The organism is Corynebacterium sp. MSK035 (assembly GCF_030232615.1).
GTDB lineage: Bacteria > Actinomycetota > Actinomycetes > Mycobacteriales > Mycobacteriaceae > Corynebacterium > Corynebacterium jeikeium_D.
On the sequence record NZ_JASPJP010000002.1, the window covers coordinates 1 to 115,343 of the forward strand.

The 115,343-nt window shown below is 58.5% G+C and carries 104 protein-coding genes and 3 tRNA genes (1 of these 107 running past the window's edge); 29 read left to right on the forward strand and 78 right to left on the reverse strand.

Annotated features, from left to right (window positions below; genetic code table 11):
* Positions 1-122 precede the first annotated feature (122 nt).
* Positions 123-204 (reverse strand) — tRNA-Leu (locus tag QP978_RS01325).
* 202 nt (positions 205-406) lie between these two features.
* Here QP978_RS01325 and QP978_RS01330 point away from each other — a divergent pair.
* Together QP978_RS01330 and QP978_RS01335 are read left to right on the forward strand one after the other, a co-directional pair.
* Entirely contained in the window at positions 407-802 is a 396-nt protein-coding gene (locus QP978_RS01330; RefSeq protein WP_016422268.1) for a hypothetical protein, read from the forward strand.
* Between the two features lie 33 nt (positions 803-835).
* A complete protein-coding gene (locus QP978_RS01335) occupies positions 836-1,189 on the forward strand; it encodes a DUF3817 domain-containing protein (protein WP_005511118.1) in 354 nt (117 codons plus the stop codon).
* Positions 1,190-1,211: 22 nt separating this feature from the next.
* Here the strand turns inward: QP978_RS01335 and QP978_RS01340 are convergent, their stop codons facing one another.
* The 8 genes from QP978_RS01340 to clpS form a co-directional block, all read right to left on the reverse strand.
* Positions 1,212-1,913 (reverse strand): non-canonical purine NTP pyrophosphatase, encoded by a 702-nt coding sequence (locus QP978_RS01340; RefSeq protein WP_016422267.1) that lies wholly within the window; start codon positions 1,911-1,913, stop codon positions 1,212-1,214.
* Positions 1,910-2,671 carry a ribonuclease PH gene (gene rph / locus QP978_RS01345; RefSeq protein ID WP_049193334.1) on the reverse strand — a complete coding sequence of 254 codons (762 nt, stop codon included), beginning with the start codon at positions 2,669-2,671 and terminating at the stop codon, positions 1,910-1,912. The genes QP978_RS01340 and rph overlap by 4 nt, the downstream gene beginning before the upstream one ends.
* A 68-nt stretch (positions 2,672-2,739) precedes the next feature.
* A complete protein-coding gene (locus tag QP978_RS01350; RefSeq protein ID WP_048733014.1) occupies positions 2,740-3,522 on the reverse strand; it encodes an MBL fold metallo-hydrolase in 783 nt (260 codons plus the stop codon).
* A gap of 73 nt (positions 3,523-3,595) precedes the next feature.
* Positions 3,596-4,462 (reverse strand): glutamate racemase, encoded by an 867-nt coding sequence (gene murI, locus QP978_RS01355; protein WP_016422264.1) that lies wholly within the window; start codon positions 4,460-4,462, stop codon positions 3,596-3,598.
* A gap of 108 nt (positions 4,463-4,570) precedes the next feature.
* Positions 4,571-5,245: a rhomboid family intramembrane serine protease gene (locus tag QP978_RS01360; RefSeq protein ID WP_016422263.1), complete on the reverse strand. Its 675-nt coding sequence runs from the start codon at positions 5,243-5,245 to the stop codon at positions 4,571-4,573.
* A 16-nt stretch (positions 5,246-5,261) separates the two neighbouring features.
* Positions 5,262-6,374, reverse strand: coding sequence for a P1 family peptidase (locus tag QP978_RS01365; RefSeq protein ID WP_284856754.1), 1,113 nt, complete (start codon positions 6,372-6,374; stop codon positions 5,262-5,264).
* Between the two features lie 85 nt (positions 6,375-6,459).
* Positions 6,460-7,011 (reverse strand): DUF2017 domain-containing protein, encoded by a 552-nt coding sequence (locus QP978_RS01370; RefSeq protein ID WP_070546264.1) that lies wholly within the window; start codon positions 7,009-7,011, stop codon positions 6,460-6,462.
* A 30-nt stretch (positions 7,012-7,041) separates the two neighbouring features.
* The gene (gene clpS / locus QP978_RS01375) at positions 7,042-7,335 is read right to left on the reverse strand and encodes an ATP-dependent Clp protease adapter ClpS (RefSeq protein ID WP_005511165.1); all 294 of its coding nucleotides are present in this window, start codon (positions 7,333-7,335) and stop codon (positions 7,042-7,044) included.
* A gap of 81 nt (positions 7,336-7,416) precedes the next feature.
* Between clpS and QP978_RS01380 the strand changes: the two genes are divergently transcribed.
* The 3 genes from QP978_RS01380 (at position 7,417) to QP978_RS01390 (ending at position 12,679) form a co-directional block, all read left to right on the forward strand.
* Positions 7,417-8,727: a nicotinate phosphoribosyltransferase gene (locus tag QP978_RS01380; RefSeq protein ID WP_150963767.1), complete on the forward strand. Its 1,311-nt coding sequence runs from the start codon at positions 7,417-7,419 to the stop codon at positions 8,725-8,727.
* A 137-nt stretch (positions 8,728-8,864) separates the two neighbouring features.
* Positions 8,865-10,844 carry an ATP-dependent DNA helicase gene (locus QP978_RS01385; protein WP_193390811.1) on the forward strand — a complete coding sequence of 660 codons (1,980 nt, stop codon included), beginning with the start codon at positions 8,865-8,867 and terminating at the stop codon, positions 10,842-10,844.
* 182 nt (positions 10,845-11,026) lie between these two features.
* Positions 11,027-12,679 (forward strand): AMP-binding protein, encoded by a 1,653-nt coding sequence (locus QP978_RS01390; RefSeq protein ID WP_284856755.1) that lies wholly within the window; start codon positions 11,027-11,029, stop codon positions 12,677-12,679.
* Here the strand turns inward: QP978_RS01390 and QP978_RS01395 are convergent.
* The 11 genes from QP978_RS01395 to QP978_RS01445 all read right to left on the reverse strand — a co-directional run bounded on the left by QP978_RS01395 (position 12,601) and on the right by QP978_RS01445 (position 26,475).
* Positions 12,601-13,404, reverse strand: coding sequence for an aminoacyl-tRNA hydrolase (locus tag QP978_RS01395; RefSeq protein ID WP_284856756.1), 804 nt, complete (start codon positions 13,402-13,404; stop codon positions 12,601-12,603). The two genes, QP978_RS01390 and QP978_RS01395, sit on opposite strands and share 79 nt — an antisense overlap.
* Positions 13,404-14,696, reverse strand: a complete 1,293-nt coding sequence (gene serB, locus QP978_RS01400) for a phosphoserine phosphatase SerB (RefSeq protein WP_049193346.1) — start codon at positions 14,694-14,696, stop codon at positions 13,404-13,406. Before serB ends, QP978_RS01395 begins: the two co-directional genes overlap by 1 nt.
* A 277-nt stretch (positions 14,697-14,973) precedes the next feature.
* A complete protein-coding gene (ctaD, locus tag QP978_RS01405; RefSeq protein ID WP_005511131.1) occupies positions 14,974-16,674 on the reverse strand; it encodes an aa3-type cytochrome oxidase subunit I in 1,701 nt (566 codons plus the stop codon).
* 330 nt (positions 16,675-17,004) lie between these two features.
* Positions 17,005-18,021: a class 1b ribonucleoside-diphosphate reductase subunit beta gene (gene nrdF / locus QP978_RS01410; protein ID WP_016422253.1), complete on the reverse strand. Its 1,017-nt coding sequence runs from the start codon at positions 18,019-18,021 to the stop codon at positions 17,005-17,007.
* 337 nt (positions 18,022-18,358) lie between these two features.
* Positions 18,359-19,804: an MFS transporter gene (locus QP978_RS01415; RefSeq protein ID WP_016422252.1), complete on the reverse strand. Its 1,446-nt coding sequence runs from the start codon at positions 19,802-19,804 to the stop codon at positions 18,359-18,361.
* A 50-nt stretch (positions 19,805-19,854) separates the two neighbouring features.
* Positions 19,855-20,580: a purine-nucleoside phosphorylase gene (gene deoD, locus QP978_RS01420; RefSeq protein ID WP_016422251.1), complete on the reverse strand. Its 726-nt coding sequence runs from the start codon at positions 20,578-20,580 to the stop codon at positions 19,855-19,857.
* A 235-nt stretch (positions 20,581-20,815) separates the two neighbouring features.
* Positions 20,816-22,960: a class 1b ribonucleoside-diphosphate reductase subunit alpha gene (nrdE, locus tag QP978_RS01425; RefSeq protein ID WP_187400023.1), complete on the reverse strand. Its 2,145-nt coding sequence runs from the start codon at positions 22,958-22,960 to the stop codon at positions 20,816-20,818.
* 174 nt (positions 22,961-23,134) lie between these two features.
* Positions 23,135-23,557: a class Ib ribonucleoside-diphosphate reductase assembly flavoprotein NrdI gene (gene nrdI / locus QP978_RS01430; RefSeq protein WP_049181994.1), complete on the reverse strand. Its 423-nt coding sequence runs from the start codon at positions 23,555-23,557 to the stop codon at positions 23,135-23,137.
* Positions 23,558-23,642: 85 nt separating this feature from the next.
* A complete protein-coding gene (gene nrdH / locus QP978_RS01435; RefSeq protein ID WP_005511161.1) occupies positions 23,643-23,867 on the reverse strand; it encodes a glutaredoxin-like protein NrdH in 225 nt (74 codons plus the stop codon).
* A 752-nt stretch (positions 23,868-24,619) separates the two neighbouring features.
* The gene (gene ykgO / locus QP978_RS01440) at positions 24,620-24,742 is read right to left on the reverse strand and encodes a type B 50S ribosomal protein L36 (RefSeq protein ID WP_005511141.1); all 123 of its coding nucleotides are present in this window, start codon (positions 24,740-24,742) and stop codon (positions 24,620-24,622) included.
* A 251-nt stretch (positions 24,743-24,993) separates the two neighbouring features.
* Complete coding sequence (locus tag QP978_RS01445) at positions 24,994-26,475, reverse strand: sugar porter family MFS transporter (RefSeq protein ID WP_141744329.1); 1,482 nt, start codon at positions 26,473-26,475, stop codon at positions 24,994-24,996.
* A 38-nt stretch (positions 26,476-26,513) separates the two neighbouring features.
* On the opposite strand from QP978_RS01445, the gene nadE reads away from it, so the two are divergent.
* On the forward strand, positions 26,514-27,365 hold the full coding sequence (nadE, locus tag QP978_RS01450) for an NAD(+) synthase (protein WP_070545790.1): 852 nt from the start codon (positions 26,514-26,516) through the stop codon (positions 27,363-27,365).
* Between the two features lie 51 nt (positions 27,366-27,416).
* On the opposite strand, the gene QP978_RS01455 is transcribed toward nadE, so the two are convergent.
* From QP978_RS01455 to pgm, 6 genes are all read right to left on the reverse strand, one after another.
* Complete coding sequence (locus QP978_RS01455; RefSeq protein ID WP_224784081.1) at positions 27,417-28,013, reverse strand: TetR/AcrR family transcriptional regulator; 597 nt, start codon at positions 28,011-28,013, stop codon at positions 27,417-27,419.
* Between the two features lie 179 nt (positions 28,014-28,192).
* A complete protein-coding gene (locus QP978_RS01460; RefSeq protein ID WP_070549916.1) occupies positions 28,193-28,627 on the reverse strand; it encodes a pyridoxamine 5'-phosphate oxidase family protein in 435 nt (144 codons plus the stop codon).
* A 135-nt stretch (positions 28,628-28,762) separates the two neighbouring features.
* A tRNA-Ala gene (locus QP978_RS01465) sits at positions 28,763-28,838 on the reverse strand.
* Positions 28,839-29,013: 175 nt separating this feature from the next.
* On the reverse strand, positions 29,014-29,745 hold the full coding sequence (locus QP978_RS01470; protein ID WP_070429782.1) for a DsbA family protein: 732 nt from the start codon (positions 29,743-29,745) through the stop codon (positions 29,014-29,016).
* Between the two features lie 144 nt (positions 29,746-29,889).
* Positions 29,890-30,330: a MauE/DoxX family redox-associated membrane protein gene (locus tag QP978_RS01475; RefSeq protein ID WP_048733317.1), complete on the reverse strand. Its 441-nt coding sequence runs from the start codon at positions 30,328-30,330 to the stop codon at positions 29,890-29,892.
* 54 nt (positions 30,331-30,384) lie between these two features.
* Positions 30,385-32,040, reverse strand: coding sequence for a phosphoglucomutase (alpha-D-glucose-1,6-bisphosphate-dependent) (pgm, locus tag QP978_RS01480; protein WP_048733320.1), 1,656 nt, complete (start codon positions 32,038-32,040; stop codon positions 30,385-30,387).
* A gap of 282 nt (positions 32,041-32,322) precedes the next feature.
* Here pgm and QP978_RS01485 point away from each other — a divergent pair, with 282 nt between their 5' ends.
* The 3 genes from QP978_RS01485 to QP978_RS01495 all read left to right on the forward strand — a co-directional run bounded on the left by QP978_RS01485 (position 32,323) and on the right by QP978_RS01495 (position 34,661).
* Complete coding sequence (locus QP978_RS01485; RefSeq protein ID WP_224784093.1) at positions 32,323-32,742, forward strand: fluoride efflux transporter FluC; 420 nt, start codon at positions 32,323-32,325, stop codon at positions 32,740-32,742.
* Complete coding sequence (locus QP978_RS01490; protein WP_049172850.1) at positions 32,739-33,164, forward strand: fluoride efflux transporter FluC; 426 nt, start codon at positions 32,739-32,741, stop codon at positions 33,162-33,164. Before QP978_RS01485 ends, QP978_RS01490 begins: the two co-directional genes overlap by 4 nt.
* A 69-nt stretch (positions 33,165-33,233) precedes the next feature.
* Positions 33,234-34,661, forward strand: coding sequence for an alanine/glycine:cation symporter family protein (locus QP978_RS01495; RefSeq protein ID WP_048733326.1), 1,428 nt, complete (start codon positions 33,234-33,236; stop codon positions 34,659-34,661).
* Between the two features lie 38 nt (positions 34,662-34,699).
* Here the strand turns inward: QP978_RS01495 and QP978_RS01500 are convergent, their stop codons facing one another.
* A complete protein-coding gene (locus QP978_RS01500) occupies positions 34,700-35,773 on the reverse strand; it encodes a YlbL family protein (protein WP_048733327.1) in 1,074 nt (357 codons plus the stop codon).
* 139 nt (positions 35,774-35,912) lie between these two features.
* Here QP978_RS01500 and QP978_RS01505 point away from each other — a divergent pair, with 139 nt between their 5' ends.
* Complete coding sequence (locus QP978_RS01505) at positions 35,913-37,391, forward strand: zinc-dependent metalloprotease (protein WP_069359468.1); 1,479 nt, start codon at positions 35,913-35,915, stop codon at positions 37,389-37,391.
* Between the two features lie 4 nt (positions 37,392-37,395).
* On the opposite strand, the gene QP978_RS01510 is transcribed toward QP978_RS01505, so the two are convergent.
* Complete coding sequence (locus QP978_RS01510; RefSeq protein ID WP_016422236.1) at positions 37,396-37,926, reverse strand: YgjP-like metallopeptidase domain-containing protein; 531 nt, start codon at positions 37,924-37,926, stop codon at positions 37,396-37,398.
* Between the two features lie 68 nt (positions 37,927-37,994).
* On the opposite strand from QP978_RS01510, the gene QP978_RS01515 reads away from it, so the two are divergent.
* Complete coding sequence (locus QP978_RS01515; protein WP_255467777.1) at positions 37,995-38,930, forward strand: TOMM precursor leader peptide-binding protein; 936 nt, start codon at positions 37,995-37,997, stop codon at positions 38,928-38,930.
* A gap of 26 nt (positions 38,931-38,956) precedes the next feature.
* Here the strand turns inward: QP978_RS01515 and QP978_RS01520 are convergent, their stop codons facing one another.
* The 7 genes from QP978_RS01520 to QP978_RS01550 all read right to left on the reverse strand — a co-directional run bounded on the left by QP978_RS01520 (position 38,957) and on the right by QP978_RS01550 (position 51,273).
* On the reverse strand, positions 38,957-41,026 hold the full coding sequence (locus QP978_RS01520) for an ATP-dependent DNA helicase UvrD2 (protein WP_284856810.1): 2,070 nt from the start codon (positions 41,024-41,026) through the stop codon (positions 38,957-38,959).
* 119 nt (positions 41,027-41,145) lie between these two features.
* Positions 41,146-42,213 (reverse strand): potassium channel family protein, encoded by a 1,068-nt coding sequence (locus QP978_RS01525; protein ID WP_016422233.1) that lies wholly within the window; start codon positions 42,211-42,213, stop codon positions 41,146-41,148.
* 115 nt (positions 42,214-42,328) lie between these two features.
* Complete coding sequence (locus QP978_RS01530) at positions 42,329-45,823, reverse strand: ATP-dependent helicase (RefSeq protein WP_284856757.1); 3,495 nt, start codon at positions 45,821-45,823, stop codon at positions 42,329-42,331.
* Between the two features lie 2 nt (positions 45,824-45,825).
* Positions 45,826-49,176, reverse strand: a complete 3,351-nt coding sequence (locus QP978_RS01535; protein ID WP_232250854.1) for an ATP-dependent helicase — start codon at positions 49,174-49,176, stop codon at positions 45,826-45,828.
* Between the two features lie 103 nt (positions 49,177-49,279).
* The gene (locus QP978_RS01540) at positions 49,280-50,131 is read right to left on the reverse strand and encodes a TIGR02569 family protein (protein ID WP_048733339.1); all 852 of its coding nucleotides are present in this window, start codon (positions 50,129-50,131) and stop codon (positions 49,280-49,282) included.
* Positions 50,132-50,140: 9 nt separating this feature from the next.
* Positions 50,141-51,049, reverse strand: a complete 909-nt coding sequence (locus QP978_RS01545; protein ID WP_049172838.1) for a DUF3152 domain-containing protein — start codon at positions 51,047-51,049, stop codon at positions 50,141-50,143.
* Positions 51,049-51,273, reverse strand: coding sequence for a DUF3107 domain-containing protein (locus QP978_RS01550; RefSeq protein ID WP_246820028.1), 225 nt, complete (start codon positions 51,271-51,273; stop codon positions 51,049-51,051). The genes QP978_RS01545 and QP978_RS01550 overlap by 1 nt, the downstream gene beginning before the upstream one ends.
* 94 nt (positions 51,274-51,367) lie before the next feature.
* On the opposite strand from QP978_RS01550, the gene QP978_RS01555 reads away from it, so the two are divergent.
* The gene (locus tag QP978_RS01555; RefSeq protein ID WP_049191109.1) at positions 51,368-52,732 is read left to right on the forward strand and encodes a DEAD/DEAH box helicase; all 1,365 of its coding nucleotides are present in this window, start codon (positions 51,368-51,370) and stop codon (positions 52,730-52,732) included.
* A 68-nt stretch (positions 52,733-52,800) separates the two neighbouring features.
* Complete coding sequence (locus QP978_RS01560; protein WP_284856758.1) at positions 52,801-54,132, forward strand: Rv3212 family protein; 1,332 nt, start codon at positions 52,801-52,803, stop codon at positions 54,130-54,132.
* Here the strand turns inward: QP978_RS01560 and QP978_RS01565 are convergent.
* Entirely contained in the window at positions 54,129-54,587 is a 459-nt protein-coding gene (locus QP978_RS01565; protein ID WP_224783785.1) for a hypothetical protein, read from the reverse strand. The two genes, QP978_RS01560 and QP978_RS01565, sit on opposite strands and share 4 nt — an antisense overlap.
* A 100-nt stretch (positions 54,588-54,687) precedes the next feature.
* On the opposite strand from QP978_RS01565, the gene QP978_RS01570 reads away from it, so the two are divergent.
* The 4 genes from QP978_RS01570 (at position 54,688) to QP978_RS01580 (ending at position 57,138) form a co-directional block, all read left to right on the forward strand.
* Positions 54,688-55,794, forward strand: coding sequence for a diacylglycerol/lipid kinase family protein (locus tag QP978_RS01570; protein WP_284856759.1), 1,107 nt, complete (start codon positions 54,688-54,690; stop codon positions 55,792-55,794).
* A gap of 486 nt (positions 55,795-56,280) precedes the next feature.
* Positions 56,281-56,550 (forward strand): WhiB family transcriptional regulator, encoded by a 270-nt coding sequence (locus tag QP978_RS01575; RefSeq protein WP_005511107.1) that lies wholly within the window; start codon positions 56,281-56,283, stop codon positions 56,548-56,550.
* A 76-nt stretch (positions 56,551-56,626) separates the two neighbouring features.
* Positions 56,627-56,701 carry a 50S ribosomal protein bL37 gene (locus QP978_RS10860; protein ID WP_014300525.1) on the forward strand — a complete coding sequence of 25 codons (75 nt, stop codon included), beginning with the start codon at positions 56,627-56,629 and terminating at the stop codon, positions 56,699-56,701.
* 364 nt (positions 56,702-57,065) lie between these two features.
* Positions 57,066-57,138: transfer RNA gene (locus tag QP978_RS01580), tRNA-Ala, on the forward strand.
* Positions 57,139-57,278: 140 nt separating this feature from the next.
* Here the strand turns inward: QP978_RS01580 and rsrA are convergent.
* Positions 57,279-57,587, reverse strand: a complete 309-nt coding sequence (rsrA, locus tag QP978_RS10825) for a mycothiol system anti-sigma-R factor (protein ID WP_016422222.1) — start codon at positions 57,585-57,587, stop codon at positions 57,279-57,281.
* Positions 57,584-58,213, reverse strand: a complete 630-nt coding sequence (locus QP978_RS01585) for a sigma-70 family RNA polymerase sigma factor (protein ID WP_016422221.1) — start codon at positions 58,211-58,213, stop codon at positions 57,584-57,586. Before QP978_RS01585 ends, rsrA begins: the two co-directional genes overlap by 4 nt.
* A 98-nt stretch (positions 58,214-58,311) precedes the next feature.
* Between QP978_RS01585 and ybaK the strand changes: the two genes are divergently transcribed.
* Positions 58,312-58,824 carry a Cys-tRNA(Pro) deacylase gene (gene ybaK / locus QP978_RS01590; RefSeq protein ID WP_272715487.1) on the forward strand — a complete coding sequence of 171 codons (513 nt, stop codon included), beginning with the start codon at positions 58,312-58,314 and terminating at the stop codon, positions 58,822-58,824.
* Between the two features lie 39 nt (positions 58,825-58,863).
* Here the strand turns inward: ybaK and QP978_RS01595 are convergent, their stop codons facing one another.
* Complete coding sequence (locus QP978_RS01595; RefSeq protein ID WP_272715486.1) at positions 58,864-59,559, reverse strand: SOS response-associated peptidase; 696 nt, start codon at positions 59,557-59,559, stop codon at positions 58,864-58,866.
* Positions 59,560-59,629: 70 nt separating this feature from the next.
* Here QP978_RS01595 and aroA point away from each other — a divergent pair, with 70 nt between their 5' ends.
* Genes aroA through QP978_RS01610 form a run of 3 tightly spaced genes read left to right on the forward strand, consistent with a single transcriptional unit; the run spans position 59,630 to position 63,529 of the window.
* Positions 59,630-61,108, forward strand: a complete 1,479-nt coding sequence (aroA, locus tag QP978_RS01600) for a 3-phosphoshikimate 1-carboxyvinyltransferase (RefSeq protein ID WP_284856760.1) — start codon at positions 59,630-59,632, stop codon at positions 61,106-61,108.
* A gap of 2 nt (positions 61,109-61,110) precedes the next feature.
* Positions 61,111-62,157, forward strand: a complete 1,047-nt coding sequence (rsgA, locus tag QP978_RS01605) for a ribosome small subunit-dependent GTPase A (RefSeq protein ID WP_284856761.1) — start codon at positions 61,111-61,113, stop codon at positions 62,155-62,157.
* Positions 62,144-63,529, forward strand: coding sequence for a chloride channel protein (locus tag QP978_RS01610; RefSeq protein WP_187401312.1), 1,386 nt, complete (start codon positions 62,144-62,146; stop codon positions 63,527-63,529). The genes rsgA and QP978_RS01610 overlap by 14 nt, the downstream gene beginning before the upstream one ends.
* Here the strand turns inward: QP978_RS01610 and QP978_RS01615 are convergent.
* The 4 genes from QP978_RS01615 to QP978_RS01630 form a co-directional block, all read right to left on the reverse strand.
* The gene (locus QP978_RS01615; protein WP_284856762.1) at positions 63,526-64,866 is read right to left on the reverse strand and encodes a fatty acid desaturase family protein; all 1,341 of its coding nucleotides are present in this window, start codon (positions 64,864-64,866) and stop codon (positions 63,526-63,528) included. The two genes, QP978_RS01610 and QP978_RS01615, sit on opposite strands and share 4 nt — an antisense overlap.
* A 69-nt stretch (positions 64,867-64,935) precedes the next feature.
* Positions 64,936-66,000: a flavin reductase family protein gene (locus QP978_RS01620; protein ID WP_284856763.1), complete on the reverse strand. Its 1,065-nt coding sequence runs from the start codon at positions 65,998-66,000 to the stop codon at positions 64,936-64,938.
* 329 nt (positions 66,001-66,329) lie between these two features.
* A complete protein-coding gene (locus tag QP978_RS01625) occupies positions 66,330-66,821 on the reverse strand; it encodes a DUF6912 family protein (protein ID WP_049172814.1) in 492 nt (163 codons plus the stop codon).
* On the reverse strand, positions 66,821-67,231 hold the full coding sequence (locus tag QP978_RS01630) for an HAD-IA family hydrolase (RefSeq protein ID WP_038627918.1): 411 nt from the start codon (positions 67,229-67,231) through the stop codon (positions 66,821-66,823). Before QP978_RS01630 ends, QP978_RS01625 begins: the two co-directional genes overlap by 1 nt.
* A gap of 287 nt (positions 67,232-67,518) precedes the next feature.
* On the opposite strand from QP978_RS01630, the gene QP978_RS01635 reads away from it, so the two are divergent.
* Positions 67,519-68,142, forward strand: a complete 624-nt coding sequence (locus tag QP978_RS01635; protein ID WP_239393015.1) for a hypothetical protein — start codon at positions 67,519-67,521, stop codon at positions 68,140-68,142.
* A gap of 3 nt (positions 68,143-68,145) precedes the next feature.
* On the opposite strand, the gene secA is transcribed toward QP978_RS01635, so the two are convergent.
* The 9 genes from secA to QP978_RS01680 all read right to left on the reverse strand — a co-directional run bounded on the left by secA (position 68,146) and on the right by QP978_RS01680 (position 79,476).
* Positions 68,146-70,848 carry a preprotein translocase subunit SecA gene (secA, locus tag QP978_RS01640; RefSeq protein WP_049193304.1) on the reverse strand — a complete coding sequence of 901 codons (2,703 nt, stop codon included), beginning with the start codon at positions 70,846-70,848 and terminating at the stop codon, positions 68,146-68,148.
* 161 nt (positions 70,849-71,009) lie between these two features.
* Positions 71,010-71,669: a ribosome hibernation-promoting factor, HPF/YfiA family gene (gene hpf / locus QP978_RS01645; protein WP_016422210.1), complete on the reverse strand. Its 660-nt coding sequence runs from the start codon at positions 71,667-71,669 to the stop codon at positions 71,010-71,012.
* Between the two features lie 161 nt (positions 71,670-71,830).
* Positions 71,831-72,229, reverse strand: a complete 399-nt coding sequence (locus QP978_RS01650) for a hypothetical protein (protein WP_210384523.1) — start codon at positions 72,227-72,229, stop codon at positions 71,831-71,833.
* A 352-nt stretch (positions 72,230-72,581) separates the two neighbouring features.
* Positions 72,582-74,423 (reverse strand): LpqB family beta-propeller domain-containing protein, encoded by a 1,842-nt coding sequence (locus QP978_RS01655; protein ID WP_284856764.1) that lies wholly within the window; start codon positions 74,421-74,423, stop codon positions 72,582-72,584.
* Positions 74,424-76,097, reverse strand: a complete 1,674-nt coding sequence (gene mtrB, locus QP978_RS01660; protein ID WP_284856765.1) for an MtrAB system histidine kinase MtrB — start codon at positions 76,095-76,097, stop codon at positions 74,424-74,426. It lies immediately after the preceding gene.
* A 78-nt stretch (positions 76,098-76,175) separates the two neighbouring features.
* Positions 76,176-76,850, reverse strand: coding sequence for an MtrAB system response regulator MtrA (gene mtrA, locus QP978_RS01665; RefSeq protein WP_016422206.1), 675 nt, complete (start codon positions 76,848-76,850; stop codon positions 76,176-76,178).
* A gap of 54 nt (positions 76,851-76,904) precedes the next feature.
* Positions 76,905-77,552, reverse strand: a complete 648-nt coding sequence (locus QP978_RS01670) for a dTMP kinase (RefSeq protein ID WP_284856766.1) — start codon at positions 77,550-77,552, stop codon at positions 76,905-76,907.
* A 27-nt stretch (positions 77,553-77,579) separates the two neighbouring features.
* Positions 77,580-79,034: an adenosylhomocysteinase gene (gene ahcY / locus QP978_RS01675; protein ID WP_049172800.1), complete on the reverse strand. Its 1,455-nt coding sequence runs from the start codon at positions 79,032-79,034 to the stop codon at positions 77,580-77,582.
* A 67-nt stretch (positions 79,035-79,101) separates the two neighbouring features.
* Entirely contained in the window at positions 79,102-79,476 is a 375-nt protein-coding gene (locus QP978_RS01680) for a DUF4259 domain-containing protein (RefSeq protein WP_048731664.1), read from the reverse strand.
* Positions 79,477-79,825: 349 nt separating this feature from the next.
* On the opposite strand from QP978_RS01680, the gene QP978_RS01685 reads away from it, so the two are divergent.
* Positions 79,826-80,584 (forward strand): hypothetical protein, encoded by a 759-nt coding sequence (locus QP978_RS01685; RefSeq protein WP_284856767.1) that lies wholly within the window; start codon positions 79,826-79,828, stop codon positions 80,582-80,584.
* Here QP978_RS01685 and manA read toward each other — a convergent pair.
* The 4 genes from manA to QP978_RS01705 all read right to left on the reverse strand — a co-directional run bounded on the left by manA (position 80,581) and on the right by QP978_RS01705 (position 84,827).
* Positions 80,581-81,783: a mannose-6-phosphate isomerase, class I gene (gene manA / locus QP978_RS01690; RefSeq protein ID WP_048731660.1), complete on the reverse strand. Its 1,203-nt coding sequence runs from the start codon at positions 81,781-81,783 to the stop codon at positions 80,581-80,583. The genes QP978_RS01685 and manA overlap by 4 nt on opposite strands.
* Before the next feature lie 86 nt (positions 81,784-81,869).
* Entirely contained in the window at positions 81,870-82,886 is a 1,017-nt protein-coding gene (locus tag QP978_RS01695) for a hypothetical protein (protein ID WP_049193299.1), read from the reverse strand.
* 38 nt (positions 82,887-82,924) lie between these two features.
* Positions 82,925-84,304, reverse strand: a complete 1,380-nt coding sequence (locus QP978_RS01700) for a phosphomannomutase/phosphoglucomutase (RefSeq protein ID WP_284856768.1) — start codon at positions 84,302-84,304, stop codon at positions 82,925-82,927.
* A gap of 115 nt (positions 84,305-84,419) precedes the next feature.
* Positions 84,420-84,827: a DUF3499 domain-containing protein gene (locus QP978_RS01705; RefSeq protein ID WP_005509890.1), complete on the reverse strand. Its 408-nt coding sequence runs from the start codon at positions 84,825-84,827 to the stop codon at positions 84,420-84,422.
* A gap of 172 nt (positions 84,828-84,999) precedes the next feature.
* Here QP978_RS01705 and QP978_RS01710 point away from each other — a divergent pair, with 172 nt between their 5' ends.
* Positions 85,000-85,482 carry a metallopeptidase family protein gene (locus tag QP978_RS01710; RefSeq protein ID WP_016422197.1) on the forward strand — a complete coding sequence of 161 codons (483 nt, stop codon included), beginning with the start codon at positions 85,000-85,002 and terminating at the stop codon, positions 85,480-85,482.
* A gap of 371 nt (positions 85,483-85,853) precedes the next feature.
* On the opposite strand, the gene QP978_RS01715 is transcribed toward QP978_RS01710, so the two are convergent.
* The 4 genes from QP978_RS01715 to rfbD all read right to left on the reverse strand — a co-directional run bounded on the left by QP978_RS01715 (position 85,854) and on the right by rfbD (position 89,651).
* Positions 85,854-86,222, reverse strand: coding sequence for a WhiB family transcriptional regulator (locus QP978_RS01715; RefSeq protein WP_005510060.1), 369 nt, complete (start codon positions 86,220-86,222; stop codon positions 85,854-85,856).
* Between the two features lie 320 nt (positions 86,223-86,542).
* Positions 86,543-87,700, reverse strand: coding sequence for a mannose-1-phosphate guanylyltransferase (gene manB / locus QP978_RS01720; RefSeq protein WP_048731655.1), 1,158 nt, complete (start codon positions 87,698-87,700; stop codon positions 86,543-86,545).
* A 41-nt stretch (positions 87,701-87,741) separates the two neighbouring features.
* Positions 87,742-88,665, reverse strand: coding sequence for a glycosyltransferase family 2 protein (locus QP978_RS01725; RefSeq protein WP_284856769.1), 924 nt, complete (start codon positions 88,663-88,665; stop codon positions 87,742-87,744).
* Positions 88,666-88,676: 11 nt separating this feature from the next.
* Positions 88,677-89,651: a dTDP-4-dehydrorhamnose reductase gene (gene rfbD, locus QP978_RS01730; RefSeq protein WP_070438462.1), complete on the reverse strand. Its 975-nt coding sequence runs from the start codon at positions 89,649-89,651 to the stop codon at positions 88,677-88,679.
* A 217-nt stretch (positions 89,652-89,868) separates the two neighbouring features.
* Here rfbD and QP978_RS01735 point away from each other — a divergent pair, with 217 nt between their 5' ends.
* Positions 89,869-91,455: an LCP family protein gene (locus QP978_RS01735; protein WP_016422192.1), complete on the forward strand. Its 1,587-nt coding sequence runs from the start codon at positions 89,869-89,871 to the stop codon at positions 91,453-91,455.
* Here the strand turns inward: QP978_RS01735 and QP978_RS01740 are convergent.
* Positions 91,452-91,712 (reverse strand): HypC/HybG/HupF family hydrogenase formation chaperone, encoded by a 261-nt coding sequence (locus QP978_RS01740; protein WP_016422191.1) that lies wholly within the window; start codon positions 91,710-91,712, stop codon positions 91,452-91,454. The genes QP978_RS01735 and QP978_RS01740 overlap by 4 nt on opposite strands.
* A gap of 21 nt (positions 91,713-91,733) precedes the next feature.
* Positions 91,734-93,071: a nickel-dependent hydrogenase large subunit gene (locus QP978_RS01745; RefSeq protein WP_284856770.1), complete on the reverse strand. Its 1,338-nt coding sequence runs from the start codon at positions 93,069-93,071 to the stop codon at positions 91,734-91,736.
* A gap of 40 nt (positions 93,072-93,111) precedes the next feature.
* On the opposite strand from QP978_RS01745, the gene QP978_RS01750 reads away from it, so the two are divergent.
* Positions 93,112-93,471, forward strand: coding sequence for a hydrogenase maturation nickel metallochaperone HypA/HybF (locus tag QP978_RS01750; RefSeq protein ID WP_187403833.1), 360 nt, complete (start codon positions 93,112-93,114; stop codon positions 93,469-93,471).
* Here QP978_RS01750 and QP978_RS01755 read toward each other — a convergent pair.
* The 6 genes from QP978_RS01755 to QP978_RS01780 all read right to left on the reverse strand — a co-directional run bounded on the left by QP978_RS01755 (position 93,468) and on the right by QP978_RS01780 (position 99,944).
* On the reverse strand, positions 93,468-94,052 hold the full coding sequence (locus QP978_RS01755; RefSeq protein ID WP_070566238.1) for a hydrogenase maturation protease: 585 nt from the start codon (positions 94,050-94,052) through the stop codon (positions 93,468-93,470). The genes QP978_RS01750 and QP978_RS01755 overlap by 4 nt on opposite strands.
* A 61-nt stretch (positions 94,053-94,113) precedes the next feature.
* Complete coding sequence (gene cybH, locus QP978_RS01760; RefSeq protein WP_083229247.1) at positions 94,114-95,382, reverse strand: Ni/Fe-hydrogenase, b-type cytochrome subunit; 1,269 nt, start codon at positions 95,380-95,382, stop codon at positions 94,114-94,116.
* Entirely contained in the window at positions 95,379-97,127 is a 1,749-nt protein-coding gene (locus tag QP978_RS01765) for a nickel-dependent hydrogenase large subunit (RefSeq protein ID WP_070438472.1), read from the reverse strand. Before QP978_RS01765 ends, cybH begins: the two co-directional genes overlap by 4 nt.
* 13 nt (positions 97,128-97,140) lie before the next feature.
* On the reverse strand, positions 97,141-98,379 hold the full coding sequence (locus tag QP978_RS01770; RefSeq protein WP_070603462.1) for a hydrogenase small subunit: 1,239 nt from the start codon (positions 98,377-98,379) through the stop codon (positions 97,141-97,143).
* A 334-nt stretch (positions 98,380-98,713) separates the two neighbouring features.
* Positions 98,714-99,532: a hydrogenase nickel incorporation protein HypB gene (gene hypB / locus QP978_RS01775; protein ID WP_070566216.1), complete on the reverse strand. Its 819-nt coding sequence runs from the start codon at positions 99,530-99,532 to the stop codon at positions 98,714-98,716.
* Positions 99,533-99,548: 16 nt separating this feature from the next.
* Positions 99,549-99,944 (reverse strand): hydrogenase maturation nickel metallochaperone HypA, encoded by a 396-nt coding sequence (locus QP978_RS01780; RefSeq protein ID WP_049172778.1) that lies wholly within the window; start codon positions 99,942-99,944, stop codon positions 99,549-99,551.
* On the opposite strand from QP978_RS01780, the gene QP978_RS01785 reads away from it, so the two are divergent.
* Positions 99,943-102,351 (forward strand): carbamoyltransferase HypF, encoded by a 2,409-nt coding sequence (locus tag QP978_RS01785; protein ID WP_284856771.1) that lies wholly within the window; start codon positions 99,943-99,945, stop codon positions 102,349-102,351. The two genes, QP978_RS01780 and QP978_RS01785, sit on opposite strands and share 2 nt — an antisense overlap.
* On the opposite strand, the gene hypE is transcribed toward QP978_RS01785, so the two are convergent.
* Complete coding sequence (gene hypE, locus QP978_RS01790) at positions 102,348-103,490, reverse strand: hydrogenase expression/formation protein HypE (RefSeq protein ID WP_284856772.1); 1,143 nt, start codon at positions 103,488-103,490, stop codon at positions 102,348-102,350. The two genes, QP978_RS01785 and hypE, sit on opposite strands and share 4 nt — an antisense overlap.
* A gap of 123 nt (positions 103,491-103,613) precedes the next feature.
* On the opposite strand from hypE, the gene QP978_RS01795 reads away from it, so the two are divergent.
* Both QP978_RS01795 and hypD read left to right on the forward strand, forming a co-directional pair.
* The gene (locus QP978_RS01795) at positions 103,614-103,883 is read left to right on the forward strand and encodes a HypC/HybG/HupF family hydrogenase formation chaperone (RefSeq protein WP_049172773.1); all 270 of its coding nucleotides are present in this window, start codon (positions 103,614-103,616) and stop codon (positions 103,881-103,883) included.
* A gap of 16 nt (positions 103,884-103,899) precedes the next feature.
* Positions 103,900-105,051, forward strand: a complete 1,152-nt coding sequence (gene hypD, locus QP978_RS01800; RefSeq protein ID WP_284856773.1) for a hydrogenase formation protein HypD — start codon at positions 103,900-103,902, stop codon at positions 105,049-105,051.
* Here the strand turns inward: hypD and QP978_RS01805 are convergent, their stop codons facing one another.
* From QP978_RS01805 to QP978_RS01845, 9 genes are all read right to left on the reverse strand, one after another.
* On the reverse strand, positions 105,052-105,915 hold the full coding sequence (locus QP978_RS01805) for an HpcH/HpaI aldolase/citrate lyase family protein (RefSeq protein WP_284856774.1): 864 nt from the start codon (positions 105,913-105,915) through the stop codon (positions 105,052-105,054).
* Between the two features lie 133 nt (positions 105,916-106,048).
* Entirely contained in the window at positions 106,049-107,257 is a 1,209-nt protein-coding gene (locus QP978_RS01810) for an acetyl-CoA C-acetyltransferase (protein WP_070566207.1), read from the reverse strand.
* Between the two features lie 59 nt (positions 107,258-107,316).
* The gene (locus QP978_RS01815) at positions 107,317-107,985 is read right to left on the reverse strand and encodes a CoA transferase subunit B (RefSeq protein WP_284856775.1); all 669 of its coding nucleotides are present in this window, start codon (positions 107,983-107,985) and stop codon (positions 107,317-107,319) included.
* Positions 107,986-108,738, reverse strand: a complete 753-nt coding sequence (locus QP978_RS01820) for a CoA transferase subunit A (RefSeq protein ID WP_284856776.1) — start codon at positions 108,736-108,738, stop codon at positions 107,986-107,988.
* Between the two features lie 4 nt (positions 108,739-108,742).
* The gene (locus tag QP978_RS01825) at positions 108,743-110,497 is read right to left on the reverse strand and encodes an AMP-binding protein (protein WP_048731620.1); all 1,755 of its coding nucleotides are present in this window, start codon (positions 110,495-110,497) and stop codon (positions 108,743-108,745) included.
* A gap of 103 nt (positions 110,498-110,600) precedes the next feature.
* Positions 110,601-111,479 carry an HpcH/HpaI aldolase/citrate lyase family protein gene (locus QP978_RS01830; protein ID WP_284856777.1) on the reverse strand — a complete coding sequence of 293 codons (879 nt, stop codon included), beginning with the start codon at positions 111,477-111,479 and terminating at the stop codon, positions 110,601-110,603.
* A gap of 7 nt (positions 111,480-111,486) precedes the next feature.
* Positions 111,487-112,029 (reverse strand): MaoC family dehydratase, encoded by a 543-nt coding sequence (locus QP978_RS01835; protein WP_038627852.1) that lies wholly within the window; start codon positions 112,027-112,029, stop codon positions 111,487-111,489.
* Between the two features lie 2 nt (positions 112,030-112,031).
* Positions 112,032-113,201, reverse strand: a complete 1,170-nt coding sequence (locus tag QP978_RS01840) for an acyl-CoA dehydrogenase family protein (protein WP_049182292.1) — start codon at positions 113,199-113,201, stop codon at positions 112,032-112,034.
* 62 nt (positions 113,202-113,263) lie between these two features.
* A protein-coding gene (locus tag QP978_RS01845; protein WP_049172756.1) for an acetyl-CoA carboxylase biotin carboxylase subunit crosses the window boundary here: on the reverse strand, positions 113,264-115,343 show its 3' portion. 14 nt of this gene lie beyond the right edge of the window; 2,080 of the gene's 2,094 nt are visible here — the last part of the coding sequence; the start codon falls outside the window, past its right edge — the gene reads right to left on this strand; the stop codon is at positions 113,264-113,266.

Genomic DNA, 115,343 nt, shown 5'->3' on the forward strand with positions numbered 1-115,343 from the left:
CAACCTCGGCATCCAAAAAGGCTGGATCAAATAACCGCAACACGCCCGGAAAAGACACACTTTTCTTTACTTAACCCAACGAAAACACCCCGTGACCTGCATAGTCACGGGGTATTTATGTGTGCGCCTGGGGAGACTTGAACTCCCACGCCCTAAGGCACTGGAACCTAAATCCAGCGCGTCTGCCAATTCCGCCACAGGCGCCCGTCGCGAATCCGTGACAGTTACGTACAGTCCCCGTAAGCATGGACTACCTATTAGCCACCTACAGGCACAACGAACTTTCACAGCTCATTTGGACTGTACACACTTTAACGGGTTTGCCGCAGATTTCCTAATGTCCCATCCCCTGCCTATCCAGCGAGCGCGCTAGCTTGGCAGGTCACGGACTAGCTATGGTGGTTATGTGTCCACTTCACAGCATTCCAATACCACTGACAAGCCAGCGAAGATTCCCACTCGTACCCGCGTGGTGCAACTAATCTTCTTGGCTCTTGCAGTCGGCGCCACTCTTGCACTCGCCTACTGGCAGCTCAGCAGGTGGAACACAACCAGCTCATTCCAAAACCTGGGCTACGCACTGCAGTGGCCAGCTTTCGGCCTGTTCTTTATTTGGGCCTACCGCAAATACATGGAGTACGAACGCGAACGCCTGAGCGGCAATAGCGAGGCCGCATTTGAGGCTAAAGACGATGTCATGACGGAAATTCCAGACGAATTCCTGCCGACCAACCCAGATGGCTCGCGAAAGGTGCAGCGTGTGGATGAGACACAATCGACGGATTCTGGCACCAACGCCTAGGCGATAACTGCTTATTCGAGAAAAGGACTTTTAGTGACCAACATCAATCCAGATCGTCAAGAGCGCGTAAGGAAGGCACTGACGTACTTCTCCGTCACCGCCTACTTCACGGGTGTGATGCTGCTCTTGCTGTGTGCCGAGATGATTTACAAGTACCTCATCCTCGACAACTCCGCCGACGCGCCGCGGTGGTTCTTCTACACCGCCCAGATTCACGGCTTCGGCTACATGGCATTCCTCATTGCCACCGTAAACCTGGGTACCAAGGCCCGCTGGGAACCAGCAAAGTGGATTATCACCGCGCTCGGTGGCGTGGTCCCGTTCCTCTCCTTCTTCGTCGAGAAGAAGCGTCGTGAGGAAGTCGAGACCGCTTTCCAGCTGAAGTAGCGGGCTCTCGGCAGCCCGAGGGCTACCCCTTAGCCTCAACCTCAGCCAGAATTTTCAGCGCCGGAGTCAAGGCACGCAGTGCACGCCCCCTGTGGCTAAAAGCGTCCTTGTCTTCGGCGCTCATTTGTGCCGCAGACAAGGCCCCCTCAGCTTCGTTGCCCTCCCCAACTGCGGGCGCGAACACCGGATCGTAGCCGAACCCATTGTCCCCAACAGGCTCGCGCAGAATGGCGCCAGGCCAGCGGCCCTCTACAACCAGCAGCAGATTACCGGCTTCATCGAGGACGGCTGGGAAACCGCCGTCGGCAAGCGCGGACGGCACCTCCTTGACACCGGGGACGACCAACGCGCAGGCGGTACGGAAGGACGCCGTACGACGCTCATCTGGGCAGTCCCCCATCTGGGCGAGCAGCAGCTCGTAGTTAGCGACATCGTCGCCGTGAGTGCCGGACCAGCGCGCCGAGAGCACACCCGGCATGCCGTTTAGCTCATCGACGCTGAGCCCCGAATCGTCTGCCAAGCACGCGTAGCCGGTGTGTGTCGCACCATCGAAAGCCTTGATGTAGGCGTTGTCCGCAAAAGTGCGACCGGTTTCGGGGCGCTCTGGGTACTCCGGGACGTCGCTAAGCGAAAGAAGTTCCACCGAATCAATACCCGCCGCACGCAGGATGCGGTCGAGCTCGACTAGTTTTTTAGAATTTCGGGTAGCGACGAGGAGCTTCACGGCAGCTCACCCGGGTACGGCGCACGCAGAACTTCCTGCTGCAGGGCAACGAGCTCACGTAGACCCTTTTCCGCCGAGTCGAGCATGTCATTCAGCTGACCTCGGTCAAAGGTGCCTTCCTCGCCAGTGCCCTGGATTTCGACGAACTTACCCTCTGCGGTCATCACCACGTTGAGGTCGACCTCAGCGCGAGAGTCCTCCTCGTAAGGCAGATCCAGGCAGACACGGCCATCAATAATGCCAACCGAAACAGCTGCGACTGGTGCCTTCAGCGGGGTGCCCGGAACTGCACCCGCTGCATGCAGGTAGGTCAGGGCATCAGCCAGCGCGACGTACGCACCGGTGATGGAAGCGGTTCGAGTACCACCATCCGCCTGCAGAACATCACAGTCGATGTTGATGGTGTTCTCACCGAGTTCCTTCAAGTCGATAGCAGCTCGCAAGGAGCGACCGATCAGACGGGAAATCTCGTGAGTGCGACCCTTGACCTTGCCGCGCATTGACTCGCGGGGCATGCGCTCGTGGGTAGAGGCCGGCAGCATGGAGTACTCAGCGGTCAACCAGCCCTCGCCGGAGTCACGCTTGAATCGTGGCACCGACTGTTCGACGGAAGCGGTGCACATTACACGCGTATTACCGAAAGTAACCAGCACAGAACCGGCCGGATTGTCGGTGAAGCCGCGAGTGATGGTCACCTTGCGCATTTCATCAACCGCGCGTCCATCGGCACGGCGAAAATCGGAATTAGCTGTAGTCATGCCAACTACCCTACCGCCCGGCGCGAAAGCGGTGCGACAGCTGTACGGAAACCCGGTAGTCGCTGAGACTAGCCGCCTAGATCCATGCCCAGGTAGGCCAATTCAACGTCACCGGCAAAGGTACTCTTCGCAGCACGTAGTGCTTCTTCACCGTCGGCGTATGGCGGAATGTGAGTCAGCACCAACTTCTTAACCCCCGCCAGCGTCGCTGCCTTTCCGGCCTCGTAGCCCGTCAGGTGCATATCCGGTGGGGTGCCCTCTTCGTTGCTGCACCATGTGGCTTCACAGATGAAGATATCCGCATCCCGCGCCAGCTCCACCAATTCATCGGTCCACGCAGTATCTCCGGTGTACGCAATGGTCAGACCATCTGCTTCAATGCGATATCCAACAGCTGGCACCGGGTGGACCATGTTATACGGCGTGACGACGGCGCCTCCGTCCGCTTCGCCCCCACCGACTAACAGTGGCTCACCGGGGTTACTCACAACCTGATCAAAAGTGTCTTCCAGGTTGGCATCTTCTTCACTTCCCAGTGCTTTGCACATGGTGCCTATCCGGTCGTGAATGTCTCCGGGGCCAACCAGGAGATTCCGGGAACTCGCCGGGGCTGTCGGGTGGAAGCGACGCCAGACGAGCAGCCCTGGAATGTCTGCAGTGTGGTCTGGGTGCACATGAGTTAGTAACAAATCACAAGCTGCAGGATCAGAGATCTTCTGCAATTCGGCGAGGACACCGGGACCCAAATCAATGACAAAGGTTCGACCGTTATCCAGCTCAATGAGGTAGCCAGATGCTGGCGCCGATGGGCCACCCATGCTGCCTGTACATCCCAGAACCTTCAATCGCATACTTCAAGCTTGCCATGTAATTGATCAAAAACGAGCAAAAAACCAATGGAGTGTCTGGATTTAATAAGAAAGGTCACATTTGGGAATGCATAGTGACCTGGCTAATACCCGGCCCAAGGAAGCGCTTTGCCAGGGATGCAAAAACTTGCGGATCTCCAGTGGATTCGAATGTGCGCACAGGGTTCGGATTACTCTCCGGGTCAGCGAGCATGTCGGTCTTTGTGAGGATGCGCAGAACATCCTTCGACGTCTCCTCCGCCGACGACACTAGGGCGACGTCCTCCCCCATAGCCAGCTGAATCACACCAGACAGCAGCGGATAGTGGGTGCAGCCCAGCACGAGGGTGTCCACACCATCGGCCTGCAATGGCGCGAGGTAGCCCTCTGCAAGTCCCAGAATCTGGCGACCGGAGGTAATTCCTCGCTCGACAAAGTCCACGAATCGCGGGCAGTCGACCGCGGAGACATCCACGCCGGGCACTGCATCAAAGAGATCTTGGTAGGCACGGGAGCGAATTGTGGCGGCGGTACCGATTACGCCGACTTTTCCGTTCCTGGTGGTCGAGACCGCACGGCGCACAGCGGGCAGAATGACCTCGACTACTGGGACTGGGTAGCGCTCGCGGGCATCACGCAAAAATGCGGCCGAAGCCGTGTTGCAGGCAATGACAATCATCTTGCAGCCGCGTGCAACCAGTTCATCGGCAATCGCTTCAGCGTGCTGACGAACCTCGGCGATGCGCAGCGGCCCGTAAGGGCCGTTGGCAGTATCGCCGATGTACATAATCGACTCGTGCGGCAGCTGATCCATGATGGCACGTGCCACTGTCAGCCCACCGACGCCGGAGTCAAAGATGCCAATCGGCGCTGTTCGGTCGGGGAAGCCGCTATCCTGCGCTGTCAGCTGATTGACTGCCTGAGTTTCTGCTCCTGCTCCCACCGCTATCTGGACTCCTCATATCGTTGGTCAAACACCGAAGCTCCTATTCTAGGCCGATTTCGTCAGGAGCTGATGCCACGTACCTCGGGCTCTTAGCGACGTGCACTCTTAGCCACGTGCACGACCGCGCTTAAACATCACCGCAGCCCAGATGCCCGCAAGCCCACCGAAGAGGTGCATCTGCCAACTAACAGCCATCTGTGTTGGCAGCACTCCCCAGATAAGACCCGAATACATCGATGCCAGAATCACGCCCAAAATAATCTGCATCACCCGACGATTCACGAAACCGCGTACGACCAAAAACGCCAGCCAGCCGTAAATCAGGCCGGACGCACCGATGTGGACGGTATTTACACCGCCGACCAGCCAGGTCAGACCGCCGCCAACGACCGTAATCAAGAGTGTGACCTGCCAAAATAGCCGCTTCGACGACATTGCAATCAAACCGGCGAACAACGCCCCGGGCAGAGAGTTCGCCACAATGTGCCCGTAATCTGCGTGCAGCAGCGGTGCGGTCAAAATTCCCCACAGCGTCGAGGTTTCGCGTGGGCGCACACCGAAGTTGTTCAGCGCCCCACCAAAGATGAATTCGTTGACAAGAAAGACCGTCCAGATAAGTGCCAGGTACCCAATAGCCGTACTGATGGCCGCCCCGAGCCCGCCGTCGCGATCCTGTGGAACAATCTGATTATTCCGCCGCGTCTGCACGGGACCGCCCATCGGGTACTGCGCATAGTTCTGGTAATTCTGCTGTTGTCCCGAGCTCCATTGCGGATTCATTGGCGAACTTCCTTCACTACTTGTCCAGCATCTCTGACAGCGCGGCTACTTCCGCGCGTCCCGTTGCACTCATCACGGCATCGACAATAGCCATCTGCACCGCATCGGCCGCCATCGCAGCCAACAGGGCCACCACATCCGAGCCCACGGGTTCAGCGTTTCCGCTATCCGCCGCCTCGGCCGAGCTGAGGGCAAACAGCGTGTCACCGTCCATCGGCGCATGAGCCGGCCGAATCGCTCGCGCCAACCCGTCATGACCGCACATCGCCAACCGCTTCAACTGCGCAGTTGTCACCGGCGCATTGGTTATCAACGTGCCAATCGTTGTGTTTCGCGTGCTTGCCGACGATTCCCCGTGTCCAGCCGCATCGGCGAGAATCTTGGTCCTACCGACGAAAACCTGGTCCAGCTGCGCCAATGCCTCCTTGCTGGCACCGGCAGCCGCGGGCATTCCGTAAAGGTGTCCCTCCGGGTCAATGACCGCACCAAAGGAGTTGACAACCATTGCGGCAGCCACAAAGTACTTACCATCGGCGGAGGTCACACGGGCTTGTCCAAAACCACCCTTGATTGCCCCGGCCATAGCGCCGACACCGGCACCTACTGTCCCGGAGGGAGTGTCCTCCGGGACGTCGTCAAGCGCGTGAGACAACGCCTCGCGCCCGAGTGCAGCGGTGGGCAGCGTCGGCTCCCCCAACAGCAAGTCGAAGATGACAGCACCGGGAACGATGGGCACGAGGATATCCGGACGAGTTGGGGTGACCTCAAAGCCAATGCCGCGGTCGCGCAGTTCGCGCATAGCTCCGTCGGCAGCTGCGAGGCCGTACGCGGAGCCGCCAGCCAAAACGACAGCGTGGACGCGTTCGACGGTATTCTCCGGTGCGAGCAGGTCGGTCTCGCGGGTGCCCGGACCGCCGCCGCGGACATCGACAGCGCCGACAGCGCCGACAGCGCCGCCTGGAGCGGCGATGACGGTGACTCCGGTATCCCCCTCAGCAGCATGGCCGATGGAGATGCCGTCGATGGAGTCGAGACAGCCTGCGCCGATGTCGATGCTCGTGCCCAGCGCAGCACTGCTGGCTTGGTGTCGAATGTCGGTGGGGCTGATTGCGAAGATCTCAGAATTCATTGTCGACCACGGCACCTTTCACCACAGTTCATGGCAGCTAACCTCAGTTGATTACTGCATCTTTTCGGGGTTTTGCTCGGATTCGCTACTCACCCATGAGCTGGTCCAACAGTGACTCTTGGTTGTAGGACAGCCACTGGTACATCGCGTCGGTCTGCTCAATCTGTTCGATGGAGCCATTGAGGTTCTCCATGGAAACATGCAGGTAAATACGTAAGTCATTGATACCCGCTACCCAGGCATGGGCATCACTTTCCGAAATGGATACCTGCCCCGACTCGGCGGGCTCCAGGGCATCGATAATCGCACGCAGGGAATGGAGCTTGCTCTCTACAATCTCCGATTCATGCAGCTGGCGCATGAAAGCGTTTTCCCCCTCCACGCTCTCCTCACCCGGCTTGGTGAAGTCCGGCAACAGTCGCGCAAGCTTCGGATCGGATGGGGCTTCGGAGTGTCCGACAGGCATTCCCGTCATTTCCGCGAGCTCATCCTTCGGCGCCGACCGGGCTCGCTCCATCAGCGAGTCCGCCACAGTAGCAGCCAGATTCAGCAGCAAATCCCGCTCCGTGCCTTCAAAAGCCGTGACGTACTTGACGCCACCGCCGAGAAGGGATCGCTTGCGCTTCCAAGGACGCATGTAAATTCTCTCCCGCTGTCGAATATCGGCTTAGTCAGCCTGCTCCATTGTTGCCCACAAGCCTGCCTTGTGGAGCTTCTTCACATCGGCCTCCACCTTGTCACGCTCACCGGAAGACACGATTGCCTTGCCCTCCGTGTGAACCGTCATCATTAGCGCGTGCGCCTTCTTTCGGTCCATGCCGAAGAGCATCTGAAACACGTAGGTGACATAACTCATCGAATTAACCTGGTCATCCCACACAATGCACTGCCAGGGTCGGTTCGATTCCGTCACGACATCGGCATCCATAGTGGGCATCGGTGTTGCTGCTGGCATGCTCATAGGCACCAGGATAGTACGGAGTGGCGCGCGCTCGCCGGAACCGACTGCCCCGGCCCGCTTCAGCCGACTAGACTATTGACCGTGATTGATAAGCATTCCTCCACCGCCCTTCTCACCGATAAGTACGAGCTGACGATGCTGCAGGCATCGCTTGCCGACGGATCCGGCGAGCGCCAGGTCGCCTTCGAGGTGTTTGGCCGTCGCCTGCCGAATGAGCGTCGCTATGGCGTTGTCGCTGGTACAGCGCGTGTGTTGGATGCTATCCGCAACTTCCGCTTCACCGAGGAACAGCTGGCTTCGCTGGACTTCCTCGATGACAGGACGCTGGATTACCTGCGTAACTATTCCTTCAGTGGCCAAGTCGACGGCTACCGCGAGGGAGAGCTCTACTTCCCCGCCTCGCCCATTTTGACGGTGCGAGGCACCTTCGCCGAGTGCGTCATTTTGGAGACTGTTATTCTCTCCATTCTCAATGCGGACTCCGCCATCGCCTCGGCAGCAACCCGAATGGTCACGGCTGCCGGTGGGCGCCCGATTATTGAAATGGGTTCGCGTCGCACTCATGAAGAAGCAGCTGTGACTGCTGCCCGTGCCGCCTACCTGGCAGGTTTTAGCGCCACCTCCAACTTGGAGGCAGCGGCACGGTACAACATCCCAGCTTCCGGTACCGCTGCGCACGCGTGGACTCTGTTGCACACCAACCCAGATGGCACGACGAACGAGGCTGCGGCCTTCAAGGCTCAGATTGACACACTGGGAACCGACACCACTTTGTTGGTGGATACCTACGACATCACCGAGGGCGTCAATACGGCTATTGAGGTCGCGGGTCCGGAACTCGGCGGTGTACGTATTGACTCCGGCGACCTCGGAGTTCTCGCTCGCCAGGTGCGTCAGCAGCTGGACTCGCTGGGTGCACACAACACCAACATCGTAGTGTCCTCTGACCTCGACGAGTTCGCCATTGCGGCGCTGAGGGCAGAGCCGGTCGATGTCTACGGCGTGGGCACCTCTGTAGTCACTGGCTCCGGCGCGCCGACTGCGGGCCTGGTCTACAAGATGGTCGAAGTTGATGGGGTGCCCGTCGCCAAGCGCTCGTTGGACAAGCGAAGCCACGGTGGCGTGAAAGCGGCGATTCGTACCTGCCGTCGTTCCGGTACCGCCGTGGAGGAAATCGCATTCCCGCTCGGCTTAGAAATCCCGGATGTGGGCAACCTGCACTACCGCGATCTGACCATTCCGATGATGCGCGATGGCGAGGTCGTCGATGGTCTACCGACCTTGGAGGAGTCCCGCGACCACTTGGTTAAAGCGCTGGTCAGCCTCCCGTGGGAGGGGCTCGCACTTTCCCGTGACGAGCCGGTACTGTCCGTCCGTTTTCACGGCGTTTAGGCGGCGGGGGAACTGTGTCGGACACTCCCGAGCACGCAGATTTTGCTGAGCTATCGGACGACTTTGAGGACTTTGACGATGTTGACGATGTTGACGAGCTAGCTTCACCGAGAGCCAGCGTCCATAACGCGGATAGCATCGAAGCTCTTCTCGATGCGGCAGTGAAGGAACTCGGCGGAACGACTCGACCGAATCAGGTCAAAATGTCCCGGTCGGTGGCCTCCGCCTTTGCGCGCGAGCGGCACCTAGCGGTACAGGCAGGTACCGGTACGGGTAAGTCGCTGGCCTACCTGGTGCCTGCCATTGTGCAAGCAATGGAGTCCGACGAGTCAGTAATCGTTTCCACGGCGACCATTGCGCTGCAACGCCAGCTGGTCGAACGCGACTTGCCGCGGCTAGTCAGTTCGCTGGAGCCACACTTGTCCCGCACGCCGACCTTCGCAATCCTCAAAGGCCGCTCGAACTACCTGTGCAAGTCCAAGGTCGGAAATGTCATCAAAGATCCTGTCATGGACGGTGATGAATCCGAGCCGACAGCTATGGGCGGCCCCACTGCTCTACTCAGCGAAGCGCAGCTCAGCCGAACCGCTGCCGAGGTCATGCGGCTACGCGAGTGGGCCAATGACACCGACACCGGCGACCGCGACAGCCTAGACAAGGGCGTTTCCAACGAAGCCTGGCGGCAGGTCTCCGTCACGGCTCGCGAATGCGTCGGTGCCATTTCCTGCCCTTTCGGTGAGGAGTGCTTCGCCGAACAAGCCCGCCGCGAGGCCTCCAACGTCGACATCGTTGTCACCAATCACGCACTGTTGGCCATCGATGCGCTCTCCGACGCCATGATTTTGCCGCAGCACGACTGCGTTGTCATTGACGAGGCTCACGAGCTCGACGGTCGAATCACCTCTGTTGCCACCGACGAGCTCTCCCCTGCCGGTATCACCATGATGGCCCGGCGCGCCCGCAAATTCGGCGCCGCAGAGCAGGTGGATGATGTCACCGATGCCACGGATCTACTCGGCGAGACCGTCGCATTGCTTGCCGACGCCTACAGCGGCGCACTCGAAGAAATTCCCGGTGAGCTTGGAGCAGCGCTAGCTTCGCTCCGCGATAGCCTGTGGCAACTACAGACCACGCTGGGCACCTCTAGTTCAGGCAGCTCTGGCGGGTCGGGCTCCGGTGGTTCGGGTTCTGACTCTGACAACACTGAGCGCCAGACCGTCCGCGCTGCCGTGGAGAATATGCACGACACAGTCGTGCGAATTCTAGAGTTCAGTAGCGACGATGTCGTATGGCTTGGCGAGAACAAGACAGTTTATGTCGCTCCCCTGTCCATCGCAGCACTGCTTCGCGAACGCCTCTTCGGCGAATCCACCGTCGTTTTGACCTCAGCAACACTTGCTCTTGGCGGCAAGTTCGATGCCATGGCCGCCGCTTGGGGGCTTCCCTCCGGTGGGTGGGATGGCTTGGACGTCGGCACGCCCTTTGACCCGCAGAAATCTGGCATCCTCTACGTCGCACGCGACCTGCCACGACCTGGACGCGACGGCGCCACACCGGAGCAGTTCGCGATCATGGAGCGCCTCATCCGCGCCGCTGGTGGGCGAACGCTCGGGCTGTTTTCTTCTCGCCGAGGCGCCGAGGCAGCGGCGGAGGAAATGCGCAAGCGCCTGCCTTACGACGTGCTGTGCCAAGGCGATGACTCTATCGGTGCTCTGGTTGATCGCTTCGCAGCTAATCCGCAGACATGCTTGTTTGGCACGCTGACGCTGTGGCAAGGCGTCGATGTTCCTGGCCCATCGCTATCGTGTGTCATCATCGATCGCATCCCGTTCCCCCGCCCCGACGACCCGCTTTTGTCCGCGCGCTCCGATGCGGCTAATGCCGCTGGCCGAAACGGTTTTATGGAGGTCTCAGCGACACATGCAGCGCTGCTGATGGCGCAGGGTTCTGGTCGTCTGCTACGCCAAGTCGATGACCGCGGGGTTGTTGCGGTACTGGATTCACGGTTGGCTACTGCACGCTATGGTTCCTGGATTGCCGCGTCGATGCCTGACTTCTGGCGGACGACCAACCTGGATATTGCGGCTGGAGCGTTGCAGCGGCTGACCCAAAGCTGATTCAGAGGGGGCTGTCTGGGCTCACGAGGTGACGCTGGATTAGGCATAGTTTCTGGAAAAAATCCCACGCTTTTCTATCCAATACATTATTGTGATGTGAAACACAGCACTGCTACAGTGCCCGAGCTAATGAAGCAGGACACTTGGCAGCCGTGCACGAGATTAGAAAGGCGATTTCCTGCATGCCCCTTTCCAGCAACCTCCCCGACATCGACATCCCGGAGACCTCACTCTTTGAGTTCCTCTTCGGAGAAATTGAGCCACGTCACCAGGACAAGCTTGCAATCGTTGACTCAGGCTCCGAGGTCACCTTCGGTGATCTGAAGGCCAGCATTGAGAAGTTTGCGGGTGCGCTGGCAGCACGTGGGATTAAGAAGGGCGACGTTGTGGCTCTCCACTGCCCCAACTCGACAACCTTCGCGGTCGCTCTTCACGGTGTCCTACGCGCGGGGGCTGTCTGCACGACGGTCGCATCGCTGGCAACTGCGGAGGACATTGAAAACCAACTCCGGATGTCTGACGCGAAGATGATGCTAACGACCTCCTCAATCGGTTGGGCTGGCGCCCACGGCGCTGAGGCTGCTGGTCTGCCGGAAGAGATGATTATCGGCCTGACGGGTCTCCACGGCATGGGCGAGCTGCTTGCCGAGGGGCACGCAGCCCCGGACGTCGACGTATCACCCGATGACGTTGCCGTGATTCCGTTTTCCTCGGGAACCACCGGTGTACCGAAGGGCGTCCAGCTCACTCACCGCAACTTGGTGGCCAACGTCGCTCAGGCGGGTGGAGCTACAGTCAACGCGCTGACCGAGGACACCCCGGCTGTCACTATCCTGCCGTTTTTCCACATCTACGGCCTGACTGCGCTGCTGAATCTGTGCCTGTGGCGCCGCACGACGCAGTACACCATGGGCAAGTTCGACCTCGTCGATTTCCTGTCCATCATCGCCGAGCACAAGGTGAAGTTCGCGTTCATCGCACCACCTGTAGCTGTGGGCCTGGCCAAGCACCCAGCTGTCGATTCCTTTGACTTGTCCAGCCTGGAGACAATCTTCTCGGGTGCCGCTTCTCTCCAACTTGACCTCGCGGAACAGGTGGAAAAGCGCCTTGACTGCGTGGTCGCACAGGGCTTCGGCATGACCGAGTCCTCGCCAGCAGCCCACATCCGCATCGGCCACGATAGTCCGCTGGACTCGATCGGTCGCGCAGTCCCCAACACTCAGTACAAGATTGTCAACCTCGATTCCGACAGCTTTGAGGAAATCCCGGTTCCCGCCGAGGGGCGCTCGGAGGCAGGTGAGCTATGGATTCATGGTCCGCAGGTGATGAAGGGCTACCTCAACAACCCGAAGGCGACGGCAGAGACGCTTGTCGACGGTTGGCTGCGTACCGGCGACGTTGCGGAACTCGACGAACACGGGAATGTGTACATCGTCGACCGCTTCAAGGAACTGATTAAGTACAAGGGCTACCAGGTTCCGCCGGCCGAGCTCGAGTCCGTGCTGCTCAGCCACCCGGATATTGCCGATGCCGCCTGCAGTGGTGTCGTTCGCTCCGACGGCGAGGAGATTCCTAAGGCTTACGTCGTCCTCAAGGCGGGCGAGCAGGTGACTGAAGACGAGATTATGGACTACGTCGCCGACCGCGTCGCACCGTACAAGAAGGTGCGAGCAGTCGAGTTCATGGATGAAATCCCGAAGTCGGCGACGGGCAAGATTCTGCGCAAGGATCTCAAGGCCATGGAGGCAGCACGCGCTCAGTCGTGGGTTACTGCCCCAGGGGTCACCGCCACGGTGACTGAACCGGGAGCAATCTCGGTAAACCCGGCATCCTGAACCTCAACCGCGCGGAGCTCTGGCGCTGGCCACTGCTCCCGCGGTACTTCTTTCACATCCAGCGCGTAGCCACTTTGCGCCCACGCCCAGGCATCCTCAACCGACAGGGTGGCCGCATAGAGCATTGAGCCGTGTCCAACTTGCGCGGCCACCTTTCCTACGGACATATTCAGGTTTTTGTCCACCCAAATCACTGGCAGAGCAAAGGTGTCAGCGCTCTCATGGTCGTCCGGGGCACCGGGAGATGTGTTCTCCGGGTCGTCGTAAGGCAAATCGGTGCCGGAAATTTGTAGTTTGGCAATCGCCGGGTAGGTTTCGTCGACAGGAGTTGGCACTAGTGCGCGAGCTTGCGCGCCGTCGACGTCCACGGTGACACCCGGTGCAAGCTGAGCGCGTTGCCAGCCGATATTGCGAGCGCGACGTGTGAGCTTGCGGATGCGCGCACCGTACCAAGACGCCAGACCTTGTTGATAGGCAGAAGTGTCATCGCCTGCGCGTTCGTCCAGGCAACAAGCAACCACAGCCATCGCGGCAGCGCGGAGCAGCGCAGTGCGCGAGGGGCGTTCCTTCTTCGGAACCTCAAGCACAATAGCCATTGCCCACGGCACATCCTCGCCATGGTCTTCCCTATCGGGTTGCGGCAGGAGGTTATGGGCGATACGGAACCACTCCGGTACCGATGATGCGTCCGTGACAGCTGGATTCTTGTGATCCTCGCGTTGCACTACTGCTCCAACGGCACACGGCGGAAGGTGCCATCTTCGCGGTCGGCATCGTCGATTTCATCGCGGGAAATGCCCAGCATGAACAGAATCGAGTCCATGAATGGAACGTTGACGGACGTGTCAGCGATTTCCTTTAGCGCCGGCTTGGCATTGAAAGCAATACCAAGGCCTGCGACCGACAACATATCGATGTCATTGGCCCCATCGCCGACCGCAACGGTCTGATGCATCTGAAGCCCCGACTCTGCGGCGAACGTCTTGAGGCTGCGGGCCTTCTCCTGCCTATCGACGACATCGCCGACCACGCGTCCAGTCAGCTTTCCGTCCTCGACCTCGAGGGTATTCGCCTTGTAAAAGTCCAGACCGAGATCCTTTGCCAGCGGCTCCAAGATCTGGATAAAGCCACCGGAGACAGCACCACACTTGTAACCGAGGCGCTTCAGCGTGCGGATCGTGGTGCGGGCGCCTGGAGTCAGCTCGATGGAGTTAGTGACTTCCTCTAGGACACTGACCGGCAGGCCAGCCAGAGCCTTAACTCGCTCATGCAGTGACTCGGCGAAGTCCAGCTCACCGCGCATAGCGCGCTCTGTAACCGCTGCAACCTCCGCCTCGCGACCAGCATGGGCGGCCAGCATCTCAATGACCTCACCGGTAATCAAGGTCGAGTCCACATCGAAACAAATCAAGCGCTTGGAGCGGCGTTGCAAACCAGCGCGTTCAATTGCGATGTCAATGTCCTGGTCCTGTGCAAGCTCGGCCAGTGCCTTACGCAGCGGAATGCCCGCACCCGGCTTCGGGTCCGGAATAGAGACCAGCAATTCCAGGCCAGTGACTGGGTAGTCAGCAATACCGCGAATGGAATCGATGTTTGCACCGTAATCAGCAAGAGTGCGGCCGATACGGGAAATATCCTCAGCGTTGACCGGATTGCCCAACACGACAAGTGCGTGGGTGGAGCCATCGCTGCGCTCAATCGGGGCATCCAGCTGGAAACTGACAGTCATGCCGTGAGGCTTCAGTGTTTCAATGAGTCCCTCACGGAGAACACCGACCTTTTCTTCTGTGACACCAACAAGCGCACCGAGGCTCAGATTAGAGCGGAACACCGACTGTTCCACATCCAAAATTTGAACTCCGTGGGCCGCGAGCACGCGGAAGAAAGCTGCGGAGACACCCGGGCGGTCTCGGCCAACAGCGGTAATAAGCACCGGAGCTAGTCCCGGTGCCAACGAAACCGATAGAGCATCGGTATCTACAGACTGACTGGGAGAGATAATTACCTGTTCATTCACCAATCCAGTATCGCATGAAGCCCCGGCAGAGTGCTCATCGCATAGTGGGATTCCGCACTTCAGTGGGTGGCCAGTGACAGGCGCTAGCCATCGCCCTGCTCTCTTGCCCTTCTGGCGCTCCCTGCCCCCCCTGCTCTCCCTGCGCTCTCTTACTGCCTCTTCCCTAGGAAAGACTCTCAAAGACAAGACTAAGGCCCCATCACGGAGAACCGTGATGGGGCCTTAGCTTCGCGTAGTTATTAACTCAGAGTTGCATCAGCCATGTAGCCACTAGCTCTTAGAGCTGACGACCAACGTGGGCCTCTGCGCGCTGACGCTCAACCATGTGCGGGTAGTGCAGCTCGAACGCCGGGCGCTCCGAGCGGATGCGCGGCATCGAGGTGAAGTTGTGGCGCGGCGGCGGGCAAGAAGTAGCCCACTCGAGGGAGTTACCGTAACCCCACGGGTCATCAACAGTGACGACCTCACCGTAGCGCCAGGACTTGAAGACGTTCCAGACAAACGGGATAACAGACAGACCCAGGATGAACGCACCAACGGTGGAGATCATGTTCAGGGTGGTGAAACCGTCAGTCTCGAGGTAGTCGGCGTAACGACGCGGCATACCCTCGTTACCCAGCCAGTGCTGGACCAGGAAGGTCAGGTTGAAGCCGATGAAGGTCAGCCAGAAGTGAACCTTTGCCAGCTTCTCGTCGAGCATACGACCAGTCATCTTCGGGAACCAGAAGTAAACGCCCGAGTAGGAAGCGAAGACCAGGGTACCGAACAGGGTGTAGTGGAAGTGCGCCACGACGAAGTAAGTATCAGAGACGTGGAAGTCCAGCGGTGGGGAAGCCAGCATAATACCGGTCAAACCACCGAACAGGAAGGTCACGATGAAGCCGAGAGCGAAAGTCATCGGAGCCTCGAAGGTCATGTGGCCACGCCACATGGTGCCCATCCAGTTGATGAACTTAACACCGGTCGGGACCGAAATCAGGAAGGTCATGAACGAGAAGAACGGAAGCAGAACGCCACCGGTCACGAACATGTGGTGTGCCCACACAGCCATGGACAGACCTGCAATAGACAGGGTTGCGAAGACCATACCTGCGTAGCCGAACAGCGGCTTACGGGAAAAGACCGGAACGACCTCGGTGATGATGCCCACGAACGGCAACAGCAGGACGTAGACCTCTGGGTGACCGAAGAACCAGAACAGGTGCTGCCACAGCATTGCGCCACCGTTTGCCGGGTCGTAAATGTGACCGCCCAGCTTACGGTCGTACAAAACACCAAGAGCAGCTGCAGTCAGAATCGGGAAGATCAGCAGAGCCAGGATCGAGGTAACCAGGATGTTCCAGGTGAAGATTGGCATACGGAACATGGTCATGCCTGGTGCACGGAGGCACAGGACAGTGGTGGTCATGTTAATGGCGGAAGCGATGGTACCGACACCACCAACACCGACACCGACAATCCACAGGTCAGAACCGACACCCGGAGAGTGAATCGGGTCAGACAGCGGGGAGTACATGGTCCAACCGAAGTCAGCAGCACCACCCGGGGTCAGGAAGCCCGACAGCATCAGAATGCCACCAATGGTGGTCAGCCAGAAGCCGAAAGCGTTCAGACGCGGGAAAGCCACGTCCGGAGCACCAATCTGAAGTGGCAGAATGTAGTTAGCAAAACCCCAAACAATCGGGGTTCCGAACAGAAGCAGCATCACCGTGCCGTGCATGGTGAACATCTGGTTGAACTGCTCGTTAGAAAGGAACTGAAGTCCTGGGGCGAAGAGCTCAGCACGGATAAGCAGAGCCATCAGACCGCCGACAAAGAAGAACGAGAAGGACATAATGATGTACATGATGCCCAGCTTCTTGTGGTCGGTCGTGGTCAGCATTTCCCACGCCCAGCTGCCCTTACGCTCATGTCCGAACGGCTGCGGCCGTTCCGGCGCTACAACGCCATGATCTGGACGAGGCGCTACTGCAGTCATTCTTCCTCCTTACTACGCGAAGATTTCCTGTAACTCACTACAGGGATTTTAAGTTTTGTCCTTGTGAGAATAGTGCAGGCGAGTACGCGACGGCGAACCCACCTACCGCTATGTGCCAGATTCTAGTCTGAACCTTGGAAAAAGTTAAGGCTAAGGGATTTTCCGGCTCACTTCCCCACTCAGCTAAGCACACTATTAGTTTCCTGAGAATTGTCTTAACCTGGGCTAACGCCTATTTAGCAGGAACCGTCGAGGCTAGGACTACTACCCCCGTGTGTGTGCTGTCACCAGAGTGAGGCTCGATGCGGAATGTTCCCTACACCTGTGCTTTTAGAAGTCCCAGTCCTCATCCTCGGTTACTTCAGCCTTACCCATGACGTAGGAAGAGCCGGAACCCGAGAAGAAGTCGTGGTTTTCGTCAGCATTCGGCGACAGGGCCGACAGGATCGACGGCGAAACGCGAGTCTCGTCGGCCGGGAACATACCCTCGTAGCCCAAGTTGTTTAGAGCCTTGTTGCCGTTGTAACGCAGGAAACGCTTGACATCCTCGGTCCAACCGAGTTCGTCGTACATCTCTTCGGTGTACTGAATCTCGTTGTCGTAGAGATCAAACATGAGGTCGAAGGTGTAATCCTTCAGCTCGTCACGTTCGGCCTGGGTCAGACGCTCCAGGTTGCGCTGGTACTTGTAACCGATGTAGTAACCGTGAACTGCCTCATCACGAATGATTAGGCGAATAATGTCCGCGGTGTTAGTCAGCTTGGCGTGGCTGGACCAGTACATCGGCAGGTAGAAGCCCGAGTAGAACAGGAAGGACTCCAGCAAAGTGGAAGCGACCTTCTTCTTCTGCGGATTATCGCCCTCGTAGTAGTCGAGGATAATCTTGGCCTTCTTCTGCAGGTACTCGTTCTCCTCGCCCCAACGGAACGCATCCTGAATTTCAGGAGTCGACGCCAGCGTCTGGAAAATCGACGAGTAGCTCTTTGCGTGCACCGATTCCATGAAGGCGATATTGGTGTACACAGCTTCCTCGTGCGGAGTCAGCGCATCCGGGATGAGCGATACTGCACCAACCGTGCCCTGGATGGTGTCCAGCATGGTCAGACCAGTGAACACGCGCATCGTGGTGCGCTGCTCCAGTGCGTTGAGCGTATTCCAGCTCTTGATGTCATTCGACAGCGGCACCTTTTCCGGCAACCAGAAGTTACCGGTCAGACGATCCCAAACCTCGAGATCCTTGTCATCAGGAATCGTGTTCCAGTCAATAGCCGCAACTGGGCATGCACGCGACTCTGGATTCTTCTCACGGTGGGCCGGAGTCGAGGGTGGGCAATCATCGAAACTCACGTGGAAACCTCTCCCTTTTTCATTGATATTGCCGTTTTCCGAACACACCTTATATATAAGGAACGTCCTTCACTCTTTACGAGTTCAAACAGCGGCTGCAGCGGTGGCTATTCCAGCCTTGTCCCACTACAAAACGTCAGGCTCCCGATGAAAGGAGCCACTACCCTTAGCAGCTTACCCACACCCGCATTATTAAGCACGCGGCCTAGAAGAAATCGCCCCACTTGCCGAGTCTTGTTCCCGGTGCCCCTCCCCTAACCCCACGTCACACAAAGAACAAGGTGCTTGACGACGCAATGTCCGTCGTCAAGCACCAAGCGCAAGATGTTGCGCGAACCTAGGCGTGAACCTTCTCTCGGTTTTCCGCCGTGTCGTTGATGATGCGGTCGGAGATGACGTACACCAGCAAACCTACGACAGCCATGAGCGCGAGCAACCAAGCGATGGTAGCGGAGACCCCTTCTGCTTCAGACTGCGCGATGGAGAGGGTGCTGAAGAAGGCCGGTCGAGAATCAACAAGCATGGCCGTTAACGCGATGCCAACCGGTACGGCAATGTTGATCGTCAGATTGTAGAAACCGATTGCAACACCGGACTTGGCGGCAGGAATGTTCTGCAGTGCGGTCGCGACCAACGGCGCATACATGAGCGCGAACCCTGATGGGAACAGAATCATGGAGACGATAACCGTGGCAACACCGGCCCCCGGCAGCACTGCGGGGATGAGCAACGCCACGATGATGATGCTGATAGCCGCGACAATGGCCTGCTTCGAGGGCAGGAACTTGGCAACCTTGCCAGACATTACACCGACGATGACAGCGCAGAGGTAGCCCGGCGCGAGGATATAGGCAGCACCGTCGAGGTTGATGCCATAGAGCTCGTCGACCATATACGGCAACAGAATGGCCGAATACCCCAACTGGACCATGTAAACCACGAGCACAACAATCAGCGCGCAAACGTAGCGAGCATTGGTAAAGAACGACGGGCTGACCACGGCGTTGTCATGTGTCCGGATGTGCCAGACAAAGAGCGCGACGCCCAGCGCAGCGGCAACCAGCCACCACCATTGGAACTGCTGCATGAACAGCATCACCGCAGTGGCGATGACCGCGATGAGGAACAGGCCAAAGATATCCAGGTGACTCTTCTGCTGCTGCTCCTCCGGAACTGTCTTGATCAGGAACGGAATGGCAACTATCAGAATGAGCGAAATCAGGAACATAGCCGGCCAGGAAATGTAGGTAGCCACGATTCCCGAGGTCAACGTTCCAATCAGCAGCGCGGCTTGGAAGGCCGCGGTGGAAAAGCCGAGGTAGGTTTTCTGATCTTCTGGGCTTAGGTACTTGGTGACATAGATGACGTAGAGTGTCTCAGCCGCCGCCAGGCCGGCAGTTTGAATAATGCGGGCAGTAAGCACGATTGGCCATACTCCCTGGAAGAAATAACCCAGTAGAGAGCCCACGGCGACGAAGCCGATACCGACAATCATCAATTTGCGGATACTGATGCTGTCCGCCAATGCGGCGTACACCACCGCTCCAATGCCAATCAAGATACCGGCGAGTGTCGCCTGCAGACTGGCCGTGGAGACACTGAGGTCCAGAGATTCCGCAATCGGCTTGGTCATGAACTTAAAGCCATTGTCCAAGACCAAACAGAATACAAAGGAAAACAGCAAGACCGGGACTGCGGCCTTAGGGTTTGGCGCGGCAGCCTTGGACGCTGCGCTTTCACGGGGATTCACGTTCAAGCTGGTATTGCTGGCGGGATTGCTCATCGCACTGTACCTATTTCACACTTCAAGCCAATTGATTGCGGACCAGGACACTAGAGTCGAGCCAGCGGCAATGCCAGCTCCATCATCGTCGTGAAGGCCTTCTCACGTTCTTCCGGAGTGGTCTTTCCACCGGTGACGATGTTGTCCGACACAGTGAAGATTCCCATGGCCTCCACACCGGCCTCGGCGGCGGTGGCATAAAGGCCAGCAGATTCCATCTCCACCGCCAGCACACCCATGCGTGCCCAACGGTCGTTCACATCATCCTGGAAGTTGTAGAAAATATCGCTGGACAAGATGTTGCCGACGTGTGTAGTGATGCCCTGCTCGCGGGCACGATCGCGAACATCTTCAATCAGACGGAAAGATGCGGACGGGGCGAACGTTCCCGGCAAGTTGTACTGCGATAGAAAATTGGAGTCCGTCGATGCCGTCTGGCCGATAACCACGTCATACAGGTCCAGCTCCGGCTGCAACGCGCCGCAGGAACCGACGCGAATCAGCTTCTTGCAGCCGAAAACATGGATAAGTTCCCAGGAGTACAGCGAGATAGACGGAATGCCCATACCGGATCCCATGACGGACACTTCCTGCCCCTGGTAGGTGCCGGTAAAGCCCAACATGTTGCGAACTTTGTTGAACTGAACGACATCGTCCAAATAGGTCTCCGCAATGAACTTGGCACGCAGCGGGTCACCTGGCAACAAAATGGTTTCTGCAATCGGCGCACCCTTTGGGTTGATGTGTGGAGTGCTCTTACCAGTGGTATCGGACATGGCTTCCAGCCCCTTCCCCCACTAGCCGTGGGTGAAAATTATGCGAACATTGGTGTACCACTGCCCAGGTTAATTACCTGGATTACAACCGTCAATAGTGATATTTACATTTGTTCCCAATTGGGTGGAGTGACGAAAAAGGCGCGAGAATCTCCCGGCAAAACTCGGGGAAATTCTCGCGCCTTCAATGCGCTACAACTGAAGCACTAGATGCCTAGCCCTCAAGCACGCTTGCTTAAAGCATGCAGGATACGCAACCCTCGACCTCAGTACCCTCCAGCGCAACCTGACGCAGGCGGATGTAGTACAGAGTCTTAATACCCTTGCGCCATGCGTAAATCTGCGCACGGTTGAGGTCACGAGTGCTCACCGTGTCCTTGAAGAACAAGGTCAGCGACAGTCCCTGGTCAACATACTTGGTAGCGACCGCGTAAGTGTCAATGATCTTCTCGTAGCCGATTTCGTAGGCGTCCTGGAAGTACTCACGGTTGTCATTGTCCAAGTGCGGAGCCGGATAGTATACGCGACCGATCTTGCCCTCCTTGCGAATCTCAATCTGAGATGCAATCGGGTGAATCGACGAGGTCGAGTTGTTGATGTAGGAAATCGAACCGGTCGGCGGCACTGCCTGCAGGTTACGGTTGAACAGGCCGTACTCCATGACGTCGGCCTTCAGTTGCGCCCAGTCCTCAGCGTCCGGAATGTGCGCGGTGGAGTTCTCGAAGATCTCCTTGACGTGCTGAGTCTTCGGCTGGAACTCTGCCGGATCGAAGTTATCGAAGTACTTGCCGCTGGCGTAGTCAGAGTTCTCAAAGTTGACGAACTTCTGACCGCGCTCGCGAGCAATCTTGTTGGATGCGCGCAGGACTGCGTAGAGCACTGCTGCGAAGTAGGCGTTGGTGAAGTCCAGGCCCTCTTCCGAGCCGTACATAATCTTCTCGCGGCCAAGGTAGCCGTGCAGGTTCATCTGCCCCAGGCCGATGGCGTGAGATCCGTCGTTGCCCTTGCGAATCGATGGCACCGAGTCAATAGAAGTCTGCTCACTGACCGCAGTCAGGCCACGGATGGCAGTCTCGACAGTGCGACCAAAGTCCGGCGAGTCCATGGTCATCGCAATATTCAGCGAACCGAGGTTACAGGAAATGTCCTCACCCACGTGCTCGTAGGACAGGTCCGCATTGTAGGTCGACGGGGTGTTGACCTGCAGAATCTCCGAGCAGAGGTTCGACATGTTAATGCGGCCCTCAATCGGGTTCGCGCGGTTAACCGTGTCCTCGAACATGATGTACGGGTAGCCGGACTCAAACTGAATCTCAGCGATGGTCTGGAAGAACTGACGCGCGTTGATCTTCTGCTTACGAATACGCGGGTCCTCGACCATATCCGCGTAGTTCTCAGTGATATTAATGTCCGCGAACGGCTTACCGTAGACACGCTCGACATCGTACGGGCTGAAGAGGTACATGTCGTCGTTACGCTTGGCCAGCTCAAACGTGATGTCCGGAATGACAACGCCAAGCGACAGCGACTTGATGCGAATCTTCTCGTCCGCGTTCTCACGCTTGGTATCCAAGAAGCGCATGATGTCCGGGTGGTGCGCGTGCAGGTAGACAGCGCCAGCACCCTGACGAGCACCCAGCTGGTTAGCGTAGGAGAAGGAGTCCTCCAGCAGCTTCATAACCGGGATGACACCGGAAGACTGATTCTCGATGTGCTTAATCGGAGCACCCTGTTCACGCAGGTTGCTCAGCAGCAGCGCCACACCACCGCCGCGCTTGGACAGCTGCAGCGAGGAGTTAATGGCGCGACCAATGGACTCCATGTTGTCCTCGATACGCAGCAGGAAGCAGCTCACCGGCTCGCCGCGCTGGGCCTTACCGGAGTTGAGGAATGTAGGAGTAGCAGGCTGGAAACGTCCGGTGATGATCTCATCAACCAGGTGCTGCGCGAGCCCCAAGTCGCCGTCGGCAAGCGTGAGAGCAACCATGCAGACACGGTCTTCGTAGCGCTCCAAGTAACGCTTGCCGTCGAAGGTCTTCAGTGTGTACGAGGTGTAGTACTTGTAAGCACCCAGGAAAGTCTGAAAACGGAACTTGTGGGCGTAGGCCTGCTTAAACAGTGCCTTGACGTCCTCAAATTCGTACTTCTCCAGAACCTCGGCCTCGTAGTAATGGTTCTCTACCAGATAATCGAGCTTCTCCCGCAAGTTGTGGAAGAACACAGTGTTCTGATTGACATGCTGCAAGAAGAACTGCCGCGCAGCCATGCGGTCTTTATCGAACTGAATCTTGCCGTCTTCACCGTACAGATTCAGCAGCGCATTGAGCGCGTGGTAATCCAGCTTGTCCTCACCCACCGGCTCCGCGACCTGCTTGCCCATTTCCGACACGTTGACTCCTTTAATATTCATTTGCCTGCACAGGGTCTGTTCCAACACTGCCCAGAGCAATCCAATCTAGCTATTTTCCTCGCACACCGCTTTACGACGGCTTCCGCGAGCGTATCCATTCGGTTGTCCTCAGTGCCCCTTCCCTCGACACTGAGGCTTGCCAACTTAGGCGCTGGCTCTACCGTGGAAGAATTCCTCTAGCCCTTCTCGGACTCGCCGCACATCGTGGTCGGTTCCCATCAGCTCGAAGCGATATAGATATGGAACCTTGCACTTGTAGGAGATGACATCCCCTGCTTTACAGAAGTCCTCACCGAAGTTGAGATTGCCGGCAGCAATCACACCTCGGATGAAAGAGCGGTTGTGCTCATTATTAAGAAATTTGATGACCTGCGGAGGAACTGGCCTTGAGTTACCACCGCTGATGGAAACGCCACCACCATAAGTCGGACAAATGAGGACATAGGGCTCATCGACGATAAGCTCCGGCTCATTACGACGGATGGGAATGCGGGCATTTTTGATACCTAGCTTTTCAACAAACTTGTGTGTATTCCCCGTCGCCGAGGAGAAATACACCACCAGCATGAGAGCTTCACCCTTTACATCGCAAAACCCCCGCAATCTTCGCTTCCCGGGTGGTCAACGAAATCTGCGGAGAGGTGTGTGATTCTTACGCTGCCTGGAGAGCCTTGATGCGATCCGGACGGAAACCCGACCAGGTCTCAGTGCCAGTGTCAACGACCGGCGCCTGGAGGTGACCGAGAGCCATGACGTAGTCCCGAGCCTCATCGTCCATGGTGATGTCGACGATATCGTAGGCAATTCCAGCCTTATCGAGGGCACGAGTGGTAGCGCGGCACTGGACACATGCAGGCTTGCTGTAAACGGTAACCATGACTCTCACAAACTTTCTGGCTTTGGGTAAGACCAATGAATCGGATCGACTTCGTACAAACAACGGAAGCGGCCGAGGAATCAGCGGATTGGTTGAATGACCGAAAGCTCCCAGGGTTCATGAGAAACCGAGTACGGGTGGCAGACAGGTCCTTTTAGCTCTCCTTGGCTCGACATCGAAAACACTACACTTGGTGCCTAGAAAACTCTAGTCATACTAGATGTAGTACTCACAACCATGGTATTCCCTGTTCGGAGATCTCTGGCGCACAAGATGTTGTACACAGACGCACCACAACCTTGTAATTTCACGCTAAAAATTCTAGAAAATCGTAGAAAAACAACTATCGGTGGATTTTGGTTAAACCAATTACTGCATGACGCCCCGCAGCCGACCGCACCGATTCCAGGCGCCGCAGTGTCCCCGCCCTGCCTTTGTCCCTCCCCTACCCAACTTCGGATTCCGCAGCGATCTCAAAAATCGCGGGCTGCACATATGAACACGGGCTGCACATATGAAACTGTGCGAGTTTATGACACTTTCAAGCCAATTTTCGGGCCAATTTTGACATAAACGCAGTCAGTAACTTCCATCGCCCCACCGCCCCCAGCCATAAACGCTGTCACCGCCTGAACCTACCTCCTCCAAAAACCAAAAACCGCAACCTTTGGCCACAGTAAAACTGCGACTTCAGATTGCGGTTTTGGCAATAAATGAGGAAGCTATTTGCTTCGCGCTAGCCTAAATAAGGCTTAGCCCTGACGGGCCTTGAAGCGCGGCTCCTTCTTGTTGATCACGTAGACCTTGCCACGACGGCGCACGACCTGAGCGCCCGGCTTGTTCTTCAGCGACCGAAGGGACTTGCGGACCTTCATTCGGGCGCTCCTTTCTACTCGGCTCCGAAACGGGAATGTGCACACTGCACTCTCCCCGGACAATCACCCCAGTGACTGCCTGGCAACGCACCCTTCCTGATAATCCGAAGAAATATCAAAGAGGATGCGTTACGACACGAGTTGCCATACTACCTAATAAGCGGAATAACTCCAAAAATCCGGGGGAAACATGTTCTTTGACGGGCAACCCCAAGATCGCGACTCCCCACGTTGCAACTGCTTCCACTTCTCTACTTGGCAGCGGCAATCATGTACTCGCGGACCTCGGCAAGCGTCTTACCTGAGGTCTCCGGCACCGCCTTGATGGTGAATACCAGCGCAATTGCGCCCGTAATGGCAAAGAAGAAGAACGACCACGCACCACCGACAGCATCCACCATCGGAAGAAAAGCCTGCGCCACAAACCAATTCGCAACCCATAGCGCGAGCCCTGCCAGCCCCATACCCAGGCCACGAGCCTCTGTCGGGATGATCTCGGAAATCAGGAGCCAGGTCGCCACCGACACAGCCGCCTGCTGAAACACGATAAATACGGTCATCAGCAGAAGCGACATCATGGCACCCGTCGAAGAGTTACTCGACAAACCATAGACGGGCGCCAGCACGAGCAGCGAGCTTGCACAGCCCACCAAACCGATAATCAGCATTCGCCGACGACCAACGCGGTCAATGATGCTCATACCAATTGCACACGAAATCACCGAGGCGATACCGATGATGATGGAGGTATAGACAGAGCTTTCCGTCGACAAGCCAACCTTGTTCATCATCGTCGGCGCGAAATACATAATCGCGTTCGCGCCCGTGACCTGTTGCGTCACACCAATGAGCATCGCAATAATGACGGTGCGTCGCACCCACGGGGTTTTCACGGCAAGGCGCTCGGCTGCACGCTGATCGGCGCTTGACGACGCCTCATCAACGGCAACCTCAGCCAGGGTCGCCTCATCTCCCTGCATCTGACGCAGCACGGCCAGCGCCTTGCCCTCCTGTCCTCGACGGACGAGGTAGGCCGGAGTGTCCGGCAGAACCAGCATGCCGATGAGCAGCACGATGCCGGGGACAGCGCCGAGTCCAAGCATGAGTCGCCAGTTACCGGAGGAGGCTAGGGCGGAGTTGGTGAGGAACGCCACCAGCTGACCAATCACGATCATCAGCGAGTTCAGGCTGACCAGGCGTCCACGCACATGCGGTGGTGCCATTTCGGAGATGTACATCGGTACGACGATGGAAACACCACCGATACAGACGCCGAGCAAAGTACGCGCAGCACCCAGCGAAAACGCACTAGTAGCGAAAGCACACCAGATACTGCCGATGATGAAGCCGACCGCTCCGAGCAGGATGGTGCCACGGCGCCCCAGGGAGTCCGCTACGCGACCGCCCAGGAACGCACCGATAGCCGCACCGACCAAGAGCATGGCGGTGACAGTGGACTCCTGTCCTGGAGTCAGCTCAAAAGAGCGCTGGATATACAGCAGCGCGCCCGAGATGACACCGGTGTCGTAACCAAAGAGGAGGCCGCCCAGAGCGGCGATGATAGCCACGGCTATCGACCGAGTTGTGGTGGTTTCCCGGTTCGGTCCAGTCTTATTCTGTTCGGTTGTACTCACGCTGGAAATCTTGCCACCGTCCGGCCAAAGACCCCCTATCCGAACAGCACTTACTCGATAAAGATGAGAGTTTTGGCACTCTTCTGGCAGGAAAATCATCCCTTTTCCCGTCCTGAACTAGCGGTAGAGTGAGGCTCATGACACCAGTAGGCACACAGGATTTCCCACACCCCCTCCAGTCGGAGATTATTAACGACCTCCACGTCCAGCCCACCATCAATGCCGCCGAGGAAATCAGCCGCCGAGTCGATTTTCTCTGCGATTATTTCCGCGCCGCGCACGCCAAGGGATTCGTGCTCGGAATTTCCGGCGGTCAAGATTCCACGCTAGCCGGACGTCTAGCGCAGTTGGCCGTCGAAAAGCTTCGCGACGGCGGCGAGGACGCCACCTTCATTGCCATTCGCCTCCCCCACGGCGTGCAGGCCGATGAGGACGACGCACAGGTGGCACTGCAATTCATTCAACCTGACCAAAGGCTAACTATCGATATCGAACCGGCCACCGCCGCGATGACCGCCCAGGTCACCGATGCCCTGGCCGGCAGCGCTATCAGCGACTTCAACAAGGGAAATATTAAGGCCCGCATGCGCATGATTGCCCAGTACGCAGTGGCGGGTGTTGACGGCGCTTTGGTCATCGGCACAGATCACGCCGCGGAGGCTGTCACCGGCTTCTACACCAAGCACGGCGACGGCGCCTGCGACCTCGTTCCGCTGCAGGGGCTGAGCAAGCGCCAGGGCGCGGCCTTACTCCGTCACCTCGGCGCACCAGCCAGTACGTGGGAGAAGGTGCCGACGGCCGACCTGGAAGAAGATCGCCCTGCGCTTCCCGACGAAGTTGCACTCGGGGTGACCTATACCGCCATCGACGACTACCTCGAAGGCAAGGCCGTCTCAGATGAGGATGCCGCGCGAATCGAGTATCTCTACTCCATTTCCCGGCACAAGCGAGCCGTCCCTCCCGGACCGGCCGATTCCTGGTGGCGCTAGGCTACTGCCCCGGGCCACCGATCCAGCGTCCCGGACAGAGCAGCAAACCCCTTAAGAGAAGGCCTCCGCGCCAGCGTCCCAAATAGCCCCAACTGCGGCCAAGCTGTCTGCCGCACCGGCTTCAGCGCTGGGTTCCAGCGCAGGTGAACCATCCTGGACGAGCTCGGCGGTCACCAAACCGTGGGCGAACGCCCACATGGCCAATCCCTTAGGCTCATCGCCGGCAACCTTAATGAATGCATCACGAATCCAGGCATCCAACGACGAAGGCGAGACGACATTCACGAAATTAGTGCGACTCATCAGCCGGTAACCATGCGGATCGTCGAGAACTGCCTGGCGGTACGCCTGCAGCAGAGACGCCGAAGTGCATTCCTCATCAATGGCAGCATGAATACGCTTGCCCAGATTCTCGAGGCTCTCGGTCAGCAGCAGCTGAAGGAGCTCTTCTTTGCCGCTGATGTGCTTGTACAGCGATGGCGCCTTCACATCGAGCCGCGCCGCTAGGCGGCGCATGCTGATAGCACTCCAGCCCGATTCGCGCAGCATCGCGCGCGCTTCATCTACGATCTTCTGCATACGTGGGGACTGCCTGCGCACATCGGGCTGCGCTGGCACCCCATCGGTCGATTCTATGGTGCACGTCACATTTGCGACTGTAACGCGTTGAATCTCACTTAGGGCGCTTTTGGGTAATTTAACCCAACAATTTTTAAAAAAACAGCTAACGGCGGTGCTCAGTCACTAAAAGCTGCCTTTGCACGCTGCTATCTCTGCTTCACGACGGAGCCCCCACCGTCGTCAAGCAAAAGCGCCGTATGCCGCCGCTACGCTTCGTAGCGATTCGGCTCCTCCCCGAGGTGGAAATGGCGACCCGAAACATTGTTCGGGGTAATGCGCACGTAGTTGTACTTCAACGTCGGCAGCCAGGGCTTCAGCGGCAGCTCATCTGCAGCGTTAATATCAGCGCGGGAGGTGAGAACCTCTGCGTCCCCCTTAACGATGACCGACCAGGCCTTCTGAGCATCCTTGTCAACAAAGTCGGCCTCAAAAAGAACATCGTGGTTCAGAGAAACAGTAAAGAGCTTCGACCCCTCGGCAGTGCGGAAGTAAATGTTTCCCTCATGAACGACGTAGTTCAGTGGGAAAAGATCCATATCGTCTTTACGACGAACAACCAGTCGCCCAAAAGTCTGCGTAGCCAGCAGCTCAAGGGATTCTTCGGTGGACAGTTTCTGAATAACGGAGTCGTTGTGTGCCATACCCCCAGTATTCCACCGTTCAGACAAAGTTGCTACAGCCATACGGATTACCAATCATTGAGGTAAACGGCGAGCACACTACCCAGGGGCAGATACAAGAAAACCCCCGGTCATAACGACCGAGGGTTTTTCTACTGGTGGAGCTAACGGGACTCGAACCCGTGACCCCCACACTGCCAGTGTGGTGCGCTACCAGCTGCGCCATAGCCCCAGAATCAACATCGAAGTGGCTTTCACCCTCCGCTGTGGACTCCTCAAAGGCTACATGGCACTGTCATGTATCACCAAATCCGCATGTAGAACACTCTTTTACGTATTCGCCGAGTGCCCCAGAGTGGATCTGCCGAACATGAACTGAAGATGAATCGTGTGAGCGTGCACGGAACCTAGCGCAGGGCCACCTTGACCCACTGCCCCAGTCCGCCATCACCGGAAATGTTCTCCAGAATATCCTTGCCATCGACAAAGACGTGCGGTGAGGAAACCTTGCCCAAGCGCTTCTCAAGGTCATCGAAGTTGGCATTTGCGCTTGCCTTAGCCTCGGTGGTGTCGATGCCGGAACGGACTTCGCTGACAATTTCGTCAGCAACACCGAGCTGCTCCAGACGGTCAGCCAACTCATCATCGCTCCACGTGACAGAGTTCTGCTGGTCAGCCATCATCATCGTGCGGAAGTTCCAATATGCGCGAGCATCACCGGTCTCAGCAATCTTGCGGGCAACCGCGAAGACGCGAGTGGAGTGACCGTCACGCTGCTCCTTCTCCTGACCATCCAGGAAGTTCAGCGTGCGGTATTCAGCGACAAGCTTGCCGTCGTTTAGCGCCTTGAGCTCATCATCGTGGCCCTCTTCGCTCATCTGAGCACAGTAGTGGCACGAGTAGTCCTCAAAAATCGTGGCTGTTTTAGCCCCTTCGGCGCCGTCCTTGCTCAGTCGGATGACATCGCCGTCGAGTGCGACGGAGAAGTCGACGTCCTCATCTGGCAGTCCCTCAATCGGCTGCGACCGGCCGATGTAGATAACGCCACCAATAACAACTGCAACGACAGCAAGAAGAGCAATCAGGCCGACGACGAAGCCACTGCCCTTTTCATTTGGATTCTTAATCTTCTGACTCACACCGCTTACGATAGCGGTGTTTTCTTGCCAATGACACAATTGCGCCTGAGAAAACGGAAATGGTTGTTAGGCCGCATCGCTAGGCCCCATCACCTTGCCCCATTCCCCTGGCCTATCCCCTAGGCTTCCCCTCTAGCCAGCGGACTAGGCGTAAATGGCAAACTTCTTCCACGGCCACACGTACACAAATACAGCCAAGGCCAGAAAACCGATGTCTCGGGCGATTGACTTTAGATATGAAACCGCGTCAGCGTTCTCGTCGTAGCCACCGCCACCAAAGCAACCGCAGTCAATCTGCAGGCCGCGCGCCCACGCCGAGATAATGCCGCCGATAAACACCAGCAAGAGCGCGCCAGACAACACCGCTACCGGGCGCAGGAAAAGCCCCAATACCAGCAGGAGTCCAAGGATGACTTCGAAAGCGGGCAGCGCAACCGCTACCATCGGCACCAAATCGCTCGGCAGCAGCTCATAAGCTTGAACTGCCTGACGCGATTCCAGCGGGTTCAGCAGTTTGATAAGACCCGAGTACAACCAAACTGCAGCCAGGCCGAATCGTGCCACCACGCCTACGAAATTCTTCATACACAGAAATGTTAGTACAGGCTAACTGTTTACAGCTAGCCCAATGGTTACCGATTACCCGTTCAGGACTGCCGAGACCACGTCCTGCGCCTCAGCCTGAACCTGTGCCAGGTGATCCGCGCCTTTGAAGGACTCCGCGTAGATCTTGTACTTATCTTCAGTGCCCGACGGACGCGCCGCGAACCAAGCGTTCTCCGTAACCACCTTGAGGCCACCAATCGCAGCGCCGTTGCCCGGTGCTTCAGTCAGTTTGGCTGTAATGGTCTCCCCTGCCAGGGTGTCGGCCTTGACCTGCTCCGGCGAGAGCTTCTTCAGGATTGCCTTCTGCTCACGGGTTGCGTCCGCATCGGTGCGGGCGTAAGCCGGGGCACCGTACTTATCGGCGAGTTCTGCGTAGAGCTGCGATGGAGTCTTCTCGGTCACAGCCTTGATCTCGCTGGCCAGGAGGTCCAGGATGATGCCGTCCTTATCGGTAGACCACACAGTGCCGTCGTGACGCAGGAACGATGCACCAGCGGATTCTTCACCGCCGAAGCCGATGGTGCCGCCGAGCAGACCCGGGACGAACCACTTGAAGCCGACTGGAACTTCCACGAGCTTGCGGCCCAAATTGGCAACGACGCGGTCAATCATCGACGAAGACACCAGCGTCTTACCGACCGCGGTCTCCTGCGACCAGCCCGGACGGTGCGCGAAGAGGTAGTCAATGGCAACGGCCAGGTAGTGGTTCGGGTTCATCAAACCCGCGTCCGGTGTCACAATTCCGTGGCGATCGGAGTCCGCGTCATTGCCGGTGGAGATGTCGAACTTATCGCGGTTACCAATCAGGGACGCCATCGCATTCGGCGAGGAGCAGTCCATACGAATCTTGCCGTCTGTATCCAGCGTCATAAAACGCCAGGTCGCATCAACCAGCGGATTGACCACGGTCAGGTTTAGGTTATGCGCATCGCCAATTGCGCCCCAGTAATCCACCGACGCACCACCCATTGGGTCGGCGCCGATACGCACGCCGGCATCACGGATGGCGTCGAGGTTGACAACATTCGGCAGGTCCGACACGTATGCGTTGAGGTAGTCGTGCTTTACGACGAGGTCTCCGGCCTTATCCACCAGCTGGCGCTTAACCCCATCCAGGCCCTTAGCCAAGTATTCATTAGCACGAGCTGCAATCCAGTCCGTCGCATCCGCGTCCGCCGGACCACCGGTCGGCGGGTTGTACTTAAAACCACCATCCCGTGGCGGATTGTGGGAAGGGGTAATCACGATGCCGTCGGCACGCGCGGCGCTACTCCCCGTCGGACCTCCCTCCACGTCGCGGTTGTACGTCAGAATCGCGTGGCTGACTGCCGGAGTCGGCGTGTAGCGATCCTGAGCGTCAACCATCACGGTGATGCCGTTGGCCGTGAGCACCTCGAGGGCGGAAATCATTGCCGGCTCGGACAGGCCGTGGGTATCGCGACCGACGTAGAGCGGACCTTCAATGCCCTGGCCCTTGCGGTAATCCACGATTGCCTGAGTAGTGGCGTGAATGTGGTCTTCGTTGAAAGCGCCGTCGAGGGAGGAACCGCGGTGACCGGAAGTACCGAAGACGACCTTCTGGTCGGGGTTATTCGGGTCCGGGTGCTTTGTGTAGTAAGCAGTGACCAGTTCCGCGACATCGATAAGGTCGGATGGCTGGGCCAATTGCCCGGCGCGCTCATGAGCCATTGTGGGTATCCTCCTGCTGAATCGGCGAACTGCGCAACCACCGATTTCACCGCCGACGAGCCGGCCGGAATGGGGAAACCGGACTTAAATGCGCTTCCTCTTCCCCAGTGTCCCCGTTTTAGGGTCAGCGCGCATGGCAAGAACCACTCGGTAAGGCAAACTCGCCCCTGCAATAGGGTGCAGTAGGTAGATTGTCGCGTGCCGACGGGAACACCTCCTGGTGAAAGATTCCGAATTGTCGGCGCCTACCTCCCCTTTCGCCACTGTGCTAGCGTTTTCACCGTGAATGAGGAATCTGTCGTTGCGAAACTGCCATCAGCAGGACGGGCGCAGGTTCTCATGGCCCTGGTTGTCGCCGGCGGTGCCGCTATTGGCGCGGTAAGTCGCTTTCTGCTCGGCGCGGCAATCGATGCGATTGTGAGCTCGGGAACTAGCGCAGTTTCGACCACTGCCATCAACTTGTTGGGCTGCTTTCTCTTCGGCCTGGTCAGCAGTATCGCGTTTGCTAATCCTCGGCTTTCCGCTTTCTGCGGTACTGGCTTTTGTGGCGGTTTCACCACTTTCTCCGCATTTGTCATTCTCTTGTTGGTGCAAGCGGACACGTCAGTCGTACTGATTGTGAGCGTCGGACTTATTCATCTGCTGTGCTGCCCTCTCGCCTACTGGTTGGGCACCAAGTGCGCACGGGAGGTCGCGGAATGACCGGCGATCTCCTCGGCTCTTTTTCCTCGGCACTCTCTGCCATCCTCGCTATCGCAGTTGGCGCGGCAGTAGGTGGAGCGCTGCGCTATGCGCTGGCCGAACTTGCGGTGAAGTGGGCTGATTCCAAACTACCCGGAACGTGGACCGCGAATATGATTGCCTGCTTCGTCGCCGGTGTCGCTGCTGTGGTGTGGTCGCGGGGAACGTCGATAAGCAATGGCATGACGCCTGCTCTGGCCTATGCGACGGTAATGATTGGCTTCGCCGGCGGCCTGTCGACGTGGTCCACACTCGCCGGAGAGATCGTACGCCTTAAGAACCAACACTTTTGGAGGGCATGTGGGTACCTTGCTCTCACACTGATTGGCGGAATAGTTTTTGCTTTCGTCGGAATGTGTTTACCCCCACTTGTGGCGAATTAGTAGCACAATAATCATTTTCTGAGAAATTAATGATCGAATTTAGGCTTTCTACCAGTAAAGTTCCACAGCATGGAAAGCTTCAGCGATTTTGCCTCAGCGGCGGATAGTTTTATTTGGAGTCCGTATCTCCTGATCCCCGCGCTGATCGGCACCGGAATCATTTTGACCATTCGCCTGGGTGCAATTCACCTGGTCAAACTCGGCCCGGCACTGCGCCTCGGACTCATCGACCGTAACGACGAAGACGCCGAGGGAGATATCACCAACTACCAGGCGCTTGCGACGGCTCTCGCGGCAACAGTCGGTGTCGGCAACATTGTCGGTGTCGCTACCGCGATCGGCCTGGGTGGACCCGGTGCGCTGTTCTGGATGTGGGTGACCGGCCTGCTTGGTATGGCATCGAAGTACTCCGAGGCATTCCTGGGTGTGAAGTACCGTCAGGTCGATGCAGCTGGCGAACAGTCCGGTGGCCCGCAGTACTACCTGCGCAAGGCCATCCCGAATGGTTTTGGTAAGACGCTCGGTATTCTCTTCGCCGTCTTTGCTGCGCTGGCAGCGTTTGGTATCGGCAACCTGACCCAGGGCAATGCCGTGGCCTCGAACCTGGAAAACAGCTTCGACATCGATCCGACGCTCTCCGGCATGATCATGTTCATCCTGGTAGGTGCGGCGCTGATGGGTGGCATTAAGTCGATTGGCCGCATCACCGCCGGCTTTGTGCCGATGATGATTGTGCTCTACATCGGTGCGGCCGTGTGGGTGCTCGTCGCCAATGTCTCGGCGCTGCCCGAGACCTTCAAGCTCATCTTCACCGATGCTTTCACCGGCACCGCGGCCGTTGGTGGGTTCGCAGGCTCCACGCTCATTCTCGCCCTGCAGATGGGTGTTGCCCGCGGCCTGTTCTCCAACGAGTCGGGCCTGGGTTCCGGTGCTATCGCCGCTGCCGCCGCATCGACCACTCACCCGGTTCGTCAGGGTCTGGTCTCCATGACTCAGACCTTCATTGACACCATCATCGTCGTGTCCTTCACCGGCCTGGTTATCATCAGCACCGGTGTTTGGCAGGATGGCAACGTCGACACTGGCGCTCTGACTGCTGAGGCATTCTCCCGCGGTCTACCTGGCCACTGGGGTGGCACAATCGTCACGCTGTCGGTTGTCTTCTTCGCATTCTCCACCATGCTGGGCTGGTCCTACTACGGTGAGCGCGCATTCGAGTCCCTGGTCGGTCGCCGCGGCACCGGTCTCTACCGTGCGGTCTTCACCTGCGTAGTCTTCGTCGGCGCTGTTACTCATCTGGAAACCGTCTGGTCCGTCGCCTCGGCTCTCAACGGCCTGATGGCGCTACCGAACCTCATCGGTCTGATTGTCCTGTCCGGGCTCATTGCGCGCGAGACAAAGGCCTACCTCAAATTTGACCCGCAGTTGCGCGCAACGGCGGCAGAGATTGATAAATGGCAGTCTCAGCAAAACTTCGAGGCCTTCAGCAAGAACTAGCTGAAACTAGCAGCTGCTCGTAGGGACTACGACAAAAACTACGAGCAGGTCTGCGCGGTCTCCGGCTTTTCGATTGCCGCAAGCGCGTCGTCAAGCACAGAGACCTTTACCAACTTCATATCGCCTCGGTCGGCAGTCACAGCCTCTGCGCAATTGCCTTCCGGCACGAAGAACATCTCGGCGCCCTCATCTCGGGCGGCCGAGATTTTGTGTGTAATGCCACCGATTTCGCCCACGTTGCCGGCAGCGTCAATAGTGCCGGTGCCAGCGAGGTGCTGCCCCTCGGTCAAATCGCCTGGACTCAGCTTGTCAATCACTCCGAGCGTCATCATGAGACCCGCAGACGGACCTCCAATGCCGCTGAGCTGGTACTCAACCTTGGTGTCGTCCGCGGATTGCGCCCCCATCCCAACGCCGAGCAGCGCGGCATTCTTCTGATGCGGATTTTCCGCCAGTGTCACAGAAATATCGACGGCTTTCTCGGGGTCAGAGTCCTCGCCCTTAGCAGTCTTCTGCTTGTCGACGGTCGCAGACTTGACCCTCAACGTGACAGTATCGCCCGGGTTGCGTCCGGCAATAATCGCCTTGACTTGCTCAGGCTTGCTTACGGCCACCCCATCCACGGCGAGAATCACATCGTCTTCATGCAGTCGCCCATCGACGGGACTATCCGGCACTGTGTAGGCGACGGTGACTTCCATCGGCAACCCGAGATGTGCCAGCGCAGCGGAGGTGGCGTTGGCCTCTGACTCGGTGAATGCAGCCTTGTTCTCCTCTTCCACCTCGTCCTGACTCTGGCCCGGAGGGAAGACCGCCTCAATGGGGACGATATCGTTGTCACGATCGAACCACAGGCCAATGACCTGCGGCAATGTCAGGTTATGTCTGACTGCGACGGTTGTCATATCCAGCGTGCCCTTAGAGAGTTCGGAGTCCGCAGCACTGCCACTGACCGAGATAATGCTCTTGCCCTCGACATCGCTGAGAACATCGAAGACCGGGCCAGGCCCCTGCGCGGCATAGGGCACTGTCAGCGTTGGCAGCGAGAGCACAGTTGCCAACGCGGCGATGGGCACAGCGCCCGCAACAAGAGTTTGGGTACGACGATTCACAAATAACACCCTACATTCTCGCTATCTGCCTACTGGACACCTGATGAATCTTGTCCGTGTCTGTTCGCTGGGCGCGAAGTTGCCAATAAAGTGGTGCTTTTAAGTACTCACGCGGGTCATTGCCCGGTACGGTGGGAGCATGAGTTCTAACGGATTTGGCTTTGGTCCGAACGACAATGATGACGATCGCGACGACGCTGGCAACAATGACTCCGGTCAGGGCGGTCAGGGCGGCCAGGGCGGTCCTTTCGGTTTCTTCGGGTTTCCCTTCGGTGGCATGGGCGGCGCCGGTGGCTTCGGTTTCGGCGGCCCCGGGCAGCCCGGCAGCGGCGCCTCCGGCAAGGGGGACCAGCCGAACTTGGGCGATATTCTCAACCAGTTCGGCGAGATGTTCTCCGGCATGGGGCAGCGATTCCAGGAGTCTAACTCTGGCCCTGTCAACTACGACGCGGCCGAGCGCGTTGCGCGGACCCGTCTTGGTAACCCGGCTCCGGTGAAGGACTCGGCCCGCGAGGCGCTGACTGATTCCCTGCGCCTGGCCGAACTGTGGCTAGATGACGTCACCTCCCTGCCGGCTGGTGTCAACCGCGTAGAAGCGTGGAATAGCCTGCAGTGGTTGGAGAACACCAAGTCGACATGGACTCGCCTTGTCGATCCCGTCGCCAGCCGCATGAGTGATGCCTCCCTCGAGGGTGTTCCAGAGGAAGCTCGCGAGATGATGGGGCCGATGCTGGGCATCATGCGCCAGATGAACTCGATGAGTTTCGGTACTCAGCTAGGAAATGCGCTGGCGGAGTTGGCACAGACGAGCCTGACTGGTTCTGACCTCGGGCTGCCGCTACACACCACTGGTGCGGCGGTACTGCTGCCAACGCATCTCGTCGCTCTCGCGGAGGAACTCGAGGTTCCAGCGCGCGATCTGTTTATCTACGCCACTGCCCGCGAAGCTGCCCACCAACGTCTCTTCGACCGCGTGCCATGGCTGGCTGAACGCATGATTTCCTCTGTCGAGGAATACGCTGCCGGCATCGTCATCGATTACTCGGCGATTGAAGAGGCCGCCCGCGGTCTGGATATTGAGAACATGCAGGATCCGCAGCGTATGCAGGAGGCTATGAGCGAGCTGCAGAATATGGATCTGAGCCCGAAGATTCGTTCTCGTAACGAGAATGCTCGTACTCGTTTCCAGACGCTGCTAGCACTGGTCGAGGGATGGGTGGACATGGTTGTCACCGATGCCCTCGGTGAGCGTCTATCGGGTGCCGCACAGCTGGATGAAGCCTGGCGTCGTCGCCGCGCCACCGAAGGTGCTGAACAGGCGCTGGAGAAAGCCACCGGCATTGACCTCGGATCCCCCAAGGTGCGTGAGGCAACCAACTTGTGGCACCGTCTGACCACCGCTGTGGGCATCGAGCGACGCGACAAGGTCTGGGATCACCCGGACTTCCTGCCCGTGGCAGAGGATTTGGATGAACCCGCGGCCTTTATTGATTCGGTCCTTGGCGGCTCGGAAAACGATGACTTCGACCCGATCGCAGAGCTTGAAGAGCAGCTGCGCAAAGAGGCCGAAAAGCGCGCGGCTGAGGGCAACGACAGTGACGCCGACGACGATAAGTAGCGAGTTAGCTCTGGGTTCCCCAGCGTTGATACGCCTCTAAATAGCCCCGTGCCCGTTCGTGGTACGGGGCTTTTGCCGCCCAATACCAGAACTCTTCGGTATGACCACCGTCGACGAAAGTGTGCACCAGTTCGTGCACAATGACATCGTCGAGGACGTACCCCGGGACGTCGGCAAGCCTGTGCGAAATGCGAATGCGCCCAGGACTATCGACACCGCCGGTGACGGATGCCCACCTGCGCGACATGTTCTTGACCCATTTGATTGACTCGAACCGCGGGCGATCTTCCAGCACCGTACGAGAGAGCAGCCGTGCGCGGCGCTCCAGCTCGGAATTATCCAGGTTGCTGCCAACTTTCTTCCGCACTCGCGCAACAATTTCATTGACCTGCTGTTTTTCCGCAGCGGCGCTGAGATCGTCCGGAACCATGACAATGATCCGGTTTCCCTCCGCGCGGGCGGACACAGTACGGCGGCGGCGCTTCGAGCGCCGAACCTCAACATCCGGGCCGTACTCAGGTCGCTTGGTGCTCATGCTTTTTAAGCGTATATGCTCTGCGCTGCGATTGCGTAAAAGCTGGCCCCGGGGTAAAAGATATTTTTATGGGGGAATACAGGGATACGTCTCGGGGGCGGGATGGTACGGCTGGCGTAATAGGTTCGCACGCACCCGCTGCACAAACACTTGCCGCGCCTGCCACGGACTACGCGCTGCGGCCGGAGGTACCGATTGTCATGCGCCCAGGCGCGCGGATTCAGTTCGGCGTGGAACCGGAGCGCAGCATGATTCTGCCGCTTTCCGACGGCACCCCGCCGGGGCCTGTCTTCTCGGCGCTTCTTGCAGCTCATAGAGGTAGCACCTTAAGCGAGGCCTTTACTGACAGTCACGACAAACTGTCACCGCAGTTCATTACCGCACTTATCTCCGACCTTCACCGAGCCGCGCTGGTCCAAAAACCACCGACACGGCGGAGGATTACGCTGATCGGTCGGGACAGCTTGCGCACCGGACTTTTAAAGGAGCTTCGTCGCACGGGTTGTGGTAGTTGGACGACGGCAATGTCGCCCACTCGCAATGCGACGCTAAAAATATCTCAATCCACACCGGAAGAGATCGGGCTCGCGGTGGTCACGGGCATGGAAGTACCGAGCATGCCCTTGGTTCGCGCTCTGTTTCATCGTGGAATTGAGCATCTGCACACGCATTTCCGCGATGGGGCACTGATTCTTGGGCCGCTTGTTCAACCAGGTCAAGGGCCCTGCTCGATGTGTTTCGAAGCTTATCGACGAGACCACGACCCCGTCCGGGCACTGATTGCGCTACAGCTTCGCACTTTTACGCCCGTGGCCGCACCGGAATGGCTGAACACAGCGGTGCCACTGTTGGTTGGGCAGCTGCGGCGGCCGGATCTCTCAGATCTATGTGCAACGGAGGTGCGCATAGATCTGGAAAGCCTCGATATCACCCGCACTACTGTTGCTCCCCACCCGCAGTGCCCAGTGTGTGGTCATGGCAACTCGCATATGCAGTTCATGTAATTCGAAGTGCCTTGAGCAGAATCTGACTAGGAATTCACGAAAGAATTGACGATTCCCAAGATGCCTTCGCCGAAATGATTGAGCTTCGCTTCTCCAATTCCGGGAATCTGCAGAAGTTCCTCCGGCGTAGTCGGCTGCTGCTCACCGATGGCCAGAAGGGTCGCATCGGAGAAGATCACGAATGCGGGGACCGTCATTTCCCTCGACATTTCCAAGCGCCATGCACGCAATGCTTCCAGTAGTGCAGGATCCGCACTGACTGGGCACTCTTCACAACGCCCTGAGATCCGCTCGGCATCGGTGTGCAATGGCTTAGTACAGCCCTTGCACTGTTTGGACTGCTGACGCTTACTGCGGGAACTAGAGCTCCTTGAGCTTCGCTGTGCCTCAGCCGAGTAGTCAGAGACATCAATGTCGAGTTCATCGAGGAATCGTGTGCGGCGACGTGACCTGCGGCCGCCTTCTGTCCGCGACAATGACCAAGATAGCTCCAGATGTTCGCGGGCTCGAGTAATGCCGACATAGAACAGACGGCGCTCTTCTTCGATGGCTTCCGCCCCCTGCGCAGGAGAACGGTCGAATTTATTCAGCGCATGTTGGATAGGCAGCGAACCGTCGGTAAGCCCAACGAGGAACACCGCATCCCACTCCAGCCCCTTGGCTGCATGCAGGCTAGCCAGCGTCACGCCATCCAGCGTCGGTGGATGTTTGGCCTGCTGCCGGGTGTGCAATTGGCCGAGGAGCGCCTGGATATTGACCTCGGTGTTGGCATGAACGATGTCTTTACACAGGTCAAATAGGGCGCGTAGTGACTGCCAACGTTCCCTGGCACCAGCGCCTTCCGGCTCTTGGTCAGTCATGCCAAGACCCGCGAAAACCTGCTTGACCAAATCCAATAGATTCGTGCCCTGCAATGTCGGAACAGTCCGTGAGGAACGGGAAACTCGCACAAGTGCAGCGATGGCATCGCGGATCTCGGGACGCTGGTAGAAACCGTCCCCGCCACGAACCTGGTAGGCGACTCCTACCTCGGACAAAGCCTGCTCAAAAACTGCGGACTGTGCGTTGATGCGGTACAAAACGGCAATCTCCGATGCCGGCGTACCCACGTCGATAAGTCGCTTGATGCTGCGCGCGGTCGCGCGAGCTTCCATCGGCTCATCGTCGTACTGGTTAAAAGTCGGCTCCGGGCCGTCTTCACGCTGCCCAATCAGCTTCAGCCGCGAGCCGGCGATACGCCCCTGCGCACGGCCGATGACATTGTTGGCCAGCTCGACGACCTGTGGGGTCGATCGGTAGTCCCGCTGCAGGCGGACAACTGTGGCTTCCGGGTAGTCCCGAGAGAAGTTCATTAGGTACTGCGGAGTCGCCCCTGTGAAGGAGTAGATCGTCTGGTTGGCGTCCCCGACAACTGTGAGGTTGTCACGGTCTCCCAGCCAGGCGTTGAGAACTCGCTGCTGTAACGGGGTGACATCCTGGTACTCATCGACGACGAAGCACCGATACTGGTTGCGGAATTCCTCCGCCACTGCACGGGAATTCTCCATCGCACCGGCGGTGTGGATGAGCAGGTCGTCGAAGTCAAGCAATAGCCCGTCAGGAGTGGTTTTTATGTCCTCGTAAGCGTGATAGCAATCGACAATTTTTTCCGCAGACAGAGGTGCCATGCGCCCATGCTCCCGCAGCGCGGCCTGGTACTGATCCGCACCGGCCAGAGTGGCCTTCGCCCACTCAATCTCGCCCATGACATCGCGGATCGTTTCCTTGGAGGTGTCCAGGCCCACCCGGCGTACTGCTTGGGCGACGACACGGAATTTCTTGTCATCCAACAGCTGCCAGGGCATATCACCGGCGACTTGGGGCCAGAAGTAGCGCAGCTGGCGAAGAGCTGCCGAGTGGAAAGTACGCGCCTGGACTCCAGGCGTTCCCATCTTTGCCAGGCGGTCGCGCATCTCCCCTGCTGCACGCGAGGTAAATGTCACCGCTAATACCTTCTGCGGCTGCACAAACCCCTGGTCAATGAGGTACTTGATGCGATGAGTAATTGTTCGGGTCTTACCTGTACCGGCTCCAGCAAGAATGCACACCGGCCCCATCGGAGCCGTTGCTGCCTCGCGCTGGTCTGGATCCAGCCCAGCTAGATAATCCGGCTTGTTCACATCCGCCTCTGAGTAAGTCAAAAGTTGTTAGACCCCATTTTTAAACTGGTCGAGTGCTATTCGTCATTGCTGTAGACACGGCGGACGTACAGCAGCCGGTCGCCTGGCTCCACCGACTCACACTCCGGTGAATCAATTCGGTACAGCTCACCCGAGCGCACCACGCCGAGTGCAATATCCGCGAGGTGCCGTGGGCTGGCACCGATTTCCTCTTCGGTGACCAGCCTCTCTGCAACAGAGAATCCTTCATCCGGGCTCAGGAGGTCTTCCATCATCTCAACCACCGAAGGAGTCACCGTGGCCAGCCCCAGCATTCGGCCGGCGGTTTCAGAAGAAATAACCACTTGGTCTGCACCTGACTGCGTCAACAAGTGGCGGTTTTCTGATTCACGCACCGAGGCCACAATTGAGGCACCCGGCGCCAACTCACGGACCGACAACGTGACCAGCACCGCTGTGTCATCTTTGTTCGGTGCAACGACTATAGAGCGGGCACGCTGAATACCAGCTAACTTCAGCACATCGGATTTGGTAGCCGACCCATGCACCGTCGCCAAGCCTTGATTCGAAGCGTGATCGAGTGCTTCCTTGTCCGTATCAATAACAACGATTTCTGCCGGATCTACGCCGTCCGCGAGAAGAGCTGCAATGGCAGAACGACCCTTGGTGCCGTATCCGATAACGACGGTGTGGTTGCGCAACTGTCTCCTCCAGCGCTGAATTTGCAGGGTTTTCCGAGATTCTTGGGTCAAAACGGTCAGAGTAGTACCGACCAAGAGAGCAAGGAAGGCCACGCGCAGTGGCGTAATGATCAAAATATTGAGTAATCGAGCCCTCTGTGTCACCGGCGTGATGTCACCGTAACCCGTCGTCGACAGGCTGACAGCCGAGTAATACACCGCATCGATGAAGGTGAGAGGCTCCGTATATCCGTTGCGGTCGTAGTAGACCACGACGGATGCAATCAGCAGCAAAAATACGGCGTAGTTCAAACGACGTATGATTAGCCGCCAAGGATTCTTCGGCGCGGACTCAGGCAGGCCAATGACTCCCAGCAGTGCATGCCCGGGAAGATCATTGAGCCCGGTTTCGTATCCCGAAGATTTCCGAATTGGATTACGCAACCGCTCCTCGCCTGCCTTTCATGAAAACTCCTCCCGGTGAAAAATAGCGCATACAAACTGCTGCTTTCACCTGGATAACTGGCCACGGCCACGCGGCAGTTACATACGTAGATGATTATCCAATCAGCTCGCGCATTTTCCTGTCTAACTCTATCCTGCTTGGCAGTAGCGCTTCATCTGGTATTAGCGTCCGTCCTGCCGAAACGTAGAAGAACCCGGCTTCAATGTCTTCGGGGGCAGTTTCCATTCCCATCTCGCGCAGCCTATCCGACCACGCCAGGCGGTAAATCGCCAGCTGTAGCGCCGCTACTTCCCTTTCCTTTCCGCGCGGCATCTGGCCTGTCTTCCAGTCAATGACGCTCCACTTCCCGTTGTCGTTAAACACCGCGTCGATTCGGCCGACGACCCGCCTCTGCCCGATGGCAATTTCAAACGGCACCTCTACATGCGTTGGCGTGCGGTCAGCCCACACAGATGCCTCGAAATTCGCCTTCAATTTCTCCAGTTCGCGTTCGGACGCGACTTGTTCTGTGCCGAGGAAGTCATCCAGTTGATCCCCGAAGAGATCCTCATCGTCCAGCAGACTGTGTGCACCGAAGCGATTCTCCAACCAAGCGTGGAATGCCGTACCTCGGCGCGCGAATCGGTTTGGCTTAAACGGCACCGGGCGTGCTTTCCGACGGGCAAACGCGACCGGATCCGCAATCATCGCTTGGTATTCGCTAGTGGACATGCTTGTCGGCATTGGTAGATGAATCTCCGCGGCCTTAGCTCGAAGGATTTCATCCACGAGAATGGTCGTTTCCGTTTCCCATACCTCAGACAGGTCACCTGCAATGGGGCGCTCATCCTGGTCTTCTCTCATGTAGCGCATGACGCTTTTGGCTGCTCGCTGCGTACTATCTCGGCGGTTGCCCAGGGTATCGACGGGCCAGACCACCCCATCAACCGCAGTGTCGCAGTCCAAATCGACTTCAGTGTCCTCTACCTCAGGGTCCTCCCCATCTGTCCACGACACCACATAGTCACTGAATTGAGTGGCGATGGCTGCGAAGTCCGCCGACACGTCGGTGGGTTTCTTCAAGCTCGGATTAGGCCGCCTGCTTGCAGTGACAATGAGCTTTTTCGCGGAGCGAGTCATGGCAACGTAGAAGAGGCGCTGTTTTTCTTCCCTCTCCACTTCTCGCAGCTCTTCCTTGTAGGCTTTGATCACCTTGTTGAGGTCGGTCTGGTTATCGGTGCCTGATATGTCCAGTTCGGGGGCGTTGCTATCGACAGAATCAGCGACAGGAGCCCAATCGCCTGCTGCAAGCCGTGTTGCATCCTCTGTTGGTTCTGCACTAGCCGTTAGCGGATCCACCTGGGTAATTGCCCCAGGAGGAAGCTGAACTGAATTGGTGAGCCACGATGACAAATCAACTTTGTCGAACTTGCTGGTGGTGATGCCCGGAACAGCAACGGTTTCCCACTCCAAGCCCTTTGACTTGTGCATAGTCATGATTTGGACACAGTTTTCCGGCATGTTCATAGGTGCCCGTTCCAAGCCATCATCGTGTTCGACAGCGAATTCCAGATAGTTCAAAAACCCTGTCACATCGTCCGAGATATTTTGAGAATACGTCGCAGCGATATCGACAAACCTATCCAGATGTGCGGTTGTCGGCCTGGTTATCGCGGTAGCGGAACCGTACTGTCCAGCCGCTGCTTCTACGCGAATTCCAAACTCAGTAGCGATGTCCTCGACCAGTTCCGGCAGAGGCTTATTCAGCGAGAACCGGCGTAGTTTTCGTAGGCTTGCACCCAACTGTGCGATGCGCACCATTGCTTCATCTGTGTAGTTCAGTGACTCGCTGCAGACCAACCGCCCATTTTTTTCCACACTGCCGCGCGCCAGCGGGGTGCCGTCGTAAAAACGAATATCCGGGTCGGCGATGGCGTGCCCCAGCCCCACCGCGGACGATGCTGCTTCGGCATCTTCCACGAGCTTGTCATACTGGCGAGCGAGCTGGGAAAGCGGTGAGGAGTCTGAAGTTTCTTCGACGTTGCCCTTCTTGCGGGCCAACTCGTCCTTTCCTGCGATTGCCAGCTGATCTACACGAGTGCGAAGTGCCTCCACGTCTGCGGCACCCAAATTGAACTGTGGGCTGAGTAGCAGACGCAGAGCATCCTGGTCTGAACTGGGGTCGACCAATATCTTCATCACCGAGGTGATATCCATGACCTCGGGCAAGTGCAGTAATCCAGCGAGTCCTACAATGATTGCAGGCACACCCCGCTCAGACAGTGCATCTAAATAGACAGCCGATTCAGCATTTGTCCGAACCAGGATGGCGGCATCGAGCTTGTTGCCAGCTGCTTCACATTCGCGTAATTGCGTCTCCATGCAATCTGCGATGTATGCAACTTCTTCCTCACCGGTTGCAGTGAAAGCAAGCTGCACCTCGCCCTGGCCTGCTTTTGGCCCTGCATCCAGTGCCTCTACCGTACGAGCCTGCCCCGCAAAAGCACGGTCGGAGACTGCGTTAGCAAGCTGCAGCACTGACTGCGGGTTTCGCCAAGAAATGGTCAGTTGCTTTTTCTCCGCTGGCTGCCCATCCGACCGCGGAAAATCATTGACAAACTGCACAAGGTTTTCGGCCGTTGCTCCTCGCCAGCCATAAATTGCCTGCATCGGATCGCCGACAGCGGTGACACAACCACCGGAGAACAGCGCACGCAGGAACAGCCGCTGTGTGTGCGACGTGTCCTGGTACTCGTCGAGCATGATGATCTTAAAGCGACGCCGCTCCTCCTCCCCGACTTCCGCGAAGTCGGTGGCTAGCCGGGCCGCCCGAGCCATCTGCATACCGAAGGTGGCGACATTTTCTTCATTGCACCGAGCTCGAACCTGCTCTACCAGCGGCAAAATCTCTAATCTCTCCCGCTGCTTATCGACGATGCCCTGTAGATCGCCAATTAGTCCCTCGCGTTTACCCTTCTGCGGGGTCTGCTCAATATTGCTGATGAACGCTTCGGTTTCCTCGCGAATCGCCTGCGGGGTAGATAAGTTTGAGTCGATGTTCGACCCCAGCTCAATAATGCGACTGGCCAGCGTTGATGGCGCAATATCGACATCAATTTCGGTCACATTGCGAGCTGTTTCCCAGGCCAACTGCCACTGCGTCGCGCCATCCATAATGGTGACCCCCGGCTCCGTCGGCAGCAAAAGACCATAATTGCTCACGACTTCAGAGGCATAAGCATCGTAAGTAAGCGTGGTTGGGGCAATGACCTCGAGGCTTGCTAATACCTCTGGTGAAGCTTGTGCACGAAATGCAGCGGAGGAAGCAAGCGCATTCAGCTGTTGGCGGATACGGACGCCGAGCTCGCGCGCTGCCTTCCTGGTGAAGGTCAAACCTAGAACTTCTTCTGGGCGGATAAAGCCGTTGGCGACCAACCACACAACACGGGCAGCCATTGTCGCTGTTTTACCAGCACCGGCACCGGCGACAACAAGCATTGGTTCCATCGGTGCACCGATTACCGCCGCTTGTTGCGGGGTGGGCGGAAAGTCCTGCCCCATCATCTCCGACAGGGTGACGGGATCAATGATGGTTCGTTCCTCCGACATGACTACCGATTCCCTTCTGCTGCCGGGCACGCCTTCGAAAGCGTGCAGAACTTGCAATGATCACCAGCGAGCGCCAAGGCACGCGGGCCAGACGTCGCACGTGCTACCTGCTCTACGCGACGCTCCCAGTCAGCCAACTTGTCTTCCGTGAGCTTTGACTGTTCGCGGCTAGTGATAATGGTCTTATTGTGTGACTTTCGCGGAAATACCAGGTATGCCCCAGATTGTTCAATGCCTTCGCCGTTGTCCACAGCGAGCCCATCTCCGCTTTCAACGAGCTTCCCCTTCGACAGCGCTAGTTGATATGTAGCTAGCTGTGCGTGTCCTTCTACTTCTTTACCGGAGGGCGCTGTCTTACCGGTTTTAATATCGACGATTTGAACTGCACCATCAGCGTCTTCAATCAACCGGTCGATTCGTCCGACAATCACGATGTCATCGTTGATGTTGACATTTACTGGGACCTCGGTTCCGATATCTTTCTTAGTCTCAATCCACCGCTGCCAATCCTCCAGCCCGGTCAACCAGGTCTCTTCCTCAGTACGCTTACGCCACTCCGGATCATCGGACAGGTCCCCAAAAACACGCCGGATCTCAGACTGAGCCTCAGGCACAGTCACTCCCTTGGCGACTGCTTCTACCGCCTGATGCAGTAGAGAGCCCAGATACATGGCCGATGTCGGTGCTGATTTATCCAACATGGCCTTCAACGGACAACTCAGGGTTGCTTCCACCTTGGAGGGATTGATCCTCATCGGCTTCTTGTCATTTACCGGCTTCGAAGTCGACGGTGCACGGAGCCCCCACCAGGTGTCTGGATGTGCGCCAGCAACCTCAACCTGCGCCAATCGCGCGAGTTGACGTGCAGCTTGTCGACGCCGCGTCTCAGTCTCCGCATCGTCCACAACGGCTGCACGCAGTTCTGCCAGCAGTGACTCCACAGAGAGCACCCGTGGCAGGCCTTCACCGGCCCATGCGACATCTTCTGCCTCTGCAACATCCGGATTGCCGGCGTTTGCTTCATTAGCCGTAGCCCCGACTCCGTTCGCAGACGACGATGCTTCCGACTGTTTCACCAGCTCCGTCACCGAATTACCGAGCTTTTCAACGAGCTCGATAATAAACGGACTGGGAACTCCAACATCGTCAGGAGAATCGACTGCGGTCAGCAGTACCCTGTCGCTCGCCCGTGATACCGCGACGTGCAGCAAACGACGTTCCTCCGCCAGCGCATCCGCCATGGAATTGATGTACTCCCGCGGCTCAATTCCGTGATCAACGAGACCGATGAACTCGTTCTGCTTCATCACCGAGCCAGTCACACCGAGGCTGGGCCACTGGCCTTCCTGGACTCCGACAACTGCTACTGCTTTCCACTGCCTGCCCAGAGCCGCATGGGCTGAGAGAATGCGCACGGCATCGCGCTCTACCCCGCTACGGTCACGTGCGCCGATGGGCAGCTCCTGCTCTTCCACAGAAGCGATAAAACCGTCAACCGTCAGTTTTGGATTCAGCTCCACACGGTCACCAGCAAAGTCGAACAGTGCCATCACAGCATCCAAATCGCGGTCAGCCGATGCGCCAGCTGTACCGCCGCGCAACGATGCCGCCACCAGATGGTCTGCCAAACCAGTGGACTGCCAAATTGCCCACAAAGTTGCTTCCACACCATCGCGCAACGCTTCACGAGCTGCGCTCAACAGATCCAGCGGCACCTGCAGCGCCTGACGTTCACGCTGCGACAGAGACTCAATAAGCTCCAGATGTTCAGCTGTGAGTCCCTCTGCCTTCAAGATTCCGATGAGCTGAGTCATCGCGGCCCCGCCGAACAGGTCGGCCTTTCGGATTCCGCGCAGCAGACGCTCTTTGACAATCGGATCCATGTTGACCAATGGGCCGGAGAGGAACTCGTCCCACTCCACGTCATCGAGCTGGTTCATAGTTGCCCGCAACGCCACCATCAGCGCTCGCACCAATCGCTGATGACTTAGCACGATGTCCGTTGGGTCAATCTGCACAGGCACACCCGCACGCGACAACGCACGGAACAGAGAGGACTCCCCTGCACCGGACCGGACGATGACCGCCATATCCTTCCATGCCACTCCCTCGTCAATATGAAGGCGCCGGAAGTAGTCCGCGACTGTGGCTCGCTGTGCACGTTCAGAAGGATGAATAGCTATTTTTACTGCACTTTTAGCTGCGTACGAGTTTTCCGCTGCGACGGTATCGCTGTTGTTTCCAACTTCGGATTCACGAGCTTCCTGTGCTCCAACTGAACCGACAATGCCACGGTATGCAGGAGCCTTAGGCAAGCGCTGAGAAACTGCGTTGACTAAATCCGCGATATCAGCGTTACAGCGGTAAGACTGCTGCAAGTGGATTGCCTTGCACTCGGCCTCACCAGTCCTCCGGAGATAGTCATTATTAGCACCGCGGAAGTGGAATACCGATTGATCTTCATCACCAGTAATGACGGCTACCGCCGCCTGCGACACAAACCGATCCACAAGACGCGCAGCTTCCGGGGATAGGTGTTCAGCATCATCGACCAGCACCACCGACTTTCCCCACCGAGCCAGTGCTTGCGCGTCTGCATCCAGCTCCATCAATGCCGCAGAGACAATCTCTGCAGCGTTCAGGCTGGGCTCCCACGCCAACCGCATAGTCTGCTGATACTCCGCCATAAACTTGCCAGCCGCACACCACGACTCAATGCCATAGTCCACGCCGAGCTGCTGAAGCCTCGGGGCATCAATCCCCCGCTCAGCTGCACGCAGCAGAAAGTCACGAACTGCACGGGAAAAACCGACTAATGGGAGAGCCGGGCGCAACCGCTCTGGCCAATACGCACCACCATCTTCCGCATGTCCGGCCAAAAGTTGCCGCACGACAGCATCTTGGCGTGCACCAGTGGTCAACGATGGTTCAGGCTCTCCCCGACTCACGGCGGCATCACGTACTACTGCATAGGCAAGTGAATGCACGGCACGCACCATGCCACCTTGGCCTGCCCCGACCGAACCGCCTTCCCCCAGTTCAGAGGAAAAACGCCTGTCAATATCCCGCCTCAATTCCGCAGCGGCCTCTTTTGACTGTGACACCACCAAAATACTGTCCGCCGGAATGCCCGCCTGCATGTAGTCCACCGCGAGATCTGCCAGCAGCGAACTCTTTCCAGTCCCTGGGCCGCCTAAAACGCGCACAACAGGCTGGTTTACAAGCTTGTTCTCTACCACGAGCGCCTGATTATGGGAAGGGAAAAGCGCCTCTACCGCAGTACCCAACCACTGCCGACGACGAGGAGGTTCCTCCTGGACGAACCGAACCTTCGGCATTCCATCTACGTTCATGTGCACCATTGTGGCACAACCTCCGGACCGATACTCGAACACCCATTCGAAATAAGGAGAAAAATACCCCCGTCCCAAAAACTCCCGTAAATACTGCCCGGCGTTACTTAGACACAAACGCGCGAACTAGCGAAGCCGCGCGGAACAGACCGCGATACGCACTCGGCTGCGATTCTGGACTAACAGCGTGGACAAAAAGTCGATAACACATCGCACGAACGAGCAACTGACCGAAATCCGGCAGGTGATCGAAGCGCCGCAGTAGCTCCTCATCAGCCCCCATCATGGACAGACAATCCACTGCCGCCAAGGCAGCTGTCCAACCACGGACATGCCACGCTGGCACGATATCGGTGAGAACCGGGGCGGCCGTGCCGTCGTAAAGCAGCGTGCCGACGAGGTCTGCGTGACAGACCTGCAGAAGCTCCGTTGGCACAACCATCTCTGCCCGCAGCTGGAGAAGATCACCGGAGATCGTGAGAGCCTCGGCACAATCGGCGCGGGGGACGCTATCCGCGTCGAGAAGCTGCTCGAGGATGCCGATTGGGTCAGAGTCCCAAGCTGCTCGATTACACATGACGAAGTAATCGGGCTCCTTATCAAGGAGGAACTGTGGCCGTTCAATACTGGCAAGCGACTCTTCCACACGACCAGCGGCCACAATGGTTTCATCGGCACGTGGCGCGAATCCCCCCGGGATGAAATGACGAGCCTGCCACCCAGCAATAACCAAGCGGCCGTCGCTGGTACGCACGGATTTCGCCACTCGGACGCCATCGACATCTAGCGCACTGCGAACCTTTGCAGACCACAGCGCCTGCGCCGAATTATGTACCGGCGAAAGGACAATGGAATCGTCGTAGACCCAGCCATTGTCCCAAGCTCGCCCGGCACGATGCGGCTCGCCCTCGGCACCAAAGGCCTCTAAAACACGGTCGGGAGGAGTGGCGATCATAATCTGCTACTACCTTGCTTTCTGAGTCGGTGCGGCCGTATCGTCGTCCGCCCCAAATGGGTACGGCCAGCCGTTGACAGAACACGTCTTACCATCGACCTGATAGACCTCGCTGCTGTCGATTTTGTGCAGTTCATCGTTCGACACGCTCAGGGTCTGCTGCATCATGATTGGCGCGATACCGCCGTCCCTCGGACAGGGCTCGTGAACCGCGTACCCAAGTCCGTGACCAACCTCGTGATTAATAAGGTATTGGCGATACAATCCCAGGTCCCCCTCAAAAGGCAGGGCACCTCGAACCCACCGGGCGATACTGACGACCACGCGCCCAGGCTCACCTTCCCGCTGCCCAGACAGGTAACAGGAGGTCTCCATTCCCAAGGTGTTGCCGCACAGCTGATGTGCGGTTCCAGTCGCGGAAAGCTGCACGACAATCGTCGGATCCTGGTCGCGAGGCACTGCCTCGAAAGAAAAATCTGGATTAGCTGTCCAGCCACGTGGATCGGCCAGAATCGAGTTTACCGTCTCTGCAAAGGCGCGCTCGCCACCAATCGAAGGAACATCAATGTTGTCTTCAATTTCCACGGAATACCTGACCGCATTGTCGCGCCCCTCCCCAACACGGGGATGCGCCACGGTGACATCTTTAAAATTTCCCGAGGGTTCCGTGGCAAAGGCCGGACCGGGTGGCAACTGCCCTCCCTCGTAACCATCACCGTATCCCTCACCGGGCACCGGACCAGGGCGACCATTGCCACTCTGCGAGGCGACAGTGCCAGTGCCGGAACCTGAAGAATCATCTTCAGCAGTGAAGATGTCGAAGAGAATGATGACTGTGAGCACCACAAGTACAGGGATGGCATAGGCTCGCCACCCCCAACTCCTTGCAATGCGTACGAGAAAGGGTTCTTGCGTCATTAGGCGAAGAAGCCAACCTTACGGTCTGCGTTATTACCGGTACGGACGTAGGCGACCTTGTCAGCATTAATCAGGTACTCCTGACCAGCGCCGTCGCTGAGCTCAATCACACCTTCGCCAGCAGCCAGCTTCTGGGAGATCGCAGCCTTGACCTCCTCACCACCAGCGACGTTTTCAATGTTCAGCTCACGCGTATTGTCTGCAAATCCAATAGTGAAGTCCATAGGTGACATCATAACCATTCCCAAAGCGGCTAGGATTAGAGAGACCGATTAAGCCGTCGTGTCACGTGAGGTTACAAACAGCAAAGGAGTCGCCGTGGCAGAGTCCCAGTCCCCGACATTCGTCGAATTGGGGGTCGCCGCGGAAATCTGCGACGCACTCGCCGACGAAGGAATCACCCGCACATTTGCCATCCAGGAACTGACGCTGCCCTTGGCGCTCGACGGCACGGACATCATCGGCCAAGCCCGTACTGGAATGGGAAAAACTCTTGGTTTTGGTGTCCCCCTTATTGACCGCGTCTTTGATGACGCCCGCATTCCAGAACCGGATGGCACTGCCCGCGCAATCATCATCGTCCCCACCCGTGAGCTATGTGTGCAGGTCGGCGAGGATTTGGCCCGCGCTGCGCACTCAACCAATCTGCGTGTGTGCACTATTTACGGTGGCCGCCCCTATGAGGAACAGATTGAACAGCTAGACCGCGGCGTGGACATCATCGTTGGTACTCCCGGCCGTCTCATCGATCTTTACCAGCGCAATAATCTAGAGCTGTCAGGCGTAAAGATTTTGGTTCTCGACGAGGCCGACGAAATGCTCGACTTGGGCTTCCTGCCGGACATCGAGAAGATTCTGGCTGCGGTGCCAGATGAACGTCAGACCATGCTCTTCTCGGCAACAATGCCGGGCCCAATTCTGACTCTCGCACGTACCTTTATGAATCGCCCGGTGCACATCCGCGCTGAATCAGGCGAGGAAGAGGCCACAGTCCACGAGACCACTAAACAGATCGTTTTCCAATCGCACCAGATGGATAAGGTCTCGGTCATTGCCCGCATCCTGCAAGCCAACGGTCGTGGTCGCACCATCATTTTTGCTCGCACGAAGCGTGGCGCCGCTTCCGTTGCTGAGCAGCTCGGCGAGCGCGGCTTCCTGGTCACTGCCGTCCACGGCGATATGGGCCAGCCTGCACGTGAGCGCTCGCTGACGGCGTTCCGCAATGGCGACGTCGACGTCCTGGTCGCAACCGATGTCGCGGCTCGCGGTATCGATATCGACGATGTCACCCACGTCATCAACCATCAGGTGCCCGATGACGAAATGACCTATGTCCACCGCATCGGCCGCACCGGCCGCGCGGGACACAGCGGTGTCGCCGTTACGCTCGTCGGCTGGGATGAAACCACAAAGTGGAAGGCTATTTCAGATGCTCTCGACCTGGACATGGCCGAGATTCCGACGTGGTTTTCCACCTCCCCCGAGCTCGCTGAAGCTCTAGACATCCCCGAGGGGATCGATGAGAAGGTCGGGCCAGCCCGCCCGGTGTTGGGTTCCAGACCACCTCGCGGGCGTGGCGGGAGAGGCCCGCGAAACAACCGCTCACAGGCTCATCATCGCAATCGCGGCCAAGGACGAAGCTCAAAGCGGGCCGGCCACTCCAATTCTCATCGTCGCAGCTAGGCCGCTGCGCGTGCCAACTCCCCGCCTCACCTCTCGCCACGACCACTCGTCGACAGGACATTCCAACCGTGCTGCAGTCACCACAAGCCAACGCTGAGCCCACCACTGCAGAGACCCGACTGCGCCGCAATCGAATCGCATCAGTAGTTCTCATCATCGCCGTAGTGCTAGTCGTCGGTTGGACATGGGTCGCTTCTCCGGCTCGTAAGGTCAATCGCACTGAATCCACGGCACCGACGAGCAGCACAGCGCAAGCCCCGGCCGCGAACGATCCGGAGGCAATGCCACATACTCTCCGGCCGGTGTGGTCCACCGAATCGTCGGCAAGCACAAGCACGCAGACCATCTCCCCGGCGCCACTGGTGATGGACAACTCCCTCATCGTTGCTGAGGACCGGGGCGTGCGTGCTATCTCGCTTAACGACGGCACGGAGCGCTGGCACTATCGACGAGATATTCCGCTTTGTGCGCTCTCGGGCAGTGATGGCCAAGTTTTCGCGACTTTTCGTGGGGCAGCTGGCTGCGGTGAGACCGTTGCACTCAAGCCCGACTCGGGGCAGTATGTCGCGACCCGTAAATCGATTGCGGCTGACAGCCCTGCCGCCGTGCGCTCGAACTCATACGCGGGTGTCTACGACTCTGGATTCCTGGAGCTGTGGCGCTCTGACCTGGTCCGAGTAGTCGAGTACGGCAAGATTCCAGCGTCTCCGGAACCGAAGATGCAGCCGCATCCGGAGTGTTCGATTATCAGTGCGCTCACGCGCGTGGAGCTGCTGGCCGTCGTAAACAACTGCGATGGTCACGGGCGCCTGGTCATGCAGGCGGCAAATCCGGAGGAGTCTCGGAAACCGGAGGTCAAGAGCGATATTGACCTTGGTCCGGTAACTGCAGATATGTCACTGGTATCGATTGGCCAGGACACGGCGGCGGTACTGTCAGACAATCGCATCCGAGTTTTTCGTATGGACGGCACGATGCTGACTGAATTGGCGCTGGATGAGACTACCCTGCGCCCAGCACCGGCGGAAGCTAACTCCAACGGCGATGCCCCGCGTGCGCCTTTTACAACGGATCTTCCCCATCACATGACGTGGTGGTCGCCGCGTGGTTTACTGGGCTTCCGCCCGAGCACCCTGGCGCCGGATTTCGAGTTTCCTGAGGCCACAGGAACCCCAGCTCCATGGGGTGAGCATGTTTTCATGCCAGTCGCTGACGGAGTCGCGGTATTGAATGCCAAGACTCTCGAGATTATCGGCACACTCCCGTTGCCTGCAGCTGCGAAGTCCACTCATGCAAATAATGCGGACAAGCCGGAAGTGCCCGTGCGCCTTGCGGTTGTCGGTGACACGCTACTAGTTCAGCGCGGTGAGTCAGTCGACGCGTTCGCCATCGAAGCTTAGAAAGAGCGGGCAGCCCAATCAATCGCCTTCGGACTAAACATACAGGCCAGCGCAGCAATTGAAGCTGCCGCCGTCGGTAGAGCAAGCAGAAAAGCGCTCGAGCGGAACATGTAATAGGCCACGCCCAGCAAGCAGAGGTTGAGCATAATAATCGGCCCGCGCCCCCATCGGGCGCCACGCAGCAACATAATCGCACCAGCGAGAACAGCGCCGAAAATGAGAAGGAACCACAGCGCGGTACCCCAACCGGAAATGACCGCGGCCTCGTCGCGGTACCCCATCAAATCACGAATGAGAAGGAAGATCCCGTAGCCCAGACCGAGGGCACATTCGGCGACACCAATCCACGCACCGACCATAACAACCTGAGGTGCGGCGATCGGCCCGTCGGCTGCCGCAAGCTGGTCGGTAGTACGCGATTTGGGCGCATTGCTGCTGTTTTTCTGGTTACTCACGCCCTACATGTTAGCCCGGTGCGAACCGATAAATACACCCTGGAGGCATACCGGCTAATGCGCCCATCACAAGTCTGCTCATGCACTATTCTTGGTGCCTGTGCGTGCGTTGCTAATCTCCAATCCGAATTCGACCAGTAACACTGCTCGACGTATGCCCGGCGTTGTGCGGGCGCTTCGCTCGGTCGAGGGGATTCGCTTGACATCCATGTTTACCGCCTACCCTGGCCATGCTGCAGAAATGGTGGCGGGTAAAACGGTTCGCGATTACGACGTCATTATTTCTCTCGGCGGCGACGGAACCATTAACGAGATTGTCAATGGGCTCATGAACTCCAACCCATTCTCCGCACTGCCTGCCACTGACCTGCCTGCCATCGCGACAATTCCCACCGGCAGCGCCAACGTTTTGGCAGGTGCGTTGGGTATTCCCCGCGACCCCGTAGATGCCGCGTGGTACATCGCAAGTCTGCTGCGCTCCCGAACCCGCAGCACTATCAGCGTTGGACATGCAGCGGAGCGATGCTTCGTGGTCAATGCCGGTATCGGCATCGATGCGGAAGTCATTTCCACCATGGAACAGCTCCGACAAAACGGTACCCGCGCCAAAGCCGTGCGCTATTTGCCGGCAATTTTCACCGCATGGAATCAGTTGCGCAAAAGCCCGCCACAAATCACCGCAACTACCGACGGCACGGAGTTTGGCCGTGATTTCGCAATGGCCGTGGTGTCCAACTCCAATCCCTGGACATTCCTCGGCGACCTCCCCATCGTCACCAACCCCACTGTGTCCCTACGCAGGGGCCTGGGCTTTTATGGCTTCACTTCCCTGAGGGGAGTGACGGGACTTGTCGCCGCAGCCAATTTAGCCGGTTTCTTCACCCGACTGCGTTCCCCCTTCCACGTCGAAGCCCGCGAACGACGCGTCGACAACGTCCAGCACATCGAGCTCACCGCTACTGCCCCACTTCGTCTCCAGTTGGACGGCGAGTACATCAATCAGTGTGAGTCCCTCAACATCCGTGTTAAGCAAGGCGCTATCAATTTTGTGGCGCGTGCCGACGATTACACCGAGGACCAGTTCACCAAGAAAGTCGCTACCCGCCCCGTGGACGAGCGCTTGCTCGTTGTGGTGACCAAAAAGGTCATGGATCGCACACGCCGACTGTTCAGTACTAGCCAAAAGACCGAGGCAAACCCGGCTTAAACTGCAACTGTTTACTGACAAGCCAACAAAAATGCGCCATACACCCTCACTACTGCAATTACCAAAACTAATTTTACCCCCACAAAGGGCTAGTTTTGACCTGGCGTTTTAACCAAAACTTCACTTTTCTGTGAGGTTTGGCACTTTTATTCATTTTGCTCTTTACGAACCGTCCCAGTCGTGAAAACATGTAAATCGTCAGCGAGACAGGCACGCAGTTCACTGGTTGTGTAACCATGCAAGTCTCGCCTTTTTAGGCGCAAACTCTTTGGTGAGTCCCCACTACCTTTCACGCCGTATAGGCGATGGAACAGGTGGCCCCTCCCAAGATGCCTAATACCCCTGGGCAACCGGGAATGAACCCCAAACCTTCGTTGAGATACGGCGATTTGTCGTGTCTGACGAAATCCATTTCCGGAGCTGCCTTCCCGCAAGGAAATTTAACCCTGCCCTCACCCGGGGCTCGTAATGTTTTAGGAGTTTGTCATGGATTGGCGTCACAAGGCCGTTTGTCGTGAAGAGGATCCGGAGCTGTTCTTCCCGGTCGGTAACTCCGGCCCGGCTCTCGCCCAGATTGCTAAGGCCAAGGTCGTTTGCAACCGTTGCCCCGTTACTGCTCAGTGCCTGGCCTGGGCACTTGAGACCGGCCAGGATGCAGGTGTCTGGGGCGGCATGAGCGAGGATGAGCGTCGCGCACTGAAGCGCCGTCGCAACCGCGGTCGCACTCGCCGCACTCGCACCAGCACCGCAGTCTAATTAAAAGACTTACCCTCTTACCGTGTAATCTATACCGGTTGATACCTGTTTAACCCGATAGAAAGAGAGCCCAGCTATGAGCAAGCGTGGCCGTAAGCGCAAGGACCGTCGTAAGAACAAGGCTAACCACGGCAAGCGTCCGAACAGCTAAGTTGCCCTTAGTTGCAGCAGTCTTAGCCATCACCGGCTAAGACATCTCACTCCACCCCGGCACAACTCGGTATTGCACCGAAGGACGGGGTGGAGTTTTTTATGCCTCCAGCGGATACCTCAGCGGGTAGCAGATTTGAAAGTGACTAGGTTTATCACACATGAATTGAATTCACCCGCGGTTTTTTGTCATAAACCTAGTCACTTTCAACACCTTTTCGATGCCTCGTCGATACCGCATCCTCGCTTTCCGGATTAACCATCCGCCGGAACCTTACCAGCGAGTTTGGAGCCCAAACCCCACCGGAGTAACGTCTGAAAATAGAGCTTTTACAGCAGCTCCAGCTAGGTTGCTCGAAAGCAATGGGGCTATAGCTCAGTTGGTAGAGCGTCGCGTTCGCAATGCGAAGGTCAGGGGTTCGATTCCCCTTAGCTCCACAAAAATATCCCAGGCCACATCACCGTGACCTGGGATTTTCCCATTACGCATTACCGCATTACCGTATTACGCAACATCGCATTAAGCATCAAAGGAATACGCGCCAAAAGATGACGCACCAAAACCTAGCCGCCAGCAGCTACCTGCGGTACTCCACCCGCGTATAGGACACGCGAATCCGAGTGGTAATGCGCTGACGGAGGTCCTCAGGGGCAGGTTGCTGGCAGCACCGGCGTAGCAGCCGTCGTATAGCTTGCTCGGAACCGAACTCTTCCAAGCACTGAGGGCATTTGTGAATGTGTTCCTCGAGAAAGCGGCGCTCCTCCGAATCACACTCGCCATCTAAAAATGCGTGTAGGCGCGAGTGGACATCCTGACAGAAAGCATCTTCACAGGCGTGCCCGCGCTCTGGCGTCTGCTCCATATCTTGGCTCGACTCTCGGCTCATCGCGGAGAATCTCCCTTCTCTTCTTTCAAGAATCCACGTTCCACGGCTACGTTGTGCAACGCGTCTCGGAGCTGTTTTCTTCCACGGTGGAGCCGACTCATCACAGTTCCGATGGGCGTGCCCATGATTTCGGCGATTTCCTTGTAGGGCAATCCCTCGACATCGGCGTAGTAGACCACCATCCGGTAGTCCTCTTTGAGGCTCATCAAAGCGTCACGAATTTCCTCGTCAGGAAGCTTTTCCAGCGCTTCAACCTCAGCAGAGCGCAGCCCTATCGAAGTGTGCGACGCGGTTTCCGCGATCTGTGAATCCGTGATGTCATCGGTGGCGTACTCGGCAGGACGTCGCTGCGCCTTGCGGTAGTTGTTGATGTACGCATTCGTCAGAATGCGGTAGAGCCACGCTTTCAGGTTCGTGCCCGGCTTGTAGGAGCGGAAGCCCTGAAAGGCCTTGATATAGGTCTCCTGCACCAGGTCTTCGGCATCGGCGGGGTTGCGTGTCATCCGCAGCGCCGCTCCATAGAGCTGATCCAAAAGCGGCATGGCATCACGCTCAAAGCGCTGCGCAAGCTCCTCATCCGACTCATCAGTCCGGATGGCCGATGTTCCTGTCTGATCACCTGACATGCTACCTATCCTAAAACATCCGCACCCACGAGTCGGCCAGACCCCCGTCACCAGGCATTTCGTCGCGTAGCTGCACTGGTGTGCAACGATGGGAAATTATGTCGAAGAAGTCCGCCAAGAAATCCGCTGCCGCCACCCCGGCAATCGCCGTCTGTCAGAACGCCGGAATCGACTTCCACGTTCACCAATTCCCCCACGGCAGCGACAACTTCGGCGAAGAGGCCGCCTCTTGGCTACTAGAGCATCTCGGAGTCGAGCCCGAACGCATCTTCAAAACTCTCATTATCGAGCTATCCGGCAAACGCACTGGGCTGGCCATCGCCGTCGTCCCCGCCACCGGAATGCTCAACCCCAAGGCCGCCGCCGCTGCTGTCGGGGCTTCCAAGGCCACGATGGCCGACCCCCATGACGCGTCACTTGCCACCGGCTACGTTCCCGGCGGCATCTCCCCGCTTGGCGGTCGCCGCAAGCTCCCCACCGTCATTGATGAGACCGCTACTCTCGCCGACACCGTGTTCGTCTCCGGTGGTCGCCGCGGGTGGGACATCGAACTGTCACCCGCTGATCTGGTTTCGCTTTGCGACGCCACGGTCGCCGACATCGCCCGCTAACCCTGCGGCTACTCCTGCAACCTCCCCGCTGATACGGCCTTAAAACAGCTCCTCGTTGTGGCCGGGTGCTGCTCCATCGGGCCCATTCAGCAGGTGCGATCCTTCATTCGCAACATTGCCGACGGCGCGGTTGACCGGTCGGATGGTCAGCTTGTCCACCACTTCTGCGCTGGTCATGCCAACATCTCCGTCTGCTGCCCAGGCCGAGAGATCCAACCAGTCACTGACTTCGTCGTCGGCAAGCACGCGCGGCATACGATGATGAAGATCCGCGAGCTGTCCCACGGCGTCGGTGGTGAGAATTGTGGCGGAGACGATATCGCCCCAGCGCGCCCACAGCCCCGCGACGGTGAAAAGCGGTGCGTCATCGCTGAAGCTGACGAAGTAGGGCTGGCGATTCTTCCACTCGTACCAACCGTTCATGGGGATTGCGCAGGGCAGGCTGTCCCGGAAAGTCGGTTTGGACTGCCAGGTTTCCGCACGAGCATTGAAGAAAGGTGTTGTTGGCACTTCGCGGGCCCACTGCGGAATTAAACCCCAGCGCACGGTGGCAGCAATGGTTCCTGTGCGGCCGGGGTGCTCGCGGGCAAGAGCAACTATTGGCATGGTCGGTCCGATGTTGTAGCGGGAGGTGGGCAACGGGCCGTCGGCACGCACGGGCGCCAAACCGGGAATCTCAGCCGTGGTGCTGAGCAGTTCTTCGGCGACTGTGAAATTGACGAAACGACCACACATACCAACTGATTGTGCCGTTGACTCCCCCTCTAGTCGAGGTATGGAGTGAAAGTGTTCCATAATTGGTTGTGTGTGTTCCCAAAATCAGAATTGGTCCGCCCCTACTGTAAGTGTCGACGGTGCCGAGGCCGGTCGACAGCCTTTTAGCGCCACGGTGCAGATTGCCGGCTCGAAGTCGATTACGAACCGTGCCCTTGTCATCGCGGCGCTATCTTCGACACCATCGGTTATCCATGGTGCTCTGCGCTCTCGCGATACCGATCTTATGATTCGCGCACTGCAGGCTCTGGGAACTGACATCAGTGCCGACTCGACATATTCGGGTGCCCCGAACCACACGCTCCGCGTCACTCCACGCATGCTTCGCGGTGGTGTCGTGGAATGTGGTCTCGCAGGTACGGTTATGCGCTTCGTGCCACCTATCGCAGCTCTTGCGCAGGGGTCGGTGTTCTTCGAAGGCGACGTAGAAGCCAAGGCTCGCCCGATGTCGGCCGTGCTGGATGCCCTGCGCAGCCTCGGTGTGAACATCGCGGGCAATGGGCTTCCCTTCACGGTCAATCCGCAGGGTCCGAATCAGGGCAACCGCCTCGGTGACTCGGTTCAAGAGCAAGATCTGCCGGACATCGGCGGCGAAGTGGAAATTGACGCTTCGGCTTCGAGCCAGTTCGTCTCTGGTCTGTTGCTGTCAGCACCGCGCTACGGCCGTGGCCTGGTACTTCGCCCGACCGGTGAGATTCCTTCCCGCCCGCACATTGACATGACCCTGGACATGCTTCGCGAGGCCGGTGTGCAGGTCGAGGAGACCACGGCCGACACACCTGAGGGACCACGCACAACGTTCACCATTCACCCGACCGAAATGATGGGTCGTATTTGGCAGGTCGAGCCTGATCTGTCCAACGCCGCCGCCTTCCTGGCCGCTGCGGCTGTCACTGGTGGCAGCGTCACCGTGCCCGACTGGCCAGAGCACACCACGCAGCCGGGCGACCGCATCCGCGAGATCCTCACCGCTATGGGCGCTACCGTGACGTTCAACCGTCACGAAGGTGGCCACACCAGCCTCACCGTCGTGGGCCCAAAGCCGTCGGAGCTGCGCGGAATCACGATGGACATGTCCGAGGTTGGCGAGCTGACCCCCACCGTCGCGGCCATCGCCGCCTTGGCCACTACCCGCACCGAGCTGACGGGTATCGCACACCTGCGCGGTCACGAAACCAACCGTCTCGCCGCGCTCACCACGGAAATCAACCGTCTCGGCGGTCGCGCGACCGAGCTTGACGACGGCATTGCGATCGACCCCGTTCCGCTCCACGGTGGTCTCTGGCACAGCTACGCCGACCATCGAATGGCCACCGCTGGTGCCATTGTTGGCCTGCGCACGGAGGGCGTGGAAGTCGAAAATATCGGTACCACTGCTAAGACCATGCCTGGATTCGATCTGCGCTGGCTGGAGATGCTCGGACTGGCCTCCCCCAGCCCTAGTTCGTTGGAAAAGTCAGTCGAAGCTCGAATTGATGGTGTGGACAACGGAACCGAGGCAGGGAAATAACAGTGGCGGCACGCAGGCGTGGACGGCAATGGGACGAGTCCGATGTACGCATCCGCCCCGGTAAAGGGTCGCGACCACGGACGAAGGATCGCCCCCGCCACGCCGATGCCCACTGGGGCATGGTGGTGACCAAGGATCGTGGTCGTTGGGGTGTAGTCCTCTCTAACAACCCTGATGTTGCAGTGACATGCATGCGTGCCCGCGAGCTCGGCCGCACCAATATCGTTGTCGGTGACCGTGTCGGTGTCGTAGGCGATGTCAGCGGCCGTGCGGGCACACTGGCCCGCATCGTCAAGCTGGCAGAGCGCAGCACGGTTTTGCGTCGCACCGCCGATGACAATGACCCGTATGAGCGCATCGTCGTGGCCAATGCCAGCCTGCTGCTCATTGTGTGCGCAGTCGCCGATCCTGAACCTCGCACCGGTTTTGTCGAACGCGCGCTGGTCGCGGCCTACGCCGGCGGTGTCCGCCCCGTGCTCTGTCTGACTAAATCCGATCTGGCCGACCCAGAGGAATTTGCCGGGGAGTTCTCGGCACTCGGAGTGGATGTCGTTGTCTGCGGTATTAATGATGACTTGGCTCCTCTGTCAGAACTCATCGATGCCCCAGGACGAGTGACAGCTTTGGTTGGGCATTCCGGCGTGGGGAAATCGACCCTCGTCAACCGGATTGTTCCCGAAGCCAACCGTGAGACCGGCGAAGTTAGTGGTGTGGGTAAGGGCCGCCATACCTCCACGCAGTCGGTGGCGCTGATGTTGCCGTCGGAAAGCGATGACGATGCGGCGTCGTGGATTATTGATACCCCGGGCATTCGTTCCTTTGGTCTGGCTCATGTGACACCGGAGACGCTGCTGGCGGCGTTTCCAGATATCCAGGCAGCGACAGATGAATGCCCACGTGGTTGCACCCATTTGGGGCCGCCCGCGGATCCAGAGTGCGCCCTCGACAAGCTGGAGGGAGTTCAGCACCGTCGAGCGATGGCCGTGCGTCGCCTGTTGAGCGCCATCAGCGACAACGAGGACTGGGAGCTGGACATTGAAAGAGACTAGCCATACCGATTCTGTGGAGACGCCCTCTGAAGCCGCGGCTGGTGCTGAGTCGGACAAAGCGGGCTCCGGACTCTACCCCGCTCCCGGCAGTTGGATTCGGCTGTGCATCTACACGCTTATCGTGGGTCTTGCGACGGGGCTCGGAGCTGCCGGGCTCGCGCTGATCATGCACGGCATCGAGTACGCGGTCTACGGGCAGCACGAGGGTGACGTAGCGGTCGTAACCGATGGCACCACTGGTTTACAGCGCTTTGTCGGAATTGTGTTGGCGGGGCTGATTGCAGGACCAATCTGGGCAGCTCTTCGCACAAAGGCGAAGCCTGTTGAAAGCGTTGAAGCGGGCATGCACGGCCGCCCCATGCCTGTGTGGTCAACTCTTGTCAATGTGTTTTTGCAGATGGCGACTGTCGCTGCAGGTGCATCCATGGGACGCGAGAATGCCCCGCGTGAGCTCGGTGCAATGGTGGCCTCGCAGATGTCGCATCGACTGCGCATCGATCCACTACACCGCCGTATTTTGGTCGCAGCAGCGGCCGGTGCCGGCCTGGGGGCGATTTATCACATCCCGTTGGCTGGAGCGGTTTTCTCGTTGGAGATTCTGCTGGGCTCGCTGAGTATTACCGCGGTGATGGTGGTGCTGGCGTGTTCAGCCATTGCCACGGTGACGTCGGGCATTGTGGTCGGCAGTAGCCCGCTCTACAGCCCAATTAATCTCTCGGACGGCTGGGGCAACCTCGGGGCAGCACTGCTCATCGGTGTTATCTGCGGTGCCATTGGCTACGCATTTCGCATTCTCAGCTCGCGGATGTCGGACAAAGCACCGACTGGCTGGCATTCTGCCTGGGCCATCCCCCTCGCATTCACACTGGTTGGTGTGATTTCACTGTGGGTTCCAGAAGTGTTGGGCAATGGCCGTATCGCTGCGACCACAGTTCTCATGGACCGCCCGCTGCTGGGTTTTGCAGTCATCCTGCTGATTGCGAAAGCTTTCGCGGTTCTCGTTACTTTCCGTTCTGGTGCCGTCGGTGGTCTCTTGACTCCCGGCTTTGCCCTTGGCGCGCTCAGCGGTTTCATCGTCGGCTGCTTCGTACAGCCATTGATGCCCTCAGTTCCGCTGAGCGACTTTGCGATTCTCGGCGCGGCGGCCTTCCTGTCGGCGTCCATGGCAGCACCACTTTTCGCACTGATCGTGACCGTGGAGTTCACCGGCCAGAATTCCTCGGCTTACTTAGCGCTCTTCCTCGCTGGTGCAACTGCGACGCTGACCGTGACCATGATTCGCGCCTGGCTGCGGCTGCCCCACAAGCAATCAATGCCATGGAACCGCGAACCGGCAGTCGCGGCTGCGGTCCGCAAGCGGGTCGAGGACTAACCGCGCGCAGCAGTGTGCGTCGAGCGACCTGTGTAGGCCCGGACAATTTCCCGGACACCTGGGCGAAGACGGCGGAGCATTCGCAGGCCCGTCGCTAAGCCCTTGCGTTGCGGGGAACTGGACTGGAGCTCCGCTTCAACCTGCGGATACTTCTTGAACGCCGCCTCCGAACGTACCTCTGGGGCGTTGTCCGGGTCAGCGACTAAGAAGCGATCCGGCAGCGACAACTTCAGCAGCGTGCGCTGGACCTGGAAGAACTGCTTCGGGAACGACCCCGTGTTGTATGGCAGGTCGTATTCCCGGCAGATCTGCTTAACCTGCTTCGAAATCTGCGCAAGCCTGTTGGATGGCATGTCCGGGAAGAGGTGGTGCTCAATCTGGTAATTCAGATTTCCCGAGAGCACCGACAGCGCCAGCCCACCGTGGAAGTTCGCCGAGCCCAGCATTTGGCGCAAATACCACTCGCTCTTGTCCTCGGTGTTGTACTGCTCCTTGGTGAAAGTCTCGGCATCATCCGGGAAGTGTCCGCAGAAGATGACAGCGTAGGCCCACAGATTACGGGCTAGGTTGGCCATCATGTTCGCAAACGCCACTTCGCGGTAACGCGAACCCGCCATCGCGGGGAAGAGAACGTAGTCCTTGAGCACCTGGCGCCCCGACTTGTTGAGCACCTCCATGAGCTGTGGACGAGCTTCATCCCAGGATTTCTTGCCGGCGAACACGCGCCCGAGCTCGACGTCATAGAAGGCCACTGCCCATTGGAAAAGGCTGGCCAACACCACGTTTGTCACCGGCTGCAGCAGCGTCGATGGCTTCCAACGGCGGTCACGAGTCACCCGGAGAATGCCATATCCCACATCGTTGTCCATACCGAGCACGTTGGTGTACTTGTGGTGGACAAAGTTGTGGGAGTGCTTCCACCCGCTGGATGGGCAGGAATTGTCCCACTCCCAGGTGGCCGAGTGAATCTCGGGGTCATTCATCCAGTCCCACTGACCGTGCATGGTGTTGTGTCCGATTTCGAGGTTTTCCAAAATCTTTGCCAACCCCAGCGCTGAGACGCCCGCCCATTTGAAACCCCAGTGCGCGGTGTTCTTCCACGACTTCGGCAGCATCCCCAATTTGTTCAGGGCCATGCCGGCGGTCGGCACCATCAGCAGGCCTCGACCAGTCACCTCAAGGGTGCGCTGAATGCGGATGAGCGTGCGGATGTAGCGAGCATCCTTCTGTCCCAGCGAATCGCGGTGTTGCTTTTCGATTTCCGCAAACCGACGCCCAATCTCTGCGACGTCTTCTTCGCTCAAGTGCGCATACGATGCGATATCGGAAATTGCCATGGGAAGGGTCCCAACTCCTTTAGGTAGTTTCTCCTGGTTAATGCAGGTTGAGATAGATGTGGGGCGAACTTACAGTTCGATACGCGCGCGCCCCGCCGGCGCACAGACGCACGTTCGGACCCGCTCGCCCGCCACAAACGTCGCCCCGGTGCGGATGTCCCGCGCTGCGCCGTCGGAGAGTTGCTGCACGCACGTCGCACAAATTCCCATCCGACAGCCGTACGGCAGGTCAACCCCGACGCTCTCGGCCGCCTCCAGGATGGTCGTTGCACCGTCTACGTCGATATCGCCTCGGCTGCCGAAACTCACCGTGCCGCCGACCTCCCCCGCCGCCGAGCGGTCAACGGTGAAACGTTCCGTCCGCAGCCCGGGAAACTCCGACTCAAGGTTCTTCAACAGTTCAACCGGACCACAGGAATAGGCGCTTGCCGACGATGCCAGCGCTCCAAAGTCAGCAATGATGTCGGTAACCGCCGCAGCGTCAATCCGCGGCTGCGTCTCGGTATTCCGGGCATGCAGGTGATACTTCAACGCGCTAGTAGCGCTGCGCTGTTCCAGCTCGCGAAGTTCGTTGACAAACACAGCTTCTGCCTCGCCGCGGTAGGAGTGAATGTGCTCGACTTCCACCGAGGCATTGCGAGCTGAAAGATCACGCAGCATCGAAATCACCGGAGTGACGCCGGAGCCTGCGGTAACAAACGCAATGCGGGCTGGGAGCGGCTCCGGAAGATGGAAATCCCCAGCCGGGGCAGCCAGGCGGACGACAGTACCCGGCTTGACATTGGCGACGAGGTGTTGGGACACGTAGCCGTCGTTGAGCGCACGGATGTTGATAGTCAGCAGCCCGTCATGAGGCCGCGGCGCATTTGTCAGCGAGTAGGAACGCCACAGGTATTTCCCCTTGACCTCTACGCCAAGTCCGATGAACTGGCCTGGCTTGAAGTCTGTTGGCATCCCCCAACCCGGACGGATTATCAACTCTGCTGAAGTAGGAGATGTGGGATTAATGGCCTCAATCTGACCGCGCAGCTCGCGACTTGACCACAGCGGATTTAGCAAATGCGTGTAATCATCGGGCAAAAGTGGCGTGGATAAATGCTTGAATACCCGGGAAACTTTGGTCTTAAGCCCCATTTTTGGCCCTCCTGACTGTCACGGGCGAACAAGTAATAACGCTGTTCATCAGTAGGCATGCCCCACCCGATTCATTATTACGTGTCCGTAGGTTACTTAGACGTAGACTACGGAGCGGTAAGTTATTGGTCAAGAGAAACAAATGATTTTGACACAAATAGCGAAATTGTCATTACCCCCACCCTCGTGCGAAACACCCCCTTTGACATGGAGCTTATCTACACAAAACAATCCCGCCTTTTATACCCCCGCCGAAAACACTTGTGCCATACAAAAAAGGGGCTGGGTTCCTAAACCCAGTCCCCTTCATCAACGCCAAGCACGCGCTACTACAGGAAGTCGACCACCATGCCGAGCTCAGCTACGTCGTACCACGCCAGCGGGATCTCCAGCGCATCGCCGACAGTGAGCTCCGCATCCTCGTCACCGAGATCTGCCTTATCGACGGCATCAATCGCAGCCTCAACCTTGCTTTCCGCCTCTTCCACATCAATGTGGAGCGCTGCAACGTCGGCAAGCGAAATTGGGCCGCCGACCTTAACCACGGCATCTCCCATATCCGACTGCGGCTCCGCCTCAACATCAACGGAAATGACCACTCGACGGTGCGGGAACTTCTCTTCTGCGGCATCGAGCAGACGGAGCGACGCACGCGCAGCCTCATCAAAGGCTACGTCTGCCAGTTCCTCATCATCGCCCTCAGTAAAGAAATCGCGCAGCGCTTCAGTGACAGCAAAGCCCCAACCACCGCGGGCGTGGAAGAGCTCATCCTCCTTAAGCGCCTCAAGCATGGAGAAAGTCGCTGGGATATAGACGCGCATTAGAACTCGCCCTCGAGACCCAGTAGACCGGCAATCTCGACCACTGCGCGGTCGAACTGCTGATAGAAGACTCCCACCATGCCGTTAGAGACGGCCGCATGGATGTTCTCAATCGAATCATCTACCAGCACGCAGTCCCGTGCCGGCAGTTCAATAGCCGCAGCGGCTGCATTAAAAGCCTCTGCCGAAGGCTTCTCATGGCCAATTTCACCAGAGAGCACAACTGCGTCTACCAGGCCCTCATCTTCGAGCTTGCGAATCGGATCCGCCGATGGGCCACCTGGGTCATTCGACAGGACTGCCAGGCCAACACCATTTGCACGCGCCTCTACCAGCAAATTACGCCAACGTGCCTGGTCTTCATCCGTGCCGTCAAGGACACCACAGTAATCGATAATCATTCCGCGCATGGCCTGTAGTTTATCGCATGACCTGCACGTTTGCCTTTTTTCCAGTTCAGCGTGTTAATTGGCTGTTCGTTACGCCCAATTGTAGGCGACCAGAACGGCCTTGACGGAAACCGATAGGACCATTAACAGCGAAACACTCAGCCCATTTCGCGACTGCGCCTTCTCCACAATCCCCCCACGCCGGCCGTGAATTCCCCTTCACAAGCTGCACACTTAAAGCACTTGTAGGACAATGGTCTTCAGCAAGGGGGAACTTGCCAATGGAGAGTTTTTAGGGGGATTAATCCATGGCACCAACGTCTCACGTACCAAAATCTCAGACACCGATGCCTTACGCGCTGTCGCACGCCGCTGAGCACCGCTCCAGTGGCAGGGAATCCATTGAACCGGCAACGGGCTTTTCGCTTCTCCACACAATTCAACTCGGCCAGTCAGCTAATGCCGCCGCCTCTCAAACCGCAAAAGTGGCACCGACCTACAGCGGATGCTCGGCTGCCACCGGAGCCGCTGTCATAACGGCATTACCGCCCGCCGTGGCCACTCCTGCTGCGAAAAAGACGCCGCAAACACCGCACGTCGTCCAGCACTGTGAGCAGAATCTGAGACAGGAGCTTGGCACGATTACTCGCCGCGTCTTCGACATCATCGCGGGTCGCAGGCGAGTCAACGATTTGCGTCGCATCAATATCGACCCGATTATTCACGCTGCGATACTCACGCTGTCGAAGAACACCAGCCTCAAGGGTGTCGCGTTGCAATCCTTCCACGCCAGCGCTTCCGCGGACGGCAAGAAGGTCGAGTTCCTGGGTAGTTGCCGTGTCGGTCCGCGCGTTCGCGCGTTCACGGGCACTTTCCGCCGCGGAACAGCAAAAACGCGGCCATGGACCATGACCGCGTTTCGTGTGCTTTAGTGCTTAGCGACGGCGCTTGCGAGCCGCCTTCCGACGCTGCGCTCGGTTGCCCTCAGACTCTTGATCCACGCGCTGCTGCTCTGCACTGCCGTCCTCGCTGGGGCCGGAGTAAGTCATCTGCTGATTTTGCTCAGCAGCTTCCGTTGGCAGAGCTGGAGCCTGGTTCTCCTGCCCCTCGGCGTTTTCCACTGCGGGCATAACCTGCTTACGGATCAGGAACAACTGACGAACCGATTCTTCCTTGATGCCGTCCATCATCGCGGTGAACATGTCGTAGCCCTCACGCTGGTACTCCACCAGCGGGTCAGCCTGGGCCATGGCGCGCAAGCCAATGCCCTCCTTGAGGTAGTCCATCTCGTAGAGGTGCTCGCGCCACTTCTGGTCCATGACGTTCAGGATGGTGAAGCGCTCGATGTTGCGCATCTGGTCGTCGCCGCCAATTGCGGAGACCGCATCCTCAAGCTGGTCGTAGCTGGCCGAGATGTCCGTGTGCAGAGCCTTGGACAGCTCATCGGCCGAGAGGTCACCCGGGGTACCGAAGTCAGAGCCATCAATAAGCTCTTGTGCCGTAAACGTCGGGCTGTAGAGCTGCTCTAGGGCATTCCACAGCTCGTCGAGGTCCCAATCCTCCACGTAACCGTCAGCGGTGGCACCGTTGACATACGCATCGACGACGTCGTCCTGCATGTCACGGACCTGAGTCTTCAAATCCTCACCTTCGAGGATGCGACGGCGCTCAGCGTAGATGACCTTACGCTGCTGGTTCATAACCTCGTCATACTTCAGAACATTCTTACGGATTTCGAAGTTCTGGCTTTCCACCTGAGCCTGAACGCTCTTAATGGAGTTGGAGACAACCTTGGAGTCAATAGGAACGTCATCCGGGACATTCAGAGTGTTCATCAGCGCTTCCATGCGCTGACCGTTGAAGCGAACCATGAGATCATCGCGCATGGACAGGTAAAAGCGGGTAACGCCCGGGTCACCCTGACGACCGGTACGACCACGCAACTGATTATCAATACGGCGCGACTCATGGCGCTCAGTGCCCAGGACGTAGAGGCCACCGGCCTCACGTACCTTGTCAGCTTCTTCCTTCGACTGCTGACGAACACGCTCAATCTCAGCGTCCCACGCCTCTTCGTATTCTTCCGGAGTTTCCACCGGGTCCAGACCACGAGAGCGCAGATTCAGGTCAGCGATGATGTCCGGGTTACCGCCCAGCACGATGTCAGTACCACGACCGGCCATGTTAGTTGCCACGGTAACGCCTCCGAGCCGACCCGCCACTGCGACAATCTCAGCTTCCTTCTCGTGGTGCTTAGCGTTCAGCACAGAGTGAGGAATACCTTCGCGCTGCAGGAGCTTGGAAAGGTACTCGGATTTCTCGACTGACGTCGTGCCAACGAGAACTGGCTGGCCCTTTTCATGGCATTCGCGGATGTCCTCGACAACAGCGGCGAACTTTGCCTCCTGCGTCTTGTAAATCAGGTCGGGCAGATCCTCACGCTGCTTCGGGCGATTCGGCGGGATCGCCATGACGTTCAGCTTGTAAATCTGGTGCAGCTCAGCCGCTTCGGTCTCAGCCGTACCGGTCATACCGGACAGCTTGTCGTAGAGGCGGAAGTAGTTCTGGAGCGTAACGGTTGCCAGCGTCTGGTTCTCGTTTTTAATCTCCACCCCTTCCTTGGCCTCAATTGCCTGGTGCATGCCCTCGTTATAGCGACGGCCTGCCAGCACACGACCGGTGAACTCATCGACAATGAGGATCTCACCATTACGAATAATGTAATCCTTGTCGCGGGTGAACAGTTCCTTGGCCTTCAGGGCATTGTTCAGGTAACTGACCAGCGAAGAGTTTTCCGGAGCATACAGGTTGGCAATGCCCAGCTGATCCTCAACGAATTCAACACCCTCTTCACGAATACCGATGGTGCGCTTACGCTCATCGACTTCGTAGTGAATGTCGCGCTTCATACGCGGCACGATCTTGGAGAACGCCAGGTACCAGTGCGGATCGCCATCTGCCGGACCGGAAATAATTAATGGGGTACGGGCCTCGTCAATCAGAATCGAGTCAACCTCATCGACGATGGCGAAGTGGTGCCCACGCTGCACCAAATCGTCGAGCGAATGCGCCATGTTATCGCGCAGGTAGTCAAAGCCGAACTCGTTGTTCGTGCCGTAGGTGATGTCGGCAGCATAGGCCTTGCGACGCTGGTCCGGACTGAGCTCAGAGAGAATCACGGAAGTCTCAAGCCCCAGGAAGCGGTGGACTCGACCCATCCACTCCGCGTCACGCTTAGCCAGGTAGTCATTAACCGTAACGACATGAACACCCTTGCCTGCCAACGCATTGAGGTATGCGGGCAGCACACAGGTCAGGGTCTTACCTTCACCAGTACCCATCTCGGCAACGTTGCCGAAGTGCAGTGCCGCACCGCCCATAACCTGGACGCGGTAGTGCTTCTGCCCCAGCACGCGCCAGGATGCCTCGCGCGCCGTGGCGAAAGCATCCAGAAGCAAATCGTCTACATCGGCACCGTCAGCCAGCTGCTTCTTAAACTCCTCGGTCTTGGCACGGAGTTCATCGTCTGAAAGAGCTGCGTACTCGTCTTCCTTGGCGATGACCTGATCTGCAATATTGCCAAGCCTCTTGACAGCGCGGCCTTCACCAATGCGGAGCAACTTGCTGAGCGAAAACACTAAATTGGGACCTTTCCGGCCGATTCACGTCGAACTTTAATGTGCAACGGTTGATTATACGACGAACCCGCCTTCCCTTCTAAGAGAAGACGGGCTCATGTGAGCAATTACTTACCAATACACAGCTCTGCGCGGTATTGCGTGCTCTTTTTGGTGAAGACTTATTTCTCGTCTTCGTCTGCCAGCTCAATCAGACCGTAGTCGTATGCGTGACGACGGTAGACCACGGACGGACGAGAGGTTGCCTCGTTAACGAAGAGGTAGAAGTCGTGACCGACGAGCTCCATCTCAGACAGAGCATCTTCCACCGTCATCGGAGTTGCGGAGTGCTGCTTGGTACGCACAACCTGGCCCGGGGTCACGTCCTCAACCAGATCCTCGTACGGATCAGCCTTTTCCGGAGCCGCTGCCTCAGCCTCTGCAACCAGCGAAGCAGTTGCCTCGCCGACGGACATCGGTGCACGGTGGCCAGAACGGCTAATCTTGCGGCGAGCCTTCACCTTACGCAGGGAGCGCTCCATCTTGCCCAGAGCAGACTCCAGTGCAGCGTAGAAGCTATCTTCCTTCGCTTCCGCACGAGCCAGGTGCCCCTTGCCAGTAGCGGTGATCTGAATACGGTCAGAGCGGTCTGCACGGCGCGGATTCGGCTCGTGCTGGAGCTCCACGTGGAAGAAGGTCAAAGTCGGGTCGAGGCGCTCAATCTTCGCCAGCTTCGCCTTAACACGATCTGCGAAGTGCTCTGGAACCTCAACATTGCGCCCGGTGATGGTCACCTGAGCGTTCGGGCTGAGTACCTCGTTGTTGTCAGCAGGTGTGGACACTTGCTACCTACCTCCCGGTATGGCCACCGCCCTTCCGTGAGCGGGATTACTCACGGCGTCTACGGTGACGAGTCTTTCTGCACCCCCAGGATACAGTTCCGGGGGTAACCAATGCCACGTTCCCCTCGTTTATTTTTCGCTTGCCGACGACACCCCTGCGTCTACGCCCGGGCGAGCACCAACACCATGTCGATGCGAATCCCCAATGACGCTGCCACCAACTCGGTTTCCGCTGCAGTGGCACCAGTGGTGGCCACATCATCAACCAGAATTACTGTCGCCTGCGCACAGCGTTGTCGCAGCTTGTCGCTAATTCCGCGCTTGAATTCCGTCTGCGGCACAATGTGGCCAGAAAGATTTCGTCTGCGTTGAGAAGCCCCAAGCTCCGCGGAATCCCGCGTGCGCCCACCAATGCGCACCAGGGGCAATACCGAGCTGGAGGGCAGCTGGCTGCAGGCAAAATCGCAGGCAATCGTTACCGGATCCCCACCCCGTTGTCGACGGGATGACGATCTTGTCGGCGCGGGAATCAAAATGACGGGGGTAATTTCCGGGGGCATTATATGGCCATCAGAGGCCAGCCTTCGTACCGCAGCGGCGAACACGGCCCCCATGATTCGTCTGGCTTCACCACTGCCCCGTTCTTTGGCCGACAAAATGAGATGTCTCCTCGCACCCGAGTACGGACCGCAGGTCCACGCTGCTGCGCGTAACGCAGCCCGCGGTGAAAACCGCACTGGAGGTTGCTGAAGATCGTCCTTGCAACCGCGACACAGCGCCCCGGAGCAGCCGCACACCGGACAGGTTTCCGGTATCACGAGGCCGATCGCATCGCGGGTAACGTCGTAAAGCGCGCGCAGAAATTCCTGCGATGACCTACCCTGCGCCATTAATCCCCTCCCCGATTTGCGCTTATTCCACAGACACCGGAGCCATTCGACCGCGCGCACCCGGAACCTGGCGCCAGAACTGCTGCTGCCCCTCGCTGGAGATCAGCTCCATGACACCGGTGGCATCCAACGCGTAACGCTTCGACGAGGTCGCGGTAACCACAGGAATTGGCGGTGTCAGGTTGAGCTTCGGCAGAACGGAGCTGGTCGCACCGTCCGGGAAGGCACTCCACATCGGGGTGTCTCCGCTGTAACCGCCCACCGTGACCGTTTGATTCGGCGACCACGTCAGCGACACCGGGGAAACGTTTTCAGGGAGCGGCAGAGCACGCGGGTGCGTCAACTTCCACGGTTTATCGTCATGCCTTTCGATGGTGGCGATATAGACTTCACCAGCGATAATCATCGCTACCTGCGTGCCTGAAGAATCGACGCGGAATTCAGAAATACCGGCGCTCGGGCGCCCCGTGCCTGCGCCGCCGTCAAGAAGGTGATTGAGCTCAGAGGTATCAACCTCCTCCTGCTGAATCCGAGATGACGTCGACTGCCGAACCAGGCGTACGACGGTTGTACCGTCCTTCACTGTCCAGACCGCCTCGGCGTCTGGAGACCATGTCGGACGGGTGAGACTCTCGCCAGTCAGCACAGGAACCGGCTGATCTTGTATTCCGCCGAGCATCAATGTGGACTCCCCGAGGTCATACGACCCAGCACGACCATCCACGGCCGAGCGGAACACGGCGGCAATGAGCTCGCTGCCATTGGGGTTGGTGCCCACTGCCGCGGAGAACACCGCGGTGCTGCCGCTGGCGGTCCAGCCGCGTCCCACAGGTGTGGCGTGGCCGTCAGCGATCTCGTAGATACCGCTGCGGTCGACCGTCCGTAACGGTGCGTTATCAGCCGGTAGATGATTCGGGTCGTAGAGCTGGATTGTGTCGGTGTCCTTCGTCCACGGCTCGTCGTGGCTGGCAACTAGTGGTTCGCCGTCGGCCATGAGGATCCACGGACCACGGAAATCTGCCGAGTCGAGAGTCCAGATAATCTGCGCCGCGAGCATGACACGCAGTTCCTCGGAAACATCACCCAACCCGGTGATTTCGACCCTGCGACCGTCCGCGTTGGACACAGGTCCTGCTTCCACCGCAATCGAGGCATTGGGCTTTAGCACGGTAGTGACGCCCGGTCGCAGCGGTGCTGATGGTCCGTTCTTCAGCTTTGTCAACAGATTGGTCGCGCCATCGGTGACGCCACGATAGAGCCAACGACGATCTGTGACCAAATGATTACCCGCCGGATCGAGGAAATAGATATTGCGAGGCACATTGTTTTCCAGGAATGCCTGACGCTCCATGACAACTCCGTCGGGCAGCGAGGAAATGCGCCACTGCCCATCCGAACCGAGCTTCATCTCCACGGTTTCCTCATAGTCACCGGACTGGGGCTCATACGCACCATCAGTACCGAATTGACCAACGCTGCGACCTCGGGCAACGAAGGACTGTCGCGATCCTCCATCTTCCCTCTGGGCGATGAGGTTGACACCGTCGAGAATGCGGGCGCTATCTTGCGGTTTCCAACTGGCCGCAAGTTCCGGGGTCATGAAGGCACGCATAGCTTGAAAATCATCAACCGGATGCGCGGCCGCGGCGAAAAAGTCGCGCAGGACAATGTCTGCATTGACATTCGGACGTGGCTGCGGAACTTCAATACGAACTTGGGGCGGCTCAAACGGACGCAGCACCTGGGGGCTGGTGTTCCGCGGAATGGTGGTACATCCTGCGGCCGTGCCCAAAATAATCACTGAGCTAAGCGCCACTGTCTTACGCAGGACGCGACGAGCCTTTGACTGTTGCTGCGCCGTCATTTAACTATCCTCCTCTCGTGCCTGTTGGGATTCGCTATCGCTAGTCGGCTGCCCCTTACCCTGATCCTGGCTCTTGGCTTGCGGTGCATTCGATTCCGATTCCAACTCCCGTGCACCAATTTCCCGCTGGTGCGGAATCTGATCGGGCAGCGGGGGAACTTCCAGTCCGAGCGGATGCTCGCCGAAGCTCGCATCGGGCTCCAGTGGCACAGTCAGGCGGAAACAGCTACCGACCGTCGGCACGCCAAATGCCTCCAGTTCCCCACCGTGCAATTGTGCGTCCTCGCGCGCGATTGCCAGGCCAAGTCCGGTCCCGCCGGTGCGTCGGACACGCGAGGGGTCAGCGCGCCAGAACCGGTTAAACACCAGTTCCTGCTGTTCCGGCTTTAGCCCCACACCGTGGTCAACTACCGTAAACGAAACCGCGGAATCGCTCGCCCGCACTGTGACATCCACCGGATTGCCCTCACTGTGGTCAACAGCGTTGGCCATAAGATTGCGTAGCACGCGCTCGATACGACGCGAGTCGACTGTTGCCATTACCGGTTCATCGGGCAGATGGAAGCGGATGGGCGTACCGGTCTCCTTAGCCACGACCGTTACCTGCTGATAGGCAGCATCCACGCAGCGACGGACATCGACCTTTTCTGCGGATAGGTCTGCAACGCCGGCATCGTGGCGTGAGACCTCAAGCAGGTCATTGAGAAGCATCTCAAAACGCTCAAGCTCCTCATTCATCAGCTCAGCTGCGCGGCGAGTCGCCGGATCGAGGTCCTCAGCGCCGTCAGCAATAAGGTCGGCGGCCATACGCACCGTGGTCAGAGGTGTCCTCAACTCATGCGAGACATCGGAGGTGAACTGTCGCTGCAGACTGCCGTATTCCTCCAGCTGTCTAATCTGCGTCGACAGCGATTCGGCCATCTTGTTAAAGCTCATGGCCAGTCGCGCCATGTCATCTTCACCCTGCACGACCATGCGTTCGCGCAAGTGGCCGTCGGCAAAGCGCTGGGCAATCTGGGCGGCGGAACGCACTGGTGTCGTCACCTGATTGGAGAAGAACCAAGTAATACCGCCGAGAAGCGCCATGATGATTACTGTCGCACCTGCGAGCAGACCACGAACCAACTTAATAGTCGATTCCTCAGCAGCCATAGAGGTGACCAGATAGAGCTCGAGCCCATCAACCGAAGTAGAAGTGGGACTACCGATAATTAACGCCGAGTACGTGTCGCCGCGGTTATCAGTGACTTGGCGTACCTGATACGCAATTTGCCCTTGTCGGACTACTTCATGCAATCGTTCTGGGACATCAGCCTTAATCGGTGATGAAGCCAACACCGTGCCTCGCGGCACCGGCGCCACGAGCAGTGGTTCATAACTTGTCAGTGGTGCAGCACCGGAACCGGCTGCACGGTTCACAAGAGCATCGCGTCCCACGTTGAGCAGAGCTTGCAGCTCGTTGGACGAAGAGTTCTCAATCGCCCGCTCCACCACTGCGCGAGCACGGTCAATTTCCTCGTCGGCAGCGGTAACCTTTGCGTCGATAAGCCGCTGGGTAACAATAGTCGCCAGCGCGAAACCGAGTACCGCAATCACCATCGCGCTCAGTACCACCACAGAGGTCAGAATGCGCGCTTGGATAGACGTGCGCCAGAGCGTAACCGCCCAGGTCACTCCCCTATTGGTGAAGTCTCGAAGCTTCGTTATTAATCGACGCAAGAATCGGCTCCCACTAAAGCTGACTGGCCTTGTTTAGTCACCCGTCTTGTACCCGACACCGCGGACGGTCAGCACAATCTGGGGGTTCTCCGGATCCAGTTCAATCTTCGAGCGCAGACGCTGAACGTGAACGTTGACGAGTCGAGTATCCGAGGTGTGCTGATATCCCCAGACCTTTTCCAACAACTCATCACGGGAAAAGACCTGCTTCGGACGGGATGCAAGAGTGTGCAATAGGTCAAACTCCAACGGGGTCAGAGAAATCTCCTTGCCATCGCGAAACACTGCGTGACCGGGCACGTCGATGGTCAAGTCGCCGACCTCGAGGGTCTCGCTCGGGCTGTCCTCCTGACGACGCAGCCGAGCGCGCACACGCGCCACGAGTTCCTTCGGCTTAAAGGGCTTCGTGACATAGTCATCCGCACCGGATTCCAGGCCGAGGACCACATCGACCGTGTCGGTCTTCGCAGTCAACATGATGATCGGCACCGCCGATGTCTCTCGCACAGTGCGACAGACATCGACACCACTCATGCCCGGCAACATGAGATCCAGCAGAATCAAATCTGGGTTCTCCCGCTCTGCTGCCTTGACAGCTTCGAGGCCATCGTCGACTACTACTGTGTCGAAGCCCTCGCGCTCCATCACCATCGTGAGCATTTCGGCGATGGCCGGATCATCATCAACAACCAGGATTTTTGAGCTCATGCGTCATATTCTAAACGTAAAGCTATCTAGTTCTGTAGTTTCCCGTTGAGGTGGCTAGCGCAGGCGTGCACTAATCCATTCCACAAGGCGGTCCGCCCCATCGTCCCCCGTAAGCATCAGCCATGGTGACTGCCACGAGCCTTCCGCGAACTTCTGGTACGCCGCTAGTGTGCGCTCCTGCAAACCCGAGTCCTTTTCGTAGGCATCCCTCGTTCGCTGCACATCAGAGGCTTCCCGCTTGCGTGCGCGGTCGGCTGCCACTCCCACCGACGTGGCCAGACAGACCTGAACGTCGGGAAGCGGAAGTTGGAAATCTCCGAATTCGGTCTTCTCAATCCACCCGACGATCGCCGGATCCTGTGTGCGCGCCAGGGAGTATGCCGCGTTGGACGCGACGTAGCGATCGATAATCAGAACATCGTTCTCGCGCGCTGCATCAACAATCGCTTCACGACGTTCTTTGCGGTCCAGAGCGAACAGGAGTGCCATTGCCCAAGCGGAGTCCGCGGTGTCGCCGAGCTGACCGTGCAAGGCTTGATCGGCGAAATCAGCGAAGATTGTCTGCCGGTACGCCGGAAAGGTCATCGAAGAAACGGAGTATCCTTGACTTCGGAGTTGATTGGTAACAGCTGTGACAAGCGTGTTCTTGCCAGCACCGTCGATTCCTTCGACTGCGATAATCAAATTCTTCTCCTCGCACACATGGCTGCGGCCTAGCCTTGGCTAGAACTAGTAGCGGTAGTGCTCTGGCTTATACGGGCCCTCGACGTCAACGCCGATGTATTCGGCCTGTTCCTTGGACAGTCGGGTGAGCTCACCGCCGAGTGCCTCGACGTGAATGCGAGCGACCTTCTCATCCAGAATCTTCGGCAGACGGTGGACAGTGTTGTCGTACTTATCACCGTTGCAGTAGAGCTCAATCTGCGCGATTGTCTGGTCGGCGAAGGAGGTCGACATTACGAAGGACGGGTGTCCGGTGGCATTACCCAGGTTGAGCAGGCGCCCCTCGGAAAGCACAATCAGAGAGCGTTCCTCGCCGTCAGCATGCGGGAAGATGTACTCGGTGACCTGCGGCTTGATCTCCACACGACGGACATCATCGCGGTGGTGCAGGCTATGCATGTCGATCTCGTTGTCGAAGTGGCCGATGTTGCCCAGCAGCGCGTGGTTCTTCATCTGCTGCATGTGCTCGAAAGTGATGACGTCCTTGTTGCCTGTGGCGGTGATGACAATGTCGACATCTGCGATGACGCTCTCAGTAGCGACGACGTCGAAACCGTCCATCAATGCCTGCAATGCGTTAATCGGGTCGGCCTCGGTGACCTGAACGCGAGCGCCCTGCCCCGCCAGCGCCTCCGCGCAGCCCTTACCCACATCGCCGTAACCGCAAACCAGCACATTCTTGCCGCCAACCAGCATGTCGGTACCGCGGTTAATGCCGTCCAGAAGGCTGTGGCGGGTGCCGTACTTGTTATCGAACTTGGACTTGGTGACGGCATCGTTGACGTTCATGGCCGGGAATGGCAGCACGCCCTGCTCTGCGAAGTGGTAGAGGCGGTGGACACCAGTGGTGGTCTCCTCTGTGACACCCTTGACCGACTTTGCAATTCGGTGCCAACGGCCGGCATCCTTCTCCAAGCTGGCGCGAAGCATGTCCTTGAAGGCAATAAACTCGTCCGAATCCGACTCTTCTGCAGGCGGCACCAGGCCAGCATCCTCGAATTCCATACCCTTAATGACAGCCATGGTGGCGTCGCCGCCGTCGTCCAGAATCATGTTGGCATCTTCATCGCCCCAGTCAAAGATGCGGTCGAGGCACCACCAGTACTCCTCCAGCGTCTCGCCCTTCCAAGCGAAAACCGGAACACCCTGCGGATCCTCCGGAGTGCCGTTTCGCCCAACGACGACAGCCGCAGCGGCCTCATCCTGAGTGGAGAAGATGTTGCACGAGGCCCAGCGGACCTCTGCGCCCAGCGCCGTCAAGGTCTCGATGAGCACTGCGGTTTGAACCGTCATGTGAATGGAGCCGGAAATACGGGCACCGGCCAGTGGCTGCTGCTCTGCGTACTCTTCGCGCAGCGCCATTAGGCCTGGCATCTCGTGCTCAGCCAGACGAATCTGGTGACGACCGGCCTCAGCCAGGGAGAGGTCTGCAACCTTGAAATCAATGTTCTTCGAGGACATGTAACGCTTTCTCTAGATTCTTTGACGTGAGATTCTTCTTAAAGAATCAGTACTGGGGACGCGAGAATTACTCTACCGCTTCGACGCAGTTTTCCAGCGCCGCCTGGTCAGACTCACTGAGTTCCCCCAGAAGACTATCGAACACCTCGGAGGCGATAGCCAACGCATCCTCCTCGCTGCCGTGTGCCTCCGAGATTCCCTTCCGAATGAAGCTGTAGTCCTCCACAATGTCACCGCCGCTAAATGGCGCACCATTCCAAATTGCAATAATCACAGCCGCCGCGAGTGCGCATGCTTTCTCATCGCTACTTTCGGAATCCACCCCAATGCGGCCAGCATCAATCAATGCACCAACGCGATCCTGCGAGTCGAGATCCTGAACCTCATCGAACAGTTCAATGACCGAATCGCTACCAAAAACCTCAGTCTCCCAGATGGACATGATAGGTGGCCACGCTCCTTTCGCGCTTCGAACCAATTGCCAGTTTTCGTCTTCGACGAGCGCTTTCCAAAGAGCGCTTTTCGACGAGCCCACGGTAATCTGGCCGCCGACCAAATAGCTGTCGTCTGCACGCGCCGCTAGCCGGAAAACCGCATGTGGCCTTACCGAAGTTCTACCCGACTTTTCGCCACTTTTACAGTGCGAGAGACTTATTTAATCCCCTCAACACAATTTTCACCCTAGAGAGAAGATAACGGGCATGTTAAGTTAGTTCCCAGACCTCGTAATGCAACTGTTATCTTTTTCGTTACAGGGCGACCTCACGCATGACACGAAAGGAGTACCTACCATGGTGAAGAAGGCTTTTGGAGCTCTTCTGCTCGCAGCCCTTCCCCTGAGCGTTTCGCTCGTTGGCTGCTCCGATAGCAATGCTGCCGAGGGGGCGAATCCGGAAAATGCCGGCTCTCAGTCGAAAATGGAGACCTCTGCTCCGCTGCCTCCAGTTCCTAGTGATGCCGAGCTGCAGCAGAGCACTGAATCGAATTCAGATTCCTCGCTGACTGAGACGACTGGCAGTCTGGTACCTCGTCCGACCACGCCATCGAGCAGCGAGATTGTAAAGGATCCGTACCTGCCACCGCAGGCGTATATCCCGCCGACTTCCACAAGCTCAAGTACGACAACTCCGACGTCGACGACATCAACACCTCCGACGACCACGGAGACCACAGAGCCCACGTCTGACGACGTTTCTTCGCCGACGCCCAGCAAGCCGGTGCCACTGCTACCGGAAGATAACTCGGAAAAGCCGAACGACAGTCTTCCGGAAGGCGACGGTGACGCAGCAGCTGAGCCGAAGCCGCCTTCATCGCAGGCGCAGTCTCAGTCGGGTACGCAAACCACAACTCCGTCCGAGACTCCTCAGAAAACTCCTTCGAACGAGCCAACGTCCCCGAAGGGGCCGACACCTCCGAACAACCAGGCCCCTTCGAAGGAGAAGGACACCGCTGGCGGCAATGGGGCTAGCAATAGCAAGATTTCCCCAATCCCGGAAAAGCCAAAGGACTCCGGATTCCTGGGAAATCTCTTCGATAACGACGAGGACTAACCCACCCGCGGGACGGTCGCGACAAAGACGGTTGCCCCGTCTTGGCGCGCAGTCAGCTCAATATCGGCTGCGTCGACAGCCGGAACCCAGGCCGCATGGCCGCTGGGAACCTCAACCACGGAGTCGTCGTGACGCAACGTAACCGTGCCCGCTGTAGACAGCACAACCGTGGCGGAATCTTCGTCGAGCAGAACATGTTCGCCCGGCTCCAGGTCCCGCGAACGAAGGCGGAACTCGCGCACCGGCGCGTCATAGTCATTCCAGCCATCATCGGTCAGCCGCGACTGCAGCACCGGATCTGGCAGCGGGCGGAAAGAGAGCACGCGCAGTAGCTCTACGACATCGACATGCTTAGAGGTCAGGCCTCCGCGCAGCACGTTGTCGGAGTTGGCCATGATTTCCACGCCCATGCCATTGAGGTAAGCATGCAGCTGTCCCGCACCAAGGTAGATGGCTTCGCCCGGCTGTAAGCGAAGGCGATTAAGCAGCATCGAGCCCAGGACTCCCGGGTCCCCCGGATACTTTCGAGCCAGTTCGCAGGTGGTCTCGGCTACTCGCGAGAACTCCTCGTCCTCGCCACTGTAATCCGCGCACTTGGCAGCCACGGCTTCGACCAGCTCATCGAGGACATCCTGGGGCAACGTCAACCACGTTGTAAACAATGCCCGCAGAGCGCTCTCGTCATCGGCGGCATCGAGCAGTCCCATGTAGTGGTCGAACTCCGGTACCGCCAGCGCCGCGAGCAACTCCTTCGTGCGCTCCACCGGGCGGAATCCGGCCAACGCGTCGAAGGTAGTCAGGGCGACAATGAGTTCTGGCTTGTGGTTATTGTCCCGGTAATTGCGGAAATGTGCAGTGGCCGGAATGCCCTCCGCATTTTCGCGTGCAAATCCCTCCTGAGCTTCTGCCAAGGTGGGGTGTGCCTGCAGCGACAGCGGCTCATCGGCTGCGAGCAGTTTCAACAGGAACGGCAGCCTGCCGTTGTCGGTGTCAATTGCGCATCCGAGCGCAGCCGCCGGATCCTGCGCAATGAGCTCATCCAGCGGCGTGCCGGCTACGGTGGCCGATGCCAGTGCATGCGCACCAAACCACAGTTCCGCCCAGGGCTTCGATGTGGGAGCGTCCGCACCGGTGATTCTCGCCAAATGTGTACGAGACCCCCAGGGGTACGACTGCAGCACGGGGTCCAACAGCTCCATGCCCGTATCACTCCTCTAATAGTCACTACTGGCGCAAGCACGCCAATCTCACCGAAGCCCCAAAAGCCTTCGGTGACACCCGGCGATTACGCAGAAAACGCCGCAATCGCACCAACTCTGGCTGCAGTAACACATACTTCAACCAGTGGATGATGAGTCTCCGCATCGAGCGCAGGGCACTCCACACGAGCCCATCCAGCTTCGCCGTAGTGGTCCCGGTAGTGGCTCACATTGTTCGGCGCAGCTAAAACAATCGCCCCCAACGGTAGCACTGTCGCCCCTTCATCCCCACCATCAATGAACGGGTCATAGAAAATATCCCGGCTTGCCTGGGGTTCTGCAGCGAGCAATGCGCCCACGCTAAGAGACAATTCGCTTATCGACGACGCTGCCGAGACCACGCCTGCCTCGAGCATCTGTAACGATGCCAGCTCCGCTACCGGCGCCAGCGCCGAGGTCGTCGACACTGCAAGCATTCTGCGGCCTGCCACCCACTGCGCTACCTGCCGCGCGGGGTTAACTGTTTCATCTCGCTGCGGAGCACAAGCGGCAATATCGGCGTCCACCGCATCGGCGACTTCCTCGACTATCCCAGCCGGAGCCAGAGCGGTGGCGCCACATTCGGTGAGCGCGCTGGCGATGGCACCGACATAGGCGGTAAAGGACGCCGACTCCGCCATCGCCGGGCGCGGAACCACAACCGTATCGGGGCTACCTGCGGCACGCAATGGCCCTTCACCGGGATCCACCACGACCGTGGCTGCTCCTCGCCTATGAGCTTCAGCCAGAGCTGCACCGAGTGGGCTGCCGGGGTTGTCGTCACAGACGATGACCAAATCGAGGGCGCCGACATAACTGGGCAACTGACGCGCAATTACGACCGGGCAGCGGATGTCGTCGGCAAGCGCGCGCACGGATTCGGCGGCGAGCTGCGCCCGACGATTTCCCACGAGGATGACCGCGCTGCGCGGCAGTGGAAGTTGAGCAAACGCTCCCCCGCGAGTCGCGGAGGCAGCAGCTCTGAGACCTGCGCCGGCAGTGGCCATACGGTAGAACAGGGCCTCTTGGCGCGGGTTATGGGAGGAGTCGAATGACGAGGTCATACTCCCAAGCATGCCTGAAAACGGGCGTGTGGGGTTGATTAACCGCGGATGATGCCGAGAACTTCGTCGACAAGAGCATCGACCTCAGCACGCGTCGGCGCCTCGACGTTCAGACGCAGCAGCGGCTCCGTATTGGAGGCCCGGACGTTGAACCACGCCTTGGAATCCGCCAGCCCAATGGTCAGGCCATCCATCCAGTCCGAGGACTCGGTGCGATCGGCAAACGCAGCCTCGATTTCCTTCTGCTTGGCCTGCTGCTCCTCTGCGCTGCCCAGGCGGGAATTAATCTCGCCGGAGGCCTCGTAGCGGTTGTACTCGGCCATGAATTCGCTCAGTGGCTTATCCTGCTCTGCCAGTGCGGCCAGGACATGCATGGCGGCGAGCATGCCGGAGTCAGCGTTGAAGAATTCCTTGAAGTAGTAGTGCGCCGAATGCTCGCCACCAAAAACAGCACTGTGCTCGGCCATTTGCGCCTTAATAAAGGAGTGCCCAACACGGGTACGAACCGGGGTTCCGCCGTTTTCCACAATCATCTCCGGCACGACGTGCGAGGTAATCAGGTTATGGATGATAGCCGCGCCCGGGTTCTGCTCCAGGTAGCGGGTGGCCACCAACGCACAGATGGCCGATGGGCTGACCGGGTTGCCCTTCTCGTCGACGACGAAGCAGCGGTCAGCGTCGCCATCGAAGGCAATACCGATGTCTGCGCCCTGCTCCACCGTGAACTTCTGCAGGTCAACGAGGTTGGCGGGCTCCAATGGGTTGGCCTCATGATTCGGGAAGTTGCCGTCGAGCTCAAAGTAGAGGTCAGCAACATCCATGTCTTCCCCGAGCACTGCCGGGACTGTCAGTCCCCCCATACCATTACCGGCATCGACTGCGATCTTCAGGCGACGGCCAGAGCGGATGTCGACCAGCCCATGGAGGAACGCCGCGTAATCCTGCAGAACATCCTCGTGATCAATTTCGCCCGGAGTGCCGGTGTACTCCGGGATTCCGTCGACAAGCAGATCCTTAATCTGAGCAAGCCCTGTCTCCTGCCCGATTGGACGAGCCAGCGAACGGCACATCTTGATGCCGTTGTATTCAGCCGGGTTGTGGCTGGCAGTGAACATCGCGCCCGGGCATTCCTTTACTCCGGAGGCGAAATACAGCTCGTCCGTAGAGGTCAGGCCGAGCAGGGTGACGTTGAGCCCCTGTGCAGCCGCGCCGTCGGCGAAACTAGCCGCCAACTCCGGTGAGGACTCACGCATATCGTGGCCAACTACGGCACGTGTTGCGCCCTCTGAACGCATGATGTGTCCGAAGGCGGCGCCGATGGCTCCGACAAGGTCCGCGTCGATGCCCTCACCGACAACACCGCGCACGTCATAGGCCTTGATGACGGCATCCAAATCGGAACGATTGTAAGTGCCCACGAAAAACCTCTCTGGGTAAGTATCAGTTTTGTGAAAATGATACTAGCCACAGAGAGGCTCTCACAAAGAAATGCCGCGGCAAGATGGCATGAGCTGGGGCACGGCGCCCGGCCCGTTAGTCGTCCGAATCCTCCGGATCGCGAACTACATGCAGGTGACCGCGCGCGGATTTCCGCGTCGACGGGTGACGACTGGAATCAATCTTGTAGGTCTGAGGACGGTTGTCGACCTCATCCCGCAGCACCAGGCCAGTCGCGTTGCGGCCAGCCTCACGGACGGCTTCGGCCAGTGCGGTCAAATCATCATCGTCCTGGGCGGGCGTCGGCACGTCGTAACGCACGAGCTCCCACCCCAGCGGTGCGGTGATGGAACGCGCGTGCTTCTCACAGAGATCCCAGCTATGCGGTTCGGACGCGGCGGCGAGCGGACCCACCACAGCCGTCGACTCCGCGTAGGCATACGTCAACGTAGCTACGGCAGGTTTGCCACAGCCGGGCCGGCAACAACGTCTAAAAACACTCACGGCATCAAAGTCTAGACCCTAACTTTAAGTTTCGATAGTTTTTCTCCCACTCGGGCGTTTTTCGCTTTCCGACGCTCCCCCGGGGCACCCCAGCCTTACCCAGTAAACCTGCGACATGGCCGGAAGCTGGCCTCACCCACGTTGACGATCCGACCGATTAAGCTCAACAAATATGAATTCATCGGCTTATACTCCGCGCTCTTTGCGACGCTCACTGCGACGCGGTCGCGGACCTCGGGGACCTCTGTTGCCGCCGGAGGTACCCCGCTGGAAGAGCCGTTCAGAAGCTTTTGACCAGGCGGTTATTGACGCCTACGCCCCATTGGATCAGCGCTGGTCCCGACAACTGTCACACCTGGACATCGCCATCGACACGATTCCTCGCATGCAGTTACGCCCGGACATGTACTTCCCGGAAGAGATTGTCGCTGACGGACCTGTACCACTGGGACGGCTTATCCCCGCTGGCATTGACCGCGTAGGCAACCCCACCCGCCCCTGCGTAGTAGTGTTCCGCCGCCCCATTGAGCGCCGTGTCTCGGGCCGAGTGGAACTCGACCAGATGCTGCAATATGTACTGACCCGCCTGGTAGCGGTATATCTGGGCATTGACCCGGTTGAGGTGGACCCTAGTTTCAACGAGAACTTCCTGTAGAAAGCTTTCTCCTAAGGAGCTCCCTAGAGACCGGGTTAATAGACAAACAGTGTGTGATTCTCAAGATAGTAACTGGTCAGACCCCATAAATTACCGGCTGCACGCGTGAATACGGGCTGCAAATGTGAAACTGTGCAAGTTTATGACACTTTCAGGCCATTTTTCGGGCGATTTTTGTCATAAACGCAGTCAGTAACTCGCATTAAGAACTAAGCGACAAAAGGGCCCACCCAGCGACATGCTGAGCGGACATATTTTCGTCTATTAACCCTAGAGAGCAGGAAAAACTCGTTCACCGAAAAATCCCCCAGGGTATTACCCAAGGGGAAACTGCGAGGTCGAGCGAAGGATAAAATACAGAACCGGCTGCCCTAGCCAATCTGCCGCTTCAAACGGCGGCGCTCACGCTCAGAGAGGCCACCCCAAATGCCGAAGCGCTCATCATGCTCGAGAGCAAACTCCAGGCATTCATCTCGCACACCACAAGCACGACAAATACGCTTTGCTTCGCGAGTGGATCCACCCTTCTCAGGGAAGAAAGCTTCTGGATCGGTCTGGGCACACAGAGCTTGCTCCTGCCAGTCCTGATCGACGGCTTCAAACAACCCCGAAAGGTCATCTGCCCACTCTGTCAACGGCCGAGGCTGGTTTTCAGAGGAGCTATCATTCACAGCGATGTCACCCGCATTCGTCTCACTATCCACAGCAGAGCCGCCATCAAACATGCTGGACTTTTCCATGCCGAGGGCCTCCTGATGATTGTTGCTGCGGGTCTTTAAATTGGGCTTAGTGTGCGAAACACACATTTGTGATTACACACGTGTAACCCACCATCGGTCAAGCCGAATAGAGAATTTGCCCCAATACTTTTCATTGCCCCTGAAGCCCCTCCCCCCGCGTTGGGGATTAAGTTCAGGTTGAAGGATGGCCCCCGAACTCTAAACCTGCCACCTGAACTCAATCACATTCGCCACACGCCTCTCACCAGCACCTTTGGCGACACTTCGGCAACTCTAATCAGATATTGCCGACAAAAATCTGACACGCCGAAGGCTGCAGACTAGACATCCGTCGAAAAACGTACTCCGTGATCTGGAATCTGGACGCCCGGCCACACACGGATACCGTTGATCAATTCACAGCGCGCACCAACGACGGCACCCTCGCCGATAATGGCATCACTGATGACCGTTCGCGGGCCAATATCGGCACCATCGGCAATCACAGAGCGCTCGATCACAGCACCGGCACCGATGCGTGCGCCGTCGAAGATCACCGATTGATCAATCCGAGCTCCCGCACCAATCTCCGCCCCACGGCCGACAACAGAGCCACCGTAGAGAAGAGCACCGCCACCGACCGACGCAGATTCGTCGACAAGCGCTTCGCCGTGCTTACCCTCTAGAAGTGGTGACGGCGCGATACCGCGGACCAAATCGGAGGAGCCGCGGACGAAGTCACCCGGAGTCCCCATGTCACGCCAGTAGGCGTAATCAACGTGACCGTAGACGTTCATACCGCGGTCAAGCAGCGCTGGGAAGATTTCACGCTCAACGCTGATGGGGCGACCAGCCGGAATCGACTCGATAATCTCGCGGCGGAACACGTAGATACCGGCATTAATCTGATCGGTCGGCGGATCCTGGGTCTTCTCCAGGAACTCCAGGACGCGCCCATCCTCATCGGTCGGAACACAGCCGAACGCGCGTGGATCCGGCACACGGACGAGGTGCATCGTGACGTCCGCATCCTTCTCCGCGTGGGTGCCCAACACCGCGCGCAAGTCGGTACCGCCGAGGACATCGCCATTGAAAATCATTGCGGTGTCATAGCGCAGCTTGTCTAGGACGTTTCGGATACCGCCACCGGTTCCCAGCGGCTCAGCCTCAAAGACGTATTCAATTTCGAGACCCAAATCCGAACCGTCGCCGAAGTGTTCTTCAAATACTTCAGCTCGGTAGGAGGTGCCCAATACCACGTGCTTCATACCTGCTGCACGAATGCGGCCAAGCAGATGCTCCAGGAATGGATGCCCTGCCGTGGGCAGCATCGGCTTCGGCGTATTCACGGTAAGGGGACGCAAACGCGTACCTTGCCCGCCAACCAGAATGACAGCGTCAGTCTGTTCAGCCAACGTGGCTCCCGCCTGCTGTGCAGCATCCGCTCCCGGCTGGAAGGCGGAGCCATGCCCAGCACTCGGACGAACTTCGGTAGTCATGAAATCGGTAACTTTCTTCGATGGATCGTTCCAACAGTTAATTAATTCCTACGCTTTTTGACCGCGATTATGACTTTGCCACGCAGGAACAGCCCCAAACGCAATGCCAGTCGCACAGGTGCCAGCGCCGGCCCCGGCAGGCGATCTGACATAAAACGGTATGCCGACTCGTGATGGGCCTTTACGGTAATTTCCGGGTGCTTACTGGCAGAATGTCCCTGCGCGTGACGTATCTCTGCACGGGGACAGAAAACATTGCTCCAACCGGCCTTGCCCAGTCGGTCACCCAAATCCACGTCCTCCATGTACATGAAGTAGCGGGTATCAAAGCCATCAATCTGGTCGAACGCATCCCACCGCAGCAGCAGGCATGCGCCCGACAACCATCCCGCCGATCGCTCACGATCCATATCCGTGTCATCCCGGTAGTGACGTGAGAAAGGGTTAGTAGGCCAGATATCGGCAAGCAGCGCGTGTCCGATACCGCTGACAAGTTTAGGAACCGCGCGTGCCGACGGGTACACGCTGCCATCCGCCTCGCGAATCAGCGGACCAATCGCTCCAGCTTTGGGGTTGCGCTGCGCGCATTCCAACAGAACATCGATTGCGCCAGGGGCAAACACCACGTCAGGGTTGACCAGCATGACGTAATCAAGATTGATTTCACCAGCACGGCGAGCCCGCCCCAGCTCCGCAATGCCACGGTTGGCGGCCGCGCCATAGCCAATGTTGCCGCCGGTACGCAGAAGCTGAACATCCGCTCCGGTCTCCTTGGCCCGAGCTTCTTCCTTCTCCACGGAACCATCCGTCGAGCCGTTGTCGGCCATAATCAGACGCGTGGAGGCACTGGCGGCGGGGCCCAGCGAATCCACCAGCTTGCTCAGGTGCTCACCGGGCGAAAAGGTCACGGTGACCACACCGAGCGGAAGCTGCGAGGGTTGCGGGGAATTCGAGGTTGCATTCACAAACCTAGACCCTAGGTCAGGACAGCACGCAAAGTGTCCTGCCACTCCGGAAGCGCATGTAGACCTACCTCACTCCATGCCGAACCATCCAACACGGACCAGGCCGGCCGCGGGGCCGGACGTGGGAACTCACTGCTGGTACAAGCCGCCACACGCTGCGGATCGTGACCGGTGAGCCGAAACACTTCGCGAGCCACTTCGAACCATGTCGCCTCACCGCTGCCCGTGACATGGAAGGTGCCGGTCGGTGCGCTGCTCGGTTCGGACAACACACGTTCGGACAACTCCCAGACAGCTCCGGCGAGATCACCGACAAATGTGGGGTTTCCGTGCTGATCGTCAACGACCTTAATAATTGCCGGATTGCCTTTGTCGTCAGTCGCCGTCTCTGCCAGACGCATCATCGTGGAAACGAAGTCCTTGGCCTCCGGCTGTGTGGGCCCCGACCAGACCCACGCCGTGCGCAAAATAGCGAAACGCGCACCCGAATCACGCACATGATTCTCCCCCACTAACTTGGTACGTCCATACATAGTCTGAGGCGCGGTGAAATCATCAACTCGCAGCGCTCGGCGCTGCCCCGTCATCTCATCGATTGCTACATCACCGAAGACATAGTCGGTGGAGATGTGAATGAGATACGCGCCTTCTTTTTTCGCCCGAGCCGCCAAGTACTTCGGTCCAAGTGCATTGATAAGGTGCGCCGAACCGGGATCGGATTCTGCGCCATCGACATCGGTCGCCGCTGCCGCGTTAATGATGATGTCGACGTCGTCAAGCAGAGGCGTTGCCTCCACAGCAGCCGAATCAGTGATATCCAACTGTGCCCGAGTGAGAGCGCGCACCTCAACACCGGCGGCAAAAGAATCACACTGAAGCGCAGTACCCAGCTGTCCCGCCGCACCAGTTATGGCGACAATGGGACGCCGCGAGTTGCTGTGGGTTGGTCCATGAGTGGCGAAATGCGAGACTGAAATTTCAGACATATTCTTCTTTATCACTATCGTAGATACGATTGACACTGTGTTGAGGTGTAACCGGATACGGATTGACACTGTGTTGAGGTGCAACCGCACACGGTTGGACGGTTAAGGTTTATGTAGTTTCCGCAGCCGCTTACTGCCCTCCACGATGTGTGGAATGCCCACGCAGACATGCAGCACAAATTATATTTTCGAAAAACGGTTTAAGAGGAGCCCCGGTTTGAGCAGCCACACGCCACGCGCGCGTCACGCACGCGATATTCAAGCGCCACCGTCCTCTGCAGAGAGTACAGCCCAAGCTTGGCCGCCGATGCTGCGCAATGCGCTTGTGCTGCTCTCAGCCATTATCCTGGTTATTTCCGCAGTTGGCTGGTGGACACTTGGTAGGACCACCGACAACTTGGGTTCGGGTGGCGACTTCGGTCTAGGCAGTGAGAAGGACGGTGCAACCGATATTCTGCTCGTCGGCTCCGACTCCCGCACCGATGCCCAGGGCAACCCGCTGACTCCGGAAGAAGTTGAGCTTCTGCGTGCCGGCGACGAAGAAGCCACGAATACAGACACGATTATTGTGATTCGTGTTCCTGCCGATGGTTCTTCAGCGACGGCAATTTCCATTCCGCGCGATACCTATGTCCACACCAATCGTCTAGGCAACACAAAGATTAATGGTGTCTACGGCAACACAAAGCAAATGGTAGAAGAGGAACTCGCAGGAAGCGGGGCCTCGCCGGAAGACATTGAGCGTCGCTCGACCGAGGCCGGACGTAGAGCTCTGATTGAAACCATTAGCGACCTCAGCGGTATCACCGTTGACCACTACGCAGAAGTTGGTCTGCTCGGCTTTGTCCTGCTCACCGATGCCATTGGTGGTGTCGATGTATGTCTGAATGAGGCTGTCTACGACGAGTTCTCGGGTGCAGATTTCCCAGCGGGCTCACAGACGTTGAAGGGCGCCGACGCGCTCTCATTCGTCCGCCAGCGCCACGGCCTGCCCCGCGGTGACCTCGACCGAATTACTCGCCAGCAGGTCTTCATGGCCTCGTTCACCAATAAGCTGCTCGGCGCTGGCACACTGTCTAATCCCGCGAAGCTGTCTGAACTGGGCAATGCTGTCCAGCGCTCGGTGGTGCTCGACGACAACTGGGATGTCACCGGATTTGCCACCCAGATGCAGGGCCTCAGTGGTGGCAACGTGAAGTTTGAAACTATCCCGGTGACCTCGATTGACGGTGTCGGTGACTATGGCGAGTCCGTGGTCACAATCGATAAGGGCCAGGTTCACCAGTACTTCGAGACCCTGCTGGGCACCAAGGAAGAAAAAGCTCCGGCGAAGGAAGAAGACGAAAAGAAGGCTGACCCCAACGCGGCTGAAACTACAGTCAGCGTTTACAACGCCACAGGCATCGAAGGTTTGGCCAGCGGCGTCTCAGGCTTCTTAACGGAAAAGGGCTACACCCAGGGAGAGGTCGGCAACGCTGAGTTCGCCGGCGTTGCCTCCAGCCAGATCAATGCGGCTGACCCAGAGGATCCGGCAGCGCAGGCCATCTCTGAGGCACTCGGTGGCGTACCGATTGTCCACGATCCATACCTCGATCCGCACCACATCTCAGTGACAATTGCCGGTGACTACGAAGGCCCGGGATTGACATCAGAGGGAATGGCCGCTGATTCGGGCGACGGTGCCGAACCCGCGCCTGAAGTCGAAGATGGTTCCAATGGCGATGTCATCGGCCAGGAAGGCGGGGCAATTCCGCAGGAAGATCGCCCCGCTATCGACGCCGCCGGCGTGACCTGCGTGAACTAGGCCCGTCCCTTCGGGGAGACCTCAGCGACATGTTCGATGAGGTTATATTCCTCAATTGCGGCCAAGGCCTCCTTGGCCTCCTGTTCGTCCAGCACGTTCATGATGAACCCGTTCTGGACGAACACCCAATCACCTGCCACCAGCTCAGGCACGTACATTGCCGAGCATTGCCGCTTCTGCCCCGCCATATCCACCGTCGCCATCGGCAATGGACCATCGGCGATTGCCAAAACCCGGGCAGGAATTCCAAGACACATCGTGTTACTTCGTCCTCTCCACTACAGTCGGGCGTCCGCCGAACCAGGGCTATCCGTTGTTATATTGTCCGCAGGTGCACCGGCATGTTCCTGCATCGTGAATGTCATCACTCCCGCAGGTGCCGAACTACACGGTAGGCACGGATCAGCGGCCCAAATCGACTTCTCGACCCCCGCAGTCTCCCCGCCACCGCACAGCTGCTCGGTAAGCATACGCGTCAGCCAGGGTTCATTCTGCGCAGTCGGTGTCATAATCTGACAATCCGTAATGATGCCGTCAGCTCCTGCCGTATAACGATGCACTAACAGCCCGCGCGGCCCGTCGATCATCCCGACACCGCTGCGAGGTCCTGCAAAGTCAGCATTCTCAATCGCCGCCGCGGCATTCGGATCGCACACATGGTCGCCGAGCAGTTCCCCGTCGGCAAGCACCTGTCTCGCCCAGGCCACGGTGTCGGCGAGAAGCTGGCGTTGGGCGTCGCGTGGGCTGATTCCACGCTTATCGACGACAACCTGCCTGGAGACCGGCCCCACCCGGTAAAAATCTGCCCGCTGACCTTCACAGCCATCCTTGCCCAGCTCCTTCGAGGCATCAAACACCGGCCTGGGAGCGGCATCGCCCGGACGGGACTCCCGAACACGTGTAGGCCAATCAGCAGCCGGGAAAATCTGCGCTGCGGTATCGGTGTCGTGCCGCGCGACTGCCAGGTAATTTCCCAGCGGAGCAAGTTCACCGTCAGCGTCGACGACTGCGACGTCGAGACCGTCAAAAGTATCCGTCCAAGCATCAGAAGCATCGGGGGCGGCAAGAAGCTCCACTTCCTTGATTACCGCCGTCTCAGCCAGCGCCTCCAGAGCACTTTCTGCCTCAGTAACTAACGTCGTATCCACTGCCGCGCGCACACCGCCAGGGACGGCGACATCTGGGAAATGCGACGGTGCCCCCGCAGCCCGCATCAGGGCTTTTCCGGCACGCTTCATTGCCCGCGCCCCCTCGCGGTCGGCGGCCACAAACTTGGTCGCTAGATTATCCAAGGTCGACCCGGCCACCAGCAGCTCTCGAATCAACTGTGCGGTTCGGGGAATGTCGGAAATCCTGTAGAGGTCCTCCACCGCCCGTACGCCTGCAAGATGATGCACAACCGGGCACAGGCCACACAGCCGCTTGGTGATATCTGGCACATCCAATGCCTGCTTGCCCACGAGCATCCCGTCGATACGCGGCAGCCCTGAAAGGTCGAAGGACACCTGTGTGATGGCACCGTTGTCATCGCGATAGACATCCAGTCGTGCCTCGAATGGGTCAACAAGCTCATCGAGCTGGATGTGCTGGGTAGCCGGAACGGATTTGGATGACATGGTCCGCCTGCGCCTCCTTCGCGCTGAGTGCTTCGCCATAATGGTATCTGTGCATGAGCTTGGATTGTTGACCAGCGTGGTGGAAAAGATTGCCGAGGTCTGCCCGGGACGTACCGTGACAAAGGTGTCAATGCGTGTGGGCGACCGCTCCGGAGTCGTCTACGATTCCCTCATCGCCGCGTGGCCTGTGGCCAGTGCCGCGACGCAGTGTGAGGGCGCCGAGTTAGACGCCGAGCTCATTGTCTCGACGGTCTACTGCCCCACCTGCGAGGCCGAGCATGAAATTGATGAATTCTATGCTCTAACCTGCCCTGTCTGCGGCACCCCAACTGCGGATTTGCGGCACGGCCGCGAGTTTGAAATCTCCAGTGTTGAGGTCAACGCTGAGGGCGAGAGTTAGACGTCGCTTTCGCGCTCGTCGGCAAGCCAGCTGTCGATGAGCTCGCGCGCAACCTCAGTCGCCTCCTCAATGCCGCCAAGTGCCGTGTTGCTGAGCCCCACCACCATGTCGGCAGACTCGTAGACCACTCCCACCACACCGACGCGCTCAGGCTCCTGCCCCAGCAGTCGCGCCGCGGTGAGCAAATCCAGCAAGCCGACCTGATGCGCGGACAGCTTTGCCGCCAATAGTCGCGGGATCTGGTCACCAACGAGCTTGACGACGGTACCGGGATCCCCGGGACCAGCGAGAGCGTCGAGCAACAATAGGTTCTTGGCCTCCTGCACGATGGGCAGCAACTCCATACCGCAGGTGCCACCATCGATGTAGGCAACCGCACCCGTCCATTCGTCCCCTCGCCCGGCGAGGTTCGCAGGATCATCGAGGTTGGAGGGCGACCAGACCAGATGCGCAGAATCCCCAGCCTGCGTTGTCTGCCCCATGCCTGCAGATTCCAGTTCTGGGGCAAGACGCCTCAGCAGCTCGAGACCAATGCCGTCGTCGCCCATGACGGGGTTGCCGATGCCAAGAACCGTCACCAACGGAGTGCCAGCATCAGCACCGGTGACTGCGTCGGACACCTTATCGTTACCCAATGATCTCCTATCCAATGCGTGGAGAGTCAACCGGTTGCGTGCCGCGCGGTAGCCAGACAGAGCCACCAATCATCGAGGACAGACCACCGTGGTTGTGCACCGCATCGGAGCGGATGACCAGGTAGACGTGAATGATGGCGAAGAGCCAAATCAGGTACATGATGATTGTGTGAATCAGGCGGAAGTAGCCGATGCCAATCCAGTGCGTCGGCATAGCCAGCAGCTGGAAGAACCAGTTGGACTGATCCATCATCGCGTATAGCGACAAGCCTGTGAGCATCTGAATGAAACACATCACATAAATGCCGGTGTACGCCAGCTGCTGCAGCGGATTGTGAGCGAAGTAGAACGGCCCTTCCTTGCGCAGGAAGAGGTAGTACTGCATCGTGTGCCAGAGGTCTTTAACATCCTGCTTGTTATAAATCGGCCATAGCGCACGCCATCGTGTTTGTCGGTCGTGGGTAACAAACAGCAGAATGACACGCCATAGCCCCACCGCGATCCATAGGAATCCGGCTAAGAAGTGCGCGAAACGGACATATCCCATCGCGAATCCCGCGGCCGAGCCGTCATAGGTGCGCTCAGTCAAATAGGGCTGCATGATGTACCAGCCAGTAAAGGTCATCACCAACATCAGCGCCAGGTTCAACCAATGTTGAACGCGCAGCGCCCATCCCCACAGGTGAACCTCGACCCACGAACCGGAGCCCTTCTTGTTCTCCGCAATGGCCTCGTCGAGTTTCCGCAGCCCCATTGCCACGAATCCTTCGAAGATGAACTCTCCGATGATATTTCCGTCTTTGTCAATGGGAGCAAGCGCGACGCCCATGCTGCGGTGCCCGCGACCATGGTGCATGTTCGCGTTACGACGAAGTAGAACGCCTTCCTCACGGGACATCGTGGATGCCTCAACGACCGCATTCAATTCACCGCGCATGATGGCGACATCGACCGTTTGATCCGCAATGTTGAGGCCGTGCACCTTGGCGATGGAGTAACGGCGGTCAGGTGTTGCCGGGTCGTAGGAATCCGGGGTCAGTTTCATCAGTGGCGTGCCGTCGAGATGGAAAAGATCGTCACGACGACGACGCAAGCTGACCTTCAGCGCAAGGTCGACAGGATCGCGGGAGTCGTCCGGGACAATTGCTGCGGCCTGAATGACCTCGGATGGCGACAACCAGTGGCTGGTGTGTGCGTCAATAACCGCAATAACCAGGGGGTTGCCCTTGGAATCTTTTAGTCGCAGTTCCGGATTTTCACTCACTGAGGGTGTCATGCGGTCGTCACCTTAAACATTTCCTGACCAGCCGGATCCAAAATGTGGACTGCGCAGGCCATACATGGATCGAAGGAATGAATCGTGCGAAGTGGTTCAAGCGGCTGCTCGGGATCAACCAGCGGATGCGTGCCATCGCCAGCCAGCGCGTGCTCGTATGGGCCAAGCTGCCCCTTCGGGTCACGGCCACCGGCCAGCCACGTGGTCGGAACCACGGCTTGGTAGTTGGTCACCTTGCCATTTTCAATTTTGACCCAGTGGCTGAGCATGCCACGAGCGACCTCGAGGAAACCCACGCCCTGGCACTTTTCCGGCCACGTGGTCGGCTCCCAACGGCTGTTGTCGAAGACATCGATGTCGCCGTTCTTCAGAGCCTCAACGAACTCCGGGAAAATGTGATCTGCCAAGTAATTGGCGGTGGTCACAGACTCCACAGCACGTGCGTAGGTGCGTCCCGCAGTGGAGTTCATCTGCTCAATGCGCAGGTCGAGCTTATCCATGACCTCGTCGACCAGGCGCATTGTCTCCGGCTCCTTCTGCAGGTACGCCAACAGCACACGAGCAACCGGGCCAACTTGAACAGCGCGACCGTCGTAACGCGGCGCCTTCGACCAGGTGTACTTTTCATTGTCCGACAGCCACTCATACGGCGGCTTCGGGCCGGTGTAGTTCACAGTTGTCTCGCCGTCGTACGGCTTCAGGCCGACATCATCGCCGGCTTCCTGCGTATACCAGGCGGAGTTGATGAATTCCTCGATCTTTTCCGGCTGGAATGGGTGGAGCTTGGTGTAGTCACCGTCGAGAATGACACCGGGCTTGATGTTTGGATGCACCGTCTGGACACGGGACTTAGCCGGGTCGCCGGAGTAAGTGGCGCCGGCCATGCCTACCGCCAGGAAGCTGTCGGAGGAGCGACCGATGTCGAAGTAGTCCTTGTAAACGCTCATGATGGCGACTGCATCTGGGTAGAAGCAGTCATTGACGAACTCCACGATCTCGTCGATCCAGGACTTGATCTGATCAATGCCGACTTGGTTGACAGTCTCCGAGCGTTCCGGGTCGATGGAGCACGCCATGCCTCCGACCAGGAAGTTCGGGTGTGGATTCTTACCGCCGAAGACGGTGTTAATGCGGATGATAGAGCGCTGGAAAGCCAAGGCGTCGAGGTAGTGCGACACTGCCATCAGGTTGGCCTCAGGTGGCAAGCGGTAGTCCTCATGTCCCCAGTAGCCGCCGGTGAAGATGGACAGCTGGCCGGAGTCCACAATGCCCTGCACGGTCTCCTTGACCCGGGCGAAGGTTTCTTCGTTATTGCCCTTCCACGTCGAGCCGATCGACTGCGCGAACTCAACGGTCTTCTTCGGATCTGCCTCGAGAGCCTTCGTGACATCAATCCAGTCCAGACCGTGAAGATGGTAGAAGTGAACGACGTGGTCGTGAATCTCCTGCGAGCCAATCACCAGGTCGCGAATACGACGTGCCTGCGGGGGCGGTGTCGAGCCAATGGCATCTTCGACAGCGGCAATGGACGCCACCGAGTGAGTACCCGTGCACACACCACAGATACGACCAACGAATGCCCAAACATCGCGAGGATCGCGGTTTTTCACAATGGTTTCGATACCGCGGAACTGAGTAGTCTCACTCCACGCGGTTTTGATCTGGTCTCCCTCGCGTTCCAGCTCAATGCGAAGGTGTCCCTCGATTCGGGTAATCGGGTCGATTACAACTTTTTCCGTAGCCATGTCCTATGCCCCCTTAGTTGTCCTTCGAATCGGATGCTGTCTCGCTCTGCGTGCCTGGTGAGTTTGAAGGAAGGTCGACCATCGGTGGCTTCCGGCCTTCCACACCACCAAACGCAGCCAACACCTTTTCTTCGCCGTTGGAGCGCCTTATCTTCAGTTCCTTCACCAGTGTGAGTCCGCCATGGACCGCGGCACCCGCGGCAGTGGCAGCCAGCAGTCCAACGCCGACCGTGTTCACGCTGGACTCCACTCCAATACCCGGGATTCCCGGCAGCTTGTCGTAGAACGGAGTGAACTGGTCGAAGAAGTCCTTCTCAGTACAGCCAATACATGGGTGACCAGCACCGATTGGCCAACCGGACTTAAGGTTCCACTGCACGATTGGGCATGGGCTAAACGTGGATGGCCCCTTACAGCCGACCTCGTAAAGGCACCAGCCGTTTCGTGCGCCCTCGTCGTCGAAGGTTTTCACGAACTGACCGGCATCGTAATGCGCGCGACGCGGACAGGAGTCGTGAATACGCTGGTCGTAGGCAAACTTTGGCCTTCCCTCAGCGTCGACCTCCGGAGTCTTGCCATAAGTGAGTACGTACGTCAGGGTGGCCGTAATCACCTCACCAATCGGCGGACAACCAGAGACGTTAATCACCGGCTTATCCTTGATAATCTCATCGACGCCCTTAGCGCCGGTCGGATTCGGCTTAGCAGCCTGGACAGAACCCCAGACTGCGCAGGCACCAACGGCCAGGATTGCCGTGGCCTTCTCAGCAGCCTCGAGCAGCACCTGCTCTGCCGACTTACCACCAATGGTGCAGTACGCACCGTTCTCGCCGGTCGGAATCGAGCCATTGACCACCAGAATGTGGTCCTCCGCATTCATGTCATCCAAAGCTTTTTCGGCCGCGTGCCCGGACGGTGCCATGAGCAGCTCGTTATAGTCCATTGAAACCAGGTTCAGCACCACGTCTTCAGCAGTCGTGCCTCCGGAACGCAATACGGATTCCATACATCCGGTACATTCCTGCAACTGCAGCCAAGCCACCTTCGGCTTCTTTACAGCCGAGAGCTTATCTGCGATTTCCTCCGCTGAGGGAGTCAGTGACTGCGCCGCAGCCTCACCGACATTCGGAGTTCCGGCGGCAAAAATTGCCGCCATAGTGCCACAAAACTTCATGAAACTGCGCCGTGAGACACCAGCTCTAGCGAGGTTTTCGCCGAGGGTCCCTTCCTGCCAATTCGCGCCACTAATCATTTTTTTCGCTGCGCCTTCTGCTTAGTTATTAGGAATATTGGTTTCGAGGTTTTACAACTACCAAGGCCCATTGCCTATACATGGCCAAGTATAGCGACCTAAGAACAACCTGAATAATGGTGCTGCGCTGCGGTTATAACAAAATAATATGCAAGATAAATGTTGCGTAAATATAGCTCCAGGTACAGGTAGTGAACGTGAAAAACCGCCACAGATTACAGCGGGATATCACCTATCCCCCACTAAGGTGGAGCGAAGCGAGGGGGGGTAACGGAGCCGTCGTCAAGCATGCCGTGACGCCTCCCATTGCTTCACGACGGCCCCCGGCGCGCGCTTAATCAACCAGCGCAGGGTTGACCCAACGGAGCCATTCGTCGATGCCCTCCCCGGTCTTAGCGGAGACCTCAATCACCTTCACGCCTGGATTGACCTTTTCCAGGTTGGCGCGGAAGAGCTCCATGTCGAAGTCAAGGTACGGGGCAAGGTCCATCTTGTTGATAACCACTACCTGCACAGAGCGGAACATCACCGGGTACTTGACCGGCTTATCCTCCCCCTCGGTGATGGAGTAGACCATTGCCTTGCGAGTCTCGCCGACCTCAAACTCAGCCGGACAGACAAGGTTTCCCACATTTTCAATCATGACCAGGTCAAGCGTGGCCAAATCCAGCCCCTCGAGCGCGCGGGAGACCATCGGGGCGTCCAAGTGGCATTCACCACCGAATCCGTTGCCCGTGTTCAGCAGCGAAATCTGTGCCCCGTAACCCTCCAAGCGGTCGGCATCGAGAGCCGTCTCAATATCGCCCTCGATAATGCCGACGCGCAGCTTTCCCTGCGCAGCCGCCAGTGTCTTCTCCAACAGCGCAGTCTTGCCTGAACCCGGGGAGCTCATCAGGTTGATGGCTTCCACGCCATGCTCAGCAAGCAGCTCGCGATTATGCTCCGCGCGGTGGTCGTTCTCGCTGAAGATGTCCTCGAGGATGGTCACGCGTTCCACGCCGGTTTCATAACCCGAGTGGTCGCCGTGGCTAGTGTCATCGGGATCGGCGAGATGAACGTGGTCATGGCCGTGATGGTGGTCATGGTCGTGGTCATGATGATGGTGGTGATGGTGGTGTGCGTCATCGCCGTCATGCCGGTGGAAACGTCCCATGATAAAACCGTCTTTCCTACTTGTGCGTGTCGACGTCGATGTCGACGATTGTGAACTCTTCCCCCGAGATTACGCGTCCTGGCTTTCCACACGTGGGGCACAGCAGGCCGTCGAGTGGCCCCACCTGTTCGCGATGCCCGTGCGCGCATTCGACAACCGCAGGTACCCAGTCAATATCCAATTTCGCGTCCCCCAAACCGGTATCGCGACTGACGAAATCCCACGCGTATGAAAGGGTTTCTGGCACAACCTGCCGTAGAGCGCCTATCCGCAGGTGCACAGTGCGTACAGTTCGACCTTCGGCTGCTCTCGTGACAACCTTCGCTAACTGCATGCTCAACGCTACTTCGTGCACAATCTCCAAACTAGCAGTGCGAACGGACCCGAGCCGCTTACGTAAAGTTGAATGCATGGAAAAGGCAGGCGCGACCGGGGCGGGGATGGGTACGAGTATTCAACGCATTCGCTGGCGTATCGAAGGTATCGTCCAGGGGGTCGGATTCCGCCCTTTTGTCGCCACCATCGCCCGGCGCGCGGGTCTCGTCGGCTTCTGTGGCAACGATGAGCAGGGCGTATTCATCGAGGTAGAAGGCCCACCGGACGCCCTCGCTGCCTTCCGCAGCCAGCTTTTCACCGAACTGCCGGCGCTTGCCCGCATCATCAATCACTCCGCCGAGCACATCGCGACACTGGGCCATGAGCGCGAGTTCACCATCGTGCCCTCTCGCCACAGCTACTCCGGCCGCGCACTGCTTCCGCCCGACACTGCACTGTGCCCGGACTGCCGCCGTGAGTTTTTCGACCCTACCAACCCGCGCTACCTCTACCCTTTCATCTCCTGCACCAACTGCGGACCGCGCCTGTCCATCATCACTGAACTGCCCTACGACCGCCCGCGCACCACTATGGCGGCCTTTCCGATGTGCACCCCGTGCGAGCGCGAGTACACCGACCCCACCGACCGCCGCTATCACGCTCAGCCAATCAGCTGCTTCGACTGTGGCCCGCGTCTGAGCTGGCACGATGCAGGCGGCACCGCCACCGCCACCTCCCGCGAGGAGGTTCTCGCGCTCTTTCGTCGCGCACACGCACTGCTTGACGACGGCGCCCTGCTCGCCGTCAAAGGTATTGGTGGTTTTCACCTGGTCTGCGATGCCACCAATGACGCTGCCTGCGAGAAACTACGGATGCGCAAACGTCGACCCGACAAACCGTTAGCGGTAATGGCCCCCACTGTTGACACCGCTGCCCAACTGGTTGAGTTAACTGAGCAGGAGAAGCGTTTCCTCGACTCCCCTGAGGCACCGATTGTGATTGCACCGAAGCAGCGGTCGGGGCCGCTTTCCAATCTCATCGCACCGGGCCTCGACAGCTTCGGGATTATGCTTCCGTACTCAGGCATTCACCTGCTGCTTTGCGATCGCCCGCTCGTGGTCACCAGCGGCAACCTCAGTGGCGAGCCCGTCTGTACCGACAATGCCGACGCGCTGAAGAAGCTCGGTCACATCGCCGACGCTTTCATCCTCCACGACCGCGAAATCCACGTACCCGTTGAAGATTCGGTTTTCATCGGCACCGCCCCATCGCGCCGGTCCCGCGGCTTCGCTCCCGTCCCCGTTTCAATCACGCCCACCGATTCTCGTAGCCACACTGGCCCTGGCCCTGGCACTGACACTGGCCCTGGCACCAGCGCCCGGAACACGTCCCAACCCACCATTTTCGCGACCGGCGGAGAGCTGAAGAACACTTTCGCTATCGCGCATGGGGACCTCGCTCACGTCTCCGCGCACATTGGCGACATGGGTTCGTGGGCCAGCCAGAAGGCCTACCAGAGAGCAGTTGACCAGCTCCTTTCCATGCGCGATGCGACCCCGGACCTTGTCGTCTGCGATCTTCATCCGGGCTACGCCACGACCGCCTTCGCCGAACGCTTCGCCGCCGAGCACGACATCGAACTCCTCGCAGTTCAGCACCACTTCGCACACGCGCTCTCCCTACTCGCGGAGCAGCGTCTCCTCTCCCCCAATGCGGGTCATGCAGTTGTCGCCACCCTCGACGGCACCGGCTATGGCACCGATGGGTCCATCTGGGGCGGCGAGGTTCTCACGCTCAGTCGCAGTTCCGCAAACTGGGAACGCACCTGGCACTGCCCCTCTTTCCCGTTGGTCGGCGGCGATCGTGCCGTCACACACCCGTGGAGGCTCGCCCTCGGTCTCGCTCATGCTTGGGGGCTTGACGACGACCACCTCCTGCGCAATCTCTCCAACGAGCGCGAAGTAGCCCTGGTTAAAAGCCAGTTGGCGACGGGAGTTGGCACAGTGCAAACGTCTTCTCTCGGCCGCATATTCGATGCCGCCGCAGCTCTGCTGCTTCCTCGCTGGCGCGGTGGCGGGGCCATCAGCTACGAGGCGCAAGCGGCCATGGAGTTGGAGGCAGCGGCGACTCGCTACGTGAGGTCACATGCGGAAGCGCTTGAAGCGGCCAGTTCAGAGACCAAGCCAGTGCCCTTCCAGGACGCCATTCGGGAGGCGGTAGCATCGCCTGACGTTGAGCAGGCCGCATTTGTATTTCACGGTGGGGTCGCGGGTGTCGTCGCCAAGCGATTGGTGCAGGCTGCGGAGGAAGCCGGCACCGATGTTGTCGGCGTCAGCGGGGGTTGCGCGAATAATGCGCTGTTGATGGAGCTGCTGCGGCGTGAAGTTGCAGCTGAGGGCTTTACTCTGTTGCAGCATCAGATTGTGCCGCCGGGCGATGGCGGCTTGAGTCTTGGCCAGGCAGTGGCCGGGCGCCTGCTGGCGGCAACCGGCACGTGCGTCTAGCAGATGCGCGGCAGCGGGTCGCCGACCAACATGTCCACCATGCGGGTGCCACCGAATCCGGTGACCAGCACCACGGAAGCGGCGGGCTCGTCCTCGATGGAGCCGATATCACGAGCCTCGGGAGCCCCGGCTGCGTGCAGCGCACTGAGCGCTGCCTCGGCTTGCTCGGCGGGGACAACGGCGACGAATGTACCTTCATTGGCGACGTAGAGCGGATCGATGCCGAGCATGTCACAGGCGCCACGGGTCATTTCACGGACCGCAATGGATTCGTCGTCAAGCACAACACCAAGACCGGTGCCGCGGGCGAGCTCGTTGGCAACGGTCCCGAGGCCGCCGCGGGTGGCATCGCGCATCCAGCGAGTACCGGGGGCAGCTTCAAGTAGCGCTTCGACCAGACCGTTAACTGCGCGGGTATCGGACTCGATAGGCGCGGCCAGCGCCAAGTCGCCGCGGGCGAGCATGACGGCCATGCCGTGATCGGCGATTGGACCGGAGACGAGGATGCGGTCTCCGGCCTCGATGTTTGCGTAGACAGATCCTTCCGTAGCGGCACCGGCGTAGGCGCCGCGGACCACGCCCACCCCGGCCGTGGTGATGTAGACCTGGTCACCTGCGCCCTTCGGCACAACCTTGGTGTCGCCGGCGACGATGCTCACCCCTGCGGCATCGGCAGCGACGCGCATACTCGCCACAATGCGGCGCAGAGTCGCAATCTCCAGCCCCTCTTCCAGAATGAACGATGCGGTCAGCGCCAGGGGCCTGGCTCCAGCTACTGCTAGATCGTTAATCGTGCCGTTGACGGCCAAATCCCCGATGTTGCCGCCCGGGAACTCGATGGGATTGACCACATAGGAGTCGGTGGACATTGCCAACCGCGCCCCACCATGTGCAGAAGCTGCCGCAGCCTCGACGACGGCTTCGGCAGCGAACAGCCCGGAGTCGCCACCCTGCCCTAAAATTTCATTGCCATAGGCGTCGAAAAAGACCTGTTCAACCAGAGCTGCGGAGGCCTTTCCACCGGAGCCGTGTTGCAAGGTGACATAATCGTCGAGAAGCCTGAACGGACGTGCCCGAACGCGACCAATATTGGTGTTTACCTTGGCTTCGTTGGTGTTCAGACGATTCTTCGGCTGCATGCTCACTATCCCTAACTTCACAGCTGGTGGCGGACAAAACTGCTTGCGTCACTCGTCCTTCGAAAACGAGGCTCGCTGCCTCTGATGGTAGTCTCGATAAGTATTGCAAACGAGGAGAAGCGTATGTGTCTTGGTGTCCCTGCCGTCATCACAGAAGTCCACGATGCTGCCCGTGCAACAGTGGAAATTGGTGGCGTCGCACGCATGATTTCCACCGATTTACTTGTTGACGAGAACCTCACCGCCGGTGACTGGGTTCTCGTACATGTCGGTTTCGCCATGAGCAAGATCGACGAGGAAGAAGCCAGACTTTCGCTCCAGCAAATCAAACAGCTAGGCGGCGACACTTACGAGGATGAGCTGGAATCCTTCTCATCGTCACAGATCAACTGAGGGGCTGGACGGCACCATGAAATACGTTGACGAATTCCGCGACCCCGCCGCTGCGAAGAAGCTGCTCGCACGCATTGAACGCGAGGCCACCAAGCTGGAAAAGCCCATCGCGCTGATGGAAGTCTGTGGCGGGCACACGCACACCATTTACCGTTACGGCTTGGAAAACCTCCTTCCCGAGAACATCGAGCTGATCCACGGGCCCGGCTGCCCCGTCTGCGTCATCCCCATGGGCCGCGTCGACGATGCCATTTGGCTGGCACAGCAAGAAGACGTCATTTTCACGACCTTCGGCGACATGATGCGTGTTCCGGGGTCCGAAACGTCGCTGATGCAGGCACGTGCGCGCGGCGCCAATGTGCGCTTTGTCTACTCGCCTCTCGACGCGCTGAAGATTGCCACCGATAACCCCGATAAGCAGGTCGTTTTCTTCGCCGTCGGGTTTGAGACAACCGCCCCGTCGACTGCCGTGACCATTGAGGCCGCGCGCCGTCAGGGAGTGGAAAACTTCTCCGTATTTTCCAACCACGTACTCATCGAGCCGCCACTGCGCGCCATCGTCAACGGCGGCGAAACCAAGGTCGATGGTTTCATCGGCCCAGGTCACGTAGCTACAACCACCGGCACGGACGCCTTTGAGTTCCTGCCGCGCGAGTTTAATCTGCCAGTGGCGGTCACCGGTTTTGAGCCATTGGATGTGCTCCAGGCCGTCGTCATGCTGCTGGATCAATTCGTCAGCGGCGACGTTGCTGCCGGTAAGTCGCGGGTGGACAACCAGTACGCGCGCGTTGTGCGCTCCTCCGGCAACACCACCGCGCAGAAACTTATGGACCGCGTCTTTTCCCTCCGCGACACCTTCGAGTGGCGTGGCCTCGGCTGGATTGAAAACTCCGGCCTCGGCATCTCTGAGGAGTACGCGGCATTCGACGCCGAGCGCCGTTTCCAGGTGCCGGGGCGCCGTATCCCAGACCCCGTGACCTGCGAATGCGGTTCTGTGCTTACCGGCCACATCAAGCCGTGGCAGTGCGCGGTCTTTGGCACTGCCTGCACCCCGGCGACCCCCATCGGCACCTGCATGGTCTCCCCCGAAGGCGCTTGTGCGGCGTACTACAACTTCGGCCGCATCGACCGGAAGGTCACCGCGAACCTAGCGAAATCCCGCCGCTAGTTACTCCGTAATTCCCGCACGCGCGAGCGCTGCCACCGCCTGCTTTACGACGGGCGCGTCAATCATCTCGCCATCGAGCTGGAAGGCGCCAGTGTGCGTACCTGCGTGTTCGACGATCTTCCGGGCGCGGGCAAGCGTTGCTTCCGACGGCTTGTATGCCTTGCGCACCGGCGGCACCATCGCTGGGTGGATGCAGGCCGTAGCCAAGAAACCGCAGCCCACGGCATCGAGAGCCTCTAGGTACTGGCCGCGCTCATCGCGAAAGTCAGTATGAACGGCATCAATGGCGGCAATGCCCGCTGCAGCTGCATGGACCTGAACAAGTGCTCGCGCCAGACGCTGCGGGTCTCGGTAGTGGCGACGTGGGTTTTCATCCACACTCTGCCGCGAGGACACCCCGCCGAGTTCGGCGGTCAGGTCTTCGGCACCCCAGAACAGACCCACAACGTCCGGGTGGGTGGCAATCTGCTGGATATTAATCATGGCCTGCGGGGTTTCAATCATCGCGATGATCTTCAACCCCTCGAGCTCTGCGGGGATGGAGTCTCGAATCTTGGGCACCATGACGATGTCGTAATCACATGCACGGGCAAAGGCGACATCCTCCGCGAAGGTCGGAGTCCCGGGACCGGTGATCCGAAGAATAGTCGTCTCCGGGTCGAGCGGATTGTTGATGATGTTCGCACGTGCCTGCTCGTGATTGTCAACGGCAGCGCCGTCTTCCAGGTCAATGATGACCATGTCCGATCGTTCAGCAGCTTTCTGGAAACGTTCCGGACGGTCAGCCGGGGCGAAGAGTAGCGCCGGGCCAGAGGGAAGCCAAGGGAAGGTCTGTTCACCATCGAGGGAGCTAAAGCCTGTCATAGCTCCTAACCTAATTGAAAACTCGAATCACCTTCGCGCAGGGGCTCCCCCAGGAGACAACAAAACCCGCGTTGTGGCATCCATAGAGTGGAAACCACAACGCGGGCTTGCTGAGTTTTTCAGCCTTTTGCGATTAGTCGCGGTACAGCAGCAGCGCATCGCCCTGACCGCCGCCACCGCACAGGGACACACCAGCGCGACCCGAACCGCGACGGTTCAGCTCCATCGCAGCGGTCAGAGTCAGGCGGGCACCAGAGCAGCCAATCGGATGGCCGAGGGCAATCGCGCCACCGTGGATGTTGGTCTTCTCCAGCGGGTAGTCCAGCTCACGCAGGGACTTGACGGCCACCGCACCAAATGCCTCGTTGATCTCGATGAAGTCGAGCTCCTGCGCGTCCCACTCAGCGCGACGCAGGGCCTCCTTCAAAGAGTCCGCAGGCTGAGCGTGCAGGGAGTTATCCGGACCTGCGGTCTGGCCAGCCTTGCCCACAACTGCGAGGTAGTCCAGTCCGTGCTTTTCTGCGTAAGCACGCGATGCCAGCACAACTGCTGCGGCACCGTCGGAAATCGGCGAGGAGTTACCGGCAGTGATGGTGCCGTTTTCCTTCAGGAAGACCGGGCGCAGCTTAGCCAGGGTCTCCACCGTGGTCTCCGGGCGAATGCCCTGGTCGGTGTCGACAACTACCGGGTCACCCTTGCGCTGCGGAATCTCGATTGGAGCGATTTCCTGCGCGAAAATACCGTCTTCCTGCGCCTTAGCCGCACGCTGGTGAGAAGCGGCCGCAACCTCGTCCTGCTGCTCGCGGCTAATGCCGAGGTCGCTGTTCGGACCGTCGGTAAGCGTACCCATGGACACACCATCGAAGGAGTCGACCAGACCGTCGCGCTCCAAGGTGTCCTCCAGCTTCAGCGCACCGAAGGACTTGCCCTGACGAACACCGCGTGCAACGTGCGGAGCGTGCGTCATGGACTCCTGACCACCTGCAACAACGACGTCTGCATCACCGAGGCGAATCAAGCGAGCGGCGTGAATGACAGCGTTTAGACCCGAGAGACAGACCTTGTTAACAATCTCAGCGGTCGTATTCCATGGCAGACCTGCCTTAATGGCGACCTGTCGAGCCGGGTTCTGGCCAGCACCTGCGAGAATCACCTGGCCCAGAACGACGTGCTCAACCTCTTCCGGGGCAACGCCGGAACGCTGGACAGCGTGCTTGACAGCATGTGCGCCGAGTTCGACGGAAGTAAGCGGTGCCAGCTGACCGAGCAGCTTGCCCTGCGGGGTGCGGGCACCAGCGAGGATAACGACATCATTCGGGCTGGGAGCTGGAAGGTTACTCATGGATGGATTCTCCTAAGTCAAAAACTGATGAGTGTGGACTGACCATGATTGCTGCGTATTTAATTCTCGAGGTCAACCACGTATGCGGCTTCGGTGTTGGCCTCGATATCTGCCAGCGTCACCCCAGGTGCCAGCCTGCGTAGCACCAGGTGATCATCAGCGACATCGAAGCTTCCCAGGTTGCTAATAATCCTTTTCACTACTTTTGCACCTGTGAGGGGCAGTTCGCAGGCTTTTACCAATTTTGGTTTGCCATCTTTGGAAACATGATCGGTCAAAACCACCACTCGAGGGGTACCGGCGACCAAGTCCATCGCACCGCCCATGCCCTTGACCATCTTTCCCGGAATCATCCAATTGGCCAGGTCACCGCACTGGCTCACCTCCATCGCACCCAACACGGCCATTTTCACGGCACCACCGCGAATCATGCCGAAACTGGTGGCGGAGTCGAAGATTGCCGCGCCCGGCACCAATGTCACGGTCTGCTTCCCCGCATTGATGAGGTCAGCATCCTCTTCGCCTTCATATGGGAAGGCACCCATTCCCAGAATTCCGTTTTCACTCTGCAGCAGAACGCGCACGTCTTCGGGAATATGGTTTGCCACCAGTGTCGGAATGCCGATACCCAGATTCACATAGTCGCCATCGCGCAGCTCTTCAGCGGCCTGCTGTGCCATCTCGTCACGGCTCCAGCCCTTGTCCATAATTGTCTTCGCAGATGCCATTTAAATCTCCTCCCCTGCTGCCGCGTCACCGGCATCGTGGCTGGAATCGGTATTGCGTGGCCGAGTTGTGCGCTTTTCAATGAGCTTCTCGCGTCCGTCACCGCGAACGATGTGCTGGATATACACACCCGGAGTCATCACCAGATCCGGGTCGATCTCGCCGCGGCCAAGCAAGTACTCCACCTCTGCAACGGTCACCTTGCCGGATGCTGCGCACAGCGGGTTGAAGTTCTGCGCGGTCCGGCGATAGACAAGGTTGCCGTCAATATCGCCGTGGTAGGCGTGCACCAGGCCGATGTCGGCAACGATGCCACGCTCCTGCACGTAGGTCTGTCCGTCGAAGTCGGCTTGGGGCTTGCCCTCTGCAACGAGCGTGCCGACGCCGGTTGCGGTGTAGAACGCCGGAATACCTGCGCCTCCTGCGCGAAGCCGCTCAGCCAGCGTTCCCTGAGGGGTGAACTCCACCTCGATTTCTCCTTCGAGGTACTGGCGGGCAAACTCCTTGTTCTCGCCGACGTAGGAGGCCACTACCTTTGCCACCTGTTTGTTCTCCAACAGAATGCCGAGCCCAGTACCGTCAATGCCCATGTTGTTGGACACGATGGTGAGGTCTTTTGCCCCGGAGTCGCGCACGCCTTCGATGAGGGTATATGGCACACCACACAGGCCAAAGCCGCCAACTGCCAGGGTCATTCCATCAGTGACAAGGCCTGCGACAAGCTCTCGGCCGGTCTGATCAGTTGTTTTTGACATTGTTCTACACCCATCCCAGGATTCGCGGCGCCATCTCACGCATCTCGACCTTGCGGACCTTGCCCGACGCGGTCATCGGGAACTCCTCGACGACGTGGACGTAGCGCGGAATCTTGTGACGCGACAGCTTGCCGTGGGCAAAGGCCGCCACATCGTCAGCGGTGAAGTCTTCCACATCGTCGTGCAGAATTACCCATGCCATAATCTCTTCGCCGTACTTGTCATCCGGCACACCGATGACCTGCGCATCGACGACAGCCGGGTGGGTGAACAGGAACTCTTCAATTTCGCGCGGGTAGATGTTCTCACCGCCACGGATGAGCATGTCCTTAATACGTCCAGTGATGGACAGGTAGCCCTCGTCGTCAAGCACACCCAAGTCGCCGGTGTGCATCCAGCCGTCGGCGTCGATGGCCTCGGCGGTCTTTTCCGGGTGCTCCCAGTACTCCTTCATCACGGAGTAACCGCGAACGACAACCTCGCCCTGTTCGCCTCGTGGTAGGGTCTCACCCGTTTCTTCACAGATGATGCGGGCTTCCAAGTGCGGCATAATCTGGCCGACGGTGTTGACGCGCTTTTCCAGCGGAGAATCTGCGCGGGTCTGGAAGGACACCGGCGAGGTTTCCGTCATGCCGTAACAGATGGCAATCTCGCGCATATTGAGTTTGTCCATCACATCACGCATGGTCTTCGACGGGCACGAGGTACCTGCCATCACACCTGTGCGCAGCAGCGACAGGTCGTAAGGGGATCCGTATTCCTCCTGATCATGAGCTTCTTCAAGCTCATTGATGAACATCGTCGGCACGCCGTAGAGGCTGGTGGCCTTGGCCGAGTGCACAGCCTTGAGTGTTTCACGCGCCTTAAACGACGGGGCCGGGATGACAATAGCGGCACCGTGAGTGAAGGCGGCGAAGGTGCCAATCACCATGCCGAAGGTATGGAAGAACGGCACCGGCACACAGATGCGGTCGGTCTCGGTATAGCCCAACAGCTCACCGATGAAGTATCCATTGTTCAGCAGGTTGCGGTGCGTTAGCGTAGCGCCCTTGGGAAAGCCTGTCGTGCCCGAGGTGAACTGGATGTTGATCGGATCATCCGGTTTCAGCTGGGAGGTGTACTCGCTCAGGTCGTCGATTTCGCTGTGCATGTGCTCGTACCATTCGGACGAACCGAAGTAAATGACCTTGTCCAAGCGCACACCGCGCTGCTTGGAGGCCTCGATCAGCATAGTTCGGTAATCGGAGTCCTTGTAGCGGCGAGCGGCAAACACCATACGCACACCTGCCTTTTCCAGCACGTAGTTCAGCTCGTGCTGGCGGTAAGCCGGGTTGATGTTGACCAGCACCAGGCCGATGTGGTGGCAGGCGTACTGCACCACGGTCCACTCCCAGCGGTTTGTGGACCAAATGCCGATGCGGTCTCCTGGACGGTAGCCCTCTCGGATGAAAGCGCTGGCCAGGCGCAGAACCCGGTTATAGAAACGCTCAAAGGTAAAGGAGACATCCGCGTAGACGTCAACGACGGCGTCGCGGGAAGGAAATTTCTCCACAATCGCACGCAGATTCTCACCGAGGGTCTCATCGCGAAGTGGAGCGGCACCTTGCTCGACACCGGCGCCGAACACGTGGCTCATCTTGTTGCCATCGGCATCGACAACATCCTTGCCGTATGGTGCCGGCACAGTGGTGAAGCCCTCCGGCAGCTTCGAAGGATCAGCAGTGCGCTGTTCTGCGTGGTTCTTCAATGTCGCGGTCATGGGGAGATCTCCTTGGTTTAAGTGACTCCGCAGAGTGCAGAGTGTGTGAGAGGAAAATGTGTTCTTTAGGGGGATAAATCAGTGGTCGTTACCGGCTGTGGGACTAACCGGTTACAGCAGCTCGCCGAGCAATGGCTTCTGCTTGACGGAAGAGCGGCGCATCCACCATCTGGCCGTCAAAGCTGAAGGCACCGGTGTTCTCTTCCGCTTCCGCCAAGAGCCGACGCGCCCAGTCAATCTCCTCGTCGCTGGGGCGGTAAGCCTGGCGGATTGTCGGGACCTGACCGGGGTGGATACAGACGGTGGCGGCAAATCCCAACGCAGCGGCATCCGCTGCCTCCGCAGCTAGCCCATTCGCGTCGGAGATATTGACGTAGATGGAATCCAGACTGGCCTTACCGTGCGCCGCTGCCGCCAGGTGAACGTGGCTGCGGGTATGCACCGCCACACTGCGGTAGCTACCCGCATGGATACGGCCCGGCGCGAGTGCAGCCTCTGCTTCGCTAAAGCGTGATGACGTTCCCGCCAATCCCGCCACCAGGTCCTCTGCGCCCCAGAACAGTGCAACGACACCATCGGCCTGCGCCAGCTCTTCGGCGCGCATGACCCCAAGCGGAGTTTCAATAAGGGCGATGACCTGGGTCTTCTCCCCCAGTGCCGCTACCAACTCATCCACTTGCTGAGCCGAGGAAGCCTTGGGCAGCATCACCTGGCGGAAAGCGGTGCCACGCAGCATGTCAATATCCGCTGCGTAGTCCTCAACCTCCGGTGGATTGACACGCACAATCGTGCGGGCCGGGTCGAGGTCACAGGAGGCGATAGCCTCGCGGGCAGCCTCACGGTTTTCTGCACGACAGCCGTCCTCCAGGTCCAGAATCACCATGTCGGCACGGTCAGCAGCTTTAGCGAATCGTTCCGGCCTGTCTGCCGGCGCAAACAGAATTGCAGGGCCCAGCGGCTGCCAGGATTTATGCGTAGACATGAGCCACTCACTTCCCCGCTGAAGCTGCGTTCTCGGAGCCGTCGTCAAGCGAAGTCGGTGCGCATTGGACGAGCGTGGACCGGACGGCGCGGCAGACGACGGTGCCGTCCTGATTGCGTCCGATGTGCTCGAGCTCGACAATGCCCTGGTTGGGGCGAGACTTGGACAGACGCTTGTTACGGCAGACGGTCTCTGCATACAGGGTGTCGCCGTGGAACATCGGTGCGGGAAACGCCACTTCGGTGAAGCCGAGGTTGGCGACGATGGTGCCGAGCGTCAGCTGCCCGACGGACAGCCCGACAACCGTCGACAGCGTCCACATGGAGTTGACCAGCCGCTCGCCTCCGAATCCCGGCTGCTGGCTCGACCAATGCGCATCCAGGTGCAGTGGCTGGGTGTTCATGGTCAGCGTCGTGAAGAGGACGTCATCGGTTTCAGTGACGGTTCGCCCCGGACGGTGCAGGTAACGCGCGCCGACCTCGTACTCTTCGAACCACAGTCCGCGCTGGACGACGTCGTGGGTGACTTCGGTTACGTTGTTGTCAGCCATTTTTACAGCCCCAATCCGCGTGCGATCAGCATGAGCTGAACTTCGGTGGTGCCCTCGCCAATCTCCAGAATCTTGGAGTCGCGGTAGTGACGTGCCACGCGGTACTCGTTCATGAATCCGTAGCCACCGAAAATCTGTGTCGCGTCGCGCGCGTTGTCCATCGCGGCCTCGGAGGCAATCATCTTGGCGATGTACGCTTCACGACGGAAATCTGCGCCCGCGGCCATCTTTGCGGCTGCGTCGTACCACGCCATACGTGCGGCATGCGCACGCGCTTCCATTCGTGCGATCTTGAAGGAAACAGCCTGGTACTCACCAATCGCTCGGCCCATGGAGTGGCGTTCCTTTGCGTGGCGAACAGACTCGTCGACACAGCCCTGCGCAGCACCAGTGGCAAGAGCTGCAATCGCGACTCGGCCCTCCGCCAAGATGGACAGGAAGTTAGCGAAGCCGCGACCACGGGTGCCCAGCAGGTTCTCCTGGGGGACGCGGACATCGGTAAAGGTCAGTGGGTGGGTGTCGGAGGCATTCCAACCGACCTTGTCGTAAGCCGGTTCCGCGACAAAGCCCTCCGTGCCACTCGGCACGATGATGGTAGAAATCTCCTTCTTTCCATCGTCCTTCTGGCCGGTGACTGCGGTGACAGTAACCAGCGAAGTGATGTCGGTACCGGAGTTGGTGATGAACTGCTTGGCACCGTTGATGACGAAATCATCGCCGTCTTCACGGGCTGTCGTGCGGGTGGCACCGGCGTCGGAACCTGCATCCGGCTCGGTGAGACCAAAACCGGCCAGCTTCTTACCAGCAGTCAGCTCGGGCAGGTAGGTCTCCTTCTGCTTGTCATTGCCGAAGTGGAAGATCGGCATGGCACCTAGGCCAACGCCCGCTTCCAGGGTGATAGCGACCGACTGATCGACCTTAGCCAGCTCCTCCAGAGCAATACCGAAGGACAGGTAGTCACCGCCCATTCCACCGACTTCCTCAGGGAATGGCAGACCGAACAGGCCCATTTCTCCCATCTGCGAGACAATCTCGTACGGGAAGGTGTGGTTGCGGTCGTGCTCGGCGGAAACCGGATCGACAACTTCGTTGGCAAATTCGCGAACTACTTTCTGCAGTTCCACGTATTCGTCGTCGAGGATGGCGGTTGCAATCTTGGTGCTTTCGGACATGATGAGTGCTCCTTAAAGATTTTGTAGGTGTAGGACCTGATTGGTGCGTTTTGTGTGGGCTTTTATTCTTCGGCTTCGGCCACGGTGATGACGGCCAGCTGCTGGTCACCGGCGACCTGATCGCCCGGCGCGACGGTGAAGCTAACCTCACCTGCAATTTCGGCAGTGAGAGTGTGCTCCATCTTCATGGCCTCCATGACCAACAGAGCCTCACCAGCTTCGACGCGGGCTCCCTCCTCCACCGCCAACGCGATAATCGCGCCGGGCATCGGAGCTTGGATGACGCCAGAGCCGCCTGCATCGGCTTCGGCACCGGTGGTGACTACCTCGGTGCGGGGCAATACCCAGGTGCCGTGGGCACCGGCGACGACGTACTCTTCGTGGTTCGCCGACCCCGCATTGTCGATGGTCTCGACCAGGAAGTGCTGTGCGACTCCGTCGCGGACGATGCGCAGATGTTCCCCGTCGCGAAAGACCGAAACTTTGTAATTTCGCGGTTCTGGAACGTCGATATCTTCGTTCTCCGCTTCGGCCGACAGACCTGCGACTACGTCACCGACAACGACGTCAGCACTCGCCGGGGTGCCCACAATCGAGATCAGACGCGAGTCCTCCCCTGCCCCAAAGCGAATGCGCTGCGCGGCAGGCGCACTGGCACGCCAGCCATCCGGGGTCAGCCACGGTGAGTCGGTGGCTTGTTCAAAGCGGGAAGTCAGCCAGTCCATCGCAGCGGCGAGGTAGACATCGTCCGGTGTTTCGGAGGTGGCGAAGCCTTCCGCCACGCGGTCGAGCAGACCGGTATCAAGATCGCCGGCGCGAACCTCGGGGACGTTCAGCAGGTAGCGACAAAAGTCGATATTGACTCCGACACCTGCGACAACGGTGTCTCCGAGCGCTCGGTCCAACCGCTCGAGCGCCTGCTCACGGTTTTCCCCATGGGAGATGATCTTCATCAACATCGGGTCATAGAGAGATGAGACCTCGGAACCGTCGACAATGCCGGAATCCACCCGGATTCCCGCCCCGCTCGGCTCGACGACACGTGTGACCGTGCCACCGGTGGGCAGGAATCCCGCCGCCGGGTCTTCGGCATACACGCGAGCTTCAATCGAGTGACCGGTGAGAGTTACATCTTCCTGAGCAACCGGCAGTGGGCGTCCCGAGGCAATGTCAACCTGCAGCGCCACCAGATCCAGGCCGGTGACCTGCTCAGTCACGGGGTGCTCAACCTGCAGGCGCGTATTCATCTCCATGAAGAAGAACGACGACGGGTCCTTCGCCGGCACAATGAACTCCACCGTGCCCGCGCCGACGTAGCCGACCGAGCGGGCCGCGTCACAGGCCGCTTCACCAATTGCGCTGCGCGTTTCCTCATCCAGCAGAGGGCTCGGTGCTTCCTCGATGACCTTCTGATGGCGTCGCTGCAGCGAGCACTCACGCTCGCCCAAGTGGATTACATTGCCGTGTTTATCTGCGAGAATCTGCACCTCGATATGCCGCGGGGTGTCGACGAAGTGCTCGATGAACAGGGAGTCATCGCCGAAGGCACCCGCCGCTTCACGACGGGCCGTCGCGAGCGCAGCCGGCAGGTCAGCAGCGTTTTCCACGCGGTGCATCCCCTTGCCGCCACCGCCTGCCGACGGCTTAATCAGTACCGGAAAGCCAATCGATGGGGCTGCCTCAATGAGGTCCTCGTCGCTAAGCCCGGGGCGAGACAGACCCGGCACGGTGGGAACATCGCGGGCTTCGACGGCAGCGCGGGCGGAGATTTTGTCACCCATGGTGTTGATGGCACTGGCCGGTGGGCCAATGAATTCAATACCTGCTTCCTCACAGGCGGTCGCGAAGTCTGCGTTTTCAGACAGAAAGCCGTAACCGGGGTGGATTCCGTCTGCGTCGCAGCGGCGAGCGGCATCGATAATCTTGTCGATAACCAGGTAGGACTCACGTGCCGGAGATGGGCCAATGTGGATGGCCATATCCGCCATGCGGACGTGAGGGGCGTCGGCATCGGCATCCGAGTAGACCGCGACGGAGCGAATTCCGTTGTCACGAAGGGTTCGAATAATGCGGCAGGCAATCTCCCCGCGGTTTGCGACCAATACGGTACTCAGGCTGCCGCCAGCTGCGTGGGGCTGCGTG

Excerpts from the sequence above, each read along its gene's own strand:
- rph (WP_049193334.1), bottom strand. The coding sequence starts at position 2,671 with ATGACTACAGCTAATTCCGATTTTCGCCGTGCCGATGGACGCGCGGTT.
- QP978_RS01350 (WP_048733014.1), bottom strand. The coding sequence starts at position 3,522 with ATGCGATTGAAGGTTCTGGGATGTACAGGCAGCATGGGTGGCCCATCG.
- QP978_RS01360 (WP_016422263.1), bottom strand. The coding sequence starts at position 5,245 with ATGAATCCGCAATGGAGCTCGGGACAACAGCAGAATTACCAGAACTAT.
- QP978_RS01365 (WP_284856754.1), bottom strand. The coding sequence starts at position 6,374 with ATGAATTCTGAGATCTTCGCAATCAGCCCCACCGACATTCGACACCAA.
- QP978_RS01370 (WP_070546264.1), bottom strand. The coding sequence starts at position 7,011 with ATGCGTCCTTGGAAGCGCAAGCGATCCCTTCTCGGCGGTGGCGTCAAG.
- clpS (WP_005511165.1), bottom strand. The coding sequence starts at position 7,335 with ATGAGCATGCCAGCAGCAACACCGATGCCCACTATGGATGCCGATGTC.
- QP978_RS01390 (WP_284856755.1), top strand. The coding sequence starts at position 11,027 with ATGCCCCTTTCCAGCAACCTCCCCGACATCGACATCCCGGAGACCTCA.
- ctaD (WP_005511131.1), bottom strand. The coding sequence starts at position 16,674 with ATGACTGCAGTAGCGCCTCGTCCAGATCATGGCGTTGTAGCGCCGGAA.
- QP978_RS01415 (WP_016422252.1), bottom strand. The coding sequence starts at position 19,804 with ATGAGCAATCCCGCCAGCAATACCAGCTTGAACGTGAATCCCCGTGAA.
- deoD (WP_016422251.1), bottom strand. The coding sequence starts at position 20,580 with ATGTCCGATACCACTGGTAAGAGCACTCCACACATCAACCCAAAGGGT.
- nrdE (WP_187400023.1), bottom strand. The coding sequence starts at position 22,960 with ATGGGCAAGCAGGTCGCGGAGCCGGTGGGTGAGGACAAGCTGGATTAC.
- nrdI (WP_049181994.1), bottom strand. The coding sequence starts at position 23,557 with ATGCTGGTGGTGTATTTCTCCTCGGCGACGGGGAATACACACAAGTTT.
- nrdH (WP_005511161.1), bottom strand. The coding sequence starts at position 23,867 with ATGGTTACCGTTTACAGCAAGCCTGCATGTGTCCAGTGCCGCGCTACC.
- ykgO (WP_005511141.1), bottom strand. The coding sequence starts at position 24,742 with ATGAAGGTCCGCAAGTCCCTTCGGTCGCTGAAGAACAAGCCGGGCGCT.
- QP978_RS01445 (WP_141744329.1), bottom strand. The coding sequence starts at position 26,475 with ATGATTTTCCTGCCAGAAGAGTGCCAAAACTCTCATCTTTATCGAGTA.
- nadE (WP_070545790.1), top strand. The coding sequence starts at position 26,514 with ATGACACCAGTAGGCACACAGGATTTCCCACACCCCCTCCAGTCGGAG.
- QP978_RS01460 (WP_070549916.1), bottom strand. The coding sequence starts at position 28,627 with ATGGCACACAACGACTCCGTTATTCAGAAACTGTCCACCGAAGAATCC.
- QP978_RS01475 (WP_048733317.1), bottom strand. The coding sequence starts at position 30,330 with ATGAAGAATTTCGTAGGCGTGGTGGCACGATTCGGCCTGGCTGCAGTT.
- pgm (WP_048733320.1), bottom strand. The coding sequence starts at position 32,040 with ATGGCTCATGAGCGCGCCGGGCAATTGGCCCAGCCATCCGACCTTATC.
- QP978_RS01490 (WP_049172850.1), top strand. The coding sequence starts at position 32,739 with ATGACCGGCGATCTCCTCGGCTCTTTTTCCTCGGCACTCTCTGCCATC.
- QP978_RS01495 (WP_048733326.1), top strand. The coding sequence starts at position 33,234 with ATGGAAAGCTTCAGCGATTTTGCCTCAGCGGCGGATAGTTTTATTTGG.
- QP978_RS01505 (WP_069359468.1), top strand. The coding sequence starts at position 35,913 with ATGAGTTCTAACGGATTTGGCTTTGGTCCGAACGACAATGATGACGAT.
- QP978_RS01510 (WP_016422236.1), bottom strand. The coding sequence starts at position 37,926 with ATGAGCACCAAGCGACCTGAGTACGGCCCGGATGTTGAGGTTCGGCGC.
- QP978_RS01515 (WP_255467777.1), top strand. The coding sequence starts at position 37,995 with ATGGGGGAATACAGGGATACGTCTCGGGGGCGGGATGGTACGGCTGGC.
- QP978_RS01520 (WP_284856810.1), bottom strand. The coding sequence starts at position 41,026 with ATGGGGCCGGTGTGCATTCTTGCTGGAGCCGGTACAGGTAAGACCCGA.
- QP978_RS01530 (WP_284856757.1), bottom strand. The coding sequence starts at position 45,823 with ATGTCGGAGGAACGAACCATCATTGATCCCGTCACCCTGTCGGAGATG.
- QP978_RS01535 (WP_232250854.1), bottom strand. The coding sequence starts at position 49,176 with ATGAACGTAGATGGAATGCCGAAGGTTCGGTTCGTCCAGGAGGAACCT.
- QP978_RS01540 (WP_048733339.1), bottom strand. The coding sequence starts at position 50,131 with ATGATCGCCACTCCTCCCGACCGTGTTTTAGAGGCCTTTGGTGCCGAG.
- QP978_RS01545 (WP_049172838.1), bottom strand. The coding sequence starts at position 51,049 with ATGACGCAAGAACCCTTTCTCGTACGCATTGCAAGGAGTTGGGGGTGG.
- QP978_RS01550 (WP_246820028.1), bottom strand. The coding sequence starts at position 51,273 with ATGGACTTCACTATTGGATTTGCAGACAATACGCGTGAGCTGAACATT.
- QP978_RS01575 (WP_005511107.1), top strand. The coding sequence starts at position 56,281 with ATGGATTGGCGTCACAAGGCCGTTTGTCGTGAAGAGGATCCGGAGCTG.
- rsrA (WP_016422222.1), bottom strand. The coding sequence starts at position 57,587 with ATGAGCCGAGAGTCGAGCCAAGATATGGAGCAGACGCCAGAGCGCGGG.
- QP978_RS01585 (WP_016422221.1), bottom strand. The coding sequence starts at position 58,213 with ATGTCAGGTGATCAGACAGGAACATCGGCCATCCGGACTGATGAGTCG.
- ybaK (WP_272715487.1), top strand. The coding sequence starts at position 58,312 with ATGTCGAAGAAGTCCGCCAAGAAATCCGCTGCCGCCACCCCGGCAATC.
- QP978_RS01595 (WP_272715486.1), bottom strand. The coding sequence starts at position 59,559 with ATGTGTGGTCGTTTCGTCAATTTCACAGTCGCCGAAGAACTGCTCAGC.
- QP978_RS01615 (WP_284856762.1), bottom strand. The coding sequence starts at position 64,866 with ATGGCAATTTCCGATATCGCATCGTATGCGCACTTGAGCGAAGAAGAC.
- QP978_RS01620 (WP_284856763.1), bottom strand. The coding sequence starts at position 66,000 with ATGGGGCTTAAGACCAAAGTTTCCCGGGTATTCAAGCATTTATCCACG.
- QP978_RS01625 (WP_049172814.1), bottom strand. The coding sequence starts at position 66,821 with ATGCGCGTCTATATCCCAGCGACTTTCTCCATGCTTGAGGCGCTTAAG.
- QP978_RS01630 (WP_038627918.1), bottom strand. The coding sequence starts at position 67,231 with ATGCGCGGAATGATTATCGATTACTGTGGTGTCCTTGACGGCACGGAT.
- QP978_RS01635 (WP_239393015.1), top strand. The coding sequence starts at position 67,519 with ATGGCACCAACGTCTCACGTACCAAAATCTCAGACACCGATGCCTTAC.
- QP978_RS01650 (WP_210384523.1), bottom strand. The coding sequence starts at position 72,229 with ATGCCCCCGGAAATTACCCCCGTCATTTTGATTCCCGCGCCGACAAGA.
- QP978_RS01655 (WP_284856764.1), bottom strand. The coding sequence starts at position 74,423 with ATGACGGCGCAGCAACAGTCAAAGGCTCGTCGCGTCCTGCGTAAGACA.
- mtrA (WP_016422206.1), bottom strand. The coding sequence starts at position 76,850 with ATGAGCTCAAAAATCCTGGTTGTTGATGATGATCCGGCCATCGCCGAA.
- ahcY (WP_049172800.1), bottom strand. The coding sequence starts at position 79,034 with ATGTCCTCGAAGAACATTGATTTCAAGGTTGCAGACCTCTCCCTGGCT.
- QP978_RS01680 (WP_048731664.1), bottom strand. The coding sequence starts at position 79,476 with ATGTCCATCTGGGAGACTGAGGTTTTTGGTAGCGATTCGGTCATTGAA.
- QP978_RS01685 (WP_284856767.1), top strand. The coding sequence starts at position 79,826 with ATGGTGAAGAAGGCTTTTGGAGCTCTTCTGCTCGCAGCCCTTCCCCTG.
- manA (WP_048731660.1), bottom strand. The coding sequence starts at position 81,783 with ATGGAGCTGTTGGACCCCGTGCTGCAGTCGTACCCCTGGGGGTCTCGT.
- QP978_RS01695 (WP_049193299.1), bottom strand. The coding sequence starts at position 82,886 with ATGACCTCGTCATTCGACTCCTCCCATAACCCGCGCCAAGAGGCCCTG.
- QP978_RS01710 (WP_016422197.1), top strand. The coding sequence starts at position 85,000 with ATGAATTCATCGGCTTATACTCCGCGCTCTTTGCGACGCTCACTGCGA.
- QP978_RS01715 (WP_005510060.1), bottom strand. The coding sequence starts at position 86,222 with ATGGAAAAGTCCAGCATGTTTGATGGCGGCTCTGCTGTGGATAGTGAG.
- manB (WP_048731655.1), bottom strand. The coding sequence starts at position 87,700 with ATGACTACCGAAGTTCGTCCGAGTGCTGGGCATGGCTCCGCCTTCCAG.
- rfbD (WP_070438462.1), bottom strand. The coding sequence starts at position 89,651 with ATGTCTGAAATTTCAGTCTCGCATTTCGCCACTCATGGACCAACCCAC.
- QP978_RS01740 (WP_016422191.1), bottom strand. The coding sequence starts at position 91,712 with ATGTGTCTTGGAATTCCTGCCCGGGTTTTGGCAATCGCCGATGGTCCA.
- QP978_RS01745 (WP_284856770.1), bottom strand. The coding sequence starts at position 93,071 with ATGTCATCCAAATCCGTTCCGGCTACCCAGCACATCCAGCTCGATGAG.
- QP978_RS01750 (WP_187403833.1), top strand. The coding sequence starts at position 93,112 with ATGGTATCTGTGCATGAGCTTGGATTGTTGACCAGCGTGGTGGAAAAG.
- cybH (WP_083229247.1), bottom strand. The coding sequence starts at position 95,382 with ATGACACCCTCAGTGAGTGAAAATCCGGAACTGCGACTAAAAGATTCC.
- QP978_RS01765 (WP_070438472.1), bottom strand. The coding sequence starts at position 97,127 with ATGGCTACGGAAAAAGTTGTAATCGACCCGATTACCCGAATCGAGGGA.
- QP978_RS01770 (WP_070603462.1), bottom strand. The coding sequence starts at position 98,379 with ATGATTAGTGGCGCGAATTGGCAGGAAGGGACCCTCGGCGAAAACCTC.
- hypB (WP_070566216.1), bottom strand. The coding sequence starts at position 99,532 with ATGGGACGTTTCCACCGGCATGACGGCGATGACGCACACCACCATCAC.
- QP978_RS01785 (WP_284856771.1), top strand. The coding sequence starts at position 99,943 with ATGGAAAAGGCAGGCGCGACCGGGGCGGGGATGGGTACGAGTATTCAA.
- QP978_RS01780 (WP_049172778.1), bottom strand. The coding sequence starts at position 99,944 with ATGCATTCAACTTTACGTAAGCGGCTCGGGTCCGTTCGCACTGCTAGT.
- hypE (WP_284856772.1), bottom strand. The coding sequence starts at position 103,490 with ATGCAGCCGAAGAATCGTCTGAACACCAACGAAGCCAAGGTAAACACC.
- QP978_RS01795 (WP_049172773.1), top strand. The coding sequence starts at position 103,614 with ATGTGTCTTGGTGTCCCTGCCGTCATCACAGAAGTCCACGATGCTGCC.
- hypD (WP_284856773.1), top strand. The coding sequence starts at position 103,900 with ATGAAATACGTTGACGAATTCCGCGACCCCGCCGCTGCGAAGAAGCTG.
- QP978_RS01805 (WP_284856774.1), bottom strand. The coding sequence starts at position 105,915 with ATGACAGGCTTTAGCTCCCTCGATGGTGAACAGACCTTCCCTTGGCTT.
- QP978_RS01810 (WP_070566207.1), bottom strand. The coding sequence starts at position 107,257 with ATGAGTAACCTTCCAGCTCCCAGCCCGAATGATGTCGTTATCCTCGCT.
- QP978_RS01815 (WP_284856775.1), bottom strand. The coding sequence starts at position 107,985 with ATGGCATCTGCGAAGACAATTATGGACAAGGGCTGGAGCCGTGACGAG.
- QP978_RS01820 (WP_284856776.1), bottom strand. The coding sequence starts at position 108,738 with ATGTCAAAAACAACTGATCAGACCGGCCGAGAGCTTGTCGCAGGCCTT.
- QP978_RS01825 (WP_048731620.1), bottom strand. The coding sequence starts at position 110,497 with ATGACCGCGACATTGAAGAACCACGCAGAACAGCGCACTGCTGATCCT.
- QP978_RS01830 (WP_284856777.1), bottom strand. The coding sequence starts at position 111,479 with ATGTCTACGCATAAATCCTGGCAGCCGCTGGGCCCTGCAATTCTGTTT.
- QP978_RS01835 (WP_038627852.1), bottom strand. The coding sequence starts at position 112,029 with ATGGCTGACAACAACGTAACCGAAGTCACCCACGACGTCGTCCAGCGC.
- QP978_RS01840 (WP_049182292.1), bottom strand. The coding sequence starts at position 113,201 with ATGTCCGAAAGCACCAAGATTGCAACCGCCATCCTCGACGACGAATAC.